Here is a 111,415-nt window from a genome sequence, read left to right as displayed (position 1 = left end):
CGCGCCCCCAACTGAGCGAGCCGGGGCGGCGGATGACGTGGCGCCACCCGCCTGCGGGGCCCGGTTCCGTCAACGCCGAGCGGTGCGTCGTCACCTCTCCGATCCGCCGATGTTGGTGATTTGTCGACTTCTGGAGGGTGATTTCTCCCGGAGAAGCCGCACTCACCCCTGACAGGTTCCCCCAACCGGCTCGCATCCGCGTAGCTTTGTCGCCAACACGACGGCACGTCGGAGGAGTCGGAGCAGCCTTGGGACGGAAGATCGGCAGCCGGTACACCGCACACCAGGTGCTGGGGCGGGGTTCCGCCGGCACGGTGTGGCTGGGCGAGGGCCCCGAAGGCCCGGTCGCCATCAAGCTGCTGCGCGAGGACCTCGCCTCCGACCAGGACCTCGTCGGCCGCTTCGTCCAGGAGCGCACGGCCCTGCTGGCGCTCCACCACCCGCACATCGTCGGCATCCGTGACCTGGTGGTCGACGGTTCCGACCTCGCGCTCGTCATGGAACTCGTCCGCGGCACGGACCTGCGCTCCCGGCTGGAGCGCGAACGCAGGCTCACCCCCGAGGCGGCCGTCTCCATCACCGCGGACGTCGCGGACGGGCTGGCCGCGGCCCACGCCGCGGGCGTCGTCCACCGCGACGTCAAGCCGGAGAACGTGCTGCTGGACTCCGCCGCCCCGCCCGGACCGGGCGGGGCGCCCCCGGCACTGCTCACCGACTTCGGCATCGCCCGGCTGGTCGACTCCCCGCGCCGCACCCGGGCCACCCGCATCATCGGCACCCCCGACTACCTGGCCCCGGAGATCATCGAAGGTCTGCCGCCGCGTGCCTCCGTCGACATCTACGCCCTCGCCACCGTCCTGTACGAGCTGCTCGCCGGCTTCACCCCGTTCGGCGGCGGTCACCCGGGCGCGGTGCTGCGCCGGCACGTCACCGAGTCCGTCGCGCCGCTGCCCGACCTGCCCGACGAGCTGTGGCAGTTGCTCTCCCAGTGCCTGGCCAAGGCCCCCGCCTCCCGGCTGAGGGCGGCCGAGGTCGGCGCGCGGCTGCGCGAGCTGCTGCCCGCGCTCGCCGGGCTGCCCCCGCTGGAGGTGGACGCGCCCGGCGACCACCACGGCGAGGACGCGTACGACCGGGAGTCCGGTTCCGTCGCCGAGCCGTACGACCCGCCGGCCGGCCGGCCACGTGGTGCCGTGCCCCTGGTCCGCGGCTCCGCACCCGACTCCACGCGTGACACGCACACCAGCATCAAGCTGCCCACCGCGGAGGAGCTGGCCGGCGGCGGGTCCGCCGCGATGCCCGGCCAGCGCGCCCGGCACCGCCACCGGGCCGTCCCCGACGCGCTCCAGCGCCGCCGTGTCAAGATCGGCGCCGCGGCGGCGGCCGCCCTGGTCGTCGGGCTCGGCGGCTGGGCGATCGCGGCCTCCGGCTCCGATGACGACGGCGGCTCCAACAGCCGGGAGGACAAGCCGTCCGGGCAGGCCTCGACCACCCCGACCGCCCCCACCGGCGCCGCCGCCTCCCCGCAGGGCGCGGTCAGCACCCCGGCGGGCACCACCGAGGATGCCGCGCTGCGCTGGTCCGGCTACACGGCGCTGCCCCGCTTCCCGGACCACGACGTCCACCCGGTCGGCGGCCCCCGCGCGATCTCCGTCTCCGGGACGACGTACGTGTTCACCCGGGGCAGCGACAAGAACGTCTGGTACCTGGTCTCCGGCACCTGGCACCGGCTCACCGGGATAAGCGTCGCCGACGACCCCTCGGTCGTCTCCTCGCGCGCCGGGCAGCTGGACGTCTTCGCCCTCGGCACCGACCACAAGGTCTACCGCCGCACCCTCAGCGGCGGCGCGTGGGGCGACTGGTACCAGGTCGACCAGCCCGCCCGTTTCACCACGACCCCTGCCGCCGCCTCCTCCGCGCCCGGCCGGATCGACCTGGTGGGCTGCTCCGGCGGTGACCTCGTCACCTCCTCCTGGGTCGACGGCCGCTGGAACGCCTGGGCGCTGGTCCCCACCGCGGGCCGGGTCACCGCCGCCCCCGGGCTGGTCTCGGCCGCGTCCGGCACCCTGGACGCCTTCGCCGTCCGCAAGGCCGACGGCGCCGTGCTGCGCCTGCCGTACGTGAACGGCGCCTGGCGCCCCTCCGAGATCGTCACGGGCCTGGACGCCACGGGCCGTCCCGAACCCGCCGTCTCCGGCGGCCGGCTCTTCGTCCTCGCCCCCGCCGACGACGGGGCCCTGGCCGCCGCCGTCTCCGACGGCGGCACGTGGACGCCGGTGCCGCTGTCCGCCAGCACCCCCTCCCACCCCGGTCTGACCACGGCGGACGACACCCTGACCCTGTACCTGCGCCGCGCCGACGGCACGCTCGCCCACGCGTCGGCCCCCGTCACCGTCTGAGCGGCGCGGGACCTCCCGGCCGGTGGGCCGGGCCGCCCCGGCTCACCGGCGCGGCAATGCGCGGCGTGCCGGTACGCTGGGGGACGTGGCAGTCCTGGATGTATCCGAAGAGCTCAAGTCCCTCTCGTCGACCATGGCCTCGATCGAGGCCGTTCTGGACCTCGACAAGCTGAGGGCCGACATCGCCGTGCTCGAGGAGCAGGCGGCGGCGCCGTCGCTGTGGGACGACCCCGACGCGGCGCAGAAGATCACCAGCAAGCTGTCGCACCTGCAGGCCGAGGTCCGCAAGGCCGAGGCGCTGCGCGGCCGCATCGACGACCTCGGGGTGCTCTTCGAGCTCGCCGAGGCCGAGGACGACGCGGACACCCGCGCCGAGGCCGAGACCGAGCTGGAGTCGGTGCGCAAGGCGCTGGACGAGATGGAGGTCCGCACCCTCCTGTCCGGCGAGTACGACGCCCGTGAGGCGCTGGTCAACATCCGCGCCGAGGCCGGCGGTGTCGACGCCGCCGACTTCGCCGAGCAGTTGCAGCGGATGTACCTGCGCTGGTCCGAGCGGCACGGCTACCCGACCGAGATCTACGAGACCTCGTTCGCGGAAGAGGCCGGCATCAAGTCCACCACCTTCGTGGTGAAGGCGCCCTACGCCTACGGCACCCTCTCCGTCGAGCAGGGCACCCACCGCCTGGTGCGCATCTCGCCGTTCGACAACCAGGGCCGCCGCCAGACGTCCTTCGCGGGCGTCGAGGTGCTGCCCGTCGTCGAGCAGAGCGACCACGTCGAGATCGACGAGACCGAGCTGCGGATCGACGTCTACCGCGCCTCCGGCCCCGGCGGCCAGGGCGTCAACACCACCGACTCCGCGGTCCGGATCACCCACATCCCGACCGGCATCGTGGTCTCCTGCCAGAACGAGCGCTCGCAGATCCAGAACAAGGCCAGCGCGATGAACGTGCTGCAGGCCAAGCTGCTGGAGCGGCGCCGCCAGGAGGAGCAGGCCAAGATGGACGCCCTCAAGGGCGACGGCGGCAACTCCTGGGGCAACCAGATGCGTTCCTACGTCCTCCACCCGTACCAGATGGTCAAGGACCTGAGGACGGAGTACGAGGTCGGCAACCCCCAGGGCGTCCTCGACGGCGACATCGACGGCTTCCTCGAGGCGGGCATCCGCTGGCGCAAGCAGCAGGAGCAGGGCGCCGGCGTCTGACGCGTCGTCAGCGTCCCGGACTTCCACGACTGCCGCCCGACGGGCGGCAGTCGTCGCGTTCCGGGGCAGCCGAGCCCGCACGGGGGTGGCGCGGCTCCGGCCACGGGGGCGTGCGCGGACGGTCCGGCCCGGGCGCCGACGGTGCCGACCGCACCGTCGTCGGCGGCAGCGGATTGGTCACCCAGGGTCACGGCAACGCGAGCCGGCCGGGGTGCCGCCACGACGCTCGCGGGCGGTGCCGTTCCGCCCGAGGCCCCGCTTGAGCGGCTGCGGCCACGGCTGCGCGCTGCGAGGCCCACACCCGGACCCGGGAGCCCCCGTGCGTCCACAGGAGGCCCGGGAACGCCGCAGGGGCCCGCAACGTCGAATGCGCCGCGGGCCCCTGTGCTTGCTGTCTGTGTGCGCTGCGCTACACGGCGGCCTCGTGCACCACCCACGCCACCGCGAGCAGGGCGACCAGCAGGGCGATCAGTGCCGCCGGGGAGATGGCCGCGAAGGGGTTCTCCTGCTGCATGCGGGCGCGGTGGGCGCGGCAGACCGCACAGCGGCCCTCGCTGACGGGGCCGGCGCAGTTGGCGCACACCAGTCGGTCGACTGTCATGCGGTGGCCTCCTCCCAGGCGGCCTGGCGGCCGCTCCATGAACAACGCGCGACAGGGGCGGTACGTTCCCGAGCCCCCGACCACTGTGCCAGTTTCCGGGACGCTCGGCGCGCCCCGCGTGATTCCCGCGACTCCGAAGAGTGACGCATGTGGCCAATGCCTGCTTTGTCCCCCCGTGGTCGATGGATAAACCCGTCATCCCGGACCGCGGACTGCGCGGGCCGCGGCCATTCGCGTAAGGTCGCCTCCGATCCCCTGTATCCGGAGTGCAACCGTGATCCGATTCGACAACGTCACCAAGACCTACCCCCGGCAGAACCGTCCTGCACTTCGGGACGTGTCGCTGGAAATCGAGAAGGGTGAATTCGTCTTCCTGGTGGGCTCCTCCGGCTCCGGGAAGTCGACCTTCCTGCGGCTGATCCTGCGCGAGGAGCGGACGGACACCGGCATGGTGCACGTCCTCGGCAAGGACCTCGCGCGGCTGTCCAACTGGAAGGTGCCGCAGATGCGGCGCCAGTTGGGCACCGTCTTCCAGGACTTCCGCCTGCTGCCCAACAAGACGGTCGCGGAGAACGTGGCGTTCGCCCTCGAGGTGATCGGCAAGCCGCGCGGCACCATCCGCAAGACGGTCCCCGAGGTGCTCGACCTCGTCGGCCTCGGCGGCAAGGAGGACCGCATGCCGGGCGAGCTGTCCGGTGGTGAGCAGCAGCGCGTGGCGATCGCCCGGGCGTTCGTCAACCGCCCGATGCTGCTGATCGCGGACGAGCCCACGGGAAACCTCGACCCGCAGACCTCCGTGGGCATCATGCGGCTGCTGGACCGCATCAACCGGACCGGCACCACCGTGGTGATGGCCACCCACGACCAGAACATCGTCGACCAGATGCGCAAGCGCGTCATCGAGCTCGAGAAGGGGCGACTGGTCCGCGACCAGTCCCGCGGCGTCTACGGCTACCAGCACTGAGCCTGGGCCCCGCCCTGCACACCGCAGCCTTCTGAAAGGACAACATGCGCGCCCAGTTCGTGCTCTCGGAGATCGGCGTCGGTCTCCGGCGCAACCTCACCATGACCTTCGCGGTCATCGTCTCCGTGGCCCTCTCGCTCGCGCTCGCCGGCGGCTCGTGGCTCGCCCGCGAGCAGGTCGACTCGATGAAGGGCTACTGGTACGACAAGGTCCAGGTGTCGATCTTCCTCTGCAACAAGAACGACGCCAAGACCGACCCCAACTGCACCAAGGGCGCCGTCACCGAGGAGCAGAAGCAGGACATCGAGAAGCAGCTCAAGGCGCTGCCGCTCGTGGACAAGTACTTCCACGAGAGCGCGGAGGACGCCTACAAGCACTACAAGGAGCAGTTCTCCGACTCGCCGCTGGCCGACTCGCTCACCCCGGACCAGATGCAGGAGTCGTTCCGGGTCAAGCTCAAGGACCCGACGAAGTTCCAGGTGGTGGCGAGCGCCTTCCAGGGCCGTCCCGGCGTCCAGGAGGTGCAGGACCAGAAGGCCCTGCTGGACAACCTGTTCGGGCTGCTCAACGGCATGACGCTGGCCGCGCTGGTGGTGCTGGCGTTCATGCTCGCGGTGGCGATGATGCTGATCGTCAACACGGTGCGCGTGTCGGCCTTCAGCCGCCGCCGGGAGACGGGGATCATGCGGCTGGTCGGCGCGTCCAGCTTCTACATCCAGATGCCGTTCATCATGGAGGCCGCGTTCGCCGGTCTGGTCGGCGGTGGCCTGGCCTGTCTGATGCTCCTCGTGGGCCGCTACTTCCTGATCGACCACGGCCTTTCGCTGCAGACCAAGGTGCCGCTGATCAACTTCCTCGGCTGGGGCGAGGTGGCACAGGTGCTGCCGCTGGTGCTGGTGGTGGGCATGCTGATGCCCGCGCTGGCGGCCCTGATCGCGCTGCGCAAATACCTCAAGGTCTGATCCGCGCCAAGGGCGCTGTACGGCCGACTTTCCGTACAGCGCCCGCTTCTCGCCTAGACTGCCCGACGTGCTGAGCCACCGTCCGCCCGGGAGACCGCGCCGCCTGCGCCGTGCCGCGGCGCTGACGCTGGTCTTCGGCGCGGTCCTGGCGACGGGTGCCGCGGCGGGTTCCTTCGGGGACCTGGGCGGGGAGCGGCGGACGCCGCCGCACTCCCGCATCCCGGCCGGCACCGTCGCCGACACCGACGAGATCGCCGAGGCGATCGCGGAGGGCAAGGTCGGCCCGCAGGCCGCGGAGGCCCTGGTCAGCCGTAGCGGCGACCGCTGGTCCTCCTTCTACACGGCCCAGGAGTACGAGGGTTTCCAGCAGTCCCTGGACGGCCGGTACGTGGGGGTCGGCCTGTGGGTGCGACGCACCGAGGACGGCCGCATCGGCATCGACCGCGTCCAGTCCGGCAGCCCCGCCGCCCGGGCCGGTGTGCACGCCGGGGACCGGCTGATGAGCATCGACGGCACGGAGGTCACCGGCCGTCCCGTCACCGAGGTCGTCGCCCGGCTGCGCGGTTCCGACGCGGCCGGCACCGCCGTGGCCCTGGGCCTGCGGCGCGGCGCGCGCTCCTGGGCGGTCTCCCCGCGGCGCGCCCTGCTGCCGACGGAGTCCGTACGGGTGCGGCACGTCCCCGGCGGCGTCAGCGTCGTCAAGGTGGACGCCTTCACCAAGGGTGTCGCCGGGCAGGTCCGCGGCGCCCTGGCCGGCCGGCCGGGACACAAGGGCATAGTCCTGGACCTGCGCGGCAACTCCGGCGGCCTGGTCACCGAGGCCGTCGGTGTGGCCTCCGCGTTCCTGGACGGCGGCCTGGTCGCCACGTACGACGTCCACGGCAGGCAGCAGGCGCTCTACGCGGCCGACGCCGGCGACACCGACACCCCGCTCGTCGTGCTCGTGGACGGCGGCACGATGAGTGCGGCCGAACTGCTCGCCGGCGCCCTGCAGGACCGCGGCCGTGCCGTCGTCGTGGGCTCCCGCACCTTCGGCAAGGGATCGGTGCAGATGCCCAGCCGGCTGTCGGACGGCTCGGTCGCCGAGCTCACCGTCGGCCACTACCGGCTGCCCGCGGGCCGCCGGGTGGACGGCCGCGGGGTCGAGCCCGACCTGAAGGTCGCCGGCGGCGCGGACGCCGAGTCCGAGGCCCTCCAGGTGCTGGACGGTCTGGGCACGCCGGCCCGCTGACCGGCGCGCAAACCGGTACCCCCGGCCCCGCCGAGGTGCGAGAATGGCCGCGCTATGGCAAAGGAAACGGGTCGCAAGCTGATCGCGCAGAACAAGAAGGCGCGGCACGACTACCACATCCTCGACACCTACGAGGCGGGCCTGGTGCTCACCGGCACCGAGGTGAAGTCGCTGCGCCAGGGACGCGCTTCCCTGGTCGACGGCTTCGGCCAGCTCGACGGGGGCGAGGCGTGGCTGCACAACGTGCACATCCCCGAGTACACCCAGGGGACGTGGACGAACCACTCGGCGCGGCGCAAGCGCAAGCTGCTGCTGCACCGGGAGGAGATCGAGAAGCTCTTCCAGAAGTCCCAGGAGACCGGTCACACGATCGTGCCGCTCTCCCTGTACTTCAAGGACGGCCGGGCGAAGGTCGAGATCGCGCTGGCCAAGGGCAAGAAGGACTACGACAAGCGGCAGACCCTGCGCGAGAAGCAGGACCGCCGCGAGGCCGACCGGGCCATCTCGGCGGCGCGCCGCCGGCAGCGGGGCGACTGACCCCCGGGAAATGCGCTGGCCTCCATGTACGTCGGTCACGTACGATGGCGTCAGCACCACCGGGCCGTGGCGGCCCGGTGAGCAGTTTGAAAAATCAACATGGGGATGATCGGTTTCGACTGGGGATGTCGAAGCAGGGGAAGCGAGCCGAGGAAGCGGCAATGATCTCGTAAACCATATGCCGAAAACAATAATCGCCACTTCTAAGCGCGATTCCTCCGCCTTCGCTCTCGCTGCCTAATTAGCAGCTAGCGAAGACTCCGCGGAGTGTCAGCCCGGGGCTGTTCCCGACCCGGATCCTGGCATCAGCTAGGGGACTAAACCACTGAGTCCGGCCACGGGGCTCGGTGGGAAACCAAACAGTGGCTGGGCCCGTCGGCGGCTTGTCCGCGTGACTGCCGGGGCCGAGAAAAGCACAGCGGACTGCGCTCGGAGAAGCCCTGATTCTGCACCACAGGACGCGGGTTCGATTCCCGCCATCTCCACTGACCCAACGGAAGGCGATGCCTGCCCGCACTGCGCGGCAGGCATCGCCTTCCGTCGTTTCCGGGGTCCGTCGAGGGTCCCGGAGGCCGGTCCGGGTGCCGGACGGGTGCCGGTCCTGAGTGCTGGTCGTCACCCCTTGTCCTTGTCATGGCCATGAGTTGTTATGAAAGGCAACGATCATCCGGCTGGCACAGTTCACCTATGCGTTGTTCACCTGATGCGCACAATTGGCTGAAAGTGATGTACATTCGCCGCTCACAGAGTGCTTGGGGTGATCCACCGAGGGGGGTTCGTGGTCCGCAGTGTCGCGGTCCACCGCTGAGCCGTGCCCCCTGGCGGAGCCAGGCGCGCTCCTGTGGGGAAAGGGCCTCTCAGCGGTGAAGACACGCATACCCGACGACCCGGACCGGCCGGTTTTCGTCGACACCAGCGGACGGCGCGGCCGCAAGCTGCGCCGGATCGGCTGGATCCTCGGCGCGGTCTGCGTCGGCTACGCCGCGGTCCTGGCGATCAGCCTGGCGGGCGCCGACTCCCGGGCCCCCTGGCTGATGATCCCGGGGGAGGACGACGAGGACACCGCGCCCGTCGTCTCCGCCGACCCGACGGCCCCCGCCTCCGCCCCGGTCTCGCCGAGCGGCTCCCCGAGCGGCACCGCCACCTTCACCGGCGGCGGGACGCCCGCGACGGCCGGCACCGTGCCCACCGGGTCCGCCGGCACCACGCCCACGAGCACCCGCCGCCCGGTCTCCCCCCGCCCCACGTGGAGCGCCACGTCCGTTCCGACGGCCCCGGCGACGCCCACGCCCGATGACACCCCCACCGGCAGCACCCCGCCGGACGACGGGGAGACGCCCGACCCCTCGGCCAGTGCCACCGGCCTCAGCGGGGGCGGTGCCAGATGACCGTCACCGTCACCGACGGCCCGCCCCGCCGCGGAGCCCGCGGCCGCAAGACCCTGCCCATGCGCTTCACCCTGCCGGCACTGCTGCTGGTCGCCGTGGTGTGCATGCTGCTGCTGCGCGGCTTCGTCCACAGCGAGATCGGCGCGGACCACCGCATCCACCCGCCGGTCGCCACCGCCCACGTGCCGGACTCCGTACTGGAGGGCGGCCCCGTCATCGACACCCGGGGCACCGAGACGCACAGCTACGCCGTCCCCCGCAAGAACCTGGTCCTGACCTTCGACGACGGTCCGGACCCGGAGTGGACCCCGAAGATCCTGGACAAGCTGGCCGAGTACCACGCCCACGGCGTGTTCTTCGTGACCGGGACGATGGCCTCGCGCCACCCCGACCTCGTCCGGCGCATGGTGGACGAGGGCCACGAGGTGGGGCTGCACACCTTCAACCACCCCGACCTGGTCTACCAGTCGCACGACCGGATCGACCGGGAGCTCGCCGAGAACCAGCTCGCGCTGGCCGGTGCGGCCGGAATCCACACCTCGCTGTTCCGCCCGCCGTACTCCTCGACCGCCGACGCGCTGGACGACCTGTCGTGGCCGGTGGCGCAGTACCTCGGGCAGCGCGGCTACATCACCGCGTTCATCGACACCGACACCGAGGACTGGGCCCGTCCCGGCGTCGACGCCATCGTCCGGTCCGCCAAGCCGGCCAAGGCCGGCGCCGGTGCCATCGTGCTGATGCACGACTCCGGCGGCGACCGCTCGCAGACCGTGGCCGCGCTGGACCGCCTGCTGCCCGAACTGACGGCGGAGGGGTACACGTTCCCCACGCTCACGCAGGCGCTCGGCGCGCCGAGCGCGCACACCCCCGTCACCGGCCTGCCGCTGTGGGAGGGCAAGGCCTTCGTGCTCGCGGTCACGCTCTCCGAGCACACCATGAGCGTGCTCGTCGTCCTGCTCGCCGTGGTGGGCGCGCTGGTCCTGGCGCGCTTCGGCCTGATGGTGCTGCTGTCCGCGGTGCACACCCGCCGGGTGCGGCGGCGCGACTTCCGGTGGGGCGAGGAGCGCGTCACCCGCCCCGTCACCGTCCTCGTCCCGGCGTACAACGAGGCCAAGTGCATCGCCAACACGGTGCGCTCCCTGGCGGCCAGCGAGCATCCGCTGGAGATCGTCGTCGTCGACGACGGCTCCACCGACGGGACGGCCGACATCGTGGAGGACCTCGCCCTGCCCGGGGTCCGGGTGATCCGCCAGTCCAACGGGGGCAAGCCCGCGGCGCTCAACAACGGCCTGGCGAACGCCTCCTGCGACCTGGTCGTGATGATGGACGGCGACACCGTCTTCGAGCCGGGCACGGTCGGCGAGCTCGTGCAGCCCTTCGCCGACCCCACGGTGGGCGCCGTCGCGGGCAACGCCAAGGTCGGCAACCGCGACAGGATGATCGGGGCCTGGCAGCACATCGAGTACGTGATGGGCTTCAACCTGGACCGCCGCATGTACGACGTGCTCGGCTGCATGCCGACCATCCCCGGGGCGATCGGGGCCTTCCGCCGCGAGGCGCTGCGCGACGTCGGCGGCATGAGCGACGACACCCTCGCCGAGGACACCGACGTCACCATGGCGCTGCACCGGGCCGGCTGGCGCGTGGTGTACGCCGAGAACGCGCGCGCCTGGACCGAGGCCCCGGAGACCGTCCGGCAGTTGTGGTCGCAGCGCTACCGCTGGAGCTACGGCACCATGCAGGCGATCTGGAAGCACCGCGGCGCCCTGAGGGACAGTGGCCACTCCGGGCGCTTCGGCCGGCTCGGCCTGCCGCTGGTGTCGCTGTTCATGGTGGTCGCCCCGCTGCTGGCCCCGCTGATCGACATCTTCCTTGTCTACGGCCTGGTCTTCGGCCCGACCCTGCGGACGGTGGAGGCGTGGTTCGGGGTCCTCGCCGTCCAGGCGGCCTGCGCGGCCTACGCCTTCCGGCTGGACCGCGAGTCGCCGCGCCATCTGCTGTGGCTGCCGCTGCAGCAGATCCTCTACCGGCAGTTGATGTACCTGGTGCTGCTGCAGTCCTGGATCACCGCGCTGACCGGCGGCCGGCTGCGCTGGCAGAAGCTCCGCCGCACCGGCGCCGTCGAGTCCCCGCTCACCACCGTCTGAAAGAGCCCCGCCATGACCATCCCGCAGGCCGGGGCCCACCGTGGTGCCCTCCCGCAGCAGGCCGGCCCCCGCATGGACGCCACCGGGGCCCCAGGAGTCCCGGTGGCCCCGGGTGGAGCCGCGGGCCGGTCCGGCGCGGCCCGGTCCGTCGTCCGCGACCGCTACCTCGACCTGCTGCGCGCCGTCGCGCTGGTCCGCGTCGTGGTCTACCACTGCTTCGGCTGGGCGTGGCTGACCCTGGCGTTCCCGTCCATGGGCGTGATGTTCGCGCTGGCCGGCTCGCTCATGGCCCGCTCCCTGGCGCGGCCCGCCGCCGCAGTGATCCGCTCCCGGATACGGCGCCTGCTGCCGCCCCTGTGGGTGCTGGCGGCGCTGCTCCTCCCGGCCATGCTGATCGGCGGCTGGCGGCCGTCGACGGACGGCGACGGCCCGCTCGGCTGGGGGCTGCGGCTCCTGTGGTGGATCGTCCCGCTGGGCACCCCGCCGTTCCCCTGGGAGCTGGGGCAGCAGAGCGGATTGCTGGAGAACACCTGGGCGGTGCAGGCCGCAGGGCCGCTGTGGTACCTGCGGGCCTACCTGTGGTTCGTCCTGCTCTCGCCGCTGATGCTGTGGGCCTTCCGCCGCCTGCCGTGGGCGACCCTGCTGGCGCCGCTCGCCCTGACCGCCGCCCTCACCACGGGGTGGGTGACGATCCCCGGGGACCTCGGCGGGGTCGTCACGGACTTCGTCACCTTCGGTTCCTGCTGGATCCTGGGCTTCGCCCACCACGACGGGCTGACCCGCAGACTGCCCGCGTTCGTCGTGCCGCTCGTCGCCCCGGTGCTCATGGCGGCCGGCGCCTGGTGGGCGTCCGGCCACCAGACGGAGGACGGCTGGGACCTCAACGACATCCCGCTGGCGCAGGCGCTGTGGTCCCTCGGCTTCGTCGCGCTGCTCCTGCGGGTGAGCCCGGCCTGGGACCGGCTGCCGCGGCCGATCGCGCGGCTGGACGGGCCCGTCACCCTGCTGAACGCCCGGGCGGTGACGTTCTACCTCTGGCACGAGATAGCCCTGATCGCCAGCGTGCCGCTGATCGACCAGCTGTGGAACTTCCGCCTGCTGGAGTACCACGTGCCGTGGCTGCTGGAGAGCGACTGGTTCCAGTTCGTGGTCGTGTGGCCGCTCATCGGCCTGCTGCTGGTGTGCTTCGGCTGGGCCGAGGACCTCGCCGCACGGCGCCCCGCCCGGCTGTGGCCCTGGCCGCGCAGGCGCAGGGCGGCGCGTACGGCGGCGGCCGGCGGCTGACGGCCGGTACGTCAGGCCCGGCGCCGGGCCGTCCGCAGGGAGGCCGCCGCGACCAGCGCCGCGGTGGCCGCGGCGACCGCCGGTATCGCGTACGCGGGCACCGCGCCCCGCTGCTCCACGACGGAGCCCGCGGCGAAGGAGCCCGCGGCGATGCCGCCCAGGAGGGCCGTGACGGCCAGCGTCATCCCCTCGTTGAGGCGGCCCGGCGGGACCCGGTGCTGGATCAGGGCCATGCCGTTGATCATCGTGGGCGCGGTGGCCATGCCCGCCAGCAGCAGCGCGGGGGCCAGCAGCCACAGGCCGCCGAGGGCCGCCGCGGGCAGCGGGCCGAGCATGAGGACGGCCATCAGGGCGACGCTCGCGGCGAAGCGGCCTCCCGCGCCGCCACGGGGCCGGCGCAGCCCGTACAGCAGGCCCGCCGCGCACGAACCCGCCGCTTGCAGGGCGAGCACCGCCCCGGCGGCGCCGCGGTGCCCGTGGGCGTCGGCGAAGGCGATCGTGGTGACCTCCAGGGCGCCGAAGACGGCCCCCGTCGCCAGGAACGTCAGCAGTACGGCCGGTACCGCGGCCCGCCCGGCGCCCGCCCCCGGTCCGGCGGTGGCCCGCGGCACCGGCGGCGGTTCGGTGCCGCGCTGCGCGGCGAAGACCAGGATGCCGCCGAAGAGCAGCAGCGCCCCCGTCAGCGTGCCGGCCTCGGGGAACAGCGAGGTGCACAGGAAGGCCGCGAGGACCGGGCCGAGCATGAAGCAGACCTCGTCCGCCGCCTGCTCGAAGGAGTTGGCGACGTGCCGGCCCCGCTCGTCGTCCCGGTACAGGTGCGCCCAGCGCGCCCGCGCCATGCCGCCGGTGTTCGGCGTCGTGGCGGTGGCGGCGTACGCGGCGAACAGGGTCCAGGCCGGGGCGTGCAGCCGTACGCACACCACCAGCGCGAGCGAGCCCAGCGCGGCGAGCCCCGCGGCCGGCACGGCCACCCGGGCCTGGCCGTGCCGGTCGGTCAGGCGCGCGGTCCAGGGGGCCACCACGGCCGTCGCGGCGAGTCCGGTGGCGGTGACCGCCCCGGCCAGCGCGTACGAGCCGTAGCCAGCCGCGATCATGACGACCGCGCTGACGCCGAACATCCCCATCGGGAGCCGGGCCAGGAGGTTCCCGGTGGTGAAGGCCCGGGTGCCGGGCAGGGCGAAGAGCCGCCGGTAGGGGGCGGCGAAGGCGAGCGCGGTCATGCGACCACCCTCCCGGGGCGCCCCCGGTGCGGTCCAACACCTGATCAGCGCCCATTGACGCGTTCCCGTTGTCAATCGCGGACGTGTTCAATGGGCGGATGCCGCACGCCATCGACCCGCGCCTGCTGAGGGCCTTCACCGCTGTCGCGGAGGAACTGCACTTCACCCAGGCCGCCGCCCGCCTCCACGTCGCCCAGCAGGCGCTGAGCCGGGACGTCCGGCGCCTGGAGCGGGAACTGCGGGCCGAACTGTTCGTGCGCACGACCCGCTCGGTGCGGCTGACCCCCGAGGGGGAGCGGCTGCTGCCGTACGCCCGGCGCGTGCTCGCCGCCCACGACGAACTGGCCGCCGCCTTCGCGCCCACCGGCCGTCCGCTGCTCGTCGACATCGGCGCGCCGGTGGGCACCGGCCACCGGGTGCTGGCCGCCGCCCGCGCCGCCGCGCCCGAACTCGAGCTCACCGCGCGCTTCCACAGCGGGCTCACCGGCGCCGCCGCCGGGATCCTCGCCGGCCGTCTGGACGTCTCCTTCGGCCGCGCGGCGGGCCTGGCCCCCGTCGTGCTGGACCGGCTGGAGCACCTGCCGGTCCGCTACGAGCGGATGGCGGTGCTGCTCCCCGCCGGCCACCGGCTGGCCCCGCTCGCCGAGGTGCCGCTCGACCGGCTCGCCGGGGAGTCCCTCTACGCCGCCGCCGGGAACCCGGACACCGCCGAGTGGACGGATCTGGCCCAGCGCCTGTTCCGGGGCCGGGGCATCGCCGTCGCCGCGCCCTTCCCCGCCATCGACGGCCCGGAGGAGTTCGTCCGCCTGGTGCGCAAGCACCGCTGGCCCGTCCTGGCCAGCACCGAGTTCATCGACCTGCCCGGCTTCGTCCTGCGCCCGCTCACCGGCCCCGTACCGCTCGCCCCCGTCTCCATGGTGTGGCGGCCCGGACTGCGCCACCCCGCACTGGACGCCCTGCTCCGCGCCGCGCGCCGGCTCGCCGCGGAGGACGACTGGCTCACCGTGCCGGACGGCGCCTGGCTGCCGGAGCCGGACGCCCGCCTGATGGCGCCCCCGGCGCTCACACCGGGCCCGCGCACCGGGTGAGAGCAAGGTTGCGTGGCGGTCACCTCAGGCCATCGGGAGGAAACGCGGCGTTCCTACCGTCGTGGGCATCACCCGACGAGCGACATCAGGGCCTGGAGGCGTCATGACTGCCGCGAGCACCACAGCACGCAAGGGCGGCCGCTGGATCGAACGGTGGGACCCCGAGGACGAGGGGGCCTGGGAGAACGGCGGCCGGCGCGTCGCCCACCGGAACCTGCTCTTCTCCGTCCTGTCCGAGCACGTCGGCTTCTCCGTCTGGACGCTCTGGTCGGTCATGGTGCTCTTCATGGGCCCGGAGTACGGCATCGACCCCGCCGGGAAGTTCTTCCTGGTCGCCATGGCGACGGCGGTCGGCGCCCTGGTCCGCGTCCCGTACACCTTCGCCGTCGCGCGCTTCGGCGGCCGCAACTGGACCGTCCTCAGCGCGCTCATGCTGCTGCTGCCGACGATCGCCGCCGCCGTCGTCATGGAGCCCGGCACCTCGTACGGCACCTTCCTCGCCGTCGCCGCGCTGACCGGGGTCGGCGGCGGCAACTTCGCCTCCTCCATGACCAACATCAACTCCTTCTTCCCGCTCCGGAAGAAGGGCTGGGCGCTCGGCCTCAACGCGGGCGGCGGCAACATCGGCGTGCCGGTCGTCCAATTGGTCGGCCTGCTGGTCATCGGCACGGCCGGCGCCGGCCACCCGCGGCTGCTGCTCGCCGTCTACATCCCGCTCATCGTGGTCGCCGCCACGCTCGCGGCCCTGTACATGGACAACCTGGCGCCCGTGCGGAACGACACCGGCGCGGCCGCCCTGGCGGTGAAGGACGGCCACACCTGGATCATGTCCTTCCTCTACATCGGCACCTTCGGGTCCTTCATCGGCTACAGCTTCGCCTTCGGGCTCGTCCTGCAGAACCAGTTCGCCCGCACCCCGCTGCAGGCCGCGTCCGTCACCTTCGTCGGCCCGCTGCTCGGCTCGCTGATCCGCCCGGTCGGCGGGCGGCTCGCCGACCGCTTCGGCGGCGCGCGGATCACCCTGTGGAACTTCCTGGCGATGGCCGCCGCCACGGCCGTGATCGTCCTCGCCTCGGCACAGAAGTCCCTGGCGCTGTTCTCCGGGGCCTTCGTCGCCCTGTTCATCCTGACCGGCCTCGGCAACGGCTCGACGTACAAGATGATCCCGGGCATCTACGCCGCCAAGGCCGCCGCCATGGGCCTGACCGGCGAAGCCGCGGCCTCCTACGGACGCCGGCTGTCCGGCGCCGCGATGGGCCTGATCGGTGCCGTCGGTGCGCTCGGCGGCCTCGGCATCAACCTCGCCTTCCGGCAGTCCTTCCTCACCCGGGGCACCGGCACCCCGGCCTTCGTCACCTTCCTGGCCGTCTACGCCGTCTGCTTCGCGGTCACCTGGGCCGTATACCTGCGCAGGCCCGCGCCGGCCCCCGCCCCGGCGGCCGGGCCCGGTGCCGGGGCCGAGCCGGAGCGGCGGCTCTCCTACGCGGAGGTGTAGCCCCGGCGAACTGCGTAACAACGGGGAAATGCCGGTGAACCCGGACCGTCACCGGGGCTTGGAACCATGCGCGCAACGGGGCGCGCGACTCCGGGACCCGGGACGGTCCCGGCCTCCGTTGCACGTGTACCTCCGGCGGAGCGAGGCAGAGCCATGCAAGTGCGACACCCAGACGTCCTCCCCTTGGCGGGCTTCACGGTCGGCGTCACCGCGGCCCGCCGCGCCGACGAACTGTGCGCCCTCCTCGAACGGCGCGGCGCCGTCGTGATGCGGGCCCCCGCGCTGCGGATCGTCCCGCTGCCGGACGACACCGAACTGCTCGCCGCGACCAAGCGGCTGCTCGAACGCGGCCCCGACGTCGTGGTGGCCACCACGGCGATCGGCTTCCGCGGCTGGATCGAGGCCGCCGACGGCTGGGGGCTCGGCGAGCCCCTGCTGGAGCGGCTGCGCCACGTCGAACTGCTCGCCCGCGGCCCCAAGGTGCGCGGCGCGATCCGCGCGGCCGGGCTCAGGGAGTCCTGGTCGCCGGCGTCCGAGTCGATGGCGGAGGTCCTCGACCGCCTGCTGGACGAGGGCGTCGACGGCCGGCGCGTCGCCGTCCAGCTGCACGGGGAGCCGGTGCCTGGCTTCAGCGAGGCACTGCGCGCGGCCGGCGCGGAGGTCGTGGGCGTCCCCGTCTACCGCTGGATGCCGCCGGAGGACCTGGGCCCGGTCGACCGGCTCATCGACGCGGCCGTCGCGCGCGGACTGGACGCGGTCGCCTTCACCAGCGCCCCCGCGGCGGCCTCCCTGCTGGACCGGGCCGACCGCCGGGGCCTGCGCGGCGAACTCCTCGACGCCCTGCGCCACGACATCCTCCCGGCCTGCGTGGGCCCCGTCACGGCGCTCCCCCTGCAGGCCCACGAGGTGCCCACCGCCCAGCCCGAACGCTTCCGCCTCGGGCCGCTCGTCCAGCTGCTCGCCGCCGAGCTCCCGGGGCGGGTGCGTCCCCTCCCTGTCGCCGGACGGCGCCTGGAGATCCGCGGCCACGCGGTCGTCGTCGACGGGGAGCTGCGTCCCGTCCCCCCGGCCGGGATGGCCCTGCTCCGCGCCCTCGCCCGGCGCCCCGGGTGGGTCGTCTCCCGGGCCGACCTGCTCCGGGTGCTGCCGGGGGCGGGGCGCGACGAGCACGCCGTCGAGACGGCGATGGCGCGGTTGCGGGCGGCGCTGGGGGTGCCGAAGCTCATCCAGACGGTGGTCAAGCGGGGGTACCGGCTTGCGCTCGATCCGGCGGCGGACGCCAAGTACGCCTCCGCGTGACCCGGGGTCCTGGTTGCGGCCTGTGGTTGCGTGCGGGTTGTTCGCGCCTGCGGCGGGCATCCTCCACCCTCCCGCCCGATTGCCCGGCGCGGTCAGTGCGGGTCTCGCACCGTGTGGCTGGGTCGGGGCCGCGCCGGCGCACGTCTCCCCCAGCCTTCGGCCGGGGGGACCCCCACAGCGCTCGCGGTTTACCCCTACGTCGTTCGGCGCCGGGTCCGCCGCTCGTCTCCCCCAGCCTTCGGCCGGGGGGACCCCCATGGGCGCACCCCGCCACACCCCCTCCCGACGGTTGGGGCGACTGACGGCCGGTGGGGGGTGAGTGGGGCACTTGCGGCGACCCCGGACCGGTTTCTGAACCCCCACCGGCGGTTGGTCGCCCGCGATAGGGAGGGGGCGGGGTCGTAGGGGTGGGCGTTCTGGACGCTGACGTGTATTTGTTGTGCGGCATCCGGGGTCCGACCTGGACTGCCCGCCATGCACATAAATATGCGGTCCAGAATGCCCAGCCCCGGAGGCCCCGACCCCGGCCCACCACGAACCGCGCGAGGCCCGCACCAATCGCGCCGGGCAATCGGGAGGGCGGGTGGGAGAACCCCCAACAGCAACCACCACGCACCCGCACGGGGCGACGCGGGGTACCCCGGACGCTTCGGGGGGCACTTGCCGAGTGGGCGGGAAACGCCTGGTTGGCGTACGGTGACAGGCTGCCCCGTACGCCGGGGCGGCGCGCGCGGCGCGTGACGTACGGAAGTGGAAGAAGGGGGTCCTGCGTGGCAGCGGTCCGGGACACGGAGATCGCAGTCGAGCAGACGCATCTGGACCGGGTGTACGACCGGCTCGAGGAGAAGATCCACGAGGCGGAGTTCCTCATGGACGACGCCGTCAAGCGCGGCCAGGTCGGCACGCCGGGCGCGCTGGCGGAGCGCGACGCCCAGGTGTTCCGGGCGGGGCTGCACCTGAACCGGCTGAACGCGGAGTTCGAGGACTTCCTCTTCGGCCGGATCGACCTGCTGCTGGGCAAGGACGGCAAGAAGGGCCCGGACGGTGCGTACACCTCCGTGGAGCCCGCCGATGACGCGATCCGGCCCGACGGGACGGCGGAGGTCGCCGAGACCCTGCACATCGGCCGGCTGGGCGTGCTGGACGCGGACTACGCGCCGCTGGTGATCGACTGGCGGGCGCCCGCGGCGGCGCCGTTCTACCGGGCGACGCCGGTCGCGCCGGGCCGGGTCGTGCGGCGGCGCGTCATCCGCTCCAAGGGCCGCAAGGTGCTGGGCGTCGAGGACGACCTGCTGCGCCCGGAGCTGACGACGGGGCTGCCGGTGGTGGGGGACGGCGCGCTGATGGCCGCGCTGGGCCAGGCGCGCAGCCACACGATGCGGGACATCGTCTCCAGCATCCAGGCCGAGCAGGACGTGGTGATCAGGGCCCCCGCAGCCTCCGTCACGGAGGTGACCGGCGGGCCCGGCACGGGGAAGACGGCCGTGGCCCTGCACCGGGCGGCGTACCTGCTGTACCAGGACCGGCGCCGGTACGCGGGCGGGATCCTGGTGGTCAGCCCGACGCCGCTGCTGGTGGCGTACACCGAGGGCGTGCTGCCCTCGCTGGGCGAGGAGGGGCAGGTCGCGATCCGCGCCGTGGGCTCGCTCGTGGACGGTGCCGAGGCGACCACGTACGACGATCCGGCGGTCGCCCGGATCAAGGGCTCGCTGCGGATGCTGAGGGTGCTGCGCAAGGCGGCCCGGGGCGTGCTGGAGCACGGGTCCGGGCAGGGTCGCTGCCCGGACCGGCTGCGGGTGGTGGCGTTCGGGCGGCGGCTGGAGCTGGACGCCGAGGAGCTGTCCGGGATCCGGCACGCCGTGCTGAGCGGCACGGCGCCGGTGAACCTGCTGCGGCCCCGGGCCCGCCGTCTGCTGCTGGACGCGCTGTGGCGCAAGGCCGGGCGCCGTTTCGAGGACCCGGAGCTGGCCGCCGAGGAGCGGCAGGGCTTCGACGAGGACGTCTCCACCGAGCAGGAGTTCGTGGACTTCCTGGCCGCGTGGTGGCCGGTGCTGACCCCGCGCGGGGTGCTGGCGGCGCTCTCCGACGAGAAGCGGCTGGGGCGCTGGGCGCGGCGGGTCCTGACGCCGCCCGAGGTGCGGCGGGTGGCGCGCTCGCTGCGGCGGCTGGACCCCGCGGGCAACGGGGCGCTGTCCGTGCACGACGTCGCGATGCTGGACGAGCTGGAGTCGCTGCTGGGCCCGCCGCCGAAGGTGCGCACCCGGGAGGCGGACCCGCTGGACCAGCTGACCGGTCTGGAGGAGGTCACGACCTTCGCCGACCGGATGGCGGCCGGGCGGCGCAGCCGGCAGGACCGGCTGGACGCGGAGCGCACGGAGTACGCGCACGTGATCGTCGACGAGGCGCAGGACCTCACCCCGATGCAGTGGCGGATGGTGGGCCGCCGGGGCCGTGCCGCGACCTGGACGGTGGTCGGCGACCCCGCGCAGAGTTCGTGGACCGACCCGGACGAGGCGGCCCTGGCCCGTGACGAGGCCCTGGGGACGCGTCCGCGCCGCCGTTTCACCCTCACCGTGAACTACCGCAACCCGGCCGAGATCGCGGACCTGGCGGCGAAGGTGCTGGCACTGGCCATGCCGGGCAGCGAGGCGCCGCGCGCGGTGCGTTCGACGGGGCTGGTGCCCCGGTTCGCGGTGACCGCCGACGGCGGCCCCGGCGAGGCGGTGCGCGCGGAGGCGGAGCGGCTGCTGGGCGAGGTCGAGGGCACGGTGGGCGTGGTCGTGGCCATGGGCCGCCGTGAGGAGGCCCGGGGCTGGCTGGCGGGGCTGGGCGAGCGCGTCGTGGCGCTGGGCAGCCTGGAGGCCAAGGGGCTGGAGTACGACGCGACGCTGGTCGTCTCGCCCGCGGAGATCGCGGACGAGTCGCCGGCTGGGCTGCGGGTGCTGTACGTGGCGCTGACCCGGGCCACGCAGCGGCTGACGGTGCTCTCCGGCGCCCGGGATCTGCCGGACGGCGCCGGCGTCCCGGACCTGCTGCGGGACTGAGCCGTCCTATGACGACGGCGGGGCGCCCCTCTGGGAGGGGCGCCCCGCCGGACGTATGTGACACCGACCCGCCATGCTCGCCTCGCGGCAAGTGGGCGCTCGAAGCGCCTATGGTTGGGCCCGGGGGCTTGGATCGAGCCGGTGCCTCACCCAGGCTAACAAACGATCCGAGATTGTCATTCCGTCCGTGTGCGCCGTTCCGGTGGCGGGTGGGGGAACATTAAGCACACAAGCTTCCGTTGACCCCCATCGCTACTCGACATTCTGTTGTAGGGCCCCCGGGTTTACGCGTACCCACCAGTAGGTGGCAGCATCGAGGGCGCACAACCAGCGACAGCGGAGGAACAGCGGCCATGGCAACGGCGCCGAGCGTCTCGTACTCAATCACGGTGCGGCTGGAGGTACCCGCGAGCGGATCCGCGGTCAGCCAGCTCACCACGGCCGTGGAAGCCTCCGGTGGTGCCGTCCACGGCCTCGACGTGACCGCTTCCGGCCACGAGAAGCTGCGGATCGACGTGACCATCGCGGCCACCTCGACGGCCCACGCGGACGAGATCGTCGCCAAGCTGGCGCAGATCGAGGGCGTCGCGATCGGCAAGGTCTCCGACCGCACGTTTTTGATGCACCTCGGCGGCAAGATCGAGATGGCGTCGAAGCACCCCATCCGCAACCGTGACGACCTCTCCATGGTTTACACGCCCGGCGTGGCCCGGGTCTGCATGGCGATCGCCAAGAACCCCGAGGACGCCCGCCGGCTGACCATCAAGCGCAACAGCGTCGCGGTGGTCACCGACGGCTCGGCCGTGCTGGGCCTCGGCAACATCGGGCCCAAGGCCGCGCTGCCGGTCATGGAGGGCAAGGCGGCCCTGTTCAAGCGCTTCGCGGGCATCGACGCCTGGCCGATCTGCCTGGACACCCAGGACACCGACGCGATCGTGGAGATCGTCAAGGCGATCGCCCCCGGCTTCGCCGGCATCAACCTGGAGGACATCTCGGCGCCCCGCTGCTTCGAGATCGAGGCCCGGCTGCGCGAGGCCCTGGACATCCCGGTCTTCCACGACGACCAGCACGGCACCGCCATCGTGGTGCTCGCGGCGCTGACCAACGCGCTGCGCGTGGTCGGCAAGCAGATCGGCGACGTACGGGTCGTCATGTCGGGTGCGGGTGCCGCCGGCACGGCCATCCTCAAGCTGCTGCTCGCGGCGGGCGTCAAGCACGCCGTCGTGGCGGACATCCACGGTGTCGTGCACAGCGGCCGGCAGGACCTGGTCGACGCCGGCCCCGGGACGGCGCTGCGCTGGATCGCCGACAACACCAACCCGGAGGAGATCACCGGGACCCTGAAGGAGGCCGTGCGCGGCGCGGACGTCTTCATCGGTGTCTCCGCCCCCAACGTCCTGGACGGCGAGGACGTCGCGGCCATGGCCGACGGCGCCATCGTCTTCGCCCTGGCCAACCCCGACCCCGAGGTGGACCCGGCGGTCGCCCGGGAGACCGCCGCGGTGGTCGCCACGGGCCGCAGCGACTTCCCGAACCAGATCAACAACGTGCTGGTCTTCCCGGGCGTCTTCCGCGGCCTGCTGGACGCCCAGAGCCGCACGGTGAACACCGAGATGATGCTCGCGGCGGCGACCGCCCTCGCGGACGTCGTCACCGAGGACGAGCTCAACCCGAACTACATCATCCCGAGCGTCTTCAACGACAAGGTCGCGGGCGCCGTCGCCGGTGCCGTCCGTGAGGCCGCCAAGTCGCAGGGCCTCACCGCGACGCCGTAACGACGGAGCGTCATCGAGCCGCACACGTCCCGCTTTTTGTGTGACTCTCCCGGGTGCCGGATTGGCGTTTCCCCCAGAAATAGGGGCAGGATGCGTACCTGGGCGGTGAGGGCCGCACCGCAGAAGCGCGATGAGCGTCTTCACAATGCGTCTTCCCCGACGGTCGACGTTGGGGGTTTCCATGCAAGGAGTACTTAGATGAACCGCAGTGAGCTGGTGGCCGCGCTGTCCGAGCGCGCCGAGGTGACCCGCAAGGACGCCGACGCCGTTCTGGCCGCGTTCGCCGAGGTCGTCGGCGAGATCGTCGCCAAGGGCGACGAGAAGGTCACCATCCCCGGCTTCCTCACCTTCGAGCGCAGCCACCGCGCCGCGCGCACCGCGCGCAACCCCCAGACCGGTGACCCGATCCAGATCCCGGCCGGCTACAGCGTGAAGGTCTCCGCGGGCTCGAAGCTCAAGGAAGCCGCCAAGGGCAAGTAGTTCCGCGCCTACCGCGACAACCGAAAGGGCGGCCTCCCCGCGGGGAGGCCGCCCTTCGTGTGTTCCGGGCGCCGGGTCAGTCCGCGGCGGGCAGCTCGACCTTCGCGCCGAGCTTCTCCAGCTTGCCCATGAAGTTCTCGTAGCCGCGGTTGATCAGGTCGATGCCGTGCACCCGGGAGGTGCCCTGCGCCGCCAGGGCCGCGATGAGGTACGAGAAGCCGCCTCGCAGGTCGGGGATGACCAGGTCGGCGCCCTGCAGCCTGGTGGGGCCGCTGACGACCGCGGAGTGCAGGAAGTTGCGCTGGCCGAAGCGGCAGGGGGTGCCGCCCAGGCACTCGCGGTAGAGCTGGATGTGGGCACCCATCTGGTTGAGCGCCGAGGTGAAGCCCAGCCGGGACTCGTACACCGTCTCGTGGACGATGGACAGGCCCGAGGCCTGCGTGAGGGCCACGACCAGGGGCTGCTGCCAGTCGGTCTGGAAGCCGGGGTGGACGTCGGTCTCCAGGGCGATGGCGTTCAGCGGGCCGCCGGGGTGCCAGAAGCGGATGCCGTGGTCGTCGACCTCGAAGGCCCCGCCCACCTTGCGGAAGACGTTGAGGAAGGTCATCATCTCGCGCTGGCTGGCGCCGCGGACGTAGACGTTGCCCTCGGTGGCCAGGGCCGCGCAGGCCCAGGAGGCGGCCTCCAGGCGGTCCGGGAGGGCGCGGTGGTTGTAGCCGCCGAGCTTGTCCACGCCGGTGATGTGGATGGTGCGGTTGGTGCCCATCGTGATGATGGCGCCCATCTTCTGCAGGACGCAGATGAGGTCCTCGATCTCCGGCTCGATCGCGGCGTTGCTCAGCTCGGTGACGCCCTCGGCCAGGACGGCCGTCAGCAGCACCTGCTCGGTCGCGCCGACCGACGGGTACGGGAGCTCGATCTTGCAGCCGCGCAGCCGCTGCGGGGCCTCCAGGTACTGGCCCTCGGGGCGCTTCTCGATGACCGCGCCGAACTTGCGCAGCACGTCGAAGTGGAAGTCGATCGGCCGGCCGCCGATGTCGCAGCCGCCCAGGCCCGGGATGAAGGCGTGGCCGAGGCGGTGCAGCAGGGGGCCGCAGAACAGGATCGGGATCCGCGAGGAGCCCGCGTGGGCGTCGATGTCGGCGACGTTCGCGCTCTCCACCTTGGACGGGTCGAGCACCAGTTCCCCGGGCTCCTCACCGGCCTGCACCGTCACCCCGTGCAGCTGGAGCAGGCCCCGCACCACGCGCACGTCGCGGATGTCGGGCACGTTGCGCAGCCGGCTGGGTTCGCTGCCCAGCAGCGCGGCCACCATCGCCTTGGGCACGAGGTTCTTCGCGCCGCGGACATGGATCTCCCCCTCGAGGGGGGTGCCGCCGTGGACGAGCAGTACGTCGTTAAGGCCGGTCATTGCTCTCGCGTTCCTGGAGACGGGCAGAAAGGAAGCTAGGTCCCCGCAGGCACCAAGGGGAAATGGTAATCGGCCTTCCGGCGCCGGGGAGAGGGCTGTGAGGTCCCACTCATGTAATGGCTTCGCTACAGCACCCTGTGCGGTCGCGTGCCTCCGGAGGGTCGCCGGCTCCGCGCCCTGCGCGCCGGGCCCGGTGCGGAAAGGGGGCTGTTGCCACCCCGCGCGGCGGCGGAATGCGGGATCATGTTGACCATGACCGAAGTGTCATCGCTCACCGGCAGACTGCTCGTCGCGACGCCCGCGCTCGCGGACCCGAACTTCGACCGGGCGGTGGTGCTCCTCCTCGACCACGACGAGGAGGGGTCCCTCGGCGTCGTCCTCAACCGCCCCACGCCCGTCGGGGTCGGCGACGTCCTGGAGACCTGGGCCGGTCTGGCGGGCGCGCCCCCGGTCGTCTTCCAGGGAGGGCCGGTCTCGCTGGACTCCGCGCTGGGCCTGGCCGTGGTGCCCGGGGAGCCGCGGGACGGCGAGGACGGGGAGCCGCTCGGCTGGCGCCGGGTGTACGGCGCGATCGGCCTGGTCGACCTGGAGGCGCCACCGGAGCTCCTCGCGGCCGAGCTGGGCTCCCTGCGCATCTTCGCCGGGTACGCCGGATGGGGGCCGGGGCAGCTGGAGGACGAGCTCGTAGAGGGTGCCTGGTACGTGGTGGAGTCCGAACCGGGGGACGTCTTCTCCCCGGACCCCGAGCAGCTGTGGCGCTCCGTGCTGCGCAGGCAGCGCAGCGAACTCGCGATGGTCGCGACGTATCCGGACGATCCGTCTCTGAATTAGGCTTGCGTGCCATGAGCACTCTCGAGCCCGAGCGCGGGGCGGGCACCGGCACCCTCGTCGAACCGACCCCGCAGGTGTCGAACGGCGATGGCGACCACGAGCGCTTCGCGCACTACGTTCAGAAGGACAAGATCATGGAGAGCGCGCTCTCCGGATCGCCGGTGGTCGCGCTCTGCGGCAAGGTCTGGGTGCCCGGCCGGGACCCCAAGAAGTACCCGGTCTGCCCGATGTGCAAGGAGATCTTCGAATCCATGCCCACCGGTGGCGGGGACAAGGACAAGGACAAGAGCGGCAAGTAGCGGCCGCCACGGCACCCGGCAGGTACGGCCGCGGCACGGCGGCCGTACTTCGCGCGTTCGGGGGGACATGGCGCAGGACGACGCCGTCACGGCGGACCGGGTCTTCGGGCTGTGCGAGCGGGGGCGCTTCGAGATGGCGCACTCGCTCGTCGACGACGCCTTCGTCGCCCGCAACGGCAGCTTCGGCTACCTCGTACGGGCCAGGGTCTTCGCGTACGAGCGGCGGGCCGACCGGGCCCGGGAGGCCGTCGACTGGGCGCTGGCGCACGCGGAGCGCGGCGATCCCGACCCGCCGCTGCTGGCCGGGCTCGTCCTGCTGATGCTCGGCGACGCGCACGCCGCCCTCGGGCTCGGGAGGCGGGTCGTTGCCGCCGACCCCCGTGAATGGCGTGCCCAGGTGCTGGTCGCCGACTCCTGCCGGATGCTCTCCCGTGGCCCCGAGGCGGTCGCCGCCGCCCGGCGGGCGGTCCTGATCGCGCCCCGCGAGGCCGAGGCGCAGGTCGCGCTCGCACGGGCGCTGGACCTCTCCGTCCGCCCCGCCGCCCGGGCCGAACGCCGCACCGCCCGGGCCCGGGCCCTGGAGCTCGGTGCCGCGCCCGCGGACGTGGCGGGGCGGCGCCAGTGGCCGCGGCTCGTGCCCGTGCTGCTGGTGGCCGCTCTGGTGCTGTTCGCCGACCCGGAGGTGCTGGCCGGCGGGGTGGGCGTGCTGGCGGCGCTGGCGGGCGCGCTGTGGCTGCTGCAGGCCCGTCGTTCCGGCAGCACCGGCCTGGGGCGGCTGCAGACCGTACGCGCTCTGGCCCGCGCCGAGTTGAACGGGGACCCGGCCCGCGCCCGGGCCGCGGCCCTGGCCGTGGCGGCCCACCTGGCCGTGCTGCCGATCGCTGCCACCGGCCTGGCGGCGGCCTCCGCCGCCGACGGCACCCCCTGGCCGCTTCCGGCCGTCCTGGGCGTCGCGGCGGGCGCCGTCGTGGTGCTGCTGGGCGCCGCCCGCGCGGTGCGCTGGTGGTACGGCGACACCTTCCTGCAGCGCGACGTGCTGCCCAGCCGGCACGTCGTCCTCCAGCTGACCGCCGTCGTCGCCCTCATCGGCACCGTCGTGGCCCTCTCCGTGGCGCAGGCGACCTCCACGGCGCTGTGGTCCGCGGTGACCGTGAGCCACCTCCTGTGGTGCGTCGTCGGCGTGCTGATCCCCGTCCTCGCCCTGAACCGGGACCGCCGGGCCGGCCGCTGACGGCCCCCCGCGTCCGGCCGGCGCGGGCCGGAAATCGGCGATTGGTCTATTCCAGTTGCCGCGGGCGCGGCAGGATGGGCGCCATGGACCTCATCCCGGCGCCCGTCGAGGCGCACCGGCACGCCGGCGGCGGGCACGTCGACCTGGGCCCCGGCAGCACCCTGGACGCCGGCCCCGGCACGGAAGGGACCGCGCACTGGCTGCGCGCCACGGTCGGCGCCGCCACCGGGCTCCCGCTGCCGCCGCCGCCGGCGGGCACGCCCGGCACGATCACGCTCCGCCTCGACCCCGACGTGACCGGGCGCCTCGGCGCGGAGGGCCACCGCCTGACGGTGTCCGCCGAGGACGGCGTCCGCATCGCCGGCGGGGGACCGGCGGGGGTGTTCTGGGGCGCCCAGACCGTACGGCAGTTGCTCGGGGCCGACGCCTTCCGGCGGGCGCCGCTGCCGGGGCGCGACTGGCGCCTGCCGCACTGCACGGTCGAGGACGCACCGCGCTTCGCGTGGCGCGGGGTACTGCTGGACGTGGCACGGCACTTCATGCCCAAGGACGTCGTCCTGCGCTACGTCGACCTGCTGGCCGCGCACAAGCTGAACGTGCTGCACCTGCACCTGACCGACGACCAGGGCTGGCGGGTGGAGATCCGCCGCCACCCGCGCCTGACCGAGGTCGGTGCCTGGCGCAGCCGCACCAAGGTGGGGCTGCGCGAGTCCCCGTTGTGGGACGAACGCCCGCACGGCGGTTACTACACGCAGGACGACCTCCGCGAGATCGTGGCGTACGCGGCCGAGCGGCACGTGACGGTCGTGCCGGAGATCGACGTCCCCGGCCACTCGCAGGCCGCCATCGCCGCCTACCCGGAACTCGGCAACACCGACGTCGTGGACACCGGCGCCCTGCCGGTGCTCACCAGTTGGGGCATCAACCCGAACGTGCTGGCGCCCACCGAGGCCACCGTGCGCTTCTACGAGGACGTGCTGAGCGAGCTCCTGGAGGTCTTCCCCTCGGAGTTCGTCCACATCGGCGGGGACGAGTGCCCCAAGGACCAGTGGCGGGCCTCCGCCACCGTCCAGGCCCGCATCAAGGAGCTGGGGCTGCGTGACGAGGACGAGTTGCAGAGCTGGTTCGTCCGGCACTTCGACACCTGGCTGAGCGCGCGCGGCCGCCGGCTGATCGGCTGGGACGAGATCCTGGAGGGCGGACTGGCCGAAGGTGCCGCCGTCTCCTCCTGGCGCGGCTACGCGGGCGGGATCGCGGCGGCCCGGGCCGGGCACGACGTCGTGATGTGCCCGGAGAGCCAGGTCTACCTGGACTGGCGGCAGTCGGACGGCGAGGACGAGCCGGTGCCGATCGCGCACGCCCGCACCCTGGAGGACGTCTACCGCTTCGAGCCCGTCCCGGACGGCCTCACCGCCGAGGAGGCCGCCCACGTCATCGGCGCGCAGGCCAACATCTGGACGGAGACGATGGATTCGGTCCGCGCGGTGGACTACATGGCCTTCCCGCGGCTCGCCGCCTTCGCCGAGACGGTCTGGAGCCGGCTGCCCGGGCCCGCCGCCCGCGACCACGAGGGCTTCGCCGCGCGAATGACCACCCACTACGGGCGACTTGACGCACTGGGGGTCGAATACCGTCCGCCGGGCGGTCCGCTGCCGTGGCAGCGGCGTCCGGGCGTCATCGGACGCCCGATCGAGGGGCCGCCCCCGATCGTGTGAGGCCTGCCACAACCCTGGGCCGGTCGACGTTTGAAATGGCAAGGTGGTCTGGCCAATCACGGCAAGGCGCATGAAGGAGGCCATTCCCGTCGCAACCTGGAGAAAAGCGCAAACCGGACGGGGTGTCATCCGGAAGGCGGGTTCTCCTTTGCGACCCTCGCGTTGATCACCCCGGAAGATGTGCCAGAGTTGCCACGTCCGGGCTGTCAGCACGTACCGTACGGCTACCGCACCGCGGACAGCCGGGGAAGGGGCAGCTGCGTGAGCACGTACGCACGGCAGGCAGCGCGCAATGTGGCGTTGCCGACCTCGCTCGACGAGGCCGTGGCGGCCTTGGCCGCCACGCCCACAGCCGTGCCCGTCGCCGGAGGCACCGACCTCATGGCGGCCGTGAACTCCGGGCTGCTGCGCCCCGCGGGACTGGTCGGGCTCGGGCGGATCAGCGAGATCCGCGGCTGGCAGTACGCGGACGGCGCCGCGCTGCTCGGCGCCGGCCTCACCCACGCCCGCATGGGCCGCCCGGACTTCGCCGCGCTCATCCCCGCCCTGGCCGCCGCCGCCCGCGCCGCCGGACCCCCGCAGATCCGCAACGCGGGCACGCTCGGCGGCAACATCGCCGGCGCCGCGCCCACCGGTGACTCGCTGCCCGTGCTGGCCGCCCTGGAGGCGTCCGTCCTCGTCGCCGGCCCGGACGGCAATCGCGAGCTGCCGGTCAGCCACCTGCTCACCGCCATGGACCCGCTGCGGCCGGGCGAGGTCCTGGCGTACGTCCGGGTCCCGCTGCTGCACGCGCCGCAGACGTTCCTCAAGGCCACCGGCCGCACCGGACCCGGCCGCGCGATCGCGTCCGTCGCCGTCGTCCTCGACCCCGCCCGCCGGGGCGTACGCTGCGCGGTGGGAGCTGTCGCACCGGTGCCGCTGCGGCCGCTCGAGGCCGAACGCTGGGTCGCCGGGCTGATCGACTGGGACGGCGAGCGGACGCTGGCACCGGAGGCCCTCACGGCATTCGGCGAGTACGTCGCCGCCGCCTGCATCCCCGACCCCCTGCCGGCCCCGGACGGCACCACGGCCCCCGAACTGCCCCCCGCGGCCGTCCAGCTGCGGCGTACGGTGGCCGCACTGGCCCGCCGCGCGCTGGGGAGGGCACTGGCATGAGTGACGACGTGTACGACGACAGGACACCGGACGGGCGCATGACCGACCAGCCGCAGGCGGGGTCCCCCCTGCCGCACGGCGGGGGATTCACCCCTGGGCACGGGGTGTGGGAGCCCCTGCCCCACGGCGAGTACGACTCCGACCAGACCATGCAGGTGTCCTTCGCGGCGCAGCTGTCCATGACCGATCCCGGAGCCGACCCGCTCGCCGCCCCGGGCCACGGCTACGCGCCCGAGCCGACCGGCGTGCCGATAACGGTCGCCCCCGCGGAGGCGCCCGGAGGCCCGGCCGCCGGTGAGGACGCGGCCACCACGTGGGCGATCCCCGTCGTGCGCGAGGACGCCACCGCCGACGACTCCGGCGAGTACTCGGTGGGCGCCTTCGTGCCCACCCCCGACCCGTCGCGGCCCTGGACCGCCCCCGCCGCCCCGCACGCGCCCCCGCTGCCGCGCCCCGGCGTCGCAGCGGACGGCGGCTGGGCGCTCCCCGCGGACGCCACCGGCCAGTGGACGCTGCCCCTCACCCCGGACGGCGCCGCCGGGGAGTCCGGTGAGTACGGCTTCCCGCCCGTGTCCGCCCCCGCGCCGGACGGCGCCGCCGGGGAGTTCCGGTCCGAGCCGGTCCCCGGCGAGGACGCCGCGCACCCGCAGGAGCCCGTGGCGGACCTCGGCGTGGACCTCGCCGCCGAAGAGCCCCCGTCCGTGGAGGAGGCGGCCGAGGAGCCCGGCGACGGACCCGGTGCCGACGCGCACAGCGAACACCCGGTGGACTCCTACGTCCTCAACGTCAACGGCACCGACCGGCCCGTCACCGACGCCTGGCTCGGCGAGTCCCTGCTGTACGTGCTGCGCGAGCGCCTCGGCCTCGCCGGCGCCAAGGACGGCTGCGAGCAGGGCGAGTGCGGCGCGTGCTCGGTCAAGGTCGACGGCCGTCTCGTCGCCTCCTGCCTCGTGCCCGCCGCGACCGCCGCGGGCAGCGACATCCGCACCGTCGAGGGGCTGTCCGCCGACGGCGGGCCCTCGGACGTCCAGCGCACGCTGGCCGAGTGCGGGGCCGTGCAGTGCGGTTTCTGCATCCCCGGCATGGCGATGACCGTCCACGACCTGCTCGAGGGCAACCACAGCCCGACCGAGCTGGAGACCCGGCAGGCCATCAGCGGCAACCTCTGCCGCTGCTCCGGGTACCAGGGCGTCCTGGAGGCCGTGCGCCAGGTCGTGGCCGAGCGCGAGGAGACCGCGGAGGGCGCCGCGGACGACACCGCCGGCGACCCGGCCGACGGCATCCGCGTCCCGCACCCGCGCCCCTCCTCCGGAGGCCCGGCGTGAGCACCCCGGACCTCCTGACCCGGCACCACCTCCCCCCTCGCGGCAGCGAAAGGTACGCGCGATGACGGGCCCCGACGCCGCGACGGCCACCCCGGCCGTGGGCACCCCCGCGACGGTCGCGACGGGCGCCGCCGAGCAGCAGTCCACACCGACGGGCATCGGCGCGTCCCTGCCCGCCACCGACGGGATGGCCAAGGCCCAGGGGACGTACCCCTACGCCGCCGACCTGTGGGCCGAGGGCCTGCTGTGGGCGGCCGTGCTGCGCTCCCCGCACCCGCACGCCCGCATCCTGTCCATCGACACCTCCGAGGCCGTCGCGCTGCCCGGGGTGCGGGCCGTGGTGACCCACGAGGACGTGCCCGGCGACGCGATGCACGGCCGGCGGGTCGCCGACCGTCCGGTCTTCGCCAAGGACACCGTCCGGCACCACGGTGAGGCCATCGCCGCCGTGGCCGCCGACCACCCCGACACCGCCCGGCTGGCCGCCGCCGCCATCCAGGTCGAGTACGAGGTCCTGGAGCCCGTCATCGACCCCGAGCGGGCCTTCTCGGCGCCCCCGCTGCACCCCGACGGCAACCTGATCCGGCACATCCCGCTGCAGTTCGGCGACCCGGACGCGGTCGGCGAGGTCGTCGTCGAGGGCCTGTACCGGGTCGGCCGCCAGGACCCGGCCCCGGTCGGCGCCGAGGCCGGACTCGCCGTGCCCCGCCCCGACGGCGGCGTCGAGCTGTACGTCGCCTCCACCGACCCGCACAGCGACCGCGACCTGGCCGCCGCCTGCTTCGGCCTGGAGCAGGACCGCGTCAAGGTCGTCGTCACCGGCGTGCCCGGTGCGATGGGCGACCGCGAGGACTCCGGCGTGCAGATCCCGCTCGGGCTGCTGGCGCTGAAGACCGGCTGCCCGGTGAAGTTCGTGGCCACCCGCGAGGAGTCCTTCCTCAGCCACAGCCACCGCCACCCCACGCTGCTGCGGTACCGCCACCACGCGGACGCCGAGGGACGGCTGGTCAAGGTCGAGGCCCAGGTGCTGCTGGACGCCGGCGCGTACGCCGACACCTCCGCCGACGCCCTGGCCGCGGCCGTCGCCTTCGCCGCCGGCCCCTACGTCGTGCCGCACGTCTTCGTCGAGGGCTGGGCGGTGCGCACCAACAATCCGCCGTCGGGCCACGTCCGGGGCGAGGGCGCGATGCAGGTCTGCGCGGCCTACGAGGGCCAGATGGACAAGCTCGCCGCCAAACTCGGCCTGGATCCGGCCGAGATCCGCATGCGCAACGTCATGGCCACCGGCGACCTGCTGCCCACCGGCCAGACGGTCACCTGCCCGGCGCCCGTGGGCGAACTGCTCAAGGCCGTGCGCGACACCGACCTGCCGCCGCTGCCCATGGACGACGACGAGTCCGAATGGCTGCTCCCCGGCGGCCTGGAGGGCGCCGGCGAGCCGGGCGCGGTGCGCCGCGGCGTGGGCTACGCGCTCGGCATGGTCCACATGCTCGGCGCCGAGGGCACCGACGAGGTCTCCACCGCCACCGTGCGCGTCCACGACGGCGCCGCCACCGTCATCTGCGCCGCGGTCGACACCGGCCAGGGCTTCGCCACCCTCGCCCGGCAGATCGTGCAGGAGGTGCTCGGCGTCGAGGACGTCCGCGTCCTGCCGTCCGACACCGACCAGCCCCCGGCCGGCGCCGCCGCGCGCGGCCGCCACACCTGGGTCTCCGGCGGCGCCGTCGAACGCGCCGCCAAGATGGTGCGCACCCAGCTGCTGCAGCCGCTCGCCGGGAAGTTCGGCATGTCGCCGGAGCTGCTCTCCATCGCCGACGGCAAGATCACCTCGTACGACGGGGTGCTCTCCACCACCGTCGAGGAGGAGCTGGCCGGCAAGGAGCTGTGGGCCACCGCCCAGTGCCGCCCGCACCCCACCGAGGGACTCGACGACACCGGCCAGGGCGACGCCTTCGTGGGTCTCGCCTTCTGCGCCGTGCGCGCCGTGGTCGACGTCGACATCGAACTCGGCGCGATCCGGGTCGTGGAGATGGCCGTCGCCCAGGACGTCGGCCGGATCCTCAACCCCGCGCAGCTGTTGGCCCGGATCGAGGCCGGGGTCACCCAGGGCGTCGGCATGGCCCTCATGGAGGACCTCCGCGCGCCGCGCGGCGTCATCAAGCGGCCCAGCCTGACCGGCTATTCGCTGCCCACGGCGCTCGACGCGCCCGCGATCCGCGTGGTGCGGCTCGTCGAGGAACGCGACGTGCTCGCCCCCTTCGGCGCCAAGGCCGCCAGCGCGGTCCCCGTCGTCGTCTCCCCGGCCGCCGTCGCCTCCGCCGTCCGCGCGGCCACCGGCCGCCCGGTCAGCCGCCTGCCCATCCGCCCCCAGCACGCGGTGGCCCGCCCCCAGGGCTGACGCCCCGCCACACACCCCGAAGGGCCCGGTCCATGCGGACCGGGCCCTTCCTGTGGAGGCCGTGGCGGGAATCGAACCCACGTAACTCGATTTGCAGTCGAGCCCCTGAACCACTCGGGCACACGGCCTTGCGTCGTCGACGTGACTCGACCATAGGCGCGGCCCCCGGGAGGGGGTCAACGTTTCCCGGGGGCCTGCAACAGGACTGCCACACGCCGTTCACGAACCGCCGGGCGACGCGAGGAACTCCTCCACCACCGGGCGGAACAGCCCGGGTTCGTCCACCCACGGGAAGTGCCCGACGGCGTGCAGCGGACGCAGGCGGGCGTACGGGAAGCAGGCCGCGACGACCTCGCCCGCGCGCATCCCGGTGATGGCGTCACGGTCGCCGGTGAGGACCAGTACCGGGCAGGTCACCTCGCGCAGCCGGGCCAGGACGGCGAGCCGGGCCGGTTCGTCGATGCCCTGCCAGAAGCCGGCGCGGGGGACCGGGTGCAACTGGCCGCCCTCGGCGGCGGCGTGGACGCGCTGGGGCTCGTCCCAGTGGCCGTACGCCATCGGCGCGACCTGCAGCAGCAGCGTACGGACCCGGTCGAGGTCGTCGGCGGTCTCCAGCTCGGCGAGGGCGGCGACGGCCTCCGGCCACCAGGGTTCGCGCACGCGGCTCTCGAAGATCTCGCGGGCGTCGTCGGGCAGCTCGCCCTGCAGCCGGGAGCCCGGGGTGACCAGCACGAGGTGCGTCAGCCGCTCCGGATAGGCGGCGGCGTACATCTGCGCGGTCGCGGCGGCCGCGTCGTGCGCGAGCAGTGCGAAGCGCTCCAGGCCCAGGTGCGCGCGGAGCGCCTCCAGGTCCTGGGCGAGCCGGGGGAAGGAGTAGGCGAGCGGGTCGCCGGCCGGCGGGCTGCCCCCGGTGCCCCGGCTGTCCGGGACCACCAGGCGCCTGCCCCGGTCCAGACCGCCCAGGTCGCCCAGGTAGGCGGCGTCCCGCCCCGGGCCGCCGGCGAGCGCGAGCAGTACGGGCCCCTCGCCCCGGTCCTGGTAGGCGAGCTCGGTTCCGTCGTACGAGGTGTAGTGCGGCATGGCCTACGCCTTCCCGGCCCGGGCCCGCTTCTCCCGGCCCTAGGCCGAAAGGCCGACCCGGGTGCCAGGGGCAACGAGCCGGTTGACCCCTTACCCTGTCGTGGTGACCACCGCAGACACCGAGCCGGTATCCGGCCATGCAGCCATGCCCCTCGCCGGGCCGGACACCGGAGCCGACACCGTCCTGGGCAGCCGCTACCGCGCGCTGACCCTCGCGATGGTCTCCGTCGTCCTGCTCATCGCCTTCGAGGCCACCGCCGTCGGCACCGCCATGCCCATCGCCGCCCGCGAGCTGGACGGGCTGCCGCTGTACGCCTTCGCCTTCTCCGGCTACTTCACCACCTCGCTCTTCGCGATGGTCGTCAGCGGCCAGTGGTGCGACCGCACCGGACCGCTGGCGCCGCTCGTCACCGGCATCGGCGCCTTCGCGGCCGGCCTGGTCGTCTCCGGCACCGCCCAGTCCATGTGGCCGTTCGTGCTGGGCCGCGCCGTCCAGGGCATCGGCGGCGGGCTCGTCATCGTCGCCCTGTACGTCGTCGTCGGCCTCGCCTACCCCGAACGCCTGCGGCCCGCGGTGATGGCGGCCTTCGCCGCGTCCTGGGTGCTGCCCTCCATCGTCGGCCCGCTCGTGGCCGGCACGGTCACCGAGCAGTTCGGCTGGCGCTGGGTCTTCCTCGCCATCCCCCTGCTCGTCGTGCTCCCGCTCCTCACCGGCCTGCCCGCGCTGCGCCGCGCCTCCCTCCAGCGACCGCCGGACGACCGCGCGGCCCCCGACGGCCGCCGGCTGCGCCTCGCGCTCGCCGTCTCCGCCGGCGCCGGGCTGCTCCAGTACGCCGGGCAGGACCTGAGGCCGCTGTCGCTGCTCTTCGCCGTGGCGGGCGCCGCGCTCGTCGTCCCGGCCGCGCTGCGGCTGCTGCCCCGCGGCACCTTCCGCGCGGCCCGCGGACTGCCGTCCGTGGTGCTGCTGCGCGGTGTGGCGTCCGGCACGTTCCTCGGCGCCGAGAGCTTCGTGCCGCTCATGCTCGTCACGCAGCGGCACATGTCCCCGACCCTCGCCGGGCTCTCCCTGGCCAGCGGCGGCGTCACCTGGGGCATCGGCTCCTGGATCCAGGGCCGCCCCCGCCTCGAACCCCACCGCGAACGCCTCGTCGTCCTCGGCATGTTCCTCATGGCCGCCGCGATCGCCGGCGCCGCCCTGCCGCTCCTGGACGCCGCCCCCGCCTGGAGCGCGGCCGCCGCGTGGGGCGTGGGCGGCCTCGGCGCGGGCCTGGTCATCTCGTCCCTGAGCGTGATCCTCTTCAAGCTCTCGCCCCCCTCCGAGGCCGGCGCCAACTCCGCCGCCCTCCAGGTCTCCGACGCGCTCTCCAGCGTCGTCCTGGTCGCCGCAGCGGGCACCGTCTTCGCCGCCCTCGGCGGGGCGGCGGGCGCCTTCACGGCCGTCCTCCTCCCCCTGTCCGTCCTCGCCCTCGCGGGCGTCGCCGTCGCGGCCCGCCTCCGCCCGAGAGCGCGGTAACCCTGCGGCCCGGGGTGCGTTGTTTCCGCCCGGTGGGTTGTGTGCGGGTGCGTTGCGCCTGCGGCGGGCATCCCCCGCCCTTCCGCCCTCCCCCAGCCTTCGGCCGGGGGGACCCCCATGGGGGCACCCCGCCACACCCCCTCCAGTCGTATGGGCGGCTGACGGCCGGACGGGTTCAGAGAGCGGTCCGGGGTGGCCGCAAGTGCCTACTGACCCCCCACCGGCCGTCGTGCGCCGCGACATCGGGAGGGGGTGTGGCGGGGTGCGCCCGGAAGCGACGAGCGGCGGACCCGGGTGCCGAACGACGCGGGGGTAAACCGCGAGCGCTGAGGACGTGCGCCGGCGCGGCACCGACCCCACGCCAACAGAGCGCAGGCCCGCACTGACCGCGCCGGGCAATCGGGCGGGAGGGTGGGGGAGAAACCGCAACAGCAACAAACGCGGCGCCGCACACGACAACCGGCCCCCACAGAACGTGCCGCACACGAGCCCGCGCCGCGCGCCAGTAGGCTGTGACGGTTGTCGTACCCGACCCGTCACCGGAGACCGTGACTACCACCGCCCCGCACAGCGCAAGCAACTCGCACTCGCACCACCTGTCGCCCGCCTTCCCCGGCCGCGCCCCCTGGGGCACGGCCGGCAAGCTGCGCGCCTGGCAGCAGGGTGCCCTGGACCGTTACGTCGCGACGCAGCCGCGTGACTTCCTGGCCGTCGCGACGCCCGGCGCAGGCAAGACGACGTTCGCGCTCACCCTGGCCTCGTACCTGCTCCACAACCACCTCGTGCAGCAGATCACCGTCGTCGCCCCCACCGAGCACCTGAAGAAGCAGTGGGCGGAGGCGGCGGCCCGGATAGGCATCAAGCTGGACCCGGAGTACAGCGCGGGGCCGGTCGGCAAGGAGTACCACGGGGTCGCGGTGACCTACGCGGGCGTCGGCGTGCGGCCGATGCTGCACCGCAACCGCTGCGAGCAGCGCAAGACGCTGGTGATCCTGGACGAGATCCACCACGCGGGCGACAGCCGGTCCTGGGGCGAGGCGTGCCTGGAGGCGTTCGAGCCGGCGGCCAGGCGGCTGGCGCTGACCGGGACGCCGTTCAGGTCGGACACGAACCCGATCCCGTTCGTGACGTACGAGGAGGGCAACGACGGCATCCGCCGGTCCTCCGCCGACTACACCTACGGCTACGGCAACGCGCTCGCCGACCACGTCGTGCGCCCTGTGATCTTCCTCTCCTACAGCGGCAACATGCGCTGGCGCACGAAGGCCGGCGACGAGATCTCCGCACGGCTCGGCGAGCCGATGACCAGGGACGCGATCGGCCAGGCCTGGCGGACCGCGCTGGCGCCGACCGGCGAGTGGATCCCGAACGTGCTGCGCGCCGCCGACCAGCGGCTGACCGAGGTCCGCAAGTCCATCCCGGACGCCGGCGCCCTGGTGATCGCCACCGACCAGGACTCGGCCCGCGCGTACGCCAAGCTGATCCGGGAGATCACCGGGCACAAGGCGACCGTGGTGCTCTCCGACGACACCGGGGCGTCCTCGCGGATCGAGGAGTTCAGCGCGAGCGACGACCGCTGGATGGTGGCGGTCCGCATGGTGTCGGAGGGCGTGGACGTCCCGCGGCTGGCCGTCGGGGTCTACGCGACGACGATCTCCACCCCGTTGTTCTTCGCACAGGCGGTGGGCCGCTTCGTGCGGTCCCGCCGCCGCGGCGAGACGGCCTCCGTCTTCCTGCCGACCATCCCCATGCTGCTGGAATTCGCGGGCGAGATGGAGGTGGAGCGGGACCACGCCCTCGACAAGCCCAAGAAGGAGGGCGAGGAGGACCCGTACGCGGAGTCCGAGAAGGAGCTGGAGGAGGCCGAGAAGCAGCAGGACGAGGACACCGGCGAGCAGGACATGCTGCCCTTCGAGGCGCTGGAGTCCGACGCCGTCTTCGACCGGGTGCTGTACGACGGCGCCGAGTTCGGCATGCAGGCGCACCCGGGCAGCGAGGAGGAGCAGGACTACCTGGGCATTCCGGGCCTCCTCGAGCCGGACCAGGTGGAGTTGCTGCTGCAGAAGCGGCAGGCCCGGCAGATCGCGCACAGCCGGAAGAAGCCGGACAGCGAGGCGGACCTGCTGGAACTGCCCGCCGAGCGGCGGCCGATCGTCACGCACAAGGAGCTGCTGGAGCTGCGGAAGCGGCTGAACACGATGGTCGCCGCGTACAACCACCAGAGCGGCAAGCCGCACGGCGTCATCCACAACGAGCTGCGCCGGGTGTGCGGCGGACCGCCGAGCGCGGAGGCGACGGCGGGGCAGCTCAACGAACGCATCAAGAAGGTCCAGGAGTGGGCGACGCGGATGCGCTGAGCGGCGGCCGTCCGCTCATCCGCGGTGCCCGCGCCGGGTGCTGATGGTACGTCAGTGGCGCTGTGAATCTTGCGGTGCGAGAGGTGATTCCGCGGAAGATTTACGTCGTGCGCCCCCGCTGCCCCGGTCACGTGACCGGATTGTGGACGAAGTCTTCCGCTGAGCGGTACGCATCGCTACCGTTCCGGTCACGCAACGCGCCGTGGCAGAGCAGCCTCGGGGCGCCAGCCGGTACCGCCAGACCGGTGGCCTCTCCGCGCTCTGCCGCGGGACCGGCAGTGCTCCCGCCGTGAGAGATGAGCCGCCACTCACACGAGAGGGGGGGCGTCGTGACCGCGGAGACCTCTCAGACGCTCGATCGGGGCCTGCGGGTCCTGAAGCTGTTGGCCGACACCGACCACGGACTGACCGTCACGGAGCTGGCGGTGAAGCTGGGCGTCAACCGTACGGTGGTCTACCGCCTCCTGGCCACGCTGGAGCAGCACTCCCTGGTCCGCCGGGACCTCGGCGGCCGCGCCCGGGTCGGGCTCGGCGTGCTGCGGCTGGCGCACCAGGTGCACCCGCTGCTGCGCGAGGCCGCGCTCCCCGCCCTGCGCTCCCTCGCCGAGGACATCGGCGCCACCGCCCACCTCACCCTGGTCGACGGCACCGAGGCGCTGGCCGTGGCGGTCGTCGAGCCGAGCTGGACCGACTACCACGTCGCCTACCGGACCGGTTTCCGGCACTCCCTCGACCGCGGCGCCGCGGGCCGGGCGATCCTCGCCGGGCGCAGCGTGCAGCCGTACGAGCCCGATGCACGGTGTTCCGAGGGCCCCGGGTACGTGCTGACCCACGGCGAGCTGGAGGCCGGGGCGAGCGGCGCGGCGGCCCCGCTGGTGGGGGTGCCGGGCATCGAGGGCAGCGTGGGCGTGGTGATGCTCGCCGACGCGATACCCGAACGGGTGGGTCCCCGGGTCGTGGAGGCGGCGCTGGAGGTCGCCGACGCCTTGCGCTAGCGGCCGTGGCGCCCCGGGCCCCGGCACGCCGGGCCGCCGCCGTGAACTACATTCACCCCATGCCTTTCGTCTCCGCCCGGAACCGGATCCTCGCCGTCTGCGCCGCGCTCGTGGCCGCGCTGCTGGCGGTGGCCCTGTTCGCGCCGCTGCCGATCTCGATCGTCGTGCCGGGGCTGACGGCCGACGTCCTCGGCGACGACCAGGGCAAGCCGGTGATCACGATCTCCGGGACCGGGACCCGCGACACCTCGGGGCAGCTGCGGATGACGACCATCGCGGCGACGAACCCGGACGCGGCCGTCCGCTTCGGTGACGTCCTCAAGGCCTGGTTCGCCGCGGACCAGGCCGTGATGCCGCGCGACGCGGTCTACCCGACCGGCGGCACCGTCAAGGAGATCGAGCGGCACAACCAGGCGGAGATGACCGAGTCCCAGCAGGACGCCACCGCCGCGGCCCTGCGGCAGCTGCGGCTGTCCCCGTCGGACGTCAAGGTCACCCTCCACCTCGCGGACGTCGGCGGGCCCAGCGCGGGGCTGATGTTCAGCCTGGGCATCATCGACAAGATCGAGGGCAACGGCCGCGGCGGCGACCTCACCGGCGGCCGCAGGATCGCCGGTACGGGGACGATCACCGCCGGCGGAAAGGTCGGCCCGGTCGGCGGCGTCCCGCTCAAGGAGCAGGCCGCCCGGCGTGACGGCGCGACCGTCTTCCTCGTCCCGAAGGCCGAGTGCGCCGATGCCAGGGCCGAACTCCCCAAGGGGCTGCGCCTGGTGCCCGTCACCACCCTGGACGGCGCGATCGACGCCCTGGACGCCCTCGACAGCGGCGGCAAGGTCCCCAGCTGCTAGTGCGAGGTCATGTGCCCCGCCGGGCGTCCATGTGGCGCCAGGAGGGGAAGACCAGCGGGCACAGCGTCGCCAGGAAGTACGCCCCGCCGGTCAGCAGCAGCGCGCCGGCCAGGCCGATGCCGTCCACCAGGTAGCCCGCGGCGAGGCCGCCCACGGGGGTGGTGAGCAGCACCCCGGCGCCCAGGGTGCCCAGAGCGCGGGTGCGCAGCTCGTCCGGGATGTTCTCGAAGGTCACCGTCGCCAGGATCGGGTTGAGCGCCCCGGCCGCGATGCCGCCGGCCACCATGGTCACCGCCAGGGCACCCCATCCGGGTACCCATGCGGCGATGAGGAACCGGGGTGCGCCGCACAGCAGGAAGCACACCGTGTAGACCGGCCATCGCGGCAGGCGGTGGCCCACCGCGCCGTACAGCAGCGCCCCGGTGAGCGCGCCGGCCCCGAAGAGCCCGGACAGCAGGCCGAGTTGGACGGATCCGCCGAGTTCCCGGTCGGCGTGCACGGGCAGCAGCACCGAACTCCAGCCCGCGTCGAGGCCGTTGGTGACCATGACCATCAAGGTGATGGCGAGCAGCAGCCGGGAGCGGATCAGGAAGGCGTAGCCCTCGCGCAGTTCGGCCCGGTACGTACGCAGCGAGACCGGTGCCGCGTCCTTGGCGGGTTCGGCGCCGGGCAGCCCGCGGACGCCGAAGGCGATCAGCAGCGCGGAGACGGCGAAGGTCGCGGCGTCCAGCAGCAGCACCGCCTCCGCGCCCAGGACGGCGATGAGCACACCGCCGGCCGAGGCGCCGAGCATCCGGGCACCGCGTGAGGCGCCGTCGAAGTAGCCCGCGGCGCGCCCCAGTGGCGTCCCGGCCCGCTCGGCCAGCACGGGCAGCAGGACCTCGCGCGCGGTCTCGCCGGGGGCGTGGAAGAGCCCGCTGACGGCCATCAGCGCGCACAGTTGCCAGAAGCGCAGCACGCCCGCGAAGTGGAGCAGCGGGATCGCCACGACGGCCACCGCGCACACCGCGTCCGACAGGACCGAGGACCTGCGCCGTCCGAAGCGGTCGATGACCGGCCCCCCGACGAGCGCGGAGACGACGACCGGCAGGGTCGCGCAGAAGGCCGCAAGGCCCGCGCGGGCGGCGCTGCCGGTGGTCTGCAGCACGAACCACGGGACGGCGAGCACGGTGAGCGAATTGCCGCTGATCGACACGACGTTGGCGGCCAGCACCAGCCGCAGCGGCCGCGGATCGGGTACCGGCACGGGCCCGGTGGCCCGCTCGGTGCCGTCGGATATGCCGGTTCCGGTCTCCATGTGTGTCCCCCGTGGTCGGTGCGGTCAGTCGGCGGTGCGCGGAAAGGTGTGCAGGTGGACGCGGACGGGCACGGCGTCCTCGGTGTCCCCGGCGCCCTCGTGGTCCGAGGGGTGCTCGCCCTCCGAGGTGCGGTAGCGCTCCAGCACGGCGTGGAGTTCGTCGCGCAGGGCGCGGGCCCCGGCCGGGGTGAGCCGCAGGGCGAAGTCGCTGAGGTCGAAGCTGCGGCGCCACTCCGCGGACCAGTCGCCGACGGTGGCGAGCCAGGTCTCCAGCTCTGCGGCGTGGTGCGCGGCGACCTCGCGCCCGAACAGTCCGATGGCGGCACGCACTTCGGGGTCGGCGTGGCCGAGGAAGCCCCCGGCGTCGAAGTGCGTGCCGCGGTGGGCGGCCCTCCACCAGCGCTCGCGCGCGGTGCCGCGGTCCGGTTCCTCCTCGACGAAGCCGTACGCCGCCAGTTGCCGCAGGTGGTAGCTGGTGGCGCCGCTGGATTCGCCGAGCCGGGCCGCCAGGCCGGAGGCGGTGGCGGGGCCGTACTCGCGCAGCGCGGCGAGCAGCCGGATGCGCAGCGGGTGCGCGAGGCCGCGCAGGGTGCGCGGGTCGAGGCTGATGACGCCGGGGTCGGTCGCGTCGGCGGTGGGGTCGTCTGGCACGGTCCCACCGTAGAGGCTGCAAAGACTCCTTTGCAACGCTTTCTTTGCATGCATCGCCCGACGCGCTCACCCGACGCGCTCTCCCCGCGCGCTCACCCCGCCCTGATGAAGCCCTCCTTCACCAGCCACTCCTTGGCGACCTCGTGCGGGTCCTCGCCCTCCACGTCCACCTTCGCGTTGAGCTCCCGGCCGATGTCGGTGGTCAGCTTCTCCGACAGCGGGTCGAGCAGGGAGCGGATGGCCGGCCAGCGCTCCAGAGCCTCGCTGTTGACGACGGGGGCGGCGTCGTAGTTCGGGAAGAAGCGTTTGTCGTCCTCCATGACCTGCAGGTCCAGGGAGGCGATCCGGCCGTCGGTCGTGTAGACCTCGCCGAGCAGGCAGGAACCGGGCTTGGCGATCTGGGTGTAGATGATCCCGGTGTCCATCTTGCGGATGTTGCCGGAGGGCAGGTCCATGCCGTACGCCTTCTCCATGCCGGGCAGGCCGTCGTCCCGCGAGGCGAACTCGTTCTCCACGCAGAGGGTGACGGCTTTGGGGTCCCTCCTCGACAGGGCGGCCACGTCGGACAGGGTCCGCAGCCCGTACGGGCGGTTCTTGTCCCGGCTGATGGCGAGGGCGTAGGTGTTGTCCAGGGTGGACGGCCGCAGCCAGGTGATGCCGTTGCGCAGGTCGGCGTCGCGGACGGCCCGCCACTGCTCCATGGGGTCGGCGATGGGCTCGTCGTGGCCGAGGTAGGTGATCCAGGCGGTGCCCGTGTACTCGTACATGGCGTCCGCGGCACCGGACTTGACCGCCTCCCGCGCCCCGATGGAGCCCTGGATGTTGGTGCGGTCCAGCACCTCGGCGCCGGCCGCCTTGAAGACCAGGCCGATCATCGAGCCCAGGATGATCTGCTCGCTGAAGCTCTTGGACGTCACCGTCAGCGAGGCGCCCTTCAGCGGGAGACCCTGTCCCAGGGAGCCGGGGCGCACGTCGTCGACGAGCGGGCTGCCGCTCTTGAGCCCGCAGCCCGGGATGCAGGCGAGCAGCACCAGGAGGCCCGCGGCCAGGGCCGGGCGGCGCATCAGCCCGTGTCCAGACCGTGCGGCCGCAGCACCTGCTCGGCCAGCGACGCCAGCCAGTCCACCAGCAGGGCCAGCACCACGGTGAGCACCGAACCCAGCACGAGCACCGGCATGCGCTGGGTGACGATCCCGGTGGTGATGATGTCGCCGAGCCCGCCGCCGCCGACGAAGGTGGCGAGCGTGGCGGTGCCCACGTTGAGCACGAGCGCGGTGCGCACGCCGGCCAGGATCAGCGGTACCGCCAGCGGCAGTTCGATCCGGGACAGCGTCCCGGCCGCCGACATCCCGATGCCGCGCGAGGCCTCGATCAGGGTGGGGTCGATGGCCCGCAGCCCGGCCATGGTGTTGGACAGCACCGGCAGCACCGCGTAGACCACCATGCCGATCAGCGCCGTGCGCGGCCCGATGCCCAGCCAGATGACCAGCAGCGCCAGCATCCCGATGGCGGGCGTCGCCTGCCCGATGTTGGCGATCGCCGTGACCACCGGGGCGGCCGGGCGCAGCCGCCGCCGGGTCAGCGCGATGCCGAGCGGGACGGCGATGACCAGCACCCAGAAGGTGGAGATCGCGGTCAGCTTGACGTGCTGCCACAGCCGCACCCTGACGGTGTCGCCGACGAGGGCGTTCTCGGCGATGGAGTCGAGGGTGATGCCGGTGATCCACAGATAGGTGGCCAGCAGGACGAGGGCCAGCACGACCGGGGTGACCAGCAGTCTCCGCCAGGTCAGCCGCCGGGCCGGCGGCTGACCGGCGGGCCCGGAGGGCCGGTCGCGGAGGCCCTCGCCGTCCGCGGGTTCCTCCGGACCGGCCGGGCCCTGCCCGGCCCCGGGAGCCGTCGCGGGCCCGCCCGTCCCGCCCGTCCCGCCCGGCGGTGCGCCGGTGGCGGGGCTCATGCCCGCGTCCCCGGTTCGTGGTCGGCGCCCTCCTGCTCGGCCCGGGTCTGCGGGGCGCGCAGCTCCTCCAGTTCGTGACGGTGCTCCAGGGCCGCCAGCCGGTCCTCCTCCAGCAGCTGGTGCACGGAGTTGAGCAGCGTCTCCATGTCCACCACCCCGGTGAACTCGCCGCGCCGCCCGGTCACCGCGACCCGTCCGCTGCTGTCGGTGAGCACCGCCTCCAGGGCGTCCCGCAGGGTCGCGTCCCGGGTCACCGTGTCGCCCACCAGCGTCCCGGCGCGGGCGAGCGAGCCCTTGGCGCGCATCAGGTCGCCGCGCCGCAGCCACTTGTAGGGGCGGCCCCTGCGGTCCAGCAGCAGCAGTTCGTTGGTCGTGGTCACCTCGCGCAGCCGGTCGAAGATCGACTGGAGAGGGTCGTCCAGGCGCACCGTCGGGAAGTCGGCGACGCCCACGTCCCGCACCCGGGTCAGGTTGAGCCGCTTCAGGGCGGCCCCGGCGCCCACGAACCCGGAGACGAAGTCGTCGGCCGGATTGGTCAGGATCGCCTCCGGGGTGTCGAACTGGGCGATGTGCGAGCGCTCCCGCAGCACCGCGATGCGGTCCCCGAGCTTGATCGCCTCGTCGAAGTCATGGGTGACGAAGACGATCGTCTTGTGCAGTTCGTGCTGCAGCCTGATCAGTTCGTCCTGGAGGTGGTCGCGGGTGATCGGGTCGACGGCGCCGAAGGGCTCGTCCATCAGCAGCACCGGGGGATCGGCCGCCAGCGCCCGCGCCACCCCGACGCGCTGCTGCTGACCGCCCGACAGCTGGCGCGGGTAGCGGCCCCGGAACTCCCGCGGGTCCAGCCCGACCAGGTCCAGCATCTCCTCGACGCGGTCCCGGACCCGCGCCCTGGACCAGCCCACCATCCGGGGGACGAGCCCGATGTTCTCGGCCACCGTCATGTGCGGGAACAGCCCGGAGGACTGGATCGCGTAGCCGATCTTGCGGCGCAGCTTCACCGGGTCCATGTGGGTGACGTCCTCGCCGCCGATGCGGATGCGGCCCGAGGTCGGCTCGATCAGCCGGTTGATCATCTTCAGGGTGGTGGACTTCCCGCACCCGGAGGGCCCGACGAAGATCACCGTCTCGCCGGCCCCGATCTCCATGCTCACGCCGTCCACGGCCGGTTCCGCGCTGCCCGGGTAGCGCTTGGTCAGCTGCTCCAGCTCGATGGTCGCGCCCGACGCCTCAGCCACGGATCCCCCGGGGGACGGTGAGCCGCCCGAGCAGCACGTAGCAGGCGTCGAAGAGCAGTGCCAGGACGACGATGCCGACCGTCCCGGCCAGCACCTGGTTGAGCGCGTTGGCGCCGCCCAGGGAGGCGATCCCGCGGAAGATCTCGTTGCCGAGCCCCGGCCCGGAGGCGTACGCCGCGATCGCCGCGATGCCCATCAGCATCTGCGTCGCCACCCTGATGCCGGTCAGGATCGGCGGCCACGCCAGCGGCAGCTCGACCCGCGCCAGGGCGGCCGTCCGCGACATCCCGATGCCGCGGGCCGCGTCGACCAGCGCCGGGTCGACCCCGCGCAGCCCCACGATCGCGTTGCGGACCACCGGCAGCAGCCCGTACAGCGTCAGCGCCGTCACCGTCGGGGGGACGCCGAGCCCCAGCCAGGGGATCAGCAGGCCGATCAGGGCCAGGGACGGGATGGTGAGGATCGTCGCGGTGGAGGTGACGGCCAGGGCCGCGGCCCAGTCGCGCCGGTAGGACAGGACCCCGATCGCCACCCCGATAGCGGTCGCCAGCACCATGCACTGGAAGACCAGGCTGGCCTGCTGGTACGCGTCGATCAGCAGCTGCTCGTGACGGCTGGCGAGGTACTCCCAGAAGCTCACCGGGCATCACCCCTGCCGTCGCTCGGCTACGTGTCCGCGTCCTGTGCCGCCTGCTCGACCAGCGGGATGATCCGCAACGGGACCGGGTTCTCCATGACGATCGCCGTGGAGGCCCGCACGATGCCATCAAAGCCCACAACCCGGTCGATCACACGTTGGAGATCGGCGTTCGAGCGGGCCACCAGCCGGCACAGCATGTCCCCCTGCCCGGTCGTGGTGTGCAGCTCCAGGACCTCCGGGACGCCGGCCAAATGCGCCCGCACGTCCGGGCCTTGCCCCTGCTTGATCTCCAGCGTGGCGAACGCCGTCACCGGGTAGCCCAGCGCGGCCGGGTCGACCTGCGGTCCGAAGCCGCGGATCACCCCATTGGCCTGAAGGCGGTCCAGCCGTGCCTGCACGGTCCCGCGCGCCACTCCCAGGCGCCGCGAGGCCTCCAGCACGCCGATCCGCGGTTCCTCGGCGAGCAGCTTGATCAGCCGTCCGTCCAGCCGGTCGATCCCCATGACACCCCAGTCCCTCCTGTGACGGTGGTCACCGTGCACAGAATGCCGCCCGATTTCCGCAGTCTGCTGTACAGGTTGCCCAGTCGTTCTGCGAACTATTGCGCACCTTGAGGTGCCGGGCGAGGCTGCTGCCATGACTGAGACCCTGGATCACACTTCCCCCACCCCCGGCGACGCGGACCCGTTCCCGGTCAAGGGAATGGACGCGGTCGTCTTCGCGGTGGGCAACGCCAAGCAGGCCGCCCACTACTACTCGACCGCGTTCGGCATGAAGCGCGTGGCCTACTCCGGACCGGAGAACGGCAGCCGCGAGACCGCGTCCTACGTCCTGGAGTCCGGTAGCGCCCGCTTCGTCTTCACCTCCGTCGTCAGGGCGACCACCGACCACGGCCGCTTCCTGGAGGAGCACGTCGCCGCCCACGGCGACGGCGTCGTGGACCTGGCCCTGGAGGTGCCGGACGTCCGCGCCGCCTACGACTACGCCCTCGCCCACGGCGCCACCGGCCTGGAGGAGCCCCACGAGGTCGGCGACGAGTACGGCACCGTGGTGCTGGCCGCCATCGCCACCTACGGCCAGACCCGCCACACCCTGGTCGAGCGCGGCGCCTACAAGGGCCCGTACCTGCCCGGCTACGTCGCCGCCGAGCCGATCGTGGAGCCGCCGGCCAAGCGGTTCTTCCAGGCGATCGACCACTGCGTCGGCAACGTCGAGCTCGGCAAGATGAACGACTGGGTGACCTTCTACAACCGTGTCATGGGCTTCACCAACATGAAGGAGTTCGTCGGTGACGACATCGCCACCGAGTACTCGGCCCTGATGTCCAAGGTCGTCGCGGACGGCACGCTGAAGGTCAAGTTCCCCATCAACGAGCCCGCGATCGCCAAGAAGAAGTCCCAGATCGACGAGTACCTGGAGTTCTACGGCGGCCCCGGCGTCCAGCACATCGCCCTCGCCACCAACGACATCGTCGCCTCGGTCCGCGCCATGCGCGCCGCGGGCGTCGAGTTCCTCGACACGCCCGACTCCTACTACGACACCCTCGGCGAGTGGGTCGGCGACACCCGCGTCCCGATCGACACCCTGCGGGAGTTGAAGATCCTGGCAGACCGGGACGAAGACGGCTACCTGCTGCAGATCTTCACCAAGCCTGTCCAGGATCGCCCGACCGTCTTCTTCGAAATGATCGAGCGGCACGGTTCGATGGGCTTCGGCAAGGGCAACTTCAAGGCCCTCTTCGAAGCGATCGAGCGCGAGCAGGAGCGCCGCGGCAACCTCTGATCGCCACCGCCGCCGACTCCGGCGCCGGACCGTGCCCCCGCGGGGGAGGGCGCGGGCCGGCGCCGGTCGCCGTCAGAAGACGATCGTGAAGTGGCGCAGGGCCGTCAGAAACGCGTACGCGCCGAACGCCCACAGCGCCAGCGCCCCCAGCACCGCCCCCGTCGCGGCCCACAGCCCCGCGCGCGGCGGCCGCCGCAGCGCCCCGGGCGAGGGCGCCGATCACCACCCCGGCGGCCGGCAGGCCCGCGATGAGCAGGGCGGCGTTCTCCAGGGCGACCTTGGTGCGGTGGTTGCCCACCCAGTCCGTGGGGCTCTTGTGCTGCGCCGCGTCCGCCGCGCCCATGACCCACAGCACCACCGGCGGGGCGAGCAGCACGACCGCCCACACGCAGCGCACCACGATCCTCCGCCCGTGGCGCCGCCGCGCCTGTGCCGTGCCCCCGGGGTCCGTCGTGTCCGTCACGGCGGTCATCCTCGCCGCGCCCCCGCCCGCGCCACCATCCGTACGGATACTCGGAAAGCCGTGAGCCGCGCGGTGACGTGATCTTCCCCGGGCGGCGGCGCGGTGCGAAGCTGGACGCATGGGCGATCTCATCGACCGGCTGCGCGCCGGACTCCCCGACGGGGCCATCCTCGCCGATCCCGACGTCACCGCCTCGTACGCCAACGACATGGCCAGCTTCTGCCCGGCCGGGGCGCCCGCGGTGGTCGTCCTGCCGCGCACCGTGGAGCAGGTCCAGCACGTCATGCGGACCGCCACGGCGCTGCGGGTGCCCGTCGTGCCGCAGGGGGCCCGCACCGGCCTGTCGGGCGCCGCCAACGCCTCCGACGGCTGCATCGTGCTCTCCCTGACCAGGATGGACCGCATCCTGGAGATCGACCCCGTCGACCGGGTCGCCGTCGTCGAGCCGGGCGTCGTCAACGCCGCCCTCTCCCGTGCCGTCGCCGAGCGGGGCCTGTACTACCCGCCGGACCCCTCCAGCTGGGAGCAGTGCACCATCGGCGGCAACATCGGCACCGGCTCCGGCGGCCTGTGCTGCGTGAAGTACGGGGTCACCGCCGAGTACGTGCTCGGGCTGGAGGTCGTCCTGGCCGACGGACGGCTGCTGCGCACCGGCCGGCGCACCGCCAAGGGCGTCGCCGGCTACGACCTGACCCGGCTGTTCGTCGGCTCCGAGGGCAGCCTCGGCGTCGTCGTGCGGGCCGTACTGGCCCTCAAGCCCGCGCCGCCCGCCCAGTTGGCGCTGGTGGCGGAGTTCCCCTCGGCCGAGGCGGCCTGCGCGGCGGTCTGCGACATCATGACCGGCGGCCACGTGCCCTCGCTGCTGGAGCTGATGGACGGCACGACCGTGCGCGCGGTCAACGACATGACCAGCATGGGGCTGCCCGAGTCGACCGAGGCACTGCTGCTCGCCGCCTTCGACACCCCCGACCCGGCCGCCGACCTCGCCGCGGTGGGGGCGCTGTGCGCGGCCGCCGGGGCGACGCAGGTGGTGCCCGCCGAGGACGCGGCGGAGTCCGAAATGCTGCTGCAGGCACGGCGGATGGCGCTGCCCGCACTGGAGCGGGTCTCCACGGCCACGATGATCGACGACGTGTGCGTGCCGCGCGGCAGGCTCGCCGCGATGCTCGACGGGGTCGCGGCGATCGCCCGCAAGCACGACCTGACGATCGGCGTGTGCGCGCACGCCGGGGACGGCAACACCCACCCCGTGGTGTGCTTCGACGCCGCCGATCCCGAGGAGTCCGGCCGGGCCCGCGAGTCCTTCGACGAGATCATGGCGCTCGGCCTGGAGCTCGGCGGCACGATCACCGGGGAGCACGGCGTCGGCGTCCTGAAGAAGGAGTGGCTGGCCCGCGAACTCGGCCCGGTGGGCGTGGAGATGCAGCGCGGCGTCAAGGCCGTCTTCGACCCGCTCGGCATCCTCAACCCCGGCAAGGTGTTCTGAGCCCACGGCTGAGCCCACGTCTGCGGCCACGGCTGAGGCCACCCGGCCCGCGGGCCGTCGCCCTACGCGTCCGGCGGCTCGTCGGCGCCGTGCCAGGGGTCGGGCGTGCGGCGCTCGTCGCGCGCGCCCTCGCCGGCGGCCGGGGCCAGCAGCTCGTCCAGCCGCTCGTCCATGGCCAGGTGGTCCAGCTCCGTCCCCGGCGGCACCGCCCGCAGCGTGCGCTCCAGCCACGCCGCCACCGGGTGCGAGGACGCCTCCAGCAGGGCGGTGCCGTCCGGCGAGCTGAGCGCCATGCAGATCACGCTCCGCCCGTCCGTCTTGGTCGGCCAGATCCGTACGTCACCGTGCCCGCTCGGCCGGAACACCCCCTCGACCAGCAGCTCCCGGGCGAAGGTCCAGTTGACGGGGCAGTCGGAGCCGATGTGGAAGGTGATGTGCACGGCGAAGGGATCCTCCGCCCGGTAGGACAGCTTGGCCGGGACGGCGATGCTGCGCTCGGGCGACAGCACCAGGTGCATCTCCAGTTCCCGTTCGACCACGGTGTGCATCTCGTCGTCCTTTCCTCGGCGCGAAGGCCCCTGGCGGTGCTGCGCGGCGGGTGCTGCGCGGGGCCCGCACCGGGAGAGAGCGCATACGGCCTTCACCATTACGCGGGTTCCGGCGATCGGGAGGACTTTTCCCGAAGGCCCGGCACACGCGAGATGGATGCGGTACACACGGAACGTCGCCGTCCGCCCCGTCTTGGGTGCGTCCGGCCGTACGACGGCCCTCCCGTTCCCGCCCCCGCCGCGCCCACGGCTCCGCGGCGCGCACGTCCCCGTCCGTCCGAGGCGGTGTCAGTTCGGAAGCGTATCGGTTCGGTCGACGGGTTTTGCCCCGGAATACCGATCCTCGCCCAAGGATCGTTTCTTTCGTCCGCCCGCCGCGTTCTTCGTTAGTGTCGTCCCTTGCACGCCGGGGACGGCGGGCTGGTCCGAGCGTGTCGGTCATGAGGGGAGTTGTCTCGGATGACCTCCGGTAGCAGCGGCGGGAGTCTGCCCGGTCCCGGGTACTACCCGGACCCGTCCATCCCGGGCTACATCCGGTACTGGAACGGGTCCTCCTGGGTGCCAGGAACGAGCCGCCCCGCCCCGCAGCCCGGGGAGGACCTCGCGCCGCCGTCCGGTGCGGCCGTGGCAGCGGCCGGCCCCGCGCTGGCACCGCCGCCCGCGCCCCCGGTGCCGCAGACCCCGACGGCGGCGACGACGCCCTGGACCCCCGCGCTGGAGGAGTCCGGGCCGATGTTCCTGGACGAGGACCCGCGGGCGCCGAGGGCCGAACGCGGACCCGGCACCGGCACCTTCACCGGACTGCAGGCGCAGCCGCAGCCGCGCCCCGCGGAGCAGCCGCGGCAGGAGTCCCGTCCGGAACCCGCCCCGGAGCGGGCGTGGGCCGCCGACCCGGCCCGGCAGGACCCCGCGCCCCGCGTGTCGTGGGGCACGCCCGAGCGTGCGGAGCAGCCCGTCACGCCCGACCGGGCCCCGGCCCCCGCGCCGGCCCCCCTGCGGACCGCCGCCCCCGCCCCTGCCCCCGCTCCTTCGCCGGCCCCGGCCCCGGCCCCGGCTCCCGCGGCCGCCCGTGCGGCCGCCGCGGGCGCGGCCGGGACCACGGCGTCCGCGCCGACCGAGAGCGCCGTGCCGGGGCAGCAGCCCGCTCCCGTCCCGTGGGCGCAGCAGGTGCACGACCTGGCCCGTCAGGTCCCGCCGCAGGGCGGGGAGGCCGCCGCCCCCGCGTCATGGCGGCCTGCGGCCGACGACCCGTCGGCCCCCGCGCGGCGGCAGGCGCGCCCCGCGTCGCCGGGGAGGCGCCTGGTGGCCCGGCTGATCGACAGCGTGGTGATGGGCGCCGTCGTCGCGGCCGCCGCTCTGCCGCTGGGCACGGCGGCGTACGAGCACCTGCGCGACAAGGTGGACGCCGCGCGGCTGACCGGCGAGGAGGTGACGGTCTGGCTGATCGACGGCACGACGGGCGTGCAACTGGGCATCCTCGCCGCCGTCGCGCTCGTCACCGGACTGCTGTACGAGGTGCTGCCCACCGCCAAGTGGGGCCGCACCCTGGGCAAGAAGCTGCTCGGTATGCGCGTGGTGGACCTCGAGAGCCGGTACGAGCCGGGCTTCGGGCAGGCGCTGCTCCGCTGGCTCACCCACACGGTGCTGGACGCGCTCGTGATCGGCTTCCTCGGGCTGGCGTGGTGCCTGTTCGACCGGCCGTGGCGGCAGTGCTGGCACGACAAGGCGGCACGCACCTTCGTGGCCCGCGACAACTGACACCCGAACGGCCCCCGCCGGAGGCGCGGCCGAATCGTCCGGGTTTCACTCGGGGCATGAGCACCGACCAGCCCGAGGACCCGTTCGCCAAGCCGCCCCGGGAGCCGTCCGGGCCCGCGCAGCCGCCGCCCGGGCAGTCACCGCCGCCCGCGGAGCAGCCGCCGCCACCCGGGCAGCAGCCTTACCCGCCGCCCCCGTACCAGCCCCCGCCCGGTGGCGGCTCTCCCTACGACCAGCCGCCCCCGGGCTACGGCGGCGGCGACCCCTACGCCGGCGGCCCGTACGGGGCGGGCGAGCCCGACCCCCTGGCCGGGATGCCCCCGCTGGCGCACCGGGGGCGCAGGCTGCTCGCGCGCATCGTCGACGCGCTGATCATCGGCATCCCGGTCTACGGCCTCACCGGGCTGATCTGGGACTACGACTACAACGCCACCGGCGCGGTGTTCTCCCAGGGCGTCATCTACGCCGTGGTCTACCTGGCCTACCAGGTGTTCATGCTCACCCGGTCCGGGCAGAGCCTCGGCAAGAAGCTGCTCAAGGTGCGCGTGGGCATGCTCGCCGACGGCACCAATCCGACGACCCCGGCGGCGCTGAAGCGGGAGTCGGTCTACTCGCTGGTGCCGATCATCCCGTGCTGTGGTGAGATCTTCTGGATCATCGAAGTGCTCTGGTGCACCTGGGACAAGCCGTACCGTCAGTGCCTGCACGACAAAGCGGGGCAAACCGTGGTGGTTTCGGTGGAGTAAGGCACGCTGTGGGGTGATCGTCGCAGGGCCGTGACCCTCTCCGTCTATGCGCCGTCATGCCCGGCTGATTTACTCACTCCATGAGTTCGAATCAACCGCCCGGCTACGGTTACCCGCAGGGCGGCTCGGGGGGCCAGGACCCGTACGGGCAGAACCCGTACGGACAGCAGCCGCACCCCCAGGGCCAGAACCCTTACGACCAGCAGCCGTTCCCGCAGCAGCAGTCGCCCTACGCCTATCCGCAGCAGGGGCCCGGTTACGGCCAGATGCCGACGGACCCGGCCCTGGCGGGCATGCCCCCGCTGGCCGGCAGCGGCCAGCGCTTCCTCGCCCGGCTCATCGACGGCGGCATCTTCCTCGTCGCGCTCATCATCCTGATGGTCGCCACGAGCACTTCCTTCACGGACACCGGTGCGTTCCTCGGCATCGAGCTGCTCGTCTTCGCGGGCGCGTTCGCGTACGAGGGCCTGATGCTCCAGTCGACCGGTCAGACCATCGGCAAGAAGGTCATGAAGATCCGCGTCGCCAAGCTGGCCGACGGCAGCCCGCCCGGCAGTGCCGCCTGGGGCCGCGCGGCGGTCTACTCCTTCATCGGCATCGTGCCGTGCGTGGGCTCCATCCTGTCGCTGCTCAACGTCCTGTGGCACCTGTGGGACAAGCCGTACCGCCAGTGCTGGCACGACAAGGCGGCCAAGACCGTCGTCGTCCAGGCCTGACACCCGCACTGACGAAGACGACGGCCCCGGAGCGGATGCTCCGGGGCCGTCGGCGTGTTCTGCCGGGGGTGCGGGCTCAGCGCCGCAGCGAGTGCTCGCCCAGCCGGGATTCGGCGACGCCGCGGACGCGGGGCCGTGGCACCGGCTGCTGCGCGACGGGCAGTTCGCGCCTCGTGCGGCGCGTGCCGGCCGGGATCGCCGCCGTCACGGCGACCAGGACACCGAGCGTCAGTCCTGCCGCGGCGATGACCGCCACCGCGACGCCCGATCTCGCCTCGGAGAGCAGCAGCATCGCGAGGGTGGAGAGCACCACGGTCGCGGAACCGTAGGTCAGCTGGGCGGGGGTGGGACGTGGCATGGCTGATCCGTCCTCATATACGACGATTGTGGCGGAGCGTCGGCCAGGGCCGTCTTCCGGGTGGTTCAGACGTGGCACGCCAACCACCGACTCTACGGTGCGAGATGCCCGCACGGAACGCCTGGTAAGCGTGACCTAACCCACGGTACGGAAGCACGGGGGGCGCATGGGGTCGCATCGCGATCTTCCCGGCAGGCAACGAACCTGCGGCGAAATGGAGTTGCACAGGCCGATGTGTCCGCTATGCGCAACGGATCGGTCGCTCACCGTACTTGTCGGTCATGGCCAAGTCAAGATCTGTCTTTTCATCCGTCACTCCGGTGCAATGGCTTCACCCTAGGGAGGTCAATACATCGTGATAAGCCAACGACGGACCATCAGATCCGCCGCTCTGGCCGTGGCGATCGCCGCAATAGGCGCCACCGCCTTCCCCGTCGCGGCAGCCCAGGCCGACCCGCAGGCCGGTCGCGTCGTGCGGCACGACCCGGCGAAGGCGGAGCGCGTCGAGCACGATCTGAAGGGCCCGCTGAGCGAGCGCCAGTCCGCCCAGCGCCAGCAGGCGATCGAGCAGGTCATCTCGGGCAAGTCCAAGGTCGAGGACCGCGGTGCCTCGGACGTGGTCAAGCTCGGCAAGAACAAGTACGTCGAACTCGGGCGCGAGAAGACCGACAAGATCTTCGTGATCCTCGCCGAGTTCGGGACCAAGACCGACCCGCAGTACGGCGGTACGGCCGGTCCCGCGCACAACCAGATAGCCAAGCCCGACCGCCGCAAGGACAACAGCACGGCGTGGCAGGCCGACTACAACAGCAAGCACTTCCAGGACCTGTACTTCTCCAAGGCCTCCGGCAAGGAGTCGATGGCGAAGTACTACGAGAAGCAGTCCTCAGGCCGCTACTCGGTCGCCGGCGAGGTCGCCGACTGGGTCAAGGTCGACTGGAACGAGGCCCGGTACGGCAGCAACAAGTGCGACACCTGCACCTGGAACCTCGTCGCGGACGCGGTGAACAAGTGGGTCGACGCGCGCAAGGCCGCCGGTGACTCCGCCGCCACGATCAAGGCGAAGCTGGCCGAGTACGACCAGTGGGACCGCTACGACTACGACGGCGACGGCAACTTCAACGAGCCCGACGGCTACATCGACCACTTCCAGATCGTGCACGCCGGTGAGGACGAGTCCGCCGGCGGCGGCGCCCAGGGCGAGGACGCGATCTGGGCCCACCGCTGGTACGCGTTCGGCACCGACGCCGGCGCCACCGGCCCGGCGGGCAACCTGCTCGGTGGCACCCAGATCGGCGACACCGGCGTCTGGGTCGGCGACTACACCGTCCAGCCGGAGAACGGCGGCCTCGGGGTCTTCGCCCACGAGTTCGGTCACGACCTCGGTCTGCCGGACCACTACGACACCACCAACACCGCCGAGAACTCCACCGGCTTCTGGACGCTGATGTCGTCCGGTTCCTGGCTCGGCACCGGCAAGGACACCATCGGCGACCTGCCCGGCGACATGACCGCCTGGGACAAGCTGCAGCTGGGCTGGCTGAACTACAGCACCGCCAAGGCCGGCAAGGTCGGGATCAGCACCCTCGGCGTCGCGGAGTACAACACCGCGAGGAAGCAGGGCCTGGTCGTCACACTGCCGAAGAAGACCGTGACCACCGAACTGGCGACCCCGGCCGAGGGCGCGAAGCAGTGGTGGAGCGGCAGCGGTGACAACCTGAGCAACACCCTCACCCGTGACGTCGACCTCACGGGCAAGACCTCGGCGAGCCTGTCCCTCAAGGGCTGGTACGACATCGAGGAGAACTACGACTACCTCTACACCGAGGTGTCCACCGACGGCGGCGCCAACTGGAAGGCGATCGACGGCACCATCGGCGGCGCCCCGCTCCCGCGCGACGCCAGCGACAAGCCGGCCCTGACCGGCACCGCGGCCTCCTACCAGGACATGGTGCTCCCGCTGGACGCCTACGCGGGCACGTCGTTCAAGCTCCGCTTCCGCTACCAGTCCGACGGCGGCGTGGCCCAGAAGGGCTTCCTCGCCGACGCGATCACCCTGACCGCCGACGGCGCGACCGTGTTCAGCGACGGCGCCGAGGCCGGTGACAACGGCTGGACCGCGAACGGCTTCACGGTCAAGGGCTCCACGTTCTCCGAGGACTACGCGCAGTACTACATCGCGGAGAACCGGCAGTACGTCAGTTACGACAAGACCCTGAAGGTCGGCCCCTACAACTTCGGCTGGGGCACCACCAAGGAGAACTGGGTCGAGCACTACGCGTACCAGAACGGCCTGCTGATCTGGCTGTGGGACACCTCGATGAACGACAACAACGTCAGCGCGCACCCGGGCGCCGGTCGGATCCTGCCGATCGACGCCCACCCCAAGGCGCTGAAGTGGAGTGACGGCACGCTGCAGCGCAACCGCGTGCAGTCCTACGACTCCACGTTCACCAAGGCCCGCACCGACGCCATCACCCTGCACAAGAACGGCGTCGCCACCAAGCTCCCGAGCCTGCCCGGCAACACGGTCTTCGACGACAAGAACTCCTACTGGTCCTCGGAGAACCCCACGGGCAGCGTGAAGGTGGCCCCGAGCAACACCAGCATCACGATCCTCCACGAGGCCCGGGACGGCAGCACCATCACCGTCCGCGTCGGTCCCTCCAAGAAGTGATCACGCACCGCACGAAGTGACCTGATCGGCCCCCGTCCCCTGGTGGACGGGGGCCGATCTGCCGATCATGTGCTTATGGCCAGCGGCGGTTTCACCAGGCTTCCGAGCGGCGACGTCGTCGTGGCCCTCCGGTTGCCCTCGCCCGGCGGGGCCCCGGACGAGTACATCAGGGTGCTCGTCGTCTCGGCCAACCGCCAGCGCGCGCTGACCCGCCTGCGGAACCTGGGCTTCCGTACCGTCCGTCTCGTCGGCAACATGGAGCCCCCCACGTCCGACGAGATCAACGCCGTCCTCCACCACCCCGACGGCCTCGTCTGGCGCCGCATCCCCTCGGCCCCCGCCGCCGCCTGGCAGTCCATCGCGGCGCTGCTGGGCCCGACGGTGCGCCGCTGAACCCGGGGCGCCGAACCCGGGGCGCGGCCCCGGGGGCCGTCCTCCCGCTACCGGCCGTCAGGCCCGTTCGCGGACGACCGGCTTGCCGGACAGCTCGGCGCCGGCGGAGCGCAATTCCTCCAGTGCCCGCTCGGTCGTCCTCGCCATGACGCCCGCCGTCAGGTCGAGCAGCACCCGGGTGCGGAAGCCCTCCCGCACGGCGTCCAGCGCGGTCGCCCGCACGCAGTGGTCGGTGGCGATGCCGACCACGTCGACCTCCGCCACCCCGCGCTCGCGCAGCCACCGGGCCAGCCCGGTGCCGTTCTCGTCGGCACCCTCGAAGCCGCTGTACGCGCCCGCGTACGCGCCCTTGTCGAAGACCGCCTCCACCGCGCCCGAGGCGACCGCCGGAGCGAAGTTGGGGTGGAAACCGACGCCCTCGGTGCCGGCGGCGCAGTGCACCGGCCAGGTGTGGACGTAGTCGGGGTGGTCGGAGAAGTGGTCGCCGGGGGAGACGTGGTGGTCGCGGGTGGCCACGACGTGCCGGTAGCCGGCCGTGGCGTCCCCGATGAGGTCGGTGATGGCGGCGGCGACCTCGGAGCCGCCGGCGACCGCCAGGCTGCCGCCCTCGCAGAAGTCGTTCTGCACGTCCACGACGATCAGTGCGCGGTGCATGGTGGTCGGTCCCTTCCGGTCGCTGTCGTTTCGACTGTAGTGAGCGGCGGCCCTGCAGCGGCAGGGTGCCCCGGCGGATCAGTGGGTGATGTACTCGGTGTGCAGCGCCGGCTCGCCGCGCGACAGCTGGGTCGCGGACAGCGGCAGTGCGGCGCGCGCCTCGATGTGGCGGGTGCGGGCCGCGTCCAGCGGCTCCCGGTGCACGGTCTCGCCGCCCAGCACCAGCGGCGCCAGCAACTGCCGGTCCGCCAGCGGTCCCGGGACCGGTCCGGTGCCGATCACCTCGGCCTCGGCGACCCCGTCGGCGTCCAGCCGCCGGGCGGCCCACTTGCGTCCGCCGATGCTGGTCTTGCCGCCCATGGACTTCTTGGCGACCGGCACCAGGGGCGCGTCGGAGTCGTCGGAGGTGGCCCGGGCGACCAGCTTGTAGACCATCGAGCAGGTCGGATGCCCGCTGCCGGTCACCAGGGAGGTGCCGACCCCGTACGCGTCGACCGGCGCCGCGGCCAGCGAGGCGATCGCGTACTCGTCCAGGTCCGAGGTCACCACGATCCGGGTGTCCTTCGCCCCGAGGTCGTCCAGCTGCTGCCGCACCCGGTGGGCGAGCAGCAGCAGGTCCCCGGAGTCGATGCGGACCGCGCCGAGCTCGGGCCCGGCGATCTCCACGGCGGCCCGGACGGCCGTCGCCACGTCGAAGGTGTCGACCAGCAAGGTGGTGCCCCGGCCGAGCGACTCGACCTGGGCGGTGAAGGCGTCCCGCTCGTCGTCGTGGAGCAGGGTGAAGGCGTGCGCGCTGGTGCCGATGGTCGGCAGGCCGTAGCGGAACCCTGCGGCGAGGTTGCTGGAGGAGGCGAAGCCCCCGACGTAGGCGGCGCGGGAGGCCGCCACCGCCGCCAGTTCGTGGGTGCGGCGGGCACCCATCTCCATCAGCGGGCGGCCCCCGGCCGCCACGGCCATCCGGGAGGCGGCGGCCGCGATCGCGGAGTCGTGGTTGAGGATCGACAGCACCACCGTCTCCAGCAGCACCGCCTCGGCGAAGGTGCCCTCGATCCGCATGACCGGCGAGCCGGGGAAGTACACCTCGCCCTCGGGGTAGCCGAGGACGTCGCCGCGGAAGCGGTAGCCGGCCAGCCATTCCAGGGTGGGCGCGTCCACGACGCGCTCCCGTTCCAGGAAGGCCAGGATGCGGTCGTCGAAGCGGAAGTTCTCCACGGCGTCCAGTACGCGGCCGGTGCCGCACACCACCCCGTACCGGCGCCCCTCGGGCAGCCGGCGGGTGAACACCTCGAACACCGAACGCCGGTGGGCGGCGCCGCTGCGCAGCGCGGCCTGCAGCATGGTCAGCTCGTACCGGTCGGTGAACAGCGCGGTGGAGGGGACCGTTACGGGCAGCCCCAGGTCTGCAGTGCTCATGTCCGAGGATGCTACCCCCAAATCTCGTCAGAGTGACGATTTCTCGGAGGGCCGGTTTCCCTGTCGGCACGGTCTGGTGACAGCATGGGTCCCGTGAGTGTCGCCCCCGCAGAGATCGAACGGACCGAGTCGAGCGAGGCCCCCTTCGCGGTGCCGTCCCCGGACGTTCCATGGGTGACTGTCGTCCACAACGACCCGGTCAATCTGATGAGCTACGTGACCTACGTCTTCCAGGCGTACTTCGGCTATCCGAAGGACAAGGCCACCAAGCTCATGCTCGACGTGCACCACAAGGGCCGGGCCGTGGTCTCCAGCGGCACCCGCGAGGAGATGGAGCGCGACGTGCAGGCCATGCACGGCTACGGGCTGTGGGCCACCCTGACGCAGGACCGCTGAGGCCGCGAGACCACCGAGAAGACCACCGAGCCCCTGAGGGACGGCTGATACCGACATGCCCGGCTACTTCCAGACCGCTGCCGCAGGCGGCGCGGCCGTCGCGCTCGACGAGGTCGAGATCTCCATCCTGCGCAGCCTGGCCGTGCAGCTCCTGGAGCTGATCGGCCCCGGCGACGCCGCCGACGGCGCCGAACCGGCCGACCCGCTGGCCGAGCTGTTCGCCGAGGGTCCCACCCGGCCCCCGCAGGACCCGGCGCTCGCCCGGCTCTTCCCCGACGCCTACGAGGAGGAGGCGGACTCTTCGGACTTCCGCCGCTACACCGAGAACGACCTGCGCACCCGCAAGCGCGGCGACGCGCTCGCCGTCGTCCGCAGCCTCGACGCGCTGACCCCCGGCGGCGACGGGGGAGCGGTGCTCAGCCTCGACGCGGAGCAGGCGCGCCAGTGGCTCGGCACCCTCAACGACCTGCGGCTGACCATGGGGACCCGGCTGGAGGTCAGCGAGGACGAGGACAGCGAGCTGTACCGGCTGCCGGACTCCGACCCGCGCAAGCCGCTCGTCATGGCCTACCTCTGGCTCGGGGCGCTCCAGGAGAGCCTCGTGGAGACCCTCATGCCGTGATCCGGGGGGCGTCCGTTCGCTCAGACGACGCTCAATTCCGGATAACGATCACGTCACCGCAGCGGACCGCATTCCCATTCGGCGCACCTTTTGTCCGCTTCTTCCTGTGCCATGTGCCACATTTGCGCTGCGTGCCCGGCGCACACCCCGTGATACGAATCCTCGACCACCGGCCGTGACGCCACCCCTGTCACGGTCGGTCGCGTGGCCGGCCGACCCCGGCGTGCACCTCCACCATCCGGGGGGATCGGAACCCGATCCGGGCCAGTTCGGCCGGACGGGCATGGAGAAAGGCACAGCACCATGACCTCGACGCAGGTCGAGCAGTACGAATCCGGCGGCGGCGCCACGGGGGCCGCGCCGGAAGAGGGCTACAAGCGGGGACTCAGCGCCCGTCAGGTCCAGATGATCGCCATCGGCGGCGCCATCGGCACCGGCCTGTTCTACGGGTCCAGCAAGGGCATCGCCGCCATCGGGCCCAGCCTGATCGCGTGTTACACGGCCGCCGGCATCGTGATCTTCTTCATCATGCGGGCCCTCGGCGAGCTCCTCACCTACCGCCCCACATCCGGCAGCTTCGCCGACTACGCCCGTGAGTTCTTCGGGCCGTTCGCCGGCTTCGCCACCGGCTGGTCGTACTGGGCCCTGTGGGTCACCGCCTGCATGTCCGAGGTCACCGTCGCGGGTGCCTACATCAACTTCTGGTGGCCGTCGGTCCCCGTCTGGTCCACCGCCGCGGTCGCCCTCGTGGTGCTCTTCGTCGGCAACCTCGTCTCGGTCAAGATCTTCGGCGAGCTGGAGTTCTGGTTCTCCACGATCAAGGTCACCGCCATCATCGCGATGATCGTCATCGGCGTCGGCATCCTGACCTTCGGCTTCTCCTCCGCCGGCGACACCGCATCCGTCACCCACCTGTGGGCCGACGGCGGCTTCGCCCCCAACGGCGCCTGGCAGGCCATGCTCGCCATGCAGGGCGTGATCTTCGCCTACCTCGGCGTCGAACTGGTCGGCATCACCGCGGGCGAGGCCGAGAACCCCAAGCAGACCCTGCGCAAGGCGATCAACACCCTGCCGGTCCGCATCGGCATCTTCTACGTCGGCACGCTGATCGTCCTGCTGTCGGTCTTCTCCTGGACCAAGTACACCTCGGGCGTCAGCCCCTTCGTCCAGGTCTTCGCCCAGGTCGGCATCCCCGGCGCCGCCGGGATCATGAACTTCGTGGTCCTCACCGCCGCCCTGTCCTCCTGCAACTCCGGCATCTACTCCACCGGCCGCATGCTGCGCGGCCTGGCCGTCAACGGCGAGGCGCCCAAGGCCGTGGCCAAGCTCAGCGACCGGCAACTCCCGCTGCCCGCGCTCGTCATGTCCACCCTCTTCATGGGCATCGGCGTCATCGTCAACGTCGTCTCCCCGGACAAGGCGTTCGTCTACATCACCTCCGTCGCGACCTGCGCCGGCCTGTGGACCTGGATCGTGATCCTCGCCGCGCACCTGCGCTACCGCGCCAAGGTCCGCGCCGGGCTGCTGCCCGCCGCCGACTTCCGGATGCCGGGCGCCCCGGTCACCAACTGGATCGCCATCGTGGCGCTGCTCTCCGTCGTCGTCCTCATGGCGACCGACGCCGACACCCGCCTCGGCCTGTACGTCTGGCTCGTCTGGTCGGCGCTGCTCGGCATCGGCTACGTGGTCCTCAAGCGGCGCACCCCCGGCGACCCCGCCCTGGCCCTCGCCCAGGAGTAGTCCCGGGCCCGGCGTCTCAGCAGGTGGCAGCCGTACAGCCGTACGGCGGCCACCTTCTCTATCCTGACGACCATGCTGACCATCACCCGTGCCCTGCACGACGCACTCGTCGCCCACGCACGCGCCGACCACCCGGACGAGGCCTGCGGCGTGATCGCGGGCCCGGCCGGCAGCGGCCGGCCCGAGCGCCACATCCCGATGCTCAACGCGGCCCGCTCGCCCACGTTCTACGAGTTCGACTCCACCGACCTGCTGGGGCTCTACCGGGAACTCGACGACCGCGACGAGGAGCCGGTGGTCATCTACCACTCGCACACCGCCACCGAGGCCTACCCCTCGCGCACCGACATCTCCTACGCCAATGAGCCCGGCGCCCACTACGTGCTGGTCTCCACCGCCGACACCGACGGCGCCGGCCCCTTCCAGTTCCGCTCGTTCCGCATCGTGGACGGCGAGGTCACCGAGGAGCCGGTCGAGGTCGTCGACTCCTCCATCTGAGACGCGACGGTCCGCATCCTGGGACGCCCGTCTCTGGGGCCCGGGGGGAATCGATACGATGAGCCCATGGTTTCCCACGACGTGAGCGACAGGGCGCCGGGCACGCTGCTCGTGGCGCGGCTGCACGTCGACCTGTGCCGCCTCACCAGCGCGGCATGTACGTGCGCCTGAGCACCGTCAGCCCGCGCAACCCCGCCTTCCCGCCGTACTCACGCACCCACTGGAGCCGACGCATGGCCATCGAGGTCCGCATCCCGACCATCCTCCGCACGTACACCGACGGTGCCAAGGCCGTCGAAGGCAGCGGCAGCACCGTCGACGAACTCCTCGCCGACCTCGACACCCGCCACACCGGCATCCGCGAGCGCATCGTCGACGGCGGCGAGCTGCGGCGCTTCGTCAACGTCTACCTCAACGACGAGGACGTCCGCTTCCTGGACGGCATCGCCACCAAGCTCACCGACGGCGACAGCGTGACGATCCTCCCCGCGGTCGCCGGCGGCAGCGGCCTGCCGGCCGACTGCGTCGGCGGGCGCTGATGCGGTACGACAGCCCGCTGGCAGCCGTCGGCAACACCCCGCTGGTACGGCTGCCGCGCCTGTCCCCCTCCGGCGAGGTGTCCGTCTGGGCCAAGCTGGAGGACCGCAACCCCACCGGCTCGGTCAAGGACCGCCCGGCGCTGCACATGGTCGAGCAGGCCGAGCGCGCCGGACGGCTCACCCCCGGCTGCACGATCCTCGAACCCACCTCCGGCAACACCGGCATCTCGCTCGCCATGGCGGCCCGCCTCAAGGGCTACCGCATGGTCTGCGTCATGCCCGAGAACACCTCGTCCGAGCGGCGCGAACTGCTCACGATGTGGGGCGCCGAGATCATCCCCTCCCCGGCCGCCGGCGGCTCCAACACCGCCGTCCGCGTCGCCAAGGAACTGGCCGCCGAGCACCCCGACTGGGTGATGCTCTACCAGTACGGCAACCCGGACAACGCCGGCGCCCACTACGCCACGACCGGCCCGGAGATCCTGACCGACCTCCCCTCCGTCACCCACTTCGTCGCCGGGCTCGGCACCACCGGGACCCTCATGGGCGTCGGCCGCTACCTGCGCGAGAAGGTCCCCGGCGTGCAGATCGTCGCCGCCGAGCCCCGCTACGACGACCTCGTCTACGGACTGCGCAACCTCGACGAGGGCTTCATCCCCGAGCTCTACGACGAGTCCGTCCTCACCACCCGCTTCTCCGTCGGCTCCGAGGACGCCGTCCGCCGCACCCGCGAACTGCTGCAGCAGGAGGGCATCTTCGCCGGCGTCTCCACCGGAGCCGCCCTCCACGCCGCCCTCGGCGTGGCCCGCAAGGCCGAACGCGCCGGGGAGCGCGCCGACATCGTGTTCGTCGTCGCCGACGGCGGCTGGAAGTACCTGTCGACCGGCATCTACACCGCCGCGTCCACCGAGGCGGCCGTCGCCGCCCTGCACGGCCAGCTCTGGGCCTGATCATCCCCCCACGGCGCCCTCGCCCCGCCGGACTTCCGGCGACGAGGGCGCCGTACTGGTGATTCCGCCCACAACGGGGCTCCGCAGAGGAGCACGCGCACGCCGTGCGCCTTACGCTCAAGAGCACATGGCGGGTCGCTCCCGCCCCTCCCCCCTCCCCCTGCGGAGCGGGGGCGTCGTGGCGCGCCAACGCAAGACCCCCGGAACAATCCACGGAGGTTTCTGCACATGAAGCTCACCGTCGTCGGCTGCTCGGGGTCGTTCCCGTCCGCGGAATCGGCCTGCTCGAGCTACCTCATCGAGGCCGACGGCTTCCGGCTGCTCCTCGACATGGGCAACGGCGCCCTCGGCGAGCTGCAGCGCCACTGCGGTCTGTACGACCTCGACGCCATCCTGCTGAGCCATCTGCACGCCGACCACTGCATCGACATGTGCGCCTACTTCGTCGCGCGCTACTACCGCCACGAGGGCGGCCCCGCCCAGGCCATCCCCGTGTACGGGCCCGAGGGCACCGAACGGCGGCTGGCCAGCGCGTACGGGGACGTGCCCGACGAGAAGTGCATGAGCGAGGTCTTCGACTTCCGCACCCTCGAACCCGGCACCTTCCGCCTCGGCCCCTTCACCATCACCGCGGACGTCGTCAGCCACCCCGTCGAGGCGTACGGCTTCCGTGTCGAGCACGCCGGTCGCGCCATCACCTATTCGGGGGACACCGGTCCCTGCGACGCGCTGCTGACCCTCAGCGAGGGCACCGACCTCTTCCTGTGCGAGGCCTCCTTCACGCACGGCAAGGAGGACATCCCCGACCTGCACCTCAACGGCCGCCAGGCCGGCCAGTACGCGGACCGCGCGGGGGCCGGGCGGCTGCTGCTCACCCACATCCCGCCGTGGACCGACCCGCAGACCAACCTCGAGCACGCCCGCGAGGTCTACGACGGCCCGGTCGAGGTGGCGAAGGCCGGCGCGGTCTACGAGGTCTGAACGCCCCGCCCGAAGCAGCACGGAGCCCCCGGAACCAGACCTTCGGTTCCGGGGGCTCCGTCGTGTGCCGCGCCAGGGGGCTACGCCTTGACGAGGTCCTCGTTCTCCTCCTCGGGCTCGCGGCCCGGGGTGGGGAGGTTGAACTTGGTGATCGCGAAGCGGAAGACCACGTAGTAGATCACCGAGAAGACGAGTCCGATCGGGATGATCAGCCACGGCTTGGTCGACAGGTTCCAGTTCAGCAGGTAGTCGATGGCACCGGCCGAGAATGTGAAGCCTGCGTGCACCCCGAAGGCCCAGGTCACCGCCATGGAGACGGCCGTCAGCACCGCGTGGATCGCGTAGAGCAGCGGCGCGATGAACATGAAGGAGAACTCGATCGGCTCGGTGACACCGGTGACGAAGGAGGTCAGCGCGAGCGAGATCATCATGCCCATGACGGCCTTGCGGCGCTCCGGACGGGCCGTGTGCGCGATGGCGAGGGCGGCGGCCGGGAGGCCGAACATCATGATCGGGAAGAAGCCGGTCATGAACTGCCCGGCACCGGGGTCGCCGGCGAAGAAGCGGCTCAGGTCGCCGTGGACGACGGTGCCCGCGGAGTTGGTGAAGTCGCCGAGCTGGAACCAGGCCACCGAGTTCACGAACTGGTGCATGCCGATCGGGATCAGCGCACGGTTGATCAGACCGAACAGAGCGGCGCCGACCGAGCCGAGACCGGTCATCCACTCGCCGAAGTTGCTGATGACCTCGCCGATGGGCTCCCAGACCAGACCGAAGAACACACCGACCAGGACGCCGACGAAGGCCATGATGATCGGCACGAGGCGGCGGCCGTTGAAGAAGCCGAGCCAGTCCACCAGCTTCTTGCGGTGGTAGCGCTGCCACAGGAGGGCCGCGAGCAGACCCATGATGATGCCGCCGAGCACACCGGGGTTGTTGTAGGTGGCGGGGATGTCCGCGCCGGCCTGGATCTTGGCCTCGGTGACCGGGAAGGCCTTCAGGACGTTGCTGTAGACCAGGAAGCCGACCAGTGCGGCGAGCGCGGTCGAGCCGTCGGCCTTCTTGGCGAAGCCGATGGCGACACCGATGCAGAACAGCAGCGGCAGGTTGTCGAACACGGCGCCGCCGGCGGTGGCGAACACCGAGGCGACCTTGTCCCAGCCGAGGCCGTCCGCGCCGAAGACGTCGGGCTGGCCGAGACGGAGCAGAATGCCCGCCGCCGGCAGGACGGCGATCGGCAGCTGCAGGCTGCGGCCGACCTTCTGCAGGCCTTGGAAAAGGCCGGAGCCCCGCTTCTTCGCTGCGGGGGCCGCCGATGCGGTGGCGGTAGTCATGGGGGGTCCTCCTGGTCTAAACCACCGAGTGGTGTAGACCAGTATTAACATGTAAGCGACGCGTCAAGGAAAGCCTCCTCCGGTGTGGTCTAGACCACACTCCTGAGCGTGGCGCCTCCGCTACGCCCTGACGTTGCCCCGCTCCATCTCCTCCGCGACCTCCTCCGGCTCGCGCCCCGGCGTCGCCAGGTCGAACCTGGTGATCACGAAGCGGAAGAGCACGTAGTACACCGCCGCGAAGACCAGCCCGATCGGGACGATCAACCAGGGCTTCGTCGCCAGGTGCCAGTTGATGACGTAGTCGATCAGCCCCGCCGAGAAGCTGAAGCCGTCGTGCACGCCCAGCCCCCACGTCACCGCCATCGACACCCCCGTCAGCACCGCGTGGATCGCGTACAGCGCCGGCGCGATGAACAGGAACGAGTACTCGATCGGCTCGGTGATGCCCGTCACGAACGAGGTCAGCGCCACCGACAGCATCAGGCCCCCGACCTCCTTGCGGCGGCCCGGGCGGGCGCAGTGCGTGATCGCCAGCGCGGCGGCCGGCAGGGCGAACATCATGATCGGGAAGAAGCCCGAGGTGAACTGCCCGGCCGTCGGGTCACCCGCCAGGAAACGCGTGATGTCCCCGTGCACCACCGTCCCGTCCGGCTTGGTGAAACTGCCGAACTGGAACCACACGAAGACGTTGAGGAACTGGTGCAGCCCCACCGTCAGCAGCGCCCGGTTCGCCACGCCGAAGATCCCCGCCCCGTACGAACCCAGGTCCGTGAGCCACTGGCTGAAGGCGGTGAGCCCGGCACCGACCGGCGGCCAGACGAACACGCACAGCACCGCGAAGACGATCGCGACGAACGCCATGACGATCGGCACCAGCCGGCGCCCGTTGAAGAAGCCCAGCCAGTCCACCAGCCTCGTGCGGTGGTAGCGCTGCCAGAAGAACGCCGTCAGCAGCCCGATCACGATCCCGCCGAACACCCCCGGGTTCTGGTACGCCGCCGGAGCCGCCGCCGACGGCGTCCCCGGCGGGATGCACGCCCCGCTGATGCTGCTCGTCGCCAGGAAGGCCGTCCCCTGCGGGCAGTCCTGCGGGAACTGGTGCAGCACCCCGTAGTAGACGAGGAAACCCGCCACCGCCGCCAGCGCCGTCGAACCGTCCGACTTCTTCGCCATCCCGATCGCGACACCCACCGCGAACAGCAGCGGCAGCCCCAGCGAACCGTCCAGCAGCGCCCCGCCCGCGCCGTCGAAGACCTTCGCCACGTTGTCCCAGCCCAGGCCCTTCGGGCCGAAGACGTCGTCCTGGCCCAGCCGGTTCAGGATGCCCGCCGCCGGCAGCACCGCGATCGGCAGCTGCAGACTGCGTCCCATCTTCTGCAGGCCCTGGAACAGGACACCGCTCCACTTCCGGCTCGGACGCGGGGCGGCTGCGGCGGCGTCCGGACCCATGGGACTACCTCCCGGCAGGTAATGTGGTGTAGACCAGTTGCGGCACGGCTGCGTCACCCATGCATCCCCGCAAAAGCGGTCCGCCACTGCATTACGGTGTGAAATCGGACCGAACGGCCGAGACCAACCAGGAGTACAGATGGCCAGCAAGGCAGAGAAGATCGTCGCCGGGCTCGGCGGACTCGACAACATCGAAGAGGTCGAGGGCTGCATCACCCGTCTCCGCACCGAGGTCAAGGACGCCTCGCTCGTCGACGACGCCGCGCTCAAGGCCGCCGGAGCGCACGGCGTCGTCAAGATGGGCAACGCGATCCAGGTCGTCATCGGCACCGACGCCGACCCCATCGCCGCCGACATCGAGGACATGATGTGACCCGGCGCTGACCGCCGGGGCCACCCCCACCTCACCCGCAAGGGGCCCGTTCCCGGACCGGCACGGGCCCCGGGCCGCGCTACGACTAGGCTCGACGCCATGTCTCGTATCGACGGCCGCACCCCCGAAGAGCTCCGCCCCGTCACCATCCAGCGCGGCTGGAGCAAGCACGCCGAAGGATCCGTCCTCGTCTCCTTCGGCGACACCAAGGTCCTCTGCACCGCATCCGTCACCGAGGGCGTCCCCCGCTGGCGCAAGGGCAGCGGCGAAGGCTGGGTCACCGCCGAATACGCCATGCTGCCCCGCGCCACCAACACCCGAGGCGACCGCGAGTCCGTCCGCGGCAAGATCGGCGGCCGCACCCACGAGATCTCCCGCCTCATCGGCCGCTCCCTGCGCGCCGTCATCGACTACAAGGCGCTCGGGGAGAACACCGTCGTCCTCGACTGCGACGTCCTCCAGGCCGACGGCGGCACCCGCACCGCCGCCATCACCGGCGCCTACGTCGCCCTCGCCGACGCCGTCACCTGGATGCACGGCCGCAAGCTCGTCCGCGCCAGGGCCCAGCCCCTCAGCGGCACCGTCGCCGCCGTCAGCGTCGGCATCATCGACGGCGTCCCCATGCTCGACCTCTGCTACGAGGAGGACGTCCGCGCGGAGACCGACATGAACGTCGTCTGCACCGGCGACGGCCGCTTCGTCGAGGTCCAGGGCACCGCCGAGGGCCAGCCCTTCGACCGCAAGGAACTCAACAGCCTCCTCGACCTCGCCGTCGCAGGCTGCGCCGAACTCGACGCGCTCCAGCGCGTCGCCCTCGCCGACCTCGAACAGATCACCAAGAACTGACAAAGAGCGCGTCTGCAAAACGCAACCCGAGGACGGCGCGGTGCGTATGTAAAGGTATGCACCCACGCACCCGCCGCCTCGCGGCGCTCGCCACCGCGGCCGCCCTCGGCACCACCGTCCTCATCGGCTGCAGCGCCGTCGACGCCGTCGACAAGGCCCTCGACTGCGCCAACGTCGCAGCCCAGGTCGCCACCGACGTCCAGAATTTGCAGAACGCCGTCAGCAACGCCGGCAACAGCCCACAGGACGCCGCCAACGCCCTCGACCAGATCGCCGACGACCTCGCCGACCTCGGCGACAAGACCGGCAACGCCGACGTCAACACCGCCGTGGGCGACCTCCAGCAGGCCGTCGAGAACGCACAGAAGGCCGCCGAGAACGGAGACGTCCCCGACATCACCCCCGTCGCCGACGCCGCATCCGAACTCTCCAAGGTCTGCACCCCCGGCTGACGGGATAATCGGACCATGCCGCACACCCGCCTGGTCCTCGCCACCCGCAACGCCCACAAGGTCGCCGAACTCCACGCCATCCTGGCCGACGCCGGACTCGGCGTGGAGCTCGTCGGCGCCGACGCCTACCCCGAGATCCCCGACGTCCGCGAAACCGGCGTCACCTTCGCCGAGAACGCCCTCCTCAAGGCCCACGCCCTCGCCCAGGCCACCGGCCTCCCCGCCGTCGCCGACGACTCCGGCCTCTGCGTCGACGTCCTCGGCGGCGCCCCCGGCATCTTCTCGGCCCGCTGGGCCGGCAAGCACGGCGACGACCGCGCCAACCTCGAACTCCTCCTCGCCCAGCTCTCCGACATCGACACCCCCCACCGCGCCGCCCACTTCCTGTGCGCCGCCGCCCTCGCCCTCCCCGACGGCACCGAACGCGTCGTCGAGGGCCGCCTCCTCGGCACGCTGCGCTTCGAGCCCCACGGCACGAACGGCTTCGGCTACGACCCGATCCTCCAGCCGCTCGGCGAGTCCCGGACCTGCGCCGAACTCACCGCGGGGGAGAAGAACGCCATCAGCCACCGCGGCCTGGCCTTCCGGGGCCTGGTGCCGGTGGTGCGGGAACTGGTGGGGTGACATGACGAAGGGCGCGGCATCGTGGAGATGCCGCGCCCTCGGCGGTGGGCCCGGTGGGACTCGAACCCACGACGCACCGGCTCTAAACCGGCGTCCTCTTGGCCAGCTGGGATACGGGCCCGCGGCGCCACTCTACTGGGTGGGGGCGCCCACCTGCACGGGCATGGTGGCGGGGTCTGTTCGACCGGCGAAGCCGGCGGTCTGGCTGTGGCACGAAGGGCACAGGTAACGGAGGTTGCCGATCCGGTTGTCCAGCCGGTCGCCGTTGACGTGATCGATCTCGAGCGCGATCGTCAGCCCTTGCCAGGCGGGACCCGTGCCACAAGAACCGCATTCGTACGGCACGCCTTTCTCCTGCAGCGCGCGGTGCAGCATCCGCCGGCCGGTACGCGGGCTACCGGGGGCGAGAAGTTGCAGAGTCTCCTCCGCCGGTTTGCGACGTGGGGAGGGGACGCCGCGGGCGTGTGCCTGGCCTGTGAAGTGCGTCGTGGACAGCCCGTGCTCCGTGATGGCCTGCTTGAGCCGCCTCCTGGACGTTCCGTTGTCCGGTAGACCCAGGAGGCGAACGACGCCCGCGAGGCTCGTGGACCGTGCTACGGCCTCACCCAGCCTGCGTACGTCGATGAGCCCTGGCTTCTTGGCGGGTGTTCGGAGGAAATGGGACGTGTCGATTCCGAAGTGGGCGAGCCGACGCTCGATGTGCCGGTAGGCGCTGTCGTACGGAGGCACGTCAAGGTCCTCCAGGATCTCGCGGATGGACCCGCAGCGAGCTGCTGCATCCTCCAGAAGCTCCTTTGTGTACCTGCGGGGTGGTCTGCTGGGCAGCGGTTCGTTGACGAAGTGCCGCGTGTCGATGCCGTAATGCCGAAGTCGCTCCTTCAGGTAACCCAGTGGGCCGCTGCCGAGGGGCTGGCCGAGGCGCGTGAGCATGTCCACGAGACTGCGGGACCGGGCGGCGCAGGCCGTGAGCGAGGTGCGGGTGTAGCCCGGACTGTCGTAGAGACGCGACATCTAGCGCACCGCCCCACGGCGCTTGCGGCCCCGGTAGGTGTCCGTGGCGGCGTGGCAGTTCGGGCAGAGCAGCCGCAGGTTCTCAGGGCGGTTGTCCCACCAGTTGCCGTTGATGTGGTCGACCTCCAGGCACAGTGGCGCACCGTTCCATTCCGGTCCGGTGCCGCACACTGCGCACTGGTTGTCGAGGCCTTGGCGCAGCAGGTGTCTGCGCAGGCGGTCGCTCTGGATCCGACCCTCATCCGGTGTGCCGAGCGCCAATCGCTCGCTGAGGGACCGCTTGGTGCGGCGTGCGGCGCTGTTCGGCGTGAAATGCGAGATGTCGATTTCCAAGCGTGCGATGCGGCGCCCGATGTGCGCCTGGTTGCCGCCGACCGGATTGATGCCGAGCCGGCGTACTACCTCCGCGATGCTGGTCGACTCGCGAACGGCGGCGCGCAACCGGCTTTCGGTGTGGCGGATCCCCTCCTGTTCGAAGTGCGAGCAATCGACGTCCCAGGCGCTGATCAGCTTGCGCAGGTAGGCGCGGCTGCCCTTGGTGGGCGTTCCCCCGAGCCTGGTGATCACGTCGGAGAGCGACGTGCACTGGGCGGCGGCCTCTTCGACGAGTGCGCGCGTGTATCTCACGGTCACATATTCCCCATGCGGTCGCGTGTTGCACTTTCGCACGTTTTAACGACCCGCTTGTACGACGGTTACGCCGACCGGGATACGACGAAGGGCGCCCGGAACGACACACCGGGCGCCCTTCGGCGGGGGAGGTGGGGCTACGCGTCCTTGAGGACCTGGCGCTGGTGGCCGAGGCCGTCGATCTCGAGCTCGACGACGTCGCCCGCCCGCAGGTACGGCTTGGGCTCGGGGCGGCCGAGGGCGACGCCGGCCGGGGTGCCGGTGTTGATGACGTCGCCGGGGTAGAGGGTCATGAACTGGCTGACGTAGTGCACGACTTCGGCGACCGGGAAGATCTGGTCGGCGGTGGTGCCGTCCTGCTTGAGGTCGCCGTTGACCCACAGCCGCAGGCCCAGGGCCTGGGGGTCGGGGATCTCGTCGGCGGTGACGAGCCAGGGGCCGAGGGGGTTGAAGGTCTCGCAGTTCTTGCCCTTGTCCCACTGGCCGCCGCGTTCGATCTGGAAGGCGCGTTCGGAGACGTCGTGGGCGACGGCGTAGCCCGCGACGGCGGCGAGGGCCTCGGTGCCGTCGGCCGCGTAGCGCAGTTCGCGGCCGATGACGACGGCGAGTTCGACCTCCCAGTCGGTCTTGAGGCTGCCGCGGGGGACGAGGACGGTGTCGTCGGGACCGACGACGGTGTCGGGGGCCTTCATGAACAGGATGGGCTCGTCGGGGACGGCGGCGCCGGTCTCGCGGGCGTGGTCGTGGTAGTTGAGGCCGATGCAGACGATCTTGCCGATGCGGCTGAGCGGGGGGCCGACGCGCAGGTCCTCGGGGTCGAGGGCGGGGAGGGTGCCGTCGGCGGCCGCGGTGCGGATGCGGGCGAGGGCGTCCGTGTCGGCGAGCAGGGGGCCGTCGATGTCGGGGGTGAGGGAGGACAGGTCGCGCAGGGTGCCGTCCTGGTCGAGCAGGGCCGGGCGTTCGGCTCCGGCGGGGCCGACTCGCAGCAGCTTCACAAGACTCTCCGGGTGTGGTCGGGGGTGGCGGTGGTCGTGTCCGGGGTCGTGTCCGGGGTCATGTCCGATGGGGGCGGTCATCGGAGGTCTTGGTTGATCCTCCAGCGGCGGGGGTGGCGTCCGCAACCCCTTGACCATGGTGTGGACGGTGCAGCCAGGCGCGTTCGGCGGCGGTCCAGGCGGTCGAGGTGGCGATGTAGAGCCCGGCGGCCGGGGGGACGACCGCGGCGGTGACGAGGGTGCCGAAGGAGAGCAGCGGCAGGTGCTTGGCGAGGCCCTGGGCGTCGGGGGCGGCCTTGCGGGCGCGGCGGTAGGACCAGTAGGCGACGGCGGCGACCACGACGAGGATCGCGGCGTGGAGGGCGCCGGCGCGGGCGTCGCCGATCCGGGTGGCGGAGGAGGCGTGGTAGAGCACGAAGAAGGCGGGGAGTTGGAGGAGCGTGGGGAGCATGCCGGCGAAGGGGGAGGAGCCCTCGTCGGTGTAGAGGTCGGTCAGTGCGCGCTGGAGTTTCTGCGGGTCGCGCCCGTGCTTGCGGCGCAGTTCGGCGACGCGCGGGGCGAGGGCGGCGCGGGTCTTCTCGCCGCGGGCGGCGGCGCGGGCGAGCGGGTGGAGGGCGAGCCTGACGAGGACGGTGAACAGGACGACCGCGGCGGCGGGTGCGGCGGCGGGTCCGGTGAGGGGGGTGAGGGTGTGGGTGAGGGCGAGCAGGAGTTGCGTGAACACGGACATGGGGGTGGGACCCTCCGCGGGTGTCGTCGTGCCGGTCGGGGTGGGCGCGGCGTGACGGGGCGCGGTGGGGCAGCGGGTGCCGGGGTGCGGTGGCGTTGCCCCTAGGCGGCCGTCGGGAGGGGGCGGCCGGGGGCCCTGGGGCGTGGGCGGCCGGAGGCGTCGGGGTCGCGCTGGGGGAGGAAGGCGGTGCGGCGTTGCCGGTCGCGGAGCGCGGTGCGGACGCGTCCGCGGGGTACGGGTGGTGCCGTGGCCGTGAGGCGGAGGGCGCTGCCGAGCAGGAGGGCGACGGCGGCGGCGGTCGCGGCGGCGGCGACGGCGGCGGTGAGGCCGGTGTGGGTGAGCAGCAGTGCGGTGAGGAGGAGCAGGAGTGCGGTGAGGAGGAGCAGGAGTGCGGCGCCGTGCAGGCGTGCGGCCGCGGCGGTCCTGCGGATCACGTGGGCTGCTCCTTCCGTTCGTTCCGCAGGGGATGACGAACGGGGGGTCAGCGTGGTTCCGCGGCGGCGAGTCCGCCCCAGACGACGAGGCGGTAGGCGGAGGTGAACTCGGGGGTGCAGGTGGTGAGGGTGATGTAGCGGCCGGGTCCGGTCATGTGCCGGCGGGGGTGGACGGTGCTGTGGGGGACGGGGGCGATGACGGTGCCGTCGGAGGGGGTGGTGCGGGGGACGGTCTGCTGGACGACGTAGGTGTAGCGGGTGGTGGCGGTCTCGACGAGGAGGGTGTCGCCGGGGCGGAGCCGGTCGATGCGGCGGAAGGGTTCGCCGTGGGTGTTGCGGTGGCCGGCGAGGGCGAAGTTGCCGGGCTGTCCGGGTCCGGCGGTGTGCGGGTAGTGGCCGGCGTATCCGTGGTTGAGGACCTTGGCGCGGCTGATGCCTTCGGCGATGGGGGCGGTGACGCCGATGCGGGGGATGTGGAGGACGGCGTAGGCCTGGGAGGGCCGCGGGCCGGAGGCGGCGTTCCCGGTGCGGGTGCGGGTGCCGTTGCTTCGGGAGCGGCTCGTGGGTGCGGTACCGACGGCGACGGCGGCCGTGGATTCCTCCGATGTATCGGAGGTGTCGGCGTCGTCCCACTGGCGTTCCAGGGCGGTCACCCGGTGTGCGGCGGCGGATTGCGCCCGCAGGTTGGTCCACCACAGTTGGTGGGCGACGAGCAGCAGGAGGACGGCGCCGAGGGTGAGGGCGGCTTCGCCGGCGCCCCACAGTGCGCGTCCCTGCCAGCGCAGCGGGGCGTGGGTGCGGGTGGCCATGCGGGCACGGTAGATGACGCAACGTCAGATTCCCAGGGGTGCGGCCCCGCCCGCCGCCCCGCCCGCATCCCCGTCACCCGGCCAGGAGCCGGGACACGCTGTAGATGACCAGGCCCGCCAGGGCGCCGACGACGGTGCCGTTGATCCGGATGAACTGCAGGTCGCGCCCGACGTTGGCCTCGATCTTGCGGGTGGTCTGCTCGGGGTCCCAGCCGGCGATGGTGTCGGTGATCAGCGCGGTGATCTCGTCGCGGTAGGTCGTGACCACGTACGTGGCGGCGTCCTCCAGCCAGCCGTCGATCTTGGCGGTCAGCCGGGGGTCCTCGGTCATCCGCGCGCCCAGTGACAGCAGTGAGGCCCGGGCCCGCAGCCGCAGCTCGCTGCGCTCGTCCTCGGCGGCGGCGACGATCATGCCGCGGACCGAGCCCCACGCGGACTCGATGAGGTCCTGGACCTCGTTGCGGGCGATCAGGTCCTTCTTGAGCCGCTCGACGCGGGCCCGGGTGTCCGGGTCGGACTGCAGCTCGAAGGCGAAGTCGGCCAGGAATCGGTCGATGGCGCCGCGGGCGGGGTGCTCGGGCATGTCCCGCATCTCGGCGGTGAAGCGCACGAGTTCCTTGTAGACGCGTTCGCCGACCCTGCGGTCCACGAAGCGCGGTGTCCACCCGGGGGCGCCCTCCTGGACGGCGTGCATCACCGAGTCGGAGTGCTCGACCAGCCAGTCGTGGGCCCGGACGCAGACCAGGTCGACCACCCGCCGGTGCCCGCCGTCGGCGACGACGCGCTCCAGCATCTTCCCTATCCCCGGGGCGATCTCCTGGGCGTCCGCGCGGCGGGTGATGGCCTCGCCGACCACCGCCTGGACGTCGGAGTCGCGCAGCACGGTGAGGGCGCCGCGCAGCGCCGCGGCGCCCTGCTCGGTGACGCGGTCGGCGTGTTCGGGGTGTTCCAGCCAGGCGCCGAGCCGCCGGGCGATGCCGACCTTGCGCAGCCGGGTGCGGACGACCTGCGGGGACAGGAAGTTCTCGCCGACGAAGTCGCCGAGGGTGCGGCCGAGCGCGTCCTTCTTGGTGGGGATGATCGCGGTGTGCGGGATGGGCAGGCCGAGCGGCCTGCGGAAGAGCGCGGTCACCGCGAACCAGTCGGCGAGGGCACCGACCATGCCGGCCTCGGCGGCGGCCGCGACGTAGCCGGACCATCCGCCGGCTCCCGCCGACTCGGCCCATTTGGCCAGCGCGTAGACCGCGGTGGCCACCAGCAGCAGGCCGGTGGCGATCACCTTCATGCGTCGTACGCCCCGCCGCCGGCCCTCGTCGGCGGGGCTGTATGAGAACGCCGGAGTCGGGTCTTGGTCCGATCCGGTCACCGGGGCCGTTTCCATCCGTCGTATCCACTCCTTCCGCGTATCGTCCACACCACACTCTTCGAGTGGAACGAACGACGAGTTCCCGGCGTCCGACAATGCAGACGGGCAGGCCCGACGCCTCCATGGGATCATGGCGGCAGCGGATCGCGCCGGTTTCCCGCCCTTGATCCCAGGAGTGAAGCACCGCATGGCCAGGTCGACGGGTTATGCACTGCTCGCCGGAATTGTCGCGCTGGTCGCGGTCATCTCCGCCGCGATCTTCGTCACCGTCAGCCGTACCGACGGATCCGGCCGCTCCGGGCAGCCCATGGTGGCGGCCGGACTCCCGGGTGTTCCGGGCCAGGCCGCGCCCGCGGCGTCCGGTGCGTGGGTGGGCACCTGGTCGACGTCCCCCGCCGGGGGCGAGCCGAACGTGCCGGACGGCTACGCCGGGTGGTCGATCCGCAACGTCGTGCACACCAGTGTCGGCGGCACCTCGGCGCGCGTCCACCTCTCCAACCTCTTCGGCCGGTCGCCGCTGCTGATCGGCCGGTCGACGGTCGCCGTCGCGGCGTCCCCGGGGTCGCCGGCCGCGGCGGACGGCACGATGCGGTCGCTGACCTTCGGCGGGCGGACGTCGGTGCGGATCCCCGCGGGCGGCGAGGTCGTCAGCGATCCCGTCCAACTGGCCGTGCCCCACGCGGCGGACCTGCTGATCACGACGTACACCCCGAAGTCCTCGGGCCCGGTGACGTACCACCCGCGGGCGCAGCAGACCTCGTTCATGGCGGTCGGTGAGCGCACCGCGCGGACCGACGGCTCCGGGTACACCACCTTGACCCCCTACTGGCGCTACGTCACGGGGGTGGACGTCTTCACGCGGCAGGCGGCCGGCTCGGTGGTGCTGTTCGGCGACTCGATCACCGACGGCATCACCTCCACCTCCGGCGCGAACCACCGCTGGCCGGACCGCCTGGCGACGCGGCTGCGCGGCTCCGGGGACCGGGGGCTGCGGCTGGGCGTGCTCAACCAGGGGATCAGCGGGAACCGGGTGCTGCGCGACGGCGGGGACGGCGGCAATCCCAGCGGCCTGAGCCGCCTCGACCGCGACGCGCTCTCCCAGACCGGCGTCCGCACGCTCGTCGTCGAGCTGGGCATCAACGACGTCCTGCGACCGCCGCAGCGGACCGGTGCGGAGGAGATCCTCTCCGGGCTGCGGGAGATCGTGGCGCGCGGTCATGAGCGCGGGCTGCGGGTGCTGGGTGCCACGCTGACCCCGTGCGGCGGCCACGCCGGCTTCAACACGCGCACCGAGGCGGTGCGGCAGCGGGTGAACGCCGCGATCCGGGCGGGCACGGTCTTCGACGAGGTGATCGACTTCGACCGGGCGCTGCGCGACCCGAACCGCCCCTCCTTCCTGCTGCCCGCCTACGACTCCGGCGACCATCTGCACCCCAGTGACGCCGGCTACCTGCGCATGGCGGAAACTGTGGAGTTGTCGCTGCTCAAGGGCGGCGCGGCGGCCAAGGTGTGACGAGTACGGACGGACGGCGACACCCATGACGGAGCACGCGGGCGGTCTGCCCGGCTACGCGGAGCACTTCGGCGAGCCCGAGGGCTACCTGGATTTCGCCCGCTACGGCCCGCCCTCGCGGGACGTCCTCGACGCCACGGCGGCCGCGCTGGCGGCCTCCGCGGAGGCCGACCACACCACCGTCAACGACCTGATGCGGGCCGAGCCGCGCGCCCGGGCCGCGGCGGCCCGGCTGGCGGGTACGGACACCGGGCACGTGGCGCTGCTGCCCAACGCCTCCATCGGGATCTTCCACGCCGCCTTCGGCGTGCCCGGCGGCGCCGTCCTGGTGCCGTCGGCCGACTTCCCGGCCAACCACTACCCGTGGCGGCGCACGGCCGCCCTGGGCCGGGCGGTGCCGCGCTGGCTGGACGGCGCGCCGACCCCGGACGCGGTGCGCGAGGCGCTGACGGACGACGTGGTGGCGGTCTCGATCAGCGCCGTGGACTTCCGCACCGGCTACCGGGCCGACCTCGCGGCGCTGCGCGAGGTGATCGGCGACCGGCTGCTCGTGGTGGACGCGATGCAGGCGTTCGGCGTCGTCGAGCAGCCGTGGCAGGCGGCGGACGTGGTCGTGGCGGGCGGCCAGAAGTGGCTGCGGGCCAGCTGGGCGACCGGGTTCGCGGCGCTGTCGGACCGGGCCCTGGAGCGGCTTGAGCCCACGCTGACGGGATGGACCGGGGTCGAGGACGTGGCCGTCTTCGACGACACCGAGCACCCGGTCGCGCCGGACGCGCTGCGCTGGAGCATCACCAATCTGAGCCCGGTGACGGCCGCGGCCTTCGCGGCGGCGCTGGAACTGGTCGAGGGCGTGGGGGTGGCCGCCGTCGAGGCGCACGTCGCGCGCCGGGTCGACGAGCTGATCGACGTGGTCCGCTCGGCCGGTGGGCAGGTGCTGTCCCCGGTGGCCCGTGCCGAGCGGGCGGGCATCGTGTCCTTCGCGCTGCCGGACGTGGACCCGGACCGGATCGCCAAGGCGCTGCACGCGCACGGGGTCACCCCGTCGGTGCGGGCGGACTCCGTCCGGCTGTCGGCCCACGCGTCGACCACGACGGGCGCCGTCGAGCGCGTACGCGCCGCGCTGGCCTCGCTGCGCTGACCGGCCGCGCCGCGGTGGCGACGGCAGCCGGGGGCCGTTCGGTGTGCCGCCGAGGGGAGCGAGCCTGCCGGGCACGCGACGGATCGCGGCCGGGCAACCCGCCCCGGGCGGGCTGCCGCGGGGAAAGCGATCCACTGCCGGGGCCTTCGACGCGCTCGCAGTAGGCGCCCGGCAGTTGCACGGGCGGCAGCTCCCGTTCGGCGTCGACGACGAGGGTGCGGCTCGCTCTCCCCGGCGCGCAGCCCGTCGAGCCCGCCGTCGTACGAAGGAGATGCCGTCCACGGCGCGCACCTGGTGGCGTTCGCGGCGGGGCGGCGCAGGTGAGGGCGGACGTCGCGAACAGCGCCTGGCCGGGTCAGAGGTACGTCAACGTCATGGACCGGTCGTAGCCCCCCAGATGGGGGCGTTCGTGCCGGAGGGCGAGGTAGGTGTATGCGGTGATGGAGCCGAAGACGGGGCCGCGGTGGCCACCCGGTAGGTGGCGTGGCGCCGGAAGCCGCTCGCCGCCACGGTCGCGCACCGTTGCGTGGTCCCTCCTCCCGGTGCGGGGAACGGGTCCACCCGTTCGCGCGCAAGCGCCCGACCTTACTCGCGGTGACCGCCGGGTGCCACGGGGGTTTCACCCGCCGGGGTGGTGGGCGTCACGCTTTCGGCCTGTCACAGGCTTGTCACGGATGCGCCGCGATGACCCCATTTGCCCTGATGGTGGGAGAGTGTCCGGCGGGCCGTACGGCACGATTGACCCAAGATGTTCCGCCGGCGGCACAACCCTCGGCGGCCGCGGAGGAGTCAGTACAGACATGAGCAGCAGCAACGCTTCCCCCGGCGGCTGGGAGAACCCGCCCTCCGGCAAGAAGCCGAAGCGCACCGGTGCCCGCAGACTGATCCCGAGCTGGCGCGCGGTGCTCGGCGCGTTCCTGTTGGTCGTGCTGGCGTGCGCGGGGGCGTTCATCATCGGCTACCAGCTGGTCGACATCCCCAAGGCGAACGCGGGCGCGGTCGCGCAGAGCAATGTCTACCTGTACTCCGACGGCACCCAGCTCGCCCGGGACGGCGCGGTCAACCGCGAGAACGTGGGCCTGGACCAGGTGTCCGAGGTCGCCCAGCACGCCACCCTGGCCGCCGAGGACCGCAACTTCTACCACGAGTCCGCGATCAGTCCGAAGGCGATGCTGCGCGCCGCGTGGAACACCGTCACCGGCAAGGGCAAGCAGTCGGGTTCGACCATCACCCAGCAGTACGTCAAGAACTACTACCTCAACCAGGAGCAGACGGCGGTCCGCAAGGCCAAGGAGTTCTTCATCGCGATCAAGCTGGACCGCGAGAAGACCAAGGAGGAGATCCTCGAGGGCTACCTCAACACCAGCTACTACGGCCGCAACGCCTACGGCATCCAGGCCGCCGCCCAGGCCTACTTCGGCAAGGACGCCGACCAACTCGACGCCGCCGAGGGCGCCTACCTGGCGACCCTGCTCAACGCGCCCAGCGAGTACGACATCGTGGCCCACCCGGAGAACAAGGCCAAGGCGGAGGCGCGCTGGGACTACGTGCTGGAGGGCATGGTCAAGGAGGGCTGGCTGAGCGAGGGCGAGCGCGCCGGGCTGAAGTTCCCGACGCCGCAGAAGGCCAAGGCGGCCACCGGGATGTCCGGCCAGCGCGGCTACCTGGTCGAGGCCGTCAAGGACTACCTGTACGGGGCCGGGATCCTGGACGAGGAGACGTTGCGCTCCGGCGGTCACCGCATCACCACCACCATCGACCGCAAGAAGGAGAAGGCCTTCGTCGAGGCGGCCGAAGAGCGACTCCTGGACAAGCTCGACCCGAAGAAGCACCCGGTGGACAAGTTCGTGCGGGTCGGCGGCGCGTCCATCGACCCGGCCACGGGCAAGGTCGTCGCGATGTACGGCGGCGTCGACTACACCAAGCAGTTCGTCAACAACGCGACCCGCGCCGACTACCAGGTGGGCTCCACCTTCAAGCCGTTCATCTTCGCCTCCGCCGTCCAGAACGACTCCACCACCCAGAGCGGCCGGCGCATCACCCCGTACACCGTCTACGACGGCCGGAACAAGCGCGAGGTCATCGGGCCGGACGGCCCCACCGGTTACGCCCCGGGGAACGAGGACGGCGTCTCATACGGGCCGATCACCGTCACCAACGCCATGGACAAGTCCGTGAACTCGGTCTACGCCCAGATGGCGCAGGACGTCGGCCCGGGCAAGGTCAACGACACGGTGCGGGCGCTGGGCATGCCGGAGAAGGTGAAGCTGGTGACCACCCCGGCGATGGCGCTCGGCACGATGACGGCGAGCCCGCTGGACATGGCGCAGACCTACGCGACGCTCGCCAACCACGGCCGCTACGTCCCGTACACCATGGTGGTGAAGATCACCAAGAACGGGCACGACGTGCAGCTGCCCACGCGCCGGCCCACGCAGGCCGTCCACCGCGAGGCCGCCGACACCACGACCTCCATCCTGCGTTCGGTGGTCCGGGGCGGCACCGCCACCGCGGCGCAGGCCGCGGGCCGGCCCGCCGCGGGCAAGACCGGCACGGCGGAGGAGGACAGGGCCGCCTGGTTCGCCGGCTACACCCCGGACCTGGCCACCGTCGTCGCCGTGATGGGCCAGGACTCCCAGACCGGCGCGCAGAAGAAGCTGTACGGCACCACCGGACTGCCCCGTGTCAACGGCGGCGGCTTCCCCACGCAGATCTGGGCCCAGTACACGGCCGACGCGCTGAAGGGGAAGCCGGCGAAGAACTTCAAGCTGCGGCTGGAGCCCGGTGCCCAGGCCCCGCCGACCTCCGCCCCCCCGGCCACCTCCGCCCCGCCCACCACTTCTGCCCCGCCGACGACCTCGGCCCCGCCGGAGTCCTCCGAGCCGCCCGGCACGGAGGAACCGCCCACCAGTGAGGCGCCGACCGAGCCCAGCGGCCCGGCCAGCCCCGGCGAGGACGGCGGCACCGAGGGCGGCGGACTGCCCATCGGCGGCCTGGACGGCGACCCCGGCGGCGGGGACGACTTCGGGTAGGCACAGGGCGGGCGCCGCCGGGGTTCCCCCGGCGGCGCCCGGTGCGGCCCAGCGCGGGCCCGGGTCAGCGCAGGTCAGTGCCCCGAGGTCGCCTTCAGGCCGACCACGGACACCAGCAGCAGGCAGATGAAGAAGATCCGGGCGGCGGTCGCCGGCTCACCCAGCACGACGATGCCGAGCACCGCCGCGCCGGCCGCCCCGATCCCGACCCACACCCCGTAGGCGGTGCCGATCGGCAGCGTCCTCGCCGCGTACGACAGCAGCAGCATGCTCGCCACGATGCCGAGCCCCGTGCCGAGGCTGGGCCACAGCCGGGTGAAGCCGTCGGTGTACTTCATGCCGATCGACCAGCCGACCTCGAGCAGGCCGGCGGCACACAACAGGACCCATGCCATGACGGGCACCTCCACGATCCTCAAGGGGTCAGGGGGCGTCGTCTTTGCATGGGCCCTGGTACGGCGCGTCTCGTCAGGGGACGAACCCGACGATAACAAATCAGAGGTATAGGCCGGTGGAGTCCTCCGAGCCCTGCAGCCGCTCCGCCGCCACCGCGTGCAGGTCCCGCTCACGCATCAGCACGTACGCCGTGCCGCGCACCTCGACCTCGGCCCGGTCCTCCGGGTCGAAGAGCACCCGGTCGCCGACCTCCACGGTCCGTACGTTCTGTCCCACCGCGACCACCTCGGCCCAGGCGAGCCGCTTGCCGACGGCCGCCGTGGCGGGGATCAGGATGCCGCCGCCGGAGCGCCGCTCACCCTCGGGGACGTCGGAGCGCACCAGCACGCGGTCGTGCAGCATACGGATGGGCAGCTTGTCATGCGTATTCGAACTCACAGGTACGACGTTACCGGCGACGCCGGCGCAGTGAGAGCCCGGCCACCACGGCGACCAGCGCCACCGCCGCCACCGCGACCGGCACGATGCGCTCCACGCGCGGCGCGCCGTCCTCCGCCACGAAGTGGCCCCGCAGCTCGGTCACGCCCCGGTTGACCGCCACGTACGCGCGGCCCGCGGTGCGGTCCACCGCGGAGGCGACCTTCGCCTTGGCGTCCGCCGCGATCGTGCTGGGGTGCACCCGCACCGCGATCTCGTCCAGCGTCGCGGCGAGCGCCTGCCGCTTGAGGGCGATGTCCGCCTCGATCTGAGCAGGGCTCCTGCCATCCGACACTGCTCCGCCTCCATCGTCCTTGTCGACCGGTACCGTGCAGACAGTCTGTCAGCCCGTCCGTGCCGATGCCCGTCGGCACCCCGAATCGGAGAACTGCACCATGAGCGAGCGCCTCCAGCCCGGCGACACCGCCCCCGCCTTCACCCTTCCCGACGCCGACGGCAACGAGGTCTCCCTCGCCGGCCACGCGGGCCGCAAGGTCGTCGTGTACTTCTACCCGGCCGCCCTCACGCCCGGTTGCACCAAGCAGGCCTGCGACTTCACCGACAACCTCGACCTGCTCGCGGGCGCCGGCTACGACGTCATCGGGATCTCGCCCGACAAGCCGGAGAAGCTGGCCAAGTTCCGCGAGAAGGAGTCCCTGAAGGTCACCCTGCTCGCCGATCCCGACAAGTCGGTGCTGAGCGCGTACGGCGCCTTCGGTGAGAAGAAGCTGTACGGCAAGGTGGTGACCGGGGTGATCCGCTCCACCGTCGTCGTCGACGAGCAGGGCAAGGTCGAGCACGCCTGGTACAACGTCAAGGCCACCGGCCACGTCGCCAAGCTCATCCGCGACCTGGGCATCTGACGCCCCGTCGGGCCGGGACCGGTCACGCCCGGGTGTGCGAGCCGGTCAGCGCCGCGTACACCACGACGTTCGCCGAGTAGGACTGGGTGGCGTGGTCGAAGGTGCCGCCGCAGGTGATCAGCCGCAGTTCGGGGCGGACCCCCGAGCCGTACACCCGGTCCGGGCGGAAGCCCCTCTTGTCGACGATCGCCACGCCCTCGACGGCGAACTCGGCGACCGAGCCGTCCGAGCGGGTGACCTCCACCAGGTCGCCCTGGGTGACCGTGCTCAGGGCGTAGAAGACCGCCGCCTTGGTGCGGGTGTCGACGTGCCCGACGATCAGCGCCGCCCCCGCGTCCCCGGGGGCGGGGCCGTGCCCGTACCAGCCGGCCACGTTCGGCGTGGTGAACGGCGGCGGGTCCACCGCTCCGTCGGCGGTGAGCCCCCGCTCCACCAGCTTGGCGTGGATGCCGGCCGAGGGGATGTCGATCCGCAGGGGGCGCGCCGGGGACAGCGGCGTGTGCGCCGCGTAGACCTGGGCGGGCCGCCCCGCGGCTCCGGCGTCCGCGGTCGCGGCGGTCGCGGGGGCGCCCGACCCGGAGCCCGGCAGGCCCGGGTGGACGTATCCCCTCAGCCATGCCGCGCCGAGCACCACGACGGTCGCGAGGGTCGCGACGGTACGTCCCTGCACCGGGTCAGTCCCGGGTGCGGCGACGGTGCACGGCCAGTCCCGCTGCCCCTGCCACGGCCAGGACCCCGGCCGCCACGATGCCGGGCACGCCCGCCGGCTGCTGCTGCTCCGCCGTGGCCTGGTGCGCCGCCATGGCGCCGCCGCCCGCGGGGACCGGAGCGGACGGGAAGCCGGAGGCGGCCTCGGTGACCTCCAGCGTGCCCTCGTGGGACTTGCCGTCGCAGGTGATGGAGACCCGGTACGAGCCCGGGGTCAGCCCGGAGCGGACCACGGCGGAGGCGTACATCCCGCCGTCGCTGGCCGGGGCGAGGGTGACCGGGGTGACGAACGCGGAGGAACTGACGGTGCCGGTCTTGGCGCGGTCGCACTGGTCGGTGCGGACGTCGACGTCGCCGCCGGGACCGGCCGTGCCGGGGGTGATCCTCACCGGGCCGCTGCCGGTTCCGCCCACACCGCCGACACCGCCCACACCGCCCACGCCGCCCACGCCGCCGGTCCCGCCGATGCCGCCGGTTCCGCCGGTTCCGCCGGTCCCACCGGTGCCGCCGGTGCCGCCGTTGTTGTCCGGGCCGCTGTCCGGGCTGTCGTTCTCGCGGTCGTCGTCGTCCTGTCCGGAGTTGTCACGGCCGCTGTTGTCACGGCCGGAGTCCTCGTGCTCGTTGTCGCTGTTGGTGTCGCCGTTGCCACGCCCACTGTCGTCGTCATCGTCGTCGTTGTTGTTGTTGGTGTTGGTGTTCTGCCGGCCGTTGTCCTGGCCGTCGTCGTCGCCCTTGTTGCCGAACTGCAGGAGGGGGTTGTTGCTGCCGCCGTCCTGGTCCCCGTCATCCCCGCCTCCGCCACCTCCGCCGCCTCCGCCGAACTGGAACGAGGTACCGCTGGAGTCGTCCGGCCCGTCGTCGGCCACGGCGGCGGGACCGCACAGCGCGATCAGCGTCGCCGCCGCGGCGGCACACAAGGGAACGCGGGCGGCTCCCATGACAGAGCCCATGATCACAACCTCCACTCAACCGGGCTCACGTCGTCGGATTGGTCGGCCCCGGTGTTTCGAAGGTCCCTTCCCGCGCGGGCCCTCGCATGCGGTGGTGGTCCGGACGGGTCGAAGGGTCGGCCGGACCGGGGACAAGGGGCGGACGCCGCGCGCATGTGCACAGGTCACCCGGCCGGACTAGAGTCCGCAGCCATGACAGCGCGCAAGCCCATCGAATCCTGGCTCACCGACATGGACGGCGTCCTGATGCACGAGGGCATCCCGGTGCCCGGCGCGGACGCCTTTATCAAGCGGCTGCGGGACTCGGGCCGCCCGTTCCTCGTCCTGACCAACAACTCGATCTACACGCCCCGCGACCTGGCGGCGCGGCTCAGCCGCATCGGCCTGGACGTGCCGGCCGAGAACATCTGGACCTCCGCGCTGGCCACGGCCCGCTTCCTGGACGCCCAGCACCCCGGCGGGACGGCGTACGTCATCGGGGAGGCCGGCCTCACCACGGCCCTGCACGACGCGGGCTACGTGCTGACCGACCACGAGCCCGACTTCGTGATCCTGGGCGAGACGCGGACCTACTCCTTCGAGGCCCTCACCAAGGCCATCCGCCTGATCAACGCGGGGTCCCGGTTCATCGCGACCAACCCCGACAACACCGGGCCCTCGCCCGAGGGGGCGCTGCCCGCCACCGGCTCGGTCGCCGCCCTGATCACCAAGGCGACGGGGAAGGACCCGTACTTCGTCGGCAAGCCGAACCCGCTGATGATGCGGACCGGCCTCAACACCATCGGCGCGCACTCGGAGACCTCCGCCATGATCGGCGACCGCATGGACACCGACGTGCTGGCGGGCCTGGAGGCCGGGATGCAGACCTTCCTGGTGCTGACCGGCCTGACCAAGGCGGGCGACATCGACCGCTTCCCCTACCGGCCGACCACCGTCGTGGACTCCATCGCGGACCTCGTCGACCTCGTCGACCTCATCTGACCTCGGCTGACGACGGCACCGCCCCCGGCCGCGACCGGCCGGGGGCGGTGGCACCCTCCACGATCCGGGGCGGCCGCACGGTGACGCCGCGCCGCGGGACGTTCACCGGATGATCATCCGCCGGGCGGCGGGAGTTGGGGGCGGCGGAGCAGGCTCTCCCCGCATTTCCTCAGCGATCTTGGAAGGGCGTCCACCGATGCTGTCCCGCACCCGCACGGCCACCCTCGTCCCCGGCGCGGTCGCCACCGTGCTCGCCGCCACGATGGTGCCGCTCCTCGGCACCCCGGCGGGCGCCGCCTCGTACGGCACCCCGACGATCTCCCTGTCCGCCTCCTACCTCTCCGGCGCGGTCGGTGCCACCGCCGACCCGACCGTCACGGTCACCGTCGCGCAGAGCGGCGCGGACGCCTCGGCGCTCACCGTCGCCGCCTCCGCCAGCACCAAGACCTCGGTCGCCGGCACCGGCGACGTGACCGTCACCGGCACGGGCGGCAGCCGCACCCTGGCGGTCGCCCCCCGTGCCCGCGGCTACGCCGACCTGACGGTCAAGGTGACCGGCCTCGGCGGCAAGACCGCCACCAAGACGCTGCACTTCGCCGCCTCAGCCGCCGTCACCCACGCTGCCGACACCCGGTACACCACCGGCTCCAGCGACGCCTCCGCCGCCGTGGACGTCGGCGGCGGCTACATGGTCGTCGCCGACGACGAGAGCAACGTGCTGCGGCTGTACCGGCGCGACGGCTCCGGCGCCCCCGTGCGCACCTGGGACATCGGCTCCAAGGCCGGCGCCTCCTCCGAGATCGACATCGAGGCCGGCACCCGGGCGGGCGACACCATCTACTGGACCGGATCCATGGGCAACAACAAGGACGGCGAGGTGAAGGCCGACCGCTCCACGCTCTTCGCCACCACCGTCACCGGCAGCGGCGCCGACACCCAGCTGACCGTCTCCGGCTACTACGAGGGCCTGCGCGCCGACCTGATCGCCTGGGACAAGGCGGGCGGCAACCGCTACGGCTTCGCCGCGGGCGCCGCCTCCGGTGAGATACCCAAGGCCATCGACGGCTTCAACGCCGAGGGCATGGAGTTCGCCCCCGGCTCGACCAGCACCGCGTACATCGGCTTCCGGGCCCCGCTGGTGCCCCCGGCCTCCGGCGGGAAGGCGCTGCTGGTGCCGGTCACCAACCTCGACAAGCTGGTCGGCGGCAAGCCCAACACCTCCGTCCACGCCACCTTCGGCACCCCGGTCACCCTCGACCTCGGCGGCCTCAGCGTCCGTGACATCCGCCGCAACGCCGCGGGGCAGTACCTGATCCTGGCCGGTTCCTGGGCCGCCGACGACAACAGCGACCCGTACGCCCTCTACTCCTGGGACGGCAACGCCGGCAGCGCGCCCGTCAAGCTGCTCGACCTGCCCACCTCCGACCCGGGCGCCTGGGAGGCCGTCGTGGACGTCCCGGACCTGACCGCGGCCGGTGCCCGGGCGCAGCTGATGACCGACAACGGCGCCGCCGACCTCTACGGGGACGGCAAGGAGGCCAAGGACCTCAGCCACCCCGAGTGGCAGAAGTCCCGCAGCACCTGGTTCACCCTCGGCGGCTGAACCGCAGGGCCGCACCGCCCATGACCATCAGCACCCCGGCGCCTGTGAGCATCAGCGCGGGCGCCCGGTGCTGTTCGCCCGTGGCGGCGAGACCCGGTGGGGTGCCCGGTGTGCTGCCCGGGGCGGTCTCGTCGCCCTTGCCCGGTACGGGTGCCGGCCCGGATCCCGTACCGGGACCCGTACCCGGTCCGGTGCCGGGACCGGGGCCCGGCCCGGCGCCCACGGAGGGATCCGGTGCCGCGGACCCGCCCGGGCGCGTGCCCGGCCCGTCACCCGGTCCGGTGCCTTCGCCGCCGTCCCCGCCTCCGCCGCCGTCCGGTTGCCCCTCCTCACCGGGCCGGCCGGGGCGCGGGGACTGCGGCCCGGCCGTGGCGGCCCGGTGGGGGACGACGTCGAAGTCGTAGCCGGCGGACTCCCCGACCCAGTCGCCGTCCGTGCCGCGGCGCTCCATGATCGTGGCCGACGCCGTGACCGGTCCGGCGGGCGTGGGCGCGGTGAAGCGCAGCCGCAGTGCGATCACCACCTTGCGGCGCGACGGCAGCGTGGTGCCCGGCCCGTCCTTGCCGCCCACCACGGCGATGTTCTCGTCGTTGTCCGTGCGCTCGACGGCCACCGGCCGCCACGAGCGGTCCCGTGCGCTCCCGGCTCCCGCGACGGGGGCCGGCACCCGGTACTCCAGGCGGACCTGATCGGGCGTCAGCTTCCGTCCGCGGTCGACGAAGACGAGGACCGGGTGCACGTCGCGCAGCGGCCCGCTCGACGTGTTCTCCAGTTCCACCCGGAACTCCTCGGGCCCGGCCCCCGCCGTGTAGGTGTGGGGGCCGCCCAGCAGCCGGGCGGTGACCGGGAAGGGCTCCGCGGCCGACTGGGGGGCCGCCGCCACGACCGTGGCCGCCGCGACGGCCAGAGCGCTGCACCACCTCATGGGCAGCGAAGCTCTCACGGTCATCCGCTGATATCACCGCGCGACGCGGTGACGGCCCGCCCCCGCACCCGTACGGACGGCTAGCCGACCGCCGTCTGGCCGAAGAGCGGCGCCAGCGCCAGCAGCGCGGCCCCCTCGGCGACCACGCGCCGCCCGGCCGCGGCGACGGTGACGGGCACCGTACGGCCGGCCGCGCGCAGGGTGCGCGGATCCATGGCGGCCGCCACCTCGCGCGCGAAGAGCCCGGGGTCCGCCAGCACGGTGCGGCCGCCGAGCACGACCCGGTCGATGTCCAGCAGGGAGACCAGGTTGGCGGCGCCGACGCCGAGCAGTCGCGCGGCCTGCGCCGAGTCCCCGCGGCTGACGGCGGCCAGGCACAGCGCCTCCAGGCAGCCACGGTTGCCGCAGGCGCACACCGGGCCGTCCAGGGCGACCGCCTGGTGGCCGAACTCGCCCGCGCCGGTGCGGGCGCCGCGGTGCAGGGTGCCGTCGAGCACGATGCCCGCGCCGAGGCCGGTCCCCAGGTGCAGATAGCCGAACGAGTCCCCGGCGCCGGGGCCCGCCCCCGCGCCGTATGCACCGTCCGTGCCGTCCCGGTCCCCCTCCCCGCCAGGCGGGAGCACGGCGAGGGCCGCCGCGTTGGTGTCCTTGTCCAGCACGACGGGCAGCCCGAGGCGTTCGGCCAGCGCGTCGCGCAGCGGGTAGCCGTCCCATCCCGGCAGGCCCGTGACGCGGTGCAGCATCCCCGCGGTGTGGTCGAGCGGGCCCGGGCAGGCGAGCCCGGCGCCGAGCACCGCCCCGTCCGCGCCGGGCGTGGCGCCGACGGTCTCCCGGACCAGTCCCGCCACCGCCTCCAGCACCTCCCCGGCCGGGCGGCGCAGGTCCAGGGGGACGGTCCGGGCGTCCACCACGCCGCCCGCCAGGTCGGCGAGCACCACCGTCAACTCGTCTCGGTCCAGGTGCACCCCCACGGCGTACCGGGCGCGGCGCGCCAGCCGCAGCAGGGTGCGCGGCTTGCCGCCGGTGGGGGCGCCGCGCCCCGCCTCGTCGACCAGCCCGTCGGCCCGCAGCCGTGCGGTGATCTTGCTGACGGCCTGGGGGGTGAGCCCGGTGCGCTCGGCCAGTTCCAGGCGGCTGATGCCGGCGCCCTCGCCTACGGTCGCCGTTCGCAGCAGGCCCAGGACGAGGGCGGCGTTGTGGCTGCGCAGCGCGGGCAGGTTGGCCCCGGAGATTCCCCTGTTCACATCTCCATTGTCAGGTTCGCTTGCACTTTGGCAACAGCGTTGCTTAAGTGGTGCCATGGCTCCCGCACCTCTTCGCGTCGGGCTGGTCGGCTACGGTCTGGCCGGCTCGGTCTTCCACGCCCCGCTGATCTCCACCACCGACGGCCTCGTCCTGGACACCGTCGTCACCGGCAACCCGGAGCGCCAGGCGCAGGCACGCGCCGAGCATTCGGACGTCCGCATCGCCGGCCACCCGGACGAGCTGTGGAAGCGCGCCGGCGAGCTCGACCTGATCGTCCTGGCCTCGCCGAACAAGACCCACGTCCCGTTCGCGACCGCCGCGCTGGAGGCCGGACTCGCAGTCGTCGTCGACAAGCCGGTCGCCGGCACCGCGGCCGAGGCGCACGCCCTCGCGGACCTCGCCGACGAGCGCGGCCTGCTGCTCTCGGTCTTCCAGAACCGCCGCTGGGACAACGACTTCCTCACCCTGCGCGGGCTGCTGGAGCGCGGCGAACTGGGCGAGGTGCGGCGCTTCGAGTCCCGCTTCGAGCGGTGGCGGCCGAGCCTGAAGGGCGGCTGGCGCGAGTCCGGCGACCCCGCCGAGATCGGCGGCCTGCTCTACGACCTCGGCAGCCACCTCGTCGACCAGGCGCTGACCCTCTTCGGGCCCGCCGTCTGCGTGTACGGCGAGCTGGACGTGCGCCGGCCCGGCGCCCAGGTGGACGACGACGCCTTCGTGGCCGTCACCCACGCCGGGGGCGTCCGCTCCCACCTGTGGATGAGCGCCACCACCGCCCAGCTCGGCCCCCGCTTCCGGGTGCTCGGCAGCGCCGCCGGATACGTCAAGCACGGCCTGGACCCGCAGGAGGCCGCGCTGCGCGACGGCGCCCGCCCCGCCCCCGGCGCCGTGTGGGGCACCGAACCGGAGGCCGAGTGGGGCGTGCTGGGCGCCGGCGACGAGGTGCGCCCCGTGCCGACCGTGCCGGGCGACTACCCCGCGTACTACGCCGCCGTCGCCGCCGCCCTGCGGGACGGCACCGCGCCGCCGGTCACCGCCCGCGAGGCCGCCGACGCGCTCACGGTCATCGAGGCGGCCGCCGTCTCGGCCCGCGAGGGACGGACCGTGCGGCTCACGCCGAAGGCCTGACCCCGGGCTCTTCCCCGGGGCGTACAGCGCCCGGCCCGCGGTCCGCTCCTCCCGGAGCCGCCGGCCGGGCGCTCCTCACCCTCGGGCGCCGGGACCGCGGGAGTGGTCCGGTGCGTCAGGGGAGAGACGGGGGACCCGCCCCGGGCCGGCCGGCGCCCTGCGCAGCCGGGTGGCCGCGTCTCGGGACGGCGGCTCCGGAGGCACGCCGACGGGCACGGTGGGCAGGTGGCCGTAGCCGGCGTCCGTGACGCACACCGAACGACGGGCACCGTCCACACCGAGGGGCACGCGGACCCGGCGCGCCCGCCCGTGCGCGAGGACGTACCCGCGGGCGACCCTGACCGCCTCGGCCACCCGCGTTACCGCCGTGCCGTACGCCAGGGCTCGCAGCGCCGCCCCGCTCATCCGGGCGGCCGGGGCGTCGCTGCCCGGGGCGCGCCGCAGGGAGAAGCTCCAGGGGACGTCGGTTGCGGATCTTTGCGGATCGGACAGGGACAGTCGTGAGGAGGCCGCGAGCTTGGCCATGGCCGGACCACGTCCTGAAGGCGTAGGAAGCACTTCCGGCGACCGGGGTCCTGGGCCGCCCTGTCAGGCTAGAACACCCGAACGCGGCCGGGCTAGGGCGTGTGGGGGGCGCGCGTGCGGGGCGCGTGTTCGCTCGTGGGCTCCGGCCAGTCCGGCAGGATCGTGAAGCACCGGGTCAGCCGGGTCGCCCGCAGCGTGCGCAGCGTGAACTCGTCCCGGCACACCAGCCGTACCCGCCCGGAGTGCTCCTCGGCGCGGCGCCGGGCGCGCACCAGCGCCGACAGGCCGCTGCAGTCGATGAACTCCACCGGCCGCAGGTCCACCACGATGTCCGGGCGGTCGGCCCCGGTCAGCGCGTCGAGGGCGGCGGACACCCCGGGCGCGGTGAGCGCGTCCACCTCGCCGCCGAGCGTCACCAGGGTGCTGGACCCGTCGGTGCGCCGGTCGATCCGGGGCATGGTGTCTGTGGCGTCGTCGGACATGGGACGTCTCCGGGGACGGGAGCCTGGCGCATGCGGCACGGGGACGGGAACAAGACGGGACGCCACCGGGGTCCGGGGTGGTGGGCCCAGCCTATGCCCGACGCGCCGTCACCGGCCCGGCCGAGGACGAACCCGTGACGTCCCCCGCCGGCGAGTCAGTCGCCGGCCCTCCGCAGCGCGTCGGAGTCCACCGTGCCCGCCACGACACCCCGGGCCAGTTCCGCGAGCCGCACCCGGTGGGTGCGCGCGTACCGCCGCATCGCCGTGAACGCCTCGTCGACGCCGACGCCCCAGCGCTCCGCCAGCACGCCCTTGGCCTGCTCCAGGACGACCCGGCTGTCCAGCGCGGCCTGCAACTGGGCGGCCAGCGCCTCCTGCCGCTGCCGGGCCCGTTCCTGGAGTATCCCGATGGCGGCGGCGTCCGCGAAGGCCCGGGCCAGCGCCACGTCACCGCCCGGGGGATCGCCGGGCACCCCGCGGAACAGGTTCAGCGCGCCGATCACCTCGGCCCGGCGCCGCAGCGGCACGGCGTACGTCGCGTGGAAGCCCCGGTCGCGGGCGAGCGGGGCGAAGCGCGGCCAGCGGTCGTCGCAGCGCGCGAGGTCCGGGGCGGTGACCACGTCCGAACCCCGGTAGCAGTCCAGGCAGGGCCCCTCCTCCCGCTGCCGGCGCAGGAGTTCGCCCGCGCCGCCGCAGCCGGCCGCGGTCTGCAGCTCGCCGCGCCCGTCGTCCAGCAGCAGTCCGGCCGCCGTGACGTCCAGCAGCTCCACGCAGCGGCCGGCCACCCGCTCCAGGAAGACGCCCACGTCGAAGTCGCCGTCCAGGGTGTCGGCGAGGTCCACGAAGACCTCGGCGAGCCGCAGCTCGCGCGCACGGTGCGTCGGGTGCTCTGTCACGTCCGGCTCCAGCCCTTGGCGGACACGGCTTCGCCGGGGGATTCTGCCATGGGGAGCAGGCGCGGCATTCGACGGGAAAGATACCGACTGCCCTGATCTGAGGGCCCTTTGACCGTTCGGTATGTCAGGATTGGCGGCGACCGGTCTCGTCCCGCCATCCAAGGGGGAGTGGATGTTCGGCACCAACACCGGCCCGCTGCGCAGGGCGGCCTGCGCCGTGTCCGCCGCCGGACTGCTCTCCGTGGCGCTGGGCGGCTGCTTCGGCACCGGCAAGCCCGGGGGGAGCCAGGACAAGGGCGGCGGAAGCGGCCCCGGGAGCACCGCCGGGGCGCCGTTCTGGGTCAACCCGGACACGGCCGCGGCCCGTCAGGCGGCGCAGTGGCGCCAGGAAGGCCGGGAGGCCGACGCCGCACTGCTGGAACGGATCGCGGGCCGTCCCGTCGCCGAGTGGATCGGCCAGGACGACGCAGAGGACCGGGCCAGGGGCTACACCGAGGCCGCCGCCCGCGACGGCCGGACGCCCGTGCTCGTGCTCTACAACATCCCGCACCGCGACTGCGGTCAGTACTCCCAGGGCGGAGCCGCCGACGGCGCCGCCTACCGCGCCTGGGTCGACGCGGTCGCCGCCGGCATCGGCGAGCGCGAGGCGCTGGTGGTGCTCGAACCGGACGCCCTCACCCACATCGTCGACGGCTGCACGCCCCGCGGGTTCCGGAAGGAGCGCTACGCCCTGCTGACCCACGCCGTGGACACCCTGGGCGCGCTGCCCCGCGTGCGGGTCTACCTCGACGCCGGCAACGCCGGCTGGGTCAGCGACCCCGCCCGCCTGGCCGGCCCGCTGCGCGCGGCCGGCGTCGCCGCGGCGGACGGCTTCGCCCTCAACACCTCGAACTTCTACAGCACCGCCGCGAACACCGCGTACGGCAGGAAGCTGTCCGCGCGGCTCGGCGGCAAGCACTTCGTCATCGACACCAGCCGCAACGGCCGCGGCCCCCTCGAAGGCGCCCACGACGAGGCCTGGTGCAACCCGCCCGGCCGCGGCCTGGGCACCCCGCCCACCACCGACACCGGTGACGAACTCGTCGACGCCTACCTGTGGATCAAGCGGCCCGGCGACTCCGACGGCACCTGCAAGGGCGGCCCGCGGGCGGGTGACTGGTGGCCGGAGTACGCCCTGGGACTGGCCCGGCGCGCGGCCTCCTGACCGCCCGCCGGGCCCCTTCCGTCAGGTCACCCGCACCCAGCGCGCCTGCGACGGCGTGCCCTCGTCGTCGGTGACGACCAGCATGTACCAGCCCGGCGGCACGATCGACGGGTCCTCGGGGACGGTCACGCTCACCGACCCCTCGCCGCGCTCCACGTCCAGCGCGATCGACCGCTGCTCCACGTCGGTGGCGTGGGTGACCGCGCTCGGCCGCATCAGCCGTGCCGCCTTGACGCGCTCCGCGTGTGCGGCCCGGAAGGTGGCCGTGCCGCCGCGCCGGAGGGCTTGCGGGCCCGCGCCGAGCGAGGGCCGGGAGCCCCGGTAGCGGTACGCCGGGGTGTAGACCTCGATCCGCTGCTCGAAGAAACCCGGCTTGGTGTCGGCCGGGTCCCCGAAGAGCGGATTGGACCCGAAGACCGCCACCCGGCCGTCGGGCAGCAGCAGCGCCTCGGAGTGGTAGTTGCGGCCCACCGACGGGTCGGCGGCCTCCCGGAAGGTGCCGTCCGCCGGGTCGTAGATCTGCGCCCGCAGGACGTCGCTGCCGCCGCGGCCCCGGTAGTCACGGGAGCCGCCGGTGGTGAACACGGTGTCGTCCGGCAGGATCACCGTGTTCAGGTAGCGGGTGGGCTCGGGCAGATCGGGGCCCGTCGTGTACCGCGGGTCCGCGGCGTCCAGGTCCACCACGGCGGTGCGGGTGGTCGAGGAGTGCGACTCGCCGACCCCGCCGCCGCCCAGCACCATCACCTTCTGGTCCTGCGCGGGCGGCAGCAGCACCGAGCCGGCCGTCTCCAGGTCCTCGGCGTCCTCCAGCCCGGGGACCGCGGTGAAGCGGTTGGTGCGCAGGTCCCACACGCCCGGGACACGGCCCTCGTCGGCCGGCCCGTACCCCGCGTTGGCGCCCGAGTAGAAGATCCTCCCGCCCTTCATCAGGAAGAGCGCGGGGTAGGTGGGGAAGTAGCGCTCGCCGGTGTACGTCCACGTCCGGGTCTTCGGGTCGTAGACCTCGTTCTTGCCCGGGACGACCTGGCCGATGTCGTCCAGCCCCGAGACGGAGAGCACCCGGCCGTCCGCGAGGGTGACCAGCGTCGGGTACCAGCGGGCCTCGTTCATCGGGTCGACCGGGACGTAGGCCTCGGCCACCGGGTCGAACTCGTAGGTGTTCTTGATCCCCTGGAAGTCCTTCTTGTCCAGGCCGAGCTTGGTGGCCAGCCCGTAGAAGTTCTCCCCGTCCTCGCCGGCAAGGCCCCGGATCCCGTACTGCGCCGCGGTGTTGACGATGCCCTTCTCGCCCTTGACCAGCGACTGCACGAACACCCGCGCCTCGCTCGCGGTCACGGTGACCTTGCCGGTCCGGGCGTCGACGGTCTTCTTGGCACGGGGCACGTTGACGGGGAACTCCGACCGGAAGGCGCGGCCGTTCTCGTCGTTGACGAAGACCGTGCCCTTGGGGAAGGTCCGCGGCTTGTCCGGGTCCTCGTTCTTGATGAGCATCGCGCCGCCCGCCCGGTCCACGGCCTCCTTGAGCTTCTCGTAGCGGGCGGTGCCGCCGGCCACCAGCAGCGTGCCGTCGGCCAGCTGCGTGTGCCCGGCGCAGAACATGTCCTTGGGGGTGTCGATCTCCTTGAAGGTGTTCTCCACCGGGTCCCAGAGCACGCTCTTGAAGGACTTGGCCTTGAAGTTCCGCTCGTCGTTGCCGGAACCGGCGATCAGCAGCACCTTCCCGGTGCGCAGCAGCGCCGCGTGGATGGCGTTGACACGGAACTCCTCGGGCACCTCGACCAGGTCCCAGTGGCCGTACGCGGCCTTGTACCCGGGCCGGTTGATCTTGTAGTCGTGGTACTTCTCCGCCGAGTAGCCGTAGATCGCGGGCGCGTTCATCCCGGCGAGCACCCCCACGGCCGTGCTCCCGACGGCGATCTTCCGCAGTCTGCGGCTGGGTCGGTAGCTCATCGGGTGGCGCTCCTGGAACGGACGAGGGACAGGGACCAGACGGCGATCGGTGCCAGGGCCAGGACGAGGGCCAGCGTCGCCCACGTGCGCATCGCCACATGGGTGTGCCCGTTGAAGAAGCTGGCGGCGAGCGAGCCGCCGAAGACGAGCAGCCAGAACAGGTGGACGCGGAAGGTGGACAGCAGCCGGTCCGGGCTCGCGGAGTCCCCCTTGGGGGTGACCACGAACCTGCTCTTGCGCCGCAGCACCGCGTCCATCAGCGAGCGGGCGTAGATCGGCGCGGACAGCGCCGACATCACCATGCCCGCCGCGCCCGAGGACCCCTCCGGCTCGTGGGGGCTGACGTTGTGCCGCCGGTTCCACACGTACAGGCCGATCTGCAGCGCGGCGGCGTCGCTGTAGAGCATCATCCAGACCTCGGAGTCGATCTGGATGCCCGAGGCGCCGAGCCCGAGGAACAGCGCGCAGCTCAGGCCGCCCAGGATCCAGTTGACCGCCGTCATCGGGTAGTAGACGACCATCAGCGTGTAGTTGAGCAGGCGGCCGGGGGAGAGGGTGAACGGCACCTTCCAGAACTGCTTGATGAGCGTCTCGTAGGTGCCGCGGCTCCAGCGCAGCTGCTGGGTGAAGAAGTCGGTCCAGGAGGACGGCCCCTCGCCGACGGCGAGGACGTCCGGGGTGTAGACCGAGCGCCACTTGCGGCCGGTGGCGGGGTTGCGGTGCCGGTGCAGTTCCAGGCCGGTGGCCATGTCCTCGGTGATGGAGTCGTACAGCCCGCCGACGCTTCTGATGGCGCTGATGCGCACCGCGTTGTTGGTCCCGACGAACATGGGGGAGCCGTAAGCGTTGCCGGCCCGCTGGATGAGCGCGTGGAAGAGGAACTGCTGGCTCTCGGCGGCCTTGGTCACCGCGCTGTCGTAGTTGCCGTAGACCTGCGGGCCGACGACGAAGGCGACGTCGGGGTCCCGGAAGTAACCGAGCATCCGCTCGAGGAAGTTGGGGAGCGGGACGTGGTCGGTGTCGACGGAGGCGAAGACCTCGTAGTCGTCGCCGTGGGCGTCGAGCCAGGCGTTGTAGTTGCCGTGCTTGGTGCGGGCGCGGAAGGCGCCGCTGGGCCGGTTCCACCGCTCCACGCCCTTGCGGGTGAAGTGGCGTACGTTCAGGCGCTCGCACAGGCTCTTGACCTCGGGGTCGTCGCCCTCGTCCAGGAGCCAGATGTGCAACGTGCCGCGGTGGCGCAGGCGGACCGCGGCCTCCAGGGTCGCGCGCACCATCGCCAGGGGCTCCTTGCCCGGGACGAAGGTGGTCACGAAGGCGACCTTGCTGCCCTTCTCGGGTACGACGGGTACCGGATCGCGCGCGACGAGCGTCGCATGGGCGTTGGACGTCACGTTGATCAGCCGGAACAGCTCGATCAGGCCGATGGATATGAGCATCACGGCGTCGGCGGCGACCAGCCAGCCCGGCGCGTGTTCCCGGCGGGTCCAGTGGGCCGGCTGCATCAGCCAGGCGAGCAGCACCGCCGAGAGCACCGGGGCCGCGCCGAGCAGCAGCGCCGCGCGGATCCGGTGGGGTTCCTCCGCGAGCAGGCTGCGGTACTTCACCCGGTACGGGACGCCGGGTTCCGGCTCGGTGAGCGGGCCGGCGAGTCTGCTGTAGTGCTCGTAGTCGTACCGGGGCGCCACCGCGCCGGGTTCCGGCCGGGACGGGCCGGGGCGGGAACGCCGGGGTATGACGGGCACGGGCGTGCCGGCCCGAGGGTCGGTCGTGTACTGCTGGGCGCCGGGTGTCGGCGGCATGTGGATGCTCCCCCCGAAGCATGTCGCGCCGCTGTCGCGGCGGTGTTGGTGCCCCGGGCGCTGCGGCCCCCCGCCCCCGGGGCGTGCGTGGGCGTTCTGTGGCCTCCGGGTCGCGTGAGGCTGGCTATGACTCGTCAACGACCGGACCACCGTGAGGTAACGCCTGAATCCACCCCTCTCGCCCCGGGGCCCTCCCCTGGGCCCGCACACGGAAAAGCCGCCGGAATCCGACCCGTTGGCTCACCGGTGAGGGCGCATGGGTCCGGTTGGCGCATGGATGTCCCGCGGACCCAGCGTCCCGGAATGCCCGTCTTGATGGCAAGGCGCGAAACGAGTTGTTAACCGGTCGTATGAGCGATTTGGTCCGGTTGTCGGCTCACAGCACGACGGAGGCCTCGTCCTCGGCCGCGGGCGTCCCCATCCGGGCCAGCAGCAGGGCGACGTCGTCGTCGGGGGACTGCAGCTGCGCGCCCAGCACGACGTCGCAGGTGTCCTCCAGCGAGCGGCGGCGGCTCTTGAGCTTGAGGACGCGCATCAGCGTGCGCAGCCCCACGTCGATCGACTGCCGCCGGTCCTCGACCAGCCCGTCGGTGAACAGCGCCAGCAAGGTGCCCTCGGCGAGCTTCCGCTCCACCGTGTGGAAGCGGATCCCGCCGACGCCCAGCGGTACCGCGTTGGGCAGGTCGATCAGCTCGGCGCGGCCGCCGGGCGGCACCAGCACCGGCGGCAGGTGCCCGGCGGTGGAGAACTGGCAGCGGCCCGTCGCGGGGTCGCAGACGGCGTAGACGCAGGTGGCGATGAAGTCGCCCTCGGCGCTGCCGGTGATGTTGTCGAGGTGCGCCAGCACCTCGTCCGGCGGCAGGTCGAGCCGGGCGAAGGCCCGGGTCGCCGTGCGCAGCTGGCCCATGATCGCGGCCGCGTGCAGGCCCTTGCCCATCACGTCCCCGACGATCAGCCCGACCTTGCCGTCCCGCAGCTGCAGGACGTCGTACCAGTCCCCGCCGACCTCCCGGACGGCGGGGATGTAGCGGGCGGAGATCTCCATCCCGTCCACGCGTGGCGGCTCGTGCGGCAGCAGGCTGCGCTGGAGGGTGAGCGCGGCGTTGCGCTCACCCGCGTAGAGCCGCGCGTTGTCGATCGATATCGCGGCCCGGGCGGCGAGCTCCACCGCCAGCGTGCGGTCCTCGTCGTCGAAGGGCTTCTGGTTGCGGGTGCGGAACATCCCGACCGCTCCCAGCACCTCGCCGCGGGCGATGAGCGGCGCGGCGAGGTACGAGTGCGCCCCCGCCCGTTTCAGCTGGGCGGCGGCCCGGTCGTCGCGGGCTATGCGGCGCAGCATGCGGCTGCTCACCCGGTGCACGACCACCGGCTGGCCCTCCCGCACGGTCTTGGTGATCAGCCGGTCGTCGGCGTACCGGGCCAGCTCCCCGACCGGGTCGACGGCGCCGATCGCCTCGCTGGACTCGGCGGCCGCGACCGCCAGCGCCCGGAACTCGGCCGACTGCTGGGCGCGCACCTTGGGTACCGGGCCGCCGCGCAGCACCTCGTCCAGGACGTCGACGGTGGCGATGTCGGCGAGCGTGGGCACCACCACCGAGGCCAGTTCCCGCGCGGTCTGCTGGAGGTCCAGCGTGGTGCCGATCCGGGTCCCTGCCTCGGCGATCACCGCGAGCCGGCCCCGGGCCTCGGCGATCTCCTCGGCCGCCTGGTGGCGCTCGGTGAAGTCCGCGATCGACGCGGCCAGGCCCAGCACCCGCCCGGTGGGGTCCTGGATCCGGTAGTACGAGATCGACCAGGCGTGGTCGTGCTCCTGGTCGGCGTACGTCCTGACCACGGTGTCCAGGTCCAGCAGCGGCTCCCCGGTCTCCAGCACCTGCCGCATCCGGGCCTCGATCGCCCGGAACTCCGCCCCCGGCGAGATCTCGCGCACCCGGCGCCCGAGCATGGCCGCCGCGGGCAGGCCGTGCAGCTCCTCCATGGCCCGGTTGACGCGCACGATCCGCAGGTCAGTGTCGAAGACGGCCAGTCCGATCGGGGACTGGTCGACGAGGCTGCTGGACAGCGCCATGTCCGTCTCCACGCGCCGCACGGTGGAGAGGTCGGCGCCCAGGCCCAGCGCGTAGACGCCGCCGTCCACGTCGTGCATCCGCATGTTGCGGAACTCGACGTCACGGGTCGTGCCGTCGGCGTGCACGATCGGGAACACGCCTTGCCAGATGGCACCCGCCCTGACCTGCTTGAACAGCTCGGTGACCAGCTCCAGCTTGTCGGGCGCCACCAGCAGCAGGCCGGCGTTCTGGCCCAGGGCCTCCTCCGCCGAGTAGCCGAACAGATGTTCGGCCTCCGGGCTCCACAGCACGATGTGGCCGGTGCGGTCCAGCACCATCGCCGCCACCTGCAGCAGGTCGAGCAGGCCCCCGGGCGAGGCGGCCCCTGGACTCGGCCGGGCCTCCCTGCCCGTGCCGGGCGGCGGCGGATCGTGCTCGCGCATGGCCTCCTCGTGAGCCCCCGTAGAGCTCTCACATCATCGTTAGGGGATATTTTCGCACTGAGTCACCCGGGACGCCGCCCTTCCCCCACAAATGAGCGAGGACGCCCTTCCCGAAGGAAGGACGCCCTCACATTGTGCGCCGCCAGGGACTCGAACCCCGAACCCGCTGATTAAGAGTCAGCTGCTCTGCCAGTTGAGCTAGCGGCGCTCACCGACAGAGAGGATCCTACCTGACCAGTGGCGGTGCTCCCGACCACCTCGTCCAGGAGCGCGGGGTCGTCGTCCAGCCAGCCGAGGCGGACCATCTTCACCCCGGCCTGGAACCGGCTGTCGGCCCCTATCTGCTGCATCAGCTCGGCCACTATCCGCCGCACCGTCCGGTCGGACAGGCCCAGCTTGCGGCCGATGGCCTCGTCCGTCAGCCCCGAGGCGAGCAGCCGGACGACCTCCCGGTGCCGTGCGGCGGGCGCGGCGCCGACGTCGTCGGTGAACAGGTCCGAGGCCGCGGCCCAGCAGTGCTCGAACATCTGGCGCAGCACGGCCACCATGGCGGGGCTGCGCAGGACCATGGCGGAGCCCTCGACCCCCTCGCCGGCCCGGTCGTCCAGGCCCAGGGCCGGTACGACGGCGAGCGTGTGGTCCACGATGATCAGCTTCATGGGCAGCGTCGCGGCCGTGCGCACCTCGCCGCCGTCGTTGGCGTAGGTCCGCAGATGCGCGCGGACGTTCGGCACGGCCGCGGCCGTCGCGAGGTAGATCGACCGCTGCCTGACCCCGCGGTTGAACAGTTCACGGTTGCGGTCGTCGGCCTTGAACAGGGGGATCTCCCCCGGCACGGTCGGGTGCATCGAGAGGATCTCGGTGGTGGCGGTGCTGGCCCCCTCGTCGAGGATCGCGGCGATCTGCGCCGGCTGGGCGGCCACCTCGATCCGGGCCTCGGCCAGGTGCCGCATGTGCACTGGCTGGAATTCGCCGGCCACCTGGCTGAGCGCGGCGTGCGCGTCGGTGATCGTCCTGACCAGTTCCTCGGTGCGCCGCCGGCTGCCCTCGACCAGCTGGGCCATCGCCGTGGCGGGGGAGTGCACCGACCAGCCGCTGCGGGAGGAGGGGAACCTGGTCGTGAGGCCGAAGGACGCGAGCGTATGGAGGGCGTCGTCGAGTTCGGCGCGGGACCAGCCGGTGAGCGAACAGACGCTTTCCGGCGTCCAGTCGGCGTCCGCCAGCGCCAGGGCGTAGAGTTCCTGCGCCCGGGCGCGCAAAAGGTCGTCGTCGGTCACTGCCCGCACCCCCAATGCTTCACGTCACCCCCGGCTTCGATCAGGTTAAGGGGCGGGGCTCGTGTATGGACCCTTCGGGGCCCATCCGGTCCCATGTGTCCGCATAGGGCCATGTCCGAATCCGGAACGTGAAAACTACAGACCAGCGGCTTGCGATCCGACAGAATTCAGTCAGCCGTACGGTTCCTCCAGACCGGAGTAGCGCCCTCGGCCCCGCAAAACCCCAGCTCACACCTCCTGGACAGGTCTGCCATGTCATCGATTCGCCGCAACGTCATTCGTGCCGTAGTGGGTGTCGTAGCCGCCGTCTCATTGGGGCTGATCGGAGCGGCCACAGCCTCCGCCCAGCCCATGCCGGGTGACCTCACCTGGGCGGTAGCCAACGATCTCACCTGGTAAATCAGGCGGGCAGTACCCCCAAAGACAACAACACCCCCCAAATAGCCACACCCCCTCCCCCCACGCTGATGGGCCCGGCATACCTCCCCCCTCTTGCCGGGCCCCTCAGCATGCCCGCGTGCAGGGGAGGCGGGTATCCGCCACGGCGGATTCACGCCGCACGGAAGCGGTGCGCAAGCGGTTGCCGCACCGGTAGACCTCCCGTGCATGACATTCGCCCACCCCCAAGTGCCCGAGACGCACGACGCGTTCGGGCCGCCCGTCATGCCCTGCTGACCGCGACCGCCACCGCCTGCGCGCTGGTCGGCGGCCCCCTCGTGCTGCCCGCCACGACCGCCGCGGCGGCCCCGGTCAAGGACCCGGCCGCGTCCGTGCCGCGCGCCACCGCCCACGACATCACCCTCGTCACCGGTGACGTCGTGCACTTCGCCGACCGGCCCGGTACCGCGCAGGACACCGTCACCGTGGACCGCCCCGAGGGTGCGACCGGGGGCGTGAAGATCCAGCAGAGCGGCGGCCGCCGCTCGGTGGTCCCCGACGAGGCCGAGGCCCTGCTGACCGCGGGCAGGCTCGACCGCCGGCTGCCCAGCATCGACGCTGCCGCGCTGCGGGCCGCCAAGGCCACCGCCCGCACCTTCTGGAAGGACGTGGCCGGCGCCGCGCCCCGGGCCCGGTCGCTGGACGGGGGCAGGCGACGGGAGGACCTGGCAGCCCGTGCCCCTGCGGCGTGCCGCCGGCGGCAGCGGCCATTGGTCGGCCGAACTGCGAACCCCCCGCACCCCGGGCGGGTTCGTGTCCCTGCGGGCGACGGCCTCCGACGGCCGCGGCGGCACGGTGGAGCAGGAGGTCGTCCGGGCGTTCGGCCTGAGCTGATCCGGTCCGGTACGGGGTCGGAGGGAGCGGTCATGAGCACCCCCTCCGACCCCGTATGATTGTCCTGCACGCGCCGCTAGCTCAACTGGCAGAGCAGCTGACTCTTAATCAGCGGGTTCGGGGTTCGAGTCCCTGGCGGCGCACAGCGAGAGGGCGCCCTTCCTTCGGGAAGGGCGCCCTTCGTCGTGTTCCGGTGGGCGTCGTGCGCCGAACGGCCTCGGGCCTCAGATGGCCAGCGACAGCAGCACCGGCGCCGCGCGTTCGTTGAGGGTGTCGGCCGCGCCCTTGAGGCGGTGGGCCTGGGTGACGGGGAGGGAGAGGGCGAGGCAGCCGACCGTCCTGCCGACGGTGATCGGGATGGCGGCGCAGACCGTGCCGATCGCGTACTCCTGCAGGTCCAGGGTGGGGGCGCTGGGCGGCTGGCTCTCCAGCTTGGTCAGCAGCACCTTCTCGCTGATCGTGGTCTTGGAGGTGAGCCGTACCGTCTTGTGCCGGGACAGGTGGTCGCGGCGCCCGTTGTGGTCGAGCTGGGTGAGCAGGCACTTGCCGACCGCGCTGGCGTGGGCGGCGAAGCGGAAGTCCACCCACTCGTTGACCTTGGGTGCTTCCGGGCCGTCCGCGAAGTCGACGATCTTGACCTCGCCGTCGTCGTAACGGCTGAAGTAGACGGCGGCGCCGACCTCGTCGCGCAGCGCCGTCAGGATCTTCTTGATCTTCTCGCCGAGCGCCAGGTCGCGGCTGGCGCTGCCGAGCAGGACCAGCGACTCGCCGACGGCGTAGCCGCCGCCGGGCAGGGCGTTGAGGTAGCGCTCGCGGTTGAGCATGGCGAGGAGTTGGCCGAGGTAGCCGATGGGCACTCCGATCTCGCGGGCGAGCTGCTCGGCGGTGACGCCGTTCCTGTGCTTGTCCACGGTCTCGAGCACGCGCAGCGCGTGCTGGACCGCGTAGACCGGCGCGACCTGTCGGTGCTCAAGCGCCACGGTGTCCCCCTACAGGTGTGACCGTTTGCGTCCTTGCTGTAGCTACTGGTCACGGCTGCCGGGCACGACAGGCGGGCCCGGCAGCTGGGCCGGATTCCACGATAGCCTCAATGCGGTTGGCAGTAGAGCCCGTTGAAGCTTTATGTGGGCGGCCGCAGGCGTATACGCAGGAACGGGCCACCCTGGCATATGCCGATGGCACGGCCCACTTTTCCTCAGAGCACCGCACCGAGGAACTCCCGGGTCCTGTGGTGTTCCGGGGAGCCGAAGATGTGCTCCGGCGGACCCGACTCGACGACCCGTCCGCCGTCGAACATCAGTACGCGGTCCGAGACGTCCCGGGCGAACCCCATCTCGTGGGTGACGCAGAGCAGGGTGATGTCCGTGCTGCGGGCGATGTCCCTGAGCACGTCCAGCACCCCGGCCACCAGTTCGGGGTCGAGCGCCGAGGTCACCTCGTCCAGCAGCAGGATGTCGGGCCGCATCGCCAGCGCGCGGGCGATGGCCACCCGCTGCTGCTGGCCGCCGGAGAGCCGGGTGGGGTGGGCGTCCTGCTTGTCGGCCAGGCCCACCAGCTCCAGCAGCCCGCGGGCGCGCTCGGCGGCCTCGTCCCGGTCCAGGCCGAGGACGTGCACCGGGGCCTCGGTGACGTTGTCCAGAACCTTCATGTTCGGGAAGAGGTTGAAGTGCTGGAACACCATGCCGATCCGCCGGCGCGTGCCGCGCAGGTGCCTCTCGTCGGCCGGCACGAGCCGGCCGCCGCGGCCCGGCATGTGCGAGAAGGGCTCGCCGTCCACGTGGATGACGCCCTCGGTGAGCCGCTCCAGGGTCATCAGCAGCCGCAGGATGGTCGTCTTGCCCGAACCGCTCGGGCCGATCAGGGTGACGCGCTCACCGCGCCGGACCTCCAGGTCGAGGTGGTCCAGCACGGTGTTGTCCCCGTACCGCTTGACGACTTGGTCGAAGCGGACGGCGGGCGCCGCCGGGCCGGACTTGGCGGGGGTGGGGGACTCGTCAGTGAGCAAGGCGCTTCTCCAGCTTCCGCATGAGGATCGAGGTGGGGCAGCTCGCGACCAGGAAGATCACGGCGGCGATGGTGAAGGCCTCCAGGTAGGCGAAGTGGTCACTGCCGAAACGGTTCGCCTCGTGCACCATCTCGTCGATGGTGATGACCGACAGGAACGGTGTCTCCTTGAACATCGAGATCACGTAGTTGCCGAGGGCCGGCACGATCTTCCGCACCGCCTGCGGCAGCACCACGGCGGACCAGGTGCGCGCCCGCGGCAGGGACAGCGCGATCGCCGCCTCCCACTGCCCCCTCGGCACCGCCTCGATGCCCGCCCGGTACACCTCCGAGGTGTACGTCGCGTAGTGCACGCCCAGCACGGTTATGCCGATCACCAGCGGGTCCAGTCCCGGGACCAGCACCCACACGGCGAAGAGCTGGATCATCACCGGTGTGGAGCGCACGAACTCCACGGCCGCGCGCAGCGGCAGCGTCACCCAGCGGCTGGGCGTGCGCCGCAGCACCGCGATGCCCAGGCCCAGCGTGACGGCGAGCAGCGAGCCGAGCACCGTGGCCAGCAGGGTGGTCCCGAAGCCGTGCAGGATCAGCGGCAGGCCCTCGCGGGCCGTCTCCCAGTCCCACATCAGGCCCGACCTCCCGCCGGCTGTCCGAGCCGCGCCTTGGCCACGGCCTCCAGGCCGTTCATGGCCAGTGTCAGCGCGTACGCGAGGACGAAGTAGATCACCAGGAGCAGCAGGTACGCCGTCGCGGTGTCGCCCGTCGTCGAACGGAGCTGGTCCATCTGGAAGGTGACGTCCGAAATGGTGATCAGCGACATCAGCGGGGTGCACTTCAGCAACTGGATCAGCAGGTTGTTGAACGGCGGGATCATCTGCGGCCAGGCCTGCGGCAGGACGACCAATCGCATCCGCTGCCACGGCGTCATGCTCAGCGCGACGGCCGCCTCCCGCTGCCCGCGGGGCACGGCGTCCAGGGCGCCCCGGACGACCTCCGAGCCGTACGCCCCGTAGTTGAGCCCGAAGGCGACCACGGCGCAGGCGAGCGGCACGAGCTTGAAGCCGAGGATCGGCAGCGCGAAGAACAGCCAGAACAGCTGGACGTACAGCGAGGTGCCGCGGAAGAACTCCACGACCACCCGGGAGGTCCCGCGCACGAGCATCCGCCGCGAGCGCGCCATGAAGCCGAGGACGAAGGCGATCAGCAGCGCGAGCGCCGCGCCCAGGACGGTGGCCTGCACGGTGACCCACAGACCCGCGCCCACGCTGGGCAGCGAGTGCGTGAACTCCGTGAAGCCGGACATGGATTCACCGGCGAGGTCACCGGCGGGGAAGGGGTACGAGGACAAGGCGCCGCCTCACGCCGCGCACAGCTGCGCCGTGCGCAGCGTCGCCGGCGGGACCTCCGCCTTGGTGAAGCCGTACTTCCCGATGAGGGACGTGTAGCGGCCGGGGTCGGCGGTGATCTTCTTGAGTTCCCTGTTGAACGCGTCGCGCAGGCCCGTCGCGTCCTGCCGGAACACCGCGCCGCCCGGGCTGTACTGCTTGCGGCCGCCGACCACCGGCAGGAAGGGGTCGAGCACCTCCACCGCGGCGCCCTTGTTGGTGCGGGCCAGCCAGCGCAGCGAGATCCCGGTCAGCGCGAAGGCGTCGATCCGGCCGGCGAGCAGCGCGTCCACCCCGTCCTGCTGCTTGGCCAGGGACTTCACCGAGGTCAGCGGTACCCCGGCGGCGTCCGCGTAGTCCGCCTCGACCGCCGCGCTCAGCACGCCGACGGTGGCCTTCCCGCGGGCGCAGGACACCAGGTCGCTCAGCCCCTCGGGGTTGCCCGCGCGGACCATCAGGGCGGTCGGCGAGACGAACTCGGGCTCCGAGAAGATCACCTTCTGGCAGCGGTCGGGCGTGATCGCCATCCCGGCGCTGACCACGTCGAAGCGGTCGGCCGTCAGACCCGGTATGAGCGCGCCGAAGTCGGTGAGCGTGGGCCGCAGTTCCGGCACCCCGAGCGCCGTGAAGATCTCCCGGTGGAGGGTGGGCGCCTCGCCGGCCAGCTCGTCGCCGTCCCGGTACCCGTACGGCGCCTCGCCCGCGAAGCCGACCCGCACGTACCCCTGCTTCCTCAGCTTGGCCAGCAGGTCCCCGTCGCCGGTGGGCGCGCCGGTGCCGGCCTGCGTACGGCTGCACGCCGCCAGCAGCCCGGGGACCGCCACGAGACCGCCCACGCCTGCGGTACGGGAGAGGAAACCCCTGCGGGACAGGGGACTGTGCTCGGACATGGACCAGACCTCCGGTAGTTCGCTTCCGTGCGGTGCGGTGACCACACGAGGGCCGCGCCTACCCCGGCGCACAGGGGGCATTCATGCGAATCTGGTGGGGTACCCGATGTCCGGAACGTCCGCGGGAGGCAGGGAGCTGCCATGAGCGACAGCACCGAAGGGAACGGCAAGCGCGAGCAGCTGGTCGTGGAGCGGGTGCCGAAGGCACTGCTCGTCGGCGGCCGCTGGCGGCCGGCGAGCGACGGGCGCGAGTACGAGGTGGAGGACCCGTCCACCGCGCGACCGCTGTGCGCCGTACCGGACGCCGGGGCCGAGGACGCCAAGGCCGCGATGGACGCCGCGGCCGCCGCGCAGGAGGGATGGGCGGCCACGGCGCCGCGTGAGCGCGGGGAGATCCTGCGCCGGGCCTTCGAGCTCATCGTGGAGCGGCAGCAGGAACTCGCCCTCCTGATGACCCTGGAGATGGGCAAGCCGGTCGCCGAGTCCCGCAGCGAGATCCTCTACGCCGCCGAGTTCTTCCGCTGGTTCTCCGAGGAGGCGGTGCGCATCGAGGGCGGCTGGCGCACCGCGCCCGACGGCAACGGCCGGATCTGGGTGATGCGCCAGCCCGTGGGCCCGGCGCTGCTGATCACCCCGTGGAACTTCCCCATGGCGATGGGCACCCGCAAGATCGGTCCCGCCGTCGCCGCCGGCTGCACCATGATCGTCAAGCCGGCCCACCAGACGCCGCTGTCCATGCTCGCCCTCGCCGAGATCCTCGGCCAGGCCGGGTTGCCGGACGGCGTGCTCAACGTCCTCACCACCTCGCACCCCGCGGAGATCAGCGGCCCCCTGACGGAGGACCCGCGGCTGCGCAAGCTCTCGTTCACCGGTTCCACGGGCGTCGGGCAGAAGCTCATCGAGCTCAGCGCGCGGCAGGTGCTGCGGACCTCCATGGAGCTGGGCGGCAACGCCCCCCTCATCGTCTGCCGGGACGCGGACCTGGAGAAGGCCGTGGAGGGCGCGGCCGTCGCCAAGATGCGCAACATCGGGGAGGCCTGCACGGCGGCCAACCGGATCTACGTCCACCGCGACCTGGCCGAGGCCTTCACCGGGCACCTCGCCGAGAAGCTGGGTTCCATGGTCGTCGGCCGCGGAACCGAGCCCGGCACCCAGGTCGGCCCGCTCATCGACGGCGCGGGCCTGGACAAGGTGGACCGCCTGGTGCAGGACGCCGTCTCGGCCGGGGCCCGCGCGGTCACCGGCGGCGCCCCGCTCTCGAACCGTCCCGGGTACTTCTACCCGCCCACCGTGCTGGCCGACGTGCCGCCGGACGCGGCGATGCTCCGGGAGGAGATCTTCGGGCCGGTCGCGCCGGTCGTCACCTTCGAGGACGACGACGAGGCGATCCGGCTGGCCAACGACACCGTGTTCGGCCTGGTCGGCTACGTCTTCACGGAGAGCCTGCGGCGCGGCATCCGCTACGCCGAGGAACTGGAGACGGGCATGCTCGGCCTGAACAAGGGCGTCGTCTCCACCCCCGCGGCCCCCTTCGGCGGCGTCAAGCAGTCCGGGACCGGCCGCGAGGGCGGCGCCGTGGGGATCGACGAGTACCTGGAGATGAAGTACGTGGCGGTGGACGTCTAGGGCCCGGACCCCGCAGGGTCAGGCGCCGCCGGGCAGGCCGTACGCGTCGGCGATGAGCTCATGGGAGCGCAGCCGCGCGGCGGGGGTGTGGGCGTTGGCCGTGATCATCAGCTCCTGCGCCCCCGTGCGGCGCACGAGCGCGTCCAGGCCGTTCCGGACCGCGTCCGGCGTGCCGTGCACCACGTTGCCGAGCCAGGCGTCCACGAAGTCCCGCTCGGCCGGGCTGAACTCGTACGCCTCCGCCTCCTCCGGGGTGGGCACCAGGCCGGGGCGTCCCATGCGCAGCCGCAGCATGGCCAGCGCGCCGCTGAGCACCTGCCGGCGGGCGTCCTTCTCCTCGTCCGCCGCCAGCGCCGCGACGCCGATCAGCGCGTACGGCTCGTCCAGCACCTCCGAGGGCCGGAAGGACCTGCGGTACAGCTCCAGCGCCGGTTCGGTGTTGGCCGCGGAGAAGTGGTGGGCGAAGGCGAAGGGCAGGCCGAGGACCGCGGCCAGCCGGGCGCTGAAGGTGCTGGAGCCGAGCAGCCAGATCGACGGCCGCGCGGCGGACTGCACGCCGCCCGGAACGGTGCCCTGCACGGGACCGGGGATGGCGTGGATACGGGCGTAGGGGTGGCCGTCGGGGAAGTCGTCGTCCAGGAAGCGGATGAGTTCGGACAACTGCTGCGGGAACTCGTCGGCGCCCTCGTTCAGCCGGTCGGTGCGGCGCAGCGCGGCGGCGGTGGCACCGTCCGTGCCCGGGGCGCGGCCGAGGCCGAGGTCGATCCGGCCCGGCGCCAGGGCCTCCAGGGTGCCGAACTGCTCGGCGATGACCAGCGGCGCGTGGTTGGGCAGCATGACGCCGCCGGAGCCGAGGCGTATGCGCTCGGTGTGGGCGGCGAGGTGGGCGAGGATCACGGCGGGGGAGGAGGAGGCGACCCCGGGCATCGAGTGGTGCTCGGCGACCCAGTAGCGGTGGTAGCCGCGGGCCTCGGCGAGCCGGGCCAGCGCGACTCCGGCGGCGAGGGCGTCCCTCGCGGTCAGTCCGCTGCCGACGCCCGCCAGGTCGAGGACGGAGAGCGGGACGGGTGCGCTGCCGAGGGTGGTGCCTCGTACCGGGTCGTTCGTGTCCACGTTCCTGCGTCGCCTCCTGCGGCCGGTTCCTCGTCTACGGCAACGAGCAACCGGGGACCGGCTCCGGCTATTCCCCGGGGCCGGCGCCGGGGGCGCGGGCCGGCCCGAAGCCGCGCAGCGCGGCGATCCCCTCGGGTGGCACGGGCCGCGAGTACAGCCAGCCCTGCCCGGTGTCGCAGCCGATCCGGCGCAGCCGCTCCGCCTGCTCGGCGTTCTCCACGCACTCGGCGGTGACCGTCAGGCCGAGCCGGTGGGCGAGCTGCACCAGCGCCTCGACGATCGTCTCGTCGGCCGGGTTGGGGTGCAGGCCGTCGCGGAAGCCGTGCACGAAGCTGCCGTCGAGCTTGAGCGTGGAGACCGGCAGCCGGCTGAGGTAGGCGAGGTTGGAGTAGCCGGTGCCGAAGTCGTCGATGGCGATGCGCACGCCCATCTCCTGCAGGGCGTGCAGCGCCTGCAGGGGCCGTCCGGCCGAGCCCATCACCGCCGACTCGGTGAGCTCCAGTTGCAGCAGCCCGGCCGGCAGCCCGGTGTCGTCGAGGATCTCCGCGACGTCGGCGACCAGGTCGGAGTCCCAGACCTGGCGCACGGCGACGTTGACGCTGACGAAGATCGGGTCGTCGGGCCAGTCCTTCTGCCACTGCCGGGCCTGGCGGCACGATTCGGCGAGCACCCAGCGGCCGAGCTGGACGATGGAGCCGTTCTCCTCCGCCAGCGGGATGAACCGGTTCGGCCCGAGCAGCCCGAAGTGCGGGTGCTGCCAGCGCACCAGGGCCTCCACCCCGCGCAGGCTGCCGCTGCCGAGCTCCACCAGGGGCTGGTACTCCAGCGTGAACTCCCCGCGCTCCACGGCCTGCCGCAGGGTGCTGGACAGCGCCTGCTTGGTCATCCGGTGGGCGTTGCGCTCGGGGTCGAAGAGCGTCCAGCGGGCCTTGCCGTCGGCCTTGGCCCAGTACAGCGTGGTGTCGGCGGCCTGCATGATGCCGGTGGCGGTGGCCCCGGCGGCCTCGCGCTCGACGACGCCGATGCTCGCCGAGACCGCCAGCCGCTGCCCGGCGAGGTCGAACGGCAGCTGCAGCGCGGTCAGTACGGATTCGGCGAGCCCGGTGGCCTGCCCGGTGCCGGTGGAGTCCTCGACGAGGACGGCGAACTCGTCGCCGCCCAGCCGGGCGACGAGCGTCCCGCTGCGCCCGAGGCGGGCCGCGCACTCCGACAGCCGGCCTGCGACGGCCTTGAGCAGCCGGTCGCCGACCCGGTGGCCGAGGGTGTCGTTGATGGCCTTGAAGCCGTCGAGGTCGAGGTAGCACAGGCCGATCCGGCCGGTGCGGCTGTCGGCGCCCTCCAGCGCGGTGGCGAGGCGCTCGAAGAACAACTGCCGGTTGGGGAGCCGGGTGACCGGGTCGTGCATCCGCAAGTGCCGGAGCTGCTCGCGCAGTTCGCGGGTCTCGCCCAGGTCCTCGACGGACACCAGGACGCCGCCGGGCACGGGCACCACGACGACCTCGGCCCACACCGTGCTCCCGTCCGGTCCGCGGACGGGTCCGGTGCGGCGCAACTGCCCGCGCCGGCCGGTCAGCACGTCCTCGTACTCGGCGTACTCCGGGCTCTCCCCGAGCGGGGGGACCTCGCCGCCGGCGCCGGTGAGGCCGATCAGCTCCGCCGCGGTGCGGGCGGTGAGCAGCACCGGGTCCGCGCCGAGCAGCGTGCCGAGCGCCGGAT

At 72.7% G+C, this 111,415-nt stretch carries 102 protein-coding genes, 4 tRNA genes, 1 other RNA gene and 3 pseudogenes (1 of these 110 only partly in view); 61 read left to right on the top strand and 49 right to left on the bottom strand.

All coding sequences use genetic code 11. The annotated features are described in order from the left end of the window. Positions 1–248: 248 nt before the first annotated feature. The 3 genes and pseudogenes from ACFV3E_RS16470 to prfB form a co-directional block, all read left to right on the top strand. A pseudogene (locus tag ACFV3E_RS16470) lies at positions 249–1,284 on the top strand (serine/threonine-protein kinase); the annotation flags it as partial. 8 nt (positions 1,285–1,292) lie between these two features. Continuing rightward, on the top strand, positions 1,293–2,396 hold the full coding sequence (locus ACFV3E_RS16465) for a DUF8189 domain-containing protein (protein WP_500535311.1): 1,104 nt from the start codon (positions 1,293–1,295) through the stop codon (positions 2,394–2,396). Positions 2,397–2,481: 85 nt separating this feature from the next. Further along, a complete protein-coding gene (gene prfB / locus ACFV3E_RS16460; RefSeq protein WP_499512126.1) occupies positions 2,482–3,600 on the top strand; it encodes a PCRF domain-containing protein in 1,119 nt (372 codons plus the stop codon). Positions 3,601–4,009: 409 nt separating this feature from the next. On the opposite strand, the gene ACFV3E_RS16455 is transcribed toward prfB, so the two are convergent. After that, on the bottom strand, positions 4,010–4,201 hold the full coding sequence (locus ACFV3E_RS16455; RefSeq protein ID WP_326575680.1) for a hypothetical protein: 192 nt from the start codon (positions 4,199–4,201) through the stop codon (positions 4,010–4,012). A 274-nt stretch (positions 4,202–4,475) separates the two neighbouring features. On the opposite strand from ACFV3E_RS16455, the gene ftsE reads away from it, so the two are divergent. The 8 genes from ftsE (at position 4,476) to ACFV3E_RS16415 (ending at position 12,714) form a co-directional block, all read left to right on the top strand. Continuing rightward, positions 4,476–5,165, top strand: a complete 690-nt coding sequence (ftsE, locus tag ACFV3E_RS16450) for a cell division ATP-binding protein FtsE (protein WP_018564091.1) — start codon at positions 4,476–4,478, stop codon at positions 5,163–5,165. A 44-nt stretch (positions 5,166–5,209) separates the two neighbouring features. Further along, complete coding sequence (gene ftsX / locus ACFV3E_RS16445) at positions 5,210–6,127, top strand: permease-like cell division protein FtsX (protein ID WP_499512125.1); 918 nt, start codon at positions 5,210–5,212, stop codon at positions 6,125–6,127. A gap of 67 nt (positions 6,128–6,194) precedes the next feature. Then, positions 6,195–7,358 (top strand): S41 family peptidase, encoded by a 1,164-nt coding sequence (locus ACFV3E_RS16440; RefSeq protein WP_500535278.1) that lies wholly within the window; start codon positions 6,195–6,197, stop codon positions 7,356–7,358. A gap of 54 nt (positions 7,359–7,412) precedes the next feature. Further along, positions 7,413–7,895 carry an SsrA-binding protein SmpB gene (smpB, locus tag ACFV3E_RS16435; RefSeq protein ID WP_499512123.1) on the top strand — a complete coding sequence of 161 codons (483 nt, stop codon included), beginning with the start codon at positions 7,413–7,415 and terminating at the stop codon, positions 7,893–7,895. Between the two features lie 101 nt (positions 7,896–7,996). Beyond that, positions 7,997–8,383, top strand: a transfer-messenger RNA (tmRNA) gene (gene ssrA, locus ACFV3E_RS16430). Between the two features lie 375 nt (positions 8,384–8,758). Then, positions 8,759–9,283, top strand: coding sequence for a hypothetical protein (locus ACFV3E_RS16425; protein WP_500535277.1), 525 nt, complete (start codon positions 8,759–8,761; stop codon positions 9,281–9,283). A gap of 59 nt (positions 9,284–9,342) precedes the next feature. Next, positions 9,343–11,430, top strand: a complete 2,088-nt coding sequence (locus tag ACFV3E_RS16420) for a bifunctional polysaccharide deacetylase/glycosyltransferase family 2 protein (RefSeq protein ID WP_500535310.1) — start codon at positions 9,343–9,345, stop codon at positions 11,428–11,430. Between the two features lie 12 nt (positions 11,431–11,442). After that, complete coding sequence (locus ACFV3E_RS16415) at positions 11,443–12,714, top strand: acyltransferase family protein (RefSeq protein ID WP_500535276.1); 1,272 nt, start codon at positions 11,443–11,445, stop codon at positions 12,712–12,714. An 11-nt stretch (positions 12,715–12,725) separates the two neighbouring features. Here the strand turns inward: ACFV3E_RS16415 and ACFV3E_RS16410 are convergent, their stop codons facing one another. Next, positions 12,726–13,934 (bottom strand): MFS transporter, encoded by a 1,209-nt coding sequence (locus ACFV3E_RS16410; RefSeq protein WP_500535275.1) that lies wholly within the window; start codon positions 13,932–13,934, stop codon positions 12,726–12,728. 98 nt (positions 13,935–14,032) lie between these two features. On the opposite strand from ACFV3E_RS16410, the gene ACFV3E_RS16405 reads away from it, so the two are divergent. The 6 genes from ACFV3E_RS16405 to ACFV3E_RS16380 all read left to right on the top strand — a co-directional run bounded on the left by ACFV3E_RS16405 (position 14,033) and on the right by ACFV3E_RS16380 (position 23,115). Beyond that, the gene (locus ACFV3E_RS16405; protein ID WP_500535274.1) at positions 14,033–15,022 is read left to right on the top strand and encodes a LysR family transcriptional regulator; all 990 of its coding nucleotides are present in this window, start codon (positions 14,033–14,035) and stop codon (positions 15,020–15,022) included. A 103-nt stretch (positions 15,023–15,125) separates the two neighbouring features. Further along, positions 15,126–16,517, top strand: coding sequence for a nitrate/nitrite transporter (locus ACFV3E_RS16400; protein WP_500535273.1), 1,392 nt, complete (start codon positions 15,126–15,128; stop codon positions 16,515–16,517). Positions 16,518–16,670: 153 nt separating this feature from the next. Next, positions 16,671–17,816 (top strand): uroporphyrinogen-III synthase, encoded by a 1,146-nt coding sequence (locus ACFV3E_RS16395; RefSeq protein ID WP_500535272.1) that lies wholly within the window; start codon positions 16,671–16,673, stop codon positions 17,814–17,816. Between the two features lie 770 nt (positions 17,817–18,586). Beyond that, positions 18,587–20,860 (top strand): UvrD-helicase domain-containing protein, encoded by a 2,274-nt coding sequence (locus tag ACFV3E_RS16390; protein WP_500535271.1) that lies wholly within the window; start codon positions 18,587–18,589, stop codon positions 20,858–20,860. A gap of 353 nt (positions 20,861–21,213) precedes the next feature. Continuing rightward, on the top strand, positions 21,214–22,635 hold the full coding sequence (locus ACFV3E_RS16385; RefSeq protein ID WP_500535270.1) for an NAD-dependent malic enzyme: 1,422 nt from the start codon (positions 21,214–21,216) through the stop codon (positions 22,633–22,635). 198 nt (positions 22,636–22,833) lie between these two features. Continuing rightward, positions 22,834–23,115, top strand: a complete 282-nt coding sequence (locus ACFV3E_RS16380; protein ID WP_018564081.1) for an HU family DNA-binding protein — start codon at positions 22,834–22,836, stop codon at positions 23,113–23,115. A gap of 76 nt (positions 23,116–23,191) precedes the next feature. Here the strand turns inward: ACFV3E_RS16380 and murA are convergent, their stop codons facing one another. Next, positions 23,192–24,526, bottom strand: coding sequence for a UDP-N-acetylglucosamine 1-carboxyvinyltransferase (gene murA, locus ACFV3E_RS16375; RefSeq protein ID WP_499512116.1), 1,335 nt, complete (start codon positions 24,524–24,526; stop codon positions 23,192–23,194). 252 nt (positions 24,527–24,778) lie between these two features. On the opposite strand from murA, the gene ACFV3E_RS16370 reads away from it, so the two are divergent. The 7 genes from ACFV3E_RS16370 (at position 24,779) to ACFV3E_RS16340 (ending at position 33,480) form a co-directional block, all read left to right on the top strand. Further along, positions 24,779–25,357 carry a YqgE/AlgH family protein gene (locus tag ACFV3E_RS16370; RefSeq protein WP_499512115.1) on the top strand — a complete coding sequence of 193 codons (579 nt, stop codon included), beginning with the start codon at positions 24,779–24,781 and terminating at the stop codon, positions 25,355–25,357. An 11-nt stretch (positions 25,358–25,368) separates the two neighbouring features. Then, positions 25,369–25,656 carry a DUF3039 domain-containing protein gene (locus ACFV3E_RS16365; RefSeq protein WP_499512114.1) on the top strand — a complete coding sequence of 96 codons (288 nt, stop codon included), beginning with the start codon at positions 25,369–25,371 and terminating at the stop codon, positions 25,654–25,656. A 67-nt stretch (positions 25,657–25,723) separates the two neighbouring features. Beyond that, a complete protein-coding gene (locus ACFV3E_RS16360; RefSeq protein ID WP_500535269.1) occupies positions 25,724–26,887 on the top strand; it encodes a hypothetical protein in 1,164 nt (387 codons plus the stop codon). An 83-nt stretch (positions 26,888–26,970) separates the two neighbouring features. Next, complete coding sequence (locus ACFV3E_RS16355) at positions 26,971–28,602, top strand: beta-N-acetylhexosaminidase (protein WP_500535268.1); 1,632 nt, start codon at positions 26,971–26,973, stop codon at positions 28,600–28,602. Positions 28,603–28,863: 261 nt separating this feature from the next. Beyond that, complete coding sequence (locus ACFV3E_RS16350; RefSeq protein ID WP_499512111.1) at positions 28,864–29,757, top strand: FAD binding domain-containing protein; 894 nt, start codon at positions 28,864–28,866, stop codon at positions 29,755–29,757. After that, a complete protein-coding gene (locus ACFV3E_RS16345) occupies positions 29,754–31,082 on the top strand; it encodes a (2Fe-2S)-binding protein (protein WP_500535267.1) in 1,329 nt (442 codons plus the stop codon). Before ACFV3E_RS16350 ends, ACFV3E_RS16345 begins: the two co-directional genes overlap by 4 nt. 61 nt (positions 31,083–31,143) lie before the next feature. Continuing rightward, a complete protein-coding gene (locus ACFV3E_RS16340) occupies positions 31,144–33,480 on the top strand; it encodes a xanthine dehydrogenase family protein molybdopterin-binding subunit (RefSeq protein WP_500369173.1) in 2,337 nt (778 codons plus the stop codon). A 53-nt stretch (positions 33,481–33,533) separates the two neighbouring features. Here ACFV3E_RS16340 and ACFV3E_RS16335 read toward each other — a convergent pair. Beyond that, positions 33,534–33,608 (bottom strand) — tRNA-Cys (locus tag ACFV3E_RS16335). Between the two features lie 91 nt (positions 33,609–33,699). Next, on the bottom strand, positions 33,700–34,560 hold the full coding sequence (locus ACFV3E_RS16330; protein WP_500535266.1) for an alpha/beta fold hydrolase: 861 nt from the start codon (positions 34,558–34,560) through the stop codon (positions 33,700–33,702). Between the two features lie 145 nt (positions 34,561–34,705). Between ACFV3E_RS16330 and ACFV3E_RS16325 the strand changes: the two genes are divergently transcribed. The 4 genes from ACFV3E_RS16325 to ACFV3E_RS16310 all read left to right on the top strand — a co-directional run bounded on the left by ACFV3E_RS16325 (position 34,706) and on the right by ACFV3E_RS16310 (position 40,273). After that, positions 34,706–36,073, top strand: a complete 1,368-nt coding sequence (locus ACFV3E_RS16325) for an MFS transporter (RefSeq protein WP_500535309.1) — start codon at positions 34,706–34,708, stop codon at positions 36,071–36,073. Positions 36,074–36,621: 548 nt separating this feature from the next. Beyond that, positions 36,622–38,430 (top strand): DEAD/DEAH box helicase, encoded by a 1,809-nt coding sequence (locus ACFV3E_RS16320; protein WP_500535265.1) that lies wholly within the window; start codon positions 36,622–36,624, stop codon positions 38,428–38,430. Positions 38,431–38,759: 329 nt separating this feature from the next. Beyond that, positions 38,760–39,425 (top strand): IclR family transcriptional regulator, encoded by a 666-nt coding sequence (locus ACFV3E_RS16315; RefSeq protein ID WP_500535264.1) that lies wholly within the window; start codon positions 38,760–38,762, stop codon positions 39,423–39,425. Between the two features lie 59 nt (positions 39,426–39,484). Further along, the gene (locus ACFV3E_RS16310; protein WP_500535263.1) at positions 39,485–40,273 is read left to right on the top strand and encodes a S16 family serine protease; all 789 of its coding nucleotides are present in this window, start codon (positions 39,485–39,487) and stop codon (positions 40,271–40,273) included. 7 nt (positions 40,274–40,280) lie between these two features. Here the strand turns inward: ACFV3E_RS16310 and ACFV3E_RS16305 are convergent, their stop codons facing one another. From ACFV3E_RS16305 to ACFV3E_RS16275, 7 genes are all read right to left on the bottom strand, one after another. Beyond that, the gene (locus ACFV3E_RS16305) at positions 40,281–41,570 is read right to left on the bottom strand and encodes an MFS transporter (protein WP_500535262.1); all 1,290 of its coding nucleotides are present in this window, start codon (positions 41,568–41,570) and stop codon (positions 40,281–40,283) included. A gap of 24 nt (positions 41,571–41,594) precedes the next feature. Then, on the bottom strand, positions 41,595–42,221 hold the full coding sequence (locus ACFV3E_RS16300; RefSeq protein ID WP_500535261.1) for an ArsR/SmtB family transcription factor: 627 nt from the start codon (positions 42,219–42,221) through the stop codon (positions 41,595–41,597). Between the two features lie 92 nt (positions 42,222–42,313). Then, on the bottom strand, positions 42,314–43,285 hold the full coding sequence (locus ACFV3E_RS16295; RefSeq protein WP_500535260.1) for a glycine betaine ABC transporter substrate-binding protein: 972 nt from the start codon (positions 43,283–43,285) through the stop codon (positions 42,314–42,316). Beyond that, complete coding sequence (locus ACFV3E_RS16290) at positions 43,285–44,178, bottom strand: ABC transporter permease (RefSeq protein WP_500535259.1); 894 nt, start codon at positions 44,176–44,178, stop codon at positions 43,285–43,287. The genes ACFV3E_RS16295 and ACFV3E_RS16290 overlap by 1 nt, the downstream gene beginning before the upstream one ends. Next, complete coding sequence (locus tag ACFV3E_RS16285; RefSeq protein ID WP_500535258.1) at positions 44,175–45,416, bottom strand: betaine/proline/choline family ABC transporter ATP-binding protein; 1,242 nt, start codon at positions 45,414–45,416, stop codon at positions 44,175–44,177. The genes ACFV3E_RS16290 and ACFV3E_RS16285 overlap by 4 nt, the downstream gene beginning before the upstream one ends. Further along, the gene (locus tag ACFV3E_RS16280; protein WP_499512097.1) at positions 45,409–46,056 is read right to left on the bottom strand and encodes an ABC transporter permease; all 648 of its coding nucleotides are present in this window, start codon (positions 46,054–46,056) and stop codon (positions 45,409–45,411) included. The genes ACFV3E_RS16285 and ACFV3E_RS16280 overlap by 8 nt, the downstream gene beginning before the upstream one ends. Positions 46,057–46,082: 26 nt before the next feature. Next, positions 46,083–46,559, bottom strand: a complete 477-nt coding sequence (locus ACFV3E_RS16275; protein WP_499512096.1) for an Lrp/AsnC family transcriptional regulator — start codon at positions 46,557–46,559, stop codon at positions 46,083–46,085. Positions 46,560–46,692: 133 nt separating this feature from the next. Here ACFV3E_RS16275 and hppD point away from each other — a divergent pair, with 133 nt between their 5' ends. The 3 genes from hppD (at position 46,693) to ACFV3E_RS16260 (ending at position 49,787) form a co-directional block, all read left to right on the top strand. Beyond that, positions 46,693–47,838 (top strand): 4-hydroxyphenylpyruvate dioxygenase, encoded by a 1,146-nt coding sequence (hppD, locus tag ACFV3E_RS16270; RefSeq protein WP_500535257.1) that lies wholly within the window; start codon positions 46,693–46,695, stop codon positions 47,836–47,838. Between the two features lie 341 nt (positions 47,839–48,179). Beyond that, positions 48,180–48,365, top strand: coding sequence for a hypothetical protein (locus ACFV3E_RS16265; RefSeq protein ID WP_500535256.1), 186 nt, complete (start codon positions 48,180–48,182; stop codon positions 48,363–48,365). Positions 48,366–48,419: 54 nt separating this feature from the next. Continuing rightward, positions 48,420–49,787: an FAD-binding oxidoreductase gene (locus ACFV3E_RS16260; protein ID WP_499512094.1), complete on the top strand. Its 1,368-nt coding sequence runs from the start codon at positions 48,420–48,422 to the stop codon at positions 49,785–49,787. Between the two features lie 62 nt (positions 49,788–49,849). On the opposite strand, the gene ACFV3E_RS16255 is transcribed toward ACFV3E_RS16260, so the two are convergent. After that, positions 49,850–50,335: an SsgA family sporulation/cell division regulator gene (locus tag ACFV3E_RS16255; protein WP_500330046.1), complete on the bottom strand. Its 486-nt coding sequence runs from the start codon at positions 50,333–50,335 to the stop codon at positions 49,850–49,852. A 459-nt stretch (positions 50,336–50,794) separates the two neighbouring features. Between ACFV3E_RS16255 and ACFV3E_RS16250 the strand changes: the two genes are divergently transcribed. From ACFV3E_RS16250 to ACFV3E_RS16240, 3 genes are all read left to right on the top strand, one after another. Then, entirely contained in the window at positions 50,795–52,093 is a 1,299-nt protein-coding gene (locus ACFV3E_RS16250; protein WP_500535255.1) for an RDD family protein, read from the top strand. A 56-nt stretch (positions 52,094–52,149) separates the two neighbouring features. After that, a complete protein-coding gene (locus ACFV3E_RS16245) occupies positions 52,150–52,839 on the top strand; it encodes an RDD family protein (RefSeq protein ID WP_500535254.1) in 690 nt (229 codons plus the stop codon). Between the two features lie 80 nt (positions 52,840–52,919). After that, on the top strand, positions 52,920–53,555 hold the full coding sequence (locus ACFV3E_RS16240; protein WP_499512090.1) for an RDD family protein: 636 nt from the start codon (positions 52,920–52,922) through the stop codon (positions 53,553–53,555). 76 nt (positions 53,556–53,631) lie between these two features. Here ACFV3E_RS16240 and ACFV3E_RS16235 read toward each other — a convergent pair whose 3' ends face one another. Then, a complete protein-coding gene (locus ACFV3E_RS16235; protein WP_500535253.1) occupies positions 53,632–53,913 on the bottom strand; it encodes a hypothetical protein in 282 nt (93 codons plus the stop codon). 355 nt (positions 53,914–54,268) lie between these two features. On the opposite strand from ACFV3E_RS16235, the gene ACFV3E_RS16230 reads away from it, so the two are divergent. Together ACFV3E_RS16230 and ACFV3E_RS16225 are read left to right on the top strand one after the other, a co-directional pair. After that, positions 54,269–56,590, top strand: coding sequence for an immune inhibitor A domain-containing protein (locus tag ACFV3E_RS16230; protein ID WP_500535252.1), 2,322 nt, complete (start codon positions 54,269–54,271; stop codon positions 56,588–56,590). A gap of 75 nt (positions 56,591–56,665) precedes the next feature. Continuing rightward, a complete protein-coding gene (locus ACFV3E_RS16225) occupies positions 56,666–56,983 on the top strand; it encodes a hypothetical protein (RefSeq protein WP_500369212.1) in 318 nt (105 codons plus the stop codon). A gap of 57 nt (positions 56,984–57,040) precedes the next feature. Here the strand turns inward: ACFV3E_RS16225 and ACFV3E_RS16220 are convergent, their stop codons facing one another. Continuing rightward, positions 57,041–57,637: an isochorismatase family protein gene (locus ACFV3E_RS16220; RefSeq protein ID WP_500535251.1), complete on the bottom strand. Its 597-nt coding sequence runs from the start codon at positions 57,635–57,637 to the stop codon at positions 57,041–57,043. Between the two features lie 78 nt (positions 57,638–57,715). Then, on the bottom strand, positions 57,716–59,050 hold the full coding sequence (locus tag ACFV3E_RS16215) for a nicotinate phosphoribosyltransferase (protein WP_500535250.1): 1,335 nt from the start codon (positions 59,048–59,050) through the stop codon (positions 57,716–57,718). Between the two features lie 84 nt (positions 59,051–59,134). On the opposite strand from ACFV3E_RS16215, the gene clpS reads away from it, so the two are divergent. The 8 genes from clpS (at position 59,135) to ACFV3E_RS16175 (ending at position 64,776) form a co-directional block, all read left to right on the top strand. Continuing rightward, entirely contained in the window at positions 59,135–59,446 is a 312-nt protein-coding gene (gene clpS / locus ACFV3E_RS16210; protein WP_475987602.1) for an ATP-dependent Clp protease adapter ClpS, read from the top strand. A gap of 55 nt (positions 59,447–59,501) precedes the next feature. Then, positions 59,502–60,068, top strand: a complete 567-nt coding sequence (locus ACFV3E_RS16205) for a DUF2017 domain-containing protein (RefSeq protein ID WP_500535249.1) — start codon at positions 59,502–59,504, stop codon at positions 60,066–60,068. Between the two features lie 303 nt (positions 60,069–60,371). Continuing rightward, positions 60,372–61,808, top strand: a complete 1,437-nt coding sequence (locus ACFV3E_RS16200) for an amino acid permease (protein WP_500369218.1) — start codon at positions 60,372–60,374, stop codon at positions 61,806–61,808. Between the two features lie 72 nt (positions 61,809–61,880). Further along, the gene (locus ACFV3E_RS16195; RefSeq protein ID WP_500535248.1) at positions 61,881–62,306 is read left to right on the top strand and encodes a M67 family metallopeptidase; all 426 of its coding nucleotides are present in this window, start codon (positions 61,881–61,883) and stop codon (positions 62,304–62,306) included. Positions 62,307–62,372: 66 nt separating this feature from the next. Then, on the top strand, positions 62,373–62,477 hold the full coding sequence (locus ACFV3E_RS16190) for a putative leader peptide (RefSeq protein WP_500535247.1): 105 nt from the start codon (positions 62,373–62,375) through the stop codon (positions 62,475–62,477). A 62-nt stretch (positions 62,478–62,539) separates the two neighbouring features. Further along, entirely contained in the window at positions 62,540–62,845 is a 306-nt protein-coding gene (locus ACFV3E_RS16185; protein ID WP_500535308.1) for a MoaD/ThiS family protein, read from the top strand. Then, positions 62,845–63,795: a PLP-dependent cysteine synthase family protein gene (locus ACFV3E_RS16180; RefSeq protein ID WP_500535246.1), complete on the top strand. Its 951-nt coding sequence runs from the start codon at positions 62,845–62,847 to the stop codon at positions 63,793–63,795. The genes ACFV3E_RS16185 and ACFV3E_RS16180 overlap by 1 nt, the downstream gene beginning before the upstream one ends. Positions 63,796–64,023: 228 nt before the next feature. After that, on the top strand, positions 64,024–64,776 hold the full coding sequence (locus ACFV3E_RS16175; RefSeq protein WP_500535245.1) for an MBL fold metallo-hydrolase: 753 nt from the start codon (positions 64,024–64,026) through the stop codon (positions 64,774–64,776). Between the two features lie 80 nt (positions 64,777–64,856). Here ACFV3E_RS16175 and ACFV3E_RS16170 read toward each other — a convergent pair whose 3' ends face one another. After that, positions 64,857–66,110: a PTS transporter subunit EIIC gene (locus ACFV3E_RS16170; protein WP_500535244.1), complete on the bottom strand. Its 1,254-nt coding sequence runs from the start codon at positions 66,108–66,110 to the stop codon at positions 64,857–64,859. Between the two features lie 120 nt (positions 66,111–66,230). Further along, complete coding sequence (locus tag ACFV3E_RS16165) at positions 66,231–67,559, bottom strand: PTS transporter subunit EIIC (protein ID WP_500535243.1); 1,329 nt, start codon at positions 67,557–67,559, stop codon at positions 66,231–66,233. Positions 67,560–67,698: 139 nt separating this feature from the next. On the opposite strand from ACFV3E_RS16165, the gene ACFV3E_RS16160 reads away from it, so the two are divergent. The 4 genes from ACFV3E_RS16160 to rdgB all read left to right on the top strand — a co-directional run bounded on the left by ACFV3E_RS16160 (position 67,699) and on the right by rdgB (position 69,854). After that, positions 67,699–67,932, top strand: coding sequence for a PTS sugar transporter subunit IIB (locus ACFV3E_RS16160; protein WP_499512074.1), 234 nt, complete (start codon positions 67,699–67,701; stop codon positions 67,930–67,932). Between the two features lie 99 nt (positions 67,933–68,031). Next, on the top strand, positions 68,032–68,778 hold the full coding sequence (rph, locus tag ACFV3E_RS16155) for a ribonuclease PH (RefSeq protein WP_500535242.1): 747 nt from the start codon (positions 68,032–68,034) through the stop codon (positions 68,776–68,778). 56 nt (positions 68,779–68,834) lie between these two features. Next, positions 68,835–69,230, top strand: a complete 396-nt coding sequence (locus tag ACFV3E_RS16150) for a hypothetical protein (protein WP_500535241.1) — start codon at positions 68,835–68,837, stop codon at positions 69,228–69,230. 15 nt (positions 69,231–69,245) lie between these two features. After that, positions 69,246–69,854: an RdgB/HAM1 family non-canonical purine NTP pyrophosphatase gene (rdgB, locus tag ACFV3E_RS16145; RefSeq protein ID WP_500535240.1), complete on the top strand. Its 609-nt coding sequence runs from the start codon at positions 69,246–69,248 to the stop codon at positions 69,852–69,854. A gap of 45 nt (positions 69,855–69,899) precedes the next feature. On the opposite strand, the gene ACFV3E_RS16140 is transcribed toward rdgB, so the two are convergent. The 8 genes from ACFV3E_RS16140 to ACFV3E_RS16105 form a co-directional block, all read right to left on the bottom strand. After that, positions 69,900–69,975: transfer RNA gene (locus ACFV3E_RS16140), tRNA-Leu, on the bottom strand. A gap of 11 nt (positions 69,976–69,986) precedes the next feature. After that, positions 69,987–70,865: an HNH endonuclease signature motif containing protein gene (locus ACFV3E_RS16135; protein ID WP_500535239.1), complete on the bottom strand. Its 879-nt coding sequence runs from the start codon at positions 70,863–70,865 to the stop codon at positions 69,987–69,989. Continuing rightward, on the bottom strand, positions 70,866–71,498 hold the full coding sequence (locus tag ACFV3E_RS16130) for an HNH endonuclease signature motif containing protein (RefSeq protein WP_500535238.1): 633 nt from the start codon (positions 71,496–71,498) through the stop codon (positions 70,866–70,868). Positions 71,499–71,632: 134 nt separating this feature from the next. Continuing rightward, positions 71,633–72,490 (bottom strand): fumarylacetoacetate hydrolase family protein, encoded by an 858-nt coding sequence (locus ACFV3E_RS16125; RefSeq protein WP_500535237.1) that lies wholly within the window; start codon positions 72,488–72,490, stop codon positions 71,633–71,635. A 58-nt stretch (positions 72,491–72,548) separates the two neighbouring features. Beyond that, complete coding sequence (locus ACFV3E_RS16120) at positions 72,549–73,220, bottom strand: YidC/Oxa1 family membrane protein insertase (protein ID WP_500535236.1); 672 nt, start codon at positions 73,218–73,220, stop codon at positions 72,549–72,551. A gap of 101 nt (positions 73,221–73,321) precedes the next feature. Beyond that, a complete protein-coding gene (locus tag ACFV3E_RS16115; protein ID WP_500535307.1) occupies positions 73,322–73,651 on the bottom strand; it encodes a DUF6412 domain-containing protein in 330 nt (109 codons plus the stop codon). Between the two features lie 50 nt (positions 73,652–73,701). After that, positions 73,702–74,463 (bottom strand): class E sortase, encoded by a 762-nt coding sequence (locus tag ACFV3E_RS16110; RefSeq protein ID WP_500535235.1) that lies wholly within the window; start codon positions 74,461–74,463, stop codon positions 73,702–73,704. A gap of 73 nt (positions 74,464–74,536) precedes the next feature. After that, a complete protein-coding gene (locus ACFV3E_RS16105) occupies positions 74,537–75,844 on the bottom strand; it encodes a DUF445 domain-containing protein (protein WP_500535234.1) in 1,308 nt (435 codons plus the stop codon). A gap of 172 nt (positions 75,845–76,016) precedes the next feature. Here ACFV3E_RS16105 and ACFV3E_RS16100 point away from each other — a divergent pair, with 172 nt between their 5' ends. Continuing rightward, positions 76,017–77,342, top strand: a complete 1,326-nt coding sequence (locus ACFV3E_RS16100; protein ID WP_500535233.1) for an SGNH/GDSL hydrolase family protein — start codon at positions 76,017–76,019, stop codon at positions 77,340–77,342. Positions 77,343–77,367: 25 nt separating this feature from the next. Then, positions 77,368–78,480, top strand: coding sequence for an aminotransferase class V-fold PLP-dependent enzyme (locus tag ACFV3E_RS16095; protein ID WP_500535232.1), 1,113 nt, complete (start codon positions 77,368–77,370; stop codon positions 78,478–78,480). A 110-nt stretch (positions 78,481–78,590) separates the two neighbouring features. Here the strand turns inward: ACFV3E_RS16095 and ACFV3E_RS16090 are convergent. Together ACFV3E_RS16090 and ACFV3E_RS16085 are read right to left on the bottom strand one after the other, a co-directional pair. Then, a pseudogene (locus tag ACFV3E_RS16090) lies at positions 78,591–78,743 on the bottom strand (methionine ABC transporter ATP-binding protein); the annotation flags it as partial. Between the two features lie 95 nt (positions 78,744–78,838). Then, positions 78,839–79,041, bottom strand: a pseudogene (locus tag ACFV3E_RS16085) (hypothetical protein); the annotation flags it as partial. A gap of 239 nt (positions 79,042–79,280) precedes the next feature. Here ACFV3E_RS16085 and ACFV3E_RS16080 point away from each other — a divergent pair. Beyond that, positions 79,281–81,512: a transglycosylase domain-containing protein gene (locus tag ACFV3E_RS16080; protein WP_500535231.1), complete on the top strand. Its 2,232-nt coding sequence runs from the start codon at positions 79,281–79,283 to the stop codon at positions 81,510–81,512. Between the two features lie 74 nt (positions 81,513–81,586). Here ACFV3E_RS16080 and ACFV3E_RS16075 read toward each other — a convergent pair whose 3' ends face one another. The 3 genes from ACFV3E_RS16075 to ACFV3E_RS16065 all read right to left on the bottom strand — a co-directional run bounded on the left by ACFV3E_RS16075 (position 81,587) and on the right by ACFV3E_RS16065 (position 82,680). After that, on the bottom strand, positions 81,587–81,907 hold the full coding sequence (locus ACFV3E_RS16075; protein ID WP_500369241.1) for a DMT family transporter: 321 nt from the start codon (positions 81,905–81,907) through the stop codon (positions 81,587–81,589). Positions 81,908–82,007: 100 nt separating this feature from the next. Next, positions 82,008–82,346: a GroES family chaperonin gene (locus ACFV3E_RS16070; RefSeq protein WP_026251892.1), complete on the bottom strand. Its 339-nt coding sequence runs from the start codon at positions 82,344–82,346 to the stop codon at positions 82,008–82,010. Between the two features lie 10 nt (positions 82,347–82,356). After that, positions 82,357–82,680, bottom strand: coding sequence for a DUF3618 domain-containing protein (locus tag ACFV3E_RS16065; RefSeq protein WP_361801395.1), 324 nt, complete (start codon positions 82,678–82,680; stop codon positions 82,357–82,359). 100 nt (positions 82,681–82,780) lie between these two features. Between ACFV3E_RS16065 and bcp the strand changes: the two genes are divergently transcribed. Further along, the gene (gene bcp, locus ACFV3E_RS16060; protein WP_500369243.1) at positions 82,781–83,248 is read left to right on the top strand and encodes a thioredoxin-dependent thiol peroxidase; all 468 of its coding nucleotides are present in this window, start codon (positions 82,781–82,783) and stop codon (positions 83,246–83,248) included. Positions 83,249–83,270: 22 nt separating this feature from the next. Here bcp and ACFV3E_RS16055 read toward each other — a convergent pair whose 3' ends face one another. Beyond that, positions 83,271–83,918 (bottom strand): class F sortase, encoded by a 648-nt coding sequence (locus ACFV3E_RS16055; RefSeq protein ID WP_500535230.1) that lies wholly within the window; start codon positions 83,916–83,918, stop codon positions 83,271–83,273. Positions 83,919–83,922: 4 nt separating this feature from the next. Further along, positions 83,923–84,906 carry a hypothetical protein gene (locus tag ACFV3E_RS16050; protein WP_500535229.1) on the bottom strand — a complete coding sequence of 328 codons (984 nt, stop codon included), beginning with the start codon at positions 84,904–84,906 and terminating at the stop codon, positions 83,923–83,925. A 192-nt stretch (positions 84,907–85,098) separates the two neighbouring features. On the opposite strand from ACFV3E_RS16050, the gene ACFV3E_RS16045 reads away from it, so the two are divergent. Both ACFV3E_RS16045 and ACFV3E_RS16040 read left to right on the top strand, forming a co-directional pair. Continuing rightward, entirely contained in the window at positions 85,099–85,887 is a 789-nt protein-coding gene (locus ACFV3E_RS16045; protein WP_500535228.1) for an HAD-IIA family hydrolase, read from the top strand. A gap of 196 nt (positions 85,888–86,083) precedes the next feature. Further along, the gene (locus tag ACFV3E_RS16040; RefSeq protein WP_500535227.1) at positions 86,084–87,490 is read left to right on the top strand and encodes a hypothetical protein; all 1,407 of its coding nucleotides are present in this window, start codon (positions 86,084–86,086) and stop codon (positions 87,488–87,490) included. Here the strand turns inward: ACFV3E_RS16040 and ACFV3E_RS16035 are convergent. Both ACFV3E_RS16035 and ACFV3E_RS16030 read right to left on the bottom strand, forming a co-directional pair. After that, entirely contained in the window at positions 87,474–88,415 is a 942-nt protein-coding gene (locus ACFV3E_RS16035) for a hypothetical protein (protein ID WP_500535226.1), read from the bottom strand. The genes ACFV3E_RS16040 and ACFV3E_RS16035 overlap by 17 nt on opposite strands. Before the next feature lie 80 nt (positions 88,416–88,495). Beyond that, entirely contained in the window at positions 88,496–89,659 is a 1,164-nt protein-coding gene (locus tag ACFV3E_RS16030; RefSeq protein ID WP_500535225.1) for an ROK family transcriptional regulator, read from the bottom strand. A 55-nt stretch (positions 89,660–89,714) separates the two neighbouring features. Between ACFV3E_RS16030 and ACFV3E_RS16025 the strand changes: the two genes are divergently transcribed. Next, positions 89,715–90,785, top strand: coding sequence for a Gfo/Idh/MocA family oxidoreductase (locus ACFV3E_RS16025; RefSeq protein ID WP_500535224.1), 1,071 nt, complete (start codon positions 89,715–89,717; stop codon positions 90,783–90,785). Positions 90,786–91,402: 617 nt separating this feature from the next. On the opposite strand, the gene ACFV3E_RS16020 is transcribed toward ACFV3E_RS16025, so the two are convergent. Together ACFV3E_RS16020 and ACFV3E_RS16015 are read right to left on the bottom strand one after the other, a co-directional pair. After that, the gene (locus ACFV3E_RS16020) at positions 91,403–91,792 is read right to left on the bottom strand and encodes an STAS domain-containing protein (protein ID WP_500535223.1); all 390 of its coding nucleotides are present in this window, start codon (positions 91,790–91,792) and stop codon (positions 91,403–91,405) included. Positions 91,793–91,947: 155 nt separating this feature from the next. Then, complete coding sequence (locus tag ACFV3E_RS16015) at positions 91,948–92,688, bottom strand: GAF and ANTAR domain-containing protein (protein ID WP_500535222.1); 741 nt, start codon at positions 92,686–92,688, stop codon at positions 91,948–91,950. 172 nt (positions 92,689–92,860) lie between these two features. On the opposite strand from ACFV3E_RS16015, the gene ACFV3E_RS16010 reads away from it, so the two are divergent. Further along, on the top strand, positions 92,861–93,892 hold the full coding sequence (locus ACFV3E_RS16010; RefSeq protein WP_500535221.1) for a glycoside hydrolase family 6 protein: 1,032 nt from the start codon (positions 92,861–92,863) through the stop codon (positions 93,890–93,892). A 21-nt stretch (positions 93,893–93,913) separates the two neighbouring features. Here the strand turns inward: ACFV3E_RS16010 and glxA are convergent, their stop codons facing one another. From glxA to ACFV3E_RS15985, 5 genes are all read right to left on the bottom strand, one after another. After that, positions 93,914–95,842 carry a radical copper oxidase GlxA gene (gene glxA, locus ACFV3E_RS16005; RefSeq protein ID WP_500535220.1) on the bottom strand — a complete coding sequence of 643 codons (1,929 nt, stop codon included), beginning with the start codon at positions 95,840–95,842 and terminating at the stop codon, positions 93,914–93,916. Then, positions 95,839–97,641: a glycosyltransferase family 2 protein gene (locus ACFV3E_RS16000; protein WP_500535219.1), complete on the bottom strand. Its 1,803-nt coding sequence runs from the start codon at positions 97,639–97,641 to the stop codon at positions 95,839–95,841. The genes glxA and ACFV3E_RS16000 overlap by 4 nt, the downstream gene beginning before the upstream one ends. A 376-nt stretch (positions 97,642–98,017) precedes the next feature. Continuing rightward, positions 98,018–100,132 (bottom strand): SpoIIE family protein phosphatase, encoded by a 2,115-nt coding sequence (locus ACFV3E_RS15995; protein WP_500369270.1) that lies wholly within the window; start codon positions 100,130–100,132, stop codon positions 98,018–98,020. Positions 100,133–100,267: 135 nt separating this feature from the next. Next, a tRNA-Lys gene (locus ACFV3E_RS15990) sits at positions 100,268–100,340 on the bottom strand. Then, positions 100,303–100,539 (bottom strand): hypothetical protein, encoded by a 237-nt coding sequence (locus ACFV3E_RS15985; protein WP_499516844.1) that lies wholly within the window; start codon positions 100,537–100,539, stop codon positions 100,303–100,305. The genes ACFV3E_RS15990 and ACFV3E_RS15985 overlap by 38 nt, the downstream gene beginning before the upstream one ends. Here ACFV3E_RS15985 and ACFV3E_RS15980 point away from each other — a divergent pair. The 4 genes from ACFV3E_RS15980 (at position 100,538) to ACFV3E_RS15965 (ending at position 102,824) form a co-directional block, all read left to right on the top strand. Further along, a complete protein-coding gene (locus ACFV3E_RS15980; protein ID WP_500331344.1) occupies positions 100,538–100,837 on the top strand; it encodes a hypothetical protein in 300 nt (99 codons plus the stop codon). The genes ACFV3E_RS15985 and ACFV3E_RS15980 overlap by 2 nt on opposite strands. A gap of 105 nt (positions 100,838–100,942) precedes the next feature. Continuing rightward, on the top strand, positions 100,943–101,368 hold the full coding sequence (locus ACFV3E_RS15975; RefSeq protein ID WP_500369272.1) for a hypothetical protein: 426 nt from the start codon (positions 100,943–100,945) through the stop codon (positions 101,366–101,368). 643 nt (positions 101,369–102,011) lie between these two features. Then, entirely contained in the window at positions 102,012–102,740 is a 729-nt protein-coding gene (locus tag ACFV3E_RS15970) for a hypothetical protein (protein ID WP_500535218.1), read from the top strand. Between the two features lie 11 nt (positions 102,741–102,751). After that, positions 102,752–102,824: transfer RNA gene (locus tag ACFV3E_RS15965), tRNA-Lys, on the top strand. Positions 102,825–102,905: 81 nt separating this feature from the next. On the opposite strand, the gene ACFV3E_RS15960 is transcribed toward ACFV3E_RS15965, so the two are convergent. The 5 genes from ACFV3E_RS15960 to ehuB form a co-directional block, all read right to left on the bottom strand. Beyond that, entirely contained in the window at positions 102,906–103,661 is a 756-nt protein-coding gene (locus ACFV3E_RS15960; protein WP_500535217.1) for an IclR family transcriptional regulator, read from the bottom strand. A 215-nt stretch (positions 103,662–103,876) separates the two neighbouring features. Next, on the bottom strand, positions 103,877–104,686 hold the full coding sequence (ehuA, locus tag ACFV3E_RS15955; protein WP_500535216.1) for an ectoine/hydroxyectoine ABC transporter ATP-binding protein EhuA: 810 nt from the start codon (positions 104,684–104,686) through the stop codon (positions 103,877–103,879). Next, on the bottom strand, positions 104,676–105,311 hold the full coding sequence (ehuD, locus tag ACFV3E_RS15950; protein ID WP_500535215.1) for an ectoine/hydroxyectoine ABC transporter permease subunit EhuD: 636 nt from the start codon (positions 105,309–105,311) through the stop codon (positions 104,676–104,678). The genes ehuA and ehuD overlap by 11 nt, the downstream gene beginning before the upstream one ends. Further along, positions 105,311–105,988: an ectoine/hydroxyectoine ABC transporter permease subunit EhuC gene (gene ehuC, locus ACFV3E_RS15945; RefSeq protein ID WP_500535306.1), complete on the bottom strand. Its 678-nt coding sequence runs from the start codon at positions 105,986–105,988 to the stop codon at positions 105,311–105,313. Before ehuC ends, ehuD begins: the two co-directional genes overlap by 1 nt. Before the next feature lie 54 nt (positions 105,989–106,042). Next, positions 106,043–106,960, bottom strand: a complete 918-nt coding sequence (gene ehuB / locus ACFV3E_RS15940; RefSeq protein WP_500535214.1) for an ectoine/hydroxyectoine ABC transporter substrate-binding protein EhuB — start codon at positions 106,958–106,960, stop codon at positions 106,043–106,045. Positions 106,961–107,101: 141 nt separating this feature from the next. Between ehuB and ACFV3E_RS15935 the strand changes: the two genes are divergently transcribed. Further along, the gene (locus tag ACFV3E_RS15935; protein ID WP_500535213.1) at positions 107,102–108,586 is read left to right on the top strand and encodes an NAD-dependent succinate-semialdehyde dehydrogenase; all 1,485 of its coding nucleotides are present in this window, start codon (positions 107,102–107,104) and stop codon (positions 108,584–108,586) included. Positions 108,587–108,604: 18 nt separating this feature from the next. On the opposite strand, the gene ACFV3E_RS15930 is transcribed toward ACFV3E_RS15935, so the two are convergent. Beyond that, positions 108,605–109,699 carry an LLM class flavin-dependent oxidoreductase gene (locus ACFV3E_RS15930; protein ID WP_500535212.1) on the bottom strand — a complete coding sequence of 365 codons (1,095 nt, stop codon included), beginning with the start codon at positions 109,697–109,699 and terminating at the stop codon, positions 108,605–108,607. Positions 109,700–109,766: 67 nt separating this feature from the next. After that, on the bottom strand, positions 109,767–111,415 hold the 3' portion of the coding sequence (locus ACFV3E_RS15925; RefSeq protein ID WP_500535211.1) for a putative bifunctional diguanylate cyclase/phosphodiesterase. The gene runs 226 nt beyond the window's last position; the window shows 1,649 of its 1,875 coding nt (coding positions 227–1,875); its start codon lies beyond the right edge, outside the window; it ends in the stop codon at positions 109,767–109,769.

It is taken from the genome of Streptomyces sp. NPDC059718 (assembly GCF_042733315.1).
Classification (GTDB): Bacteria; Actinomycetota; Actinomycetes; order Streptomycetales; family Streptomycetaceae; genus Actinacidiphila.
This window is presented reverse-complemented; position numbering and strand designations above follow the sequence as displayed.

What these genes read in the sequence shown, in the direction of transcription:
- ACFV3E_RS16465 (WP_500535311.1), top strand. Translation starts at nt 1,293, where the DNA reads ATGCCCGGCCAGCGCGCCCGGCACCGCCACCGGGCCGTCCCCGACGCG.
- ACFV3E_RS16455 (WP_326575680.1), bottom strand. Translation starts at nt 4,201, where the DNA reads ATGACAGTCGACCGACTGGTGTGCGCCAACTGCGCCGGCCCCGTCAGC.
- ftsX (WP_499512125.1), top strand. Translation starts at nt 5,210, where the DNA reads ATGCGCGCCCAGTTCGTGCTCTCGGAGATCGGCGTCGGTCTCCGGCGC.
- smpB (WP_499512123.1), top strand. Translation starts at nt 7,413, where the DNA reads ATGGCAAAGGAAACGGGTCGCAAGCTGATCGCGCAGAACAAGAAGGCG.
- ACFV3E_RS16420 (WP_500535310.1), top strand. Translation starts at nt 9,343, where the DNA reads ATGCGCTTCACCCTGCCGGCACTGCTGCTGGTCGCCGTGGTGTGCATG.
- ACFV3E_RS16415 (WP_500535276.1), top strand. Translation starts at nt 11,443, where the DNA reads ATGACCATCCCGCAGGCCGGGGCCCACCGTGGTGCCCTCCCGCAGCAG.
- ACFV3E_RS16410 (WP_500535275.1), bottom strand. Translation starts at nt 13,934, where the DNA reads ATGACCGCGCTCGCCTTCGCCGCCCCCTACCGGCGGCTCTTCGCCCTG.
- ACFV3E_RS16405 (WP_500535274.1), top strand. Translation starts at nt 14,033, where the DNA reads ATGCCGCACGCCATCGACCCGCGCCTGCTGAGGGCCTTCACCGCTGTC.
- ACFV3E_RS16400 (WP_500535273.1), top strand. Translation starts at nt 15,126, where the DNA reads ATGACTGCCGCGAGCACCACAGCACGCAAGGGCGGCCGCTGGATCGAA.
- ACFV3E_RS16395 (WP_500535272.1), top strand. Translation starts at nt 16,671, where the DNA reads ATGCAAGTGCGACACCCAGACGTCCTCCCCTTGGCGGGCTTCACGGTC.
- ACFV3E_RS16385 (WP_500535270.1), top strand. Translation starts at nt 21,214, where the DNA reads ATGGCAACGGCGCCGAGCGTCTCGTACTCAATCACGGTGCGGCTGGAG.
- ACFV3E_RS16380 (WP_018564081.1), top strand. Translation starts at nt 22,834, where the DNA reads ATGAACCGCAGTGAGCTGGTGGCCGCGCTGTCCGAGCGCGCCGAGGTG.
- murA (WP_499512116.1), bottom strand. Translation starts at nt 24,526, where the DNA reads ATGACCGGCCTTAACGACGTACTGCTCGTCCACGGCGGCACCCCCCTC.
- ACFV3E_RS16370 (WP_499512115.1), top strand. Translation starts at nt 24,779, where the DNA reads ATGACCGAAGTGTCATCGCTCACCGGCAGACTGCTCGTCGCGACGCCC.
- ACFV3E_RS16365 (WP_499512114.1), top strand. Translation starts at nt 25,369, where the DNA reads ATGAGCACTCTCGAGCCCGAGCGCGGGGCGGGCACCGGCACCCTCGTC.
- ACFV3E_RS16360 (WP_500535269.1), top strand. Translation starts at nt 25,724, where the DNA reads ATGGCGCAGGACGACGCCGTCACGGCGGACCGGGTCTTCGGGCTGTGC.
- ACFV3E_RS16355 (WP_500535268.1), top strand. Translation starts at nt 26,971, where the DNA reads ATGGACCTCATCCCGGCGCCCGTCGAGGCGCACCGGCACGCCGGCGGC.
- ACFV3E_RS16345 (WP_500535267.1), top strand. Translation starts at nt 29,754, where the DNA reads ATGAGTGACGACGTGTACGACGACAGGACACCGGACGGGCGCATGACC.
- ACFV3E_RS16340 (WP_500369173.1), top strand. Translation starts at nt 31,144, where the DNA reads ATGACGGGCCCCGACGCCGCGACGGCCACCCCGGCCGTGGGCACCCCC.
- ACFV3E_RS16330 (WP_500535266.1), bottom strand. Translation starts at nt 34,560, where the DNA reads ATGCCGCACTACACCTCGTACGACGGAACCGAGCTCGCCTACCAGGAC.
- ACFV3E_RS16325 (WP_500535309.1), top strand. Translation starts at nt 34,706, where the DNA reads ATGCCCCTCGCCGGGCCGGACACCGGAGCCGACACCGTCCTGGGCAGC.
- ACFV3E_RS16310 (WP_500535263.1), top strand. Translation starts at nt 39,485, where the DNA reads ATGCCTTTCGTCTCCGCCCGGAACCGGATCCTCGCCGTCTGCGCCGCG.
- ACFV3E_RS16305 (WP_500535262.1), bottom strand. Translation starts at nt 41,570, where the DNA reads ATGGAGACCGGAACCGGCATATCCGACGGCACCGAGCGGGCCACCGGG.
- ACFV3E_RS16295 (WP_500535260.1), bottom strand. Translation starts at nt 43,285, where the DNA reads ATGCGCCGCCCGGCCCTGGCCGCGGGCCTCCTGGTGCTGCTCGCCTGC.
- ACFV3E_RS16290 (WP_500535259.1), bottom strand. Translation starts at nt 44,178, where the DNA reads ATGAGCCCCGCCACCGGCGCACCGCCGGGCGGGACGGGCGGGACGGGC.
- ACFV3E_RS16275 (WP_499512096.1), bottom strand. Translation starts at nt 46,559, where the DNA reads ATGGGGATCGACCGGCTGGACGGACGGCTGATCAAGCTGCTCGCCGAG.
- hppD (WP_500535257.1), top strand. Translation starts at nt 46,693, where the DNA reads ATGACTGAGACCCTGGATCACACTTCCCCCACCCCCGGCGACGCGGAC.
- ACFV3E_RS16265 (WP_500535256.1), top strand. Translation starts at nt 48,180, where the DNA reads ATGACCCACAGCACCACCGGCGGGGCGAGCAGCACGACCGCCCACACG.
- ACFV3E_RS16260 (WP_499512094.1), top strand. Translation starts at nt 48,420, where the DNA reads ATGGGCGATCTCATCGACCGGCTGCGCGCCGGACTCCCCGACGGGGCC.
- ACFV3E_RS16255 (WP_500330046.1), bottom strand. Translation starts at nt 50,335, where the DNA reads ATGCACACCGTGGTCGAACGGGAACTGGAGATGCACCTGGTGCTGTCG.
- ACFV3E_RS16250 (WP_500535255.1), top strand. Translation starts at nt 50,795, where the DNA reads ATGACCTCCGGTAGCAGCGGCGGGAGTCTGCCCGGTCCCGGGTACTAC.
- ACFV3E_RS16245 (WP_500535254.1), top strand. Translation starts at nt 52,150, where the DNA reads ATGAGCACCGACCAGCCCGAGGACCCGTTCGCCAAGCCGCCCCGGGAG.
- ACFV3E_RS16240 (WP_499512090.1), top strand. Translation starts at nt 52,920, where the DNA reads ATGAGTTCGAATCAACCGCCCGGCTACGGTTACCCGCAGGGCGGCTCG.
- ACFV3E_RS16235 (WP_500535253.1), bottom strand. Translation starts at nt 53,913, where the DNA reads ATGCCACGTCCCACCCCCGCCCAGCTGACCTACGGTTCCGCGACCGTG.
- ACFV3E_RS16225 (WP_500369212.1), top strand. Translation starts at nt 56,666, where the DNA reads ATGGCCAGCGGCGGTTTCACCAGGCTTCCGAGCGGCGACGTCGTCGTG.
- ACFV3E_RS16220 (WP_500535251.1), bottom strand. Translation starts at nt 57,637, where the DNA reads ATGCACCGCGCACTGATCGTCGTGGACGTGCAGAACGACTTCTGCGAG.
- ACFV3E_RS16215 (WP_500535250.1), bottom strand. Translation starts at nt 59,050, where the DNA reads ATGAGCACTGCAGACCTGGGGCTGCCCGTAACGGTCCCCTCCACCGCG.
- clpS (WP_475987602.1), top strand. Translation starts at nt 59,135, where the DNA reads ATGGGTCCCGTGAGTGTCGCCCCCGCAGAGATCGAACGGACCGAGTCG.
- ACFV3E_RS16205 (WP_500535249.1), top strand. Translation starts at nt 59,502, where the DNA reads ATGCCCGGCTACTTCCAGACCGCTGCCGCAGGCGGCGCGGCCGTCGCG.
- ACFV3E_RS16200 (WP_500369218.1), top strand. Translation starts at nt 60,372, where the DNA reads ATGACCTCGACGCAGGTCGAGCAGTACGAATCCGGCGGCGGCGCCACG.
- ACFV3E_RS16195 (WP_500535248.1), top strand. Translation starts at nt 61,881, where the DNA reads ATGCTGACCATCACCCGTGCCCTGCACGACGCACTCGTCGCCCACGCA.
- ACFV3E_RS16190 (WP_500535247.1), top strand. Translation starts at nt 62,373, where the DNA reads ATGGTTTCCCACGACGTGAGCGACAGGGCGCCGGGCACGCTGCTCGTG.
- ACFV3E_RS16185 (WP_500535308.1), top strand. Translation starts at nt 62,540, where the DNA reads ATGGCCATCGAGGTCCGCATCCCGACCATCCTCCGCACGTACACCGAC.
- ACFV3E_RS16180 (WP_500535246.1), top strand. Translation starts at nt 62,845, where the DNA reads ATGCGGTACGACAGCCCGCTGGCAGCCGTCGGCAACACCCCGCTGGTA.
- ACFV3E_RS16175 (WP_500535245.1), top strand. Translation starts at nt 64,024, where the DNA reads ATGAAGCTCACCGTCGTCGGCTGCTCGGGGTCGTTCCCGTCCGCGGAA.
- ACFV3E_RS16170 (WP_500535244.1), bottom strand. Translation starts at nt 66,110, where the DNA reads ATGACTACCGCCACCGCATCGGCGGCCCCCGCAGCGAAGAAGCGGGGC.
- ACFV3E_RS16165 (WP_500535243.1), bottom strand. Translation starts at nt 67,559, where the DNA reads ATGGGTCCGGACGCCGCCGCAGCCGCCCCGCGTCCGAGCCGGAAGTGG.
- ACFV3E_RS16160 (WP_499512074.1), top strand. Translation starts at nt 67,699, where the DNA reads ATGGCCAGCAAGGCAGAGAAGATCGTCGCCGGGCTCGGCGGACTCGAC.
- rph (WP_500535242.1), top strand. Translation starts at nt 68,032, where the DNA reads ATGTCTCGTATCGACGGCCGCACCCCCGAAGAGCTCCGCCCCGTCACC.
- ACFV3E_RS16150 (WP_500535241.1), top strand. Translation starts at nt 68,835, where the DNA reads ATGCACCCACGCACCCGCCGCCTCGCGGCGCTCGCCACCGCGGCCGCC.
- rdgB (WP_500535240.1), top strand. Translation starts at nt 69,246, where the DNA reads ATGCCGCACACCCGCCTGGTCCTCGCCACCCGCAACGCCCACAAGGTC.
- ACFV3E_RS16135 (WP_500535239.1), bottom strand. Translation starts at nt 70,865, where the DNA reads ATGTCGCGTCTCTACGACAGTCCGGGCTACACCCGCACCTCGCTCACG.
- ACFV3E_RS16120 (WP_500535236.1), bottom strand. Translation starts at nt 73,220, where the DNA reads ATGTCCGTGTTCACGCAACTCCTGCTCGCCCTCACCCACACCCTCACC.
- ACFV3E_RS16110 (WP_500535235.1), bottom strand. Translation starts at nt 74,463, where the DNA reads ATGGCCACCCGCACCCACGCCCCGCTGCGCTGGCAGGGACGCGCACTG.
- ACFV3E_RS16105 (WP_500535234.1), bottom strand. Translation starts at nt 75,844, where the DNA reads ATGGAAACGGCCCCGGTGACCGGATCGGACCAAGACCCGACTCCGGCG.
- ACFV3E_RS16100 (WP_500535233.1), top strand. Translation starts at nt 76,017, where the DNA reads ATGGCCAGGTCGACGGGTTATGCACTGCTCGCCGGAATTGTCGCGCTG.
- ACFV3E_RS16095 (WP_500535232.1), top strand. Translation starts at nt 77,368, where the DNA reads ATGACGGAGCACGCGGGCGGTCTGCCCGGCTACGCGGAGCACTTCGGC.
- ACFV3E_RS16080 (WP_500535231.1), top strand. Translation starts at nt 79,281, where the DNA reads ATGAGCAGCAGCAACGCTTCCCCCGGCGGCTGGGAGAACCCGCCCTCC.
- ACFV3E_RS16075 (WP_500369241.1), bottom strand. Translation starts at nt 81,907, where the DNA reads ATGGCATGGGTCCTGTTGTGTGCCGCCGGCCTGCTCGAGGTCGGCTGG.
- bcp (WP_500369243.1), top strand. Translation starts at nt 82,781, where the DNA reads ATGAGCGAGCGCCTCCAGCCCGGCGACACCGCCCCCGCCTTCACCCTT.
- ACFV3E_RS16050 (WP_500535229.1), bottom strand. Translation starts at nt 84,906, where the DNA reads ATGGGCTCTGTCATGGGAGCCGCCCGCGTTCCCTTGTGTGCCGCCGCG.
- ACFV3E_RS16045 (WP_500535228.1), top strand. Translation starts at nt 85,099, where the DNA reads ATGACAGCGCGCAAGCCCATCGAATCCTGGCTCACCGACATGGACGGC.
- ACFV3E_RS16040 (WP_500535227.1), top strand. Translation starts at nt 86,084, where the DNA reads ATGCTGTCCCGCACCCGCACGGCCACCCTCGTCCCCGGCGCGGTCGCC.
- ACFV3E_RS16035 (WP_500535226.1), bottom strand. Translation starts at nt 88,415, where the DNA reads ATGAGGTGGTGCAGCGCTCTGGCCGTCGCGGCGGCCACGGTCGTGGCG.
- ACFV3E_RS16025 (WP_500535224.1), top strand. Translation starts at nt 89,715, where the DNA reads ATGGCTCCCGCACCTCTTCGCGTCGGGCTGGTCGGCTACGGTCTGGCC.
- ACFV3E_RS16020 (WP_500535223.1), bottom strand. Translation starts at nt 91,792, where the DNA reads ATGTCCGACGACGCCACAGACACCATGCCCCGGATCGACCGGCGCACC.
- ACFV3E_RS16010 (WP_500535221.1), top strand. Translation starts at nt 92,861, where the DNA reads ATGTTCGGCACCAACACCGGCCCGCTGCGCAGGGCGGCCTGCGCCGTG.
- glxA (WP_500535220.1), bottom strand. Translation starts at nt 95,842, where the DNA reads ATGAGCTACCGACCCAGCCGCAGACTGCGGAAGATCGCCGTCGGGAGC.
- ACFV3E_RS16000 (WP_500535219.1), bottom strand. Translation starts at nt 97,641, where the DNA reads ATGCCGCCGACACCCGGCGCCCAGCAGTACACGACCGACCCTCGGGCC.
- ACFV3E_RS15995 (WP_500369270.1), bottom strand. Translation starts at nt 100,132, where the DNA reads ATGCGCGAGCACGATCCGCCGCCGCCCGGCACGGGCAGGGAGGCCCGG.
- ACFV3E_RS15980 (WP_500331344.1), top strand. Translation starts at nt 100,538, where the DNA reads ATGGCCTCGTCCGTCAGCCCCGAGGCGAGCAGCCGGACGACCTCCCGG.
- ehuD (WP_500535215.1), bottom strand. Translation starts at nt 105,311, where the DNA reads ATGTGGGACTGGGAGACGGCCCGCGAGGGCCTGCCGCTGATCCTGCAC.
- ehuC (WP_500535306.1), bottom strand. Translation starts at nt 105,988, where the DNA reads ATGTCCGGCTTCACGGAGTTCACGCACTCGCTGCCCAGCGTGGGCGCG.
- ehuB (WP_500535214.1), bottom strand. Translation starts at nt 106,960, where the DNA reads ATGTCCGAGCACAGTCCCCTGTCCCGCAGGGGTTTCCTCTCCCGTACC.
- ACFV3E_RS15935 (WP_500535213.1), top strand. Translation starts at nt 107,102, where the DNA reads ATGAGCGACAGCACCGAAGGGAACGGCAAGCGCGAGCAGCTGGTCGTG.